The organism is Pseudoalteromonas xiamenensis (assembly GCF_030994125.1).
Lineage (GTDB): Bacteria > Pseudomonadota > Gammaproteobacteria > Enterobacterales > Alteromonadaceae > Pseudoalteromonas > Pseudoalteromonas xiamenensis_B.
This window is the reverse complement of the sequence record NZ_CP099918.1, coordinates 1-115343: the sequence shown is the minus strand read 5'-3', so window position 1 is coordinate 115343 and position 115343 is coordinate 1. Positions and strand designations below refer to the sequence as shown.

Below are 115343 nucleotides of genomic sequence, written 5' to 3'. Positions count from 1 at the left end.
CAAATCGCCAGTTTCAAAATAAACAAGCCGCATCGCGTCTTTTGGAATCGCCAACGCGTTTGCAATTTCTTGAAGCGTTGCGAAATCCTGTCGCTTTGGAATGTCAAACTCGGTTGGGATCGTTCGCTTTCCAAACGCAGCGTGTTGTATCTCGACTAACGCGTCAAAGTCTGGTCGACCTTTTATAGCATGAAAGTAGTATAACGTTGATCGCTCTTTTTCATTAACTAGAAAGAAAGTAGCGTTTTTTGCGGGTTGTTCAGATAATGTTTGGAGGAAAACTGTTTTGGTAACAATGAGTTGTTTTCCTTCATATTCTTTTGTACCCCCACGTTCGAAGTGGTTTGCATAGATGTCTGCGGTAAAAGAGTGGATAGCATCAGGTTGGTTCGTGCCAAGTTTCGAAAGATCAAACCGCTCAGGTTCTAAAGTCCAATAATCTCCCTTTGCAAGTTGCGAGACGAGCTGTGAATTTAGCGTTTGGTCTTCGACATTGACAGCCATAATAATCTGAACATCATGTGGTTTATGGAACATCGGTAAATGTGAGGCATAAAGCTGTTCGCCATCCGAAAAGAGCAACATCCCATGAATGCCATGTCGACTCTGGTTTTCGTTGACGTTCGTCGTTTCAGCATTGCCTACGCTCAGACAAAAAACGTTTAAAAGCAGAAATAATGTGTGTTTACGCATTGTATTAATCCAAGGGAGTGGGTGAGGATTGACTCATCTGTAATCCAATGAGGCCAATGGTTATTACGAGCAAACAAACCCAACCAAACGGTTTAAGTTGTTGGTCTTGAATAAAGTGTTGCACAAGAGCGGTTCCTAAAATGCCCAAGCCTACCCACATCGCATAGGCAAATGCCATGCTTAAGGTTTTCGTTGCTTGTGCTAAAAAAAACAAACTGAGCGCCATACAGGAAAGTGCCACGACGACGGGTGAAAGACGTGTAAACCCAGCGGATTTATCTAGAAAGAAAACCCAAAGTACTTCAAAGAGTGATGCAAGAAAAAGAGAGATGTAACTAGACAAGTCGGCCTCCAAAATAAACTGGTTGGGGCCGTCCCCTATGAGCTTGAGTGGTAAGGTCGTCCTTACTTCATGAGTCAAGATATCAAAATGGCTTTTAGATAACAAGGTCGCTTTTTTGGTTAGGAATATTTAGACCATGCTAAGGGGCTGTTAATTAGGCCTGTTTCCATTGTACTAACATGGTAGAGTTATTCATGACGTATTGTTTAACTTAAAGAATTATGTTCATGACGAATATGAAAAATCTACTCATTGTTCTTTTTACTTGCACATTGATGGGTTGCAACTTCCCTCTTGTGGCGCAAAGTAATCCTTTTAGTGGTGTATGGGAATCTGTTGGGTATGGTTACTATATAAAAATCGACCGTTCACAAGTTGTACTTTACGAGCACACTAAAAGCACTTGTGTTCAAAGTGCAATGAGTGCGGGAACGTTAACTTTTGAAACAGCTACACCCAATGTTGGTGAATTTGAAGTCAGTATTCCAGGCTTTATTCAGTCGACGATGCAACTTGAATTGAGGAATGAGCAGAACGAGCTCAGTTTACATCGAACCGATACGTCGACTTATATGTCCGCTAAACGCATATCCGAATTGCCAACTCGTTGCCATAGTGACTCCAAGCTTGATGTCTTCTCGGTTTTTAAGGAACAATTTCAGGAGCATTATGCATTTGCGATAGACAAGCAAATTGATTGGGGATTGTGGCAAAACGATACCCGAAACGAGCAAGCCATGTTCGATAAAATGGTTCAATTGTTGCGCCCGTTGTCTGACCCACATGTTGCACTCGTTGCCCCTGAGATTGATGCGTATTACTTTGGGCATGAAGATTCGATCGGTTCGACTCAGGCGCGTTCTATCGATAGTCTAGCTAAAATACTCGGTTCGGAAGTGCATTCCGTGCTGAATGATCAACTTCGATACGCGATATTGAATGAGGAAGTAGCTTACTTGTCCATAAACGCGTTTGCAGATTTTGGCGACGACGCACCAGGAACCTCGCGCACTGATACGCTATTTGAAAATGGTTTGAATGCCATTTTTGAGCACATCAAACACACAAAAACGCTTATTTTAGATTTGCGCAACAATACCGGTGGCTCGGATGCTTTGGGGCTAACATTAGCCGGACATCTCACTGCTACATCGTATTTTGCGTATTCAAAACAGGCGATTGTAGATAGCCGCGCTGAGTCACAATGGTCAAAAAGCCATGCCTCTTGGATTAAACCTAGTAAAGGTCCGCGTTTTTTGGGCAAAATAGTGCTTCTCACTAACCGCAAAACGATGAGTGCAGGGGAAACGTTTATCATGGCCTTAATGAAACGACCGGGTGAAATGGTACGCATCGGTGAAGCGACTGCCGGCGCATTTTCAGACATGTTGCCAAGAACACTCCCCAATGGTTGGATGTTTGCTTTACCAAATGAACGGTTTGTAGATGAGCAAGGCCAAAGTTACGATTTGGTAGGTATCCCCCCGCATATTTTCGTTAAAGATAATGCTTCAAAAGAGACAATATTGACGTTTGCACTAGAAGCTGCAGGTATTTATAGGGAATGACGCTTATCGATGGAGTGTTTAGGTCCTCCAGTGAGAAAGCGTTCAATGGTATTTAATAAAATTGCCAATTCAAGCGGTTTTGCGACATGTTCATTAAACCCTTCTTTTTCGTATGTCTCAATATCTTCCATCATGACGTTGGCCGTTACCGCAATAATTGGTATGGAGGCGTTTTTTTCTCGGATACGTCTACAAGCTTCAATGCCATCCATGACAGGCATTTGGATATCCATTAGGATAATGTCTGGGTCTAAAGATTCAAATAACGCGACGGCTTCCTGACCATTCTCCGCGACTTGAATAGTCGCTTTAGTCGGAGACAGCATTGAACGATAAATAAGTGCATTTAACGGGTTGTCTTCGGCGATTAGAATTATGCGATTAGTCAAATCGAGTTGGTATTGAGAAACACTTTGTAAGGGCGTGTTGAGATTTTCCTCAGACGGGATCAATGGGATGGTCACGGTCATTGTAGTGCCATAATTCGGTCTGCTTTGAACGAGTATCGTACCGTTCATCAGATCAACGAGCGATTTGGATATTGCTAAACCAAGACCAGATCCTCCATATCGGCGAGTTGTGGAGCTATCCGCTTGTATAAATCGTTTGAACAGTCGCGTTTGCGTCTCTGTATTCATGCCAATGCCTGTGTCTTTTATTTCAAAAACAACATCAACATCTGGATTCTCGCTTTTTCGATATACGTTGAGTGCAATAGAGCCAAATTCAGTAAATTTAATTGCGTTAGACACTAAGTTTAGAAGCACTTGCCTGACTCGTACGGGGTCACCTAAGCGATTGTCGAATAGCGCGGGATCAACATTCACTTCAAATTGAATTGATTTTTCAATGGCGATTGGTAAATAGTCTGATTCGATGGATTCAGTGATCCGACGTAACGAAAATGGTACGTGTTCAATGATGAGTTGTTTGTCGGCGAATTTGGTGATGTCGAGAATGTCATTGAGAATGGTCACGAGAGACTTGGTGGAATATATCGTACTTTTAATGAGTGGATTATGGTCAGAGTCTGGGAAATCGCGATCCAAAATTTGCAATGTCCCTAATATGGCGTTGATTGGTGTTCGGATCTCATGGCTCATATTGGCTAAAAAATCGGACTTTGCTCTCGATGCCGCCAATGCCTCTTTCGCTAAACGACTTTGCGCAAGGTAGCTGAGCACCACTTTGTAGATGAACACAATGAGTGTAATGATAAATAGCAAGATGCTGCCAATGTGGATGTAAAAAGCGCGTCTGAAGTCCTTTTGAAGGAGTTCTTTTTTAAGCGCCAACTTTTGATTCATCTGTTCATTAAATTTATTGAGGGCGGCAGACGCGGCTGTATCGTCCACTTTAACCAATTTATCAACATCTGAAATTGGTTTTCCTTGACTAATCAGCGCTTGTGCTGTTTGTAAGTTATGCAAATAGTGGTCTAGTGTTTCGGTTAACGATTGCGTATTTTTCTCGTCGTATTCACCTAACTCACGCATTTCGTTGATTATCGCTAGCGCATTTTCGATGGCTGTTTGTGCTTTTGGAGCATAGTAGTCAATGTCGTGCCTGAGCACTAAATTTTTAAAATGATGTATGAATCCACCATAACCAAGCTCTTCAATAAGGGTGGCATGGAGTACATAGGCTTTAACCGTCTTTTCAGAAAACTCTTGCCAATCTCTGTCGACGGAGTTGTAGTATTTTTGCGAAATGAACGTGGCCGTGCTCGCGAATAAAATCACGAGAAAACCAAACAAGACGAGTTTCCTAAGTTCAGACATTCAATATCGCAGATTAAAGAAGGCTATAATAGTTAGCCTAGTCGCAATTCACTGAATGGCAATAGGTCACTTGTAAATCATAAAAATTAACTTTATTAGTTAGTTAACCTAAGTTGCAAAGAGAAAGATTGTGTCGTCATTGCCATTAAGCATCATCGGGTTTGGCGTTTCTTCATAGCTAACATCAAGTTAGTTATTACACACATTCAGCAGGCTATCTCAGCGGCGGGAAAGAAAGTGTGCAAATACAATGTTATTTGCACACAAATAGATTAATGCATCAATTGTTTGATGTATTTAACTGGGGCACTGCCAAAGCTTAAGAATTCCTCATGGAAATTCTTTAGGTTAAATTCAGTGCCGAGCTTTTGTTTTTGTGATTCACGGAAATCATAAATTTCACGGTAACCACTGTAGTAGCTCGTCAACTGAACTTGGCTAAGTGTGGCACGGCGCCATTTGCCTTCCGCTTCAGCTTGTTCTTGGAATGCGCCATTCATTAGTAGGTCTAAGCCTTGCTCTTTGGTCATTCCATTTACATGAATGCTGTAATCGAGAATCGTGTTACAGATAACGCGTAGGTTCCACTTGTAATACATAAGCCACATTTCGGGCTCAAAATCACCATAGCCTTCTTCGAGCATCATACGTTCAGTGTACACAGCCCAACCTTCAACCATTGCACCGTTACTGAACAAGCTTTTGATAAGCGAAGGAGATTCGTTTGAATAGACTAATTGCGTGTAATGGCCAGGAACCGCTTCGTGAATATTCAGGATCTGTAAAATCCAGTGGTTATATTCGCGTAGGTAAGATTCAGCTTGTTCGTCGCTCATACCATCTAGAGGAGAAACGTTGTAATACGTGTTTTCTTTTTTGTCGTATGGGCCTGGAGGACTAATTGAAGCGCCTGCAAAACCACGCATGTATTCCGGTGTCTCACGCACCACAAGCGGTTTTTCTGGATCTAGATTGATGAGATCTTTGTCGATAACGAATTTCTCGAGCGTTGGAATTTGCTTTTTAATTTCGTCAACAAAATCATTACGATTTACGTGTTGCACCGACAAATGTTTGATCAAACTTGAAATAGCTTGAGTGTCATTTGCTGGGCGAGTTGTGTTCGGGAAATATTTCGACCAAAGAGTATCGGTAATTTTGATCATTTCCGCTGTTACTCGCGCTTTGTCTGCAAGCGCCTTCTCATACATCTGTTTCGCAGTGTATCCAGATTGGATATCAAACGCGAACTTCTCTTCATACAGCGCTTCACCAATACGGAAGGAGCGTGCATCTCCGTTTTTGGCAAGGTTACTTTCGAGTTTTGTCAGAAAATCAATGTAATCATTGATGGCGGCCTTTGCCTCTACAAATCGCGTTTTAAATAGCATTTTGTCGTCTGCGCTGAGTTTTGTTTCCGCAAGTTGAGACAACAATTCATCCGTTAGAACGCTAAATGCGCCTTGATTTTGAGCGATGGCCAGTTGAGTGAATTCAAGAGTGGGTTTTTTTATGTTCGCTTTTGCCGCTGCGTAATACGCTGGAACATATTGGAGTCTTGCGAGTACTAAATTGAATTTTTCATCGAGTGATTTGAATCGACTATTTAGAATATTTGCGAACCCATATGCTACGTTATATGACGAAGGGTCCCACTCATAAGATTTAAATTTTTCGTCTTCCCAAATGCTCTCAAGCAAGCTGTTTTCTATTAAGTGATAGTCGATTTTGTTCGCGTTGCTTAATGTATCTAAATTGAAGGTACGTAATTTGGCCAATTGTGCGTCAACAAATGCTCGATTGCTCGCGCGTGATGCGTCATCTGGAACGGTAATGATGTCGTCATATTTGCCGTAACCTGCCCATGAGGAAGCTTCAGGGTGTTGTTTCCAAAGATCTTCAATGAATTGCGCTGAGAACTGGCTAAAAGCCTGATCTTGAGTAACCGAAGAGGCAGAAGTAGACATGGCAGAATCGGTTGAAGTGGATTGGCAACCGGCAAGGCCGAGTACCGCGGCAAGCGCCAAACAGAGCGTGGCTTTCTTCATTTGTTGTTTGTTCCTATTTTGTTTTCGCTATCATAGCAAAGTTTTGTGGCTAAGGCTTTGTCCGGAGCTTCTAAATATATCGCCCCATCACCAGCGGTTGCCATAATGTCATCTGGATTGTACATCGGGCAACTGGTCATCGATAAGCAACCACAGCCAATGCAACCATCAACCAAATCACGTACACGTTGCATGTAAGCAATCCGTTCATCGAGTTGCGCTTGCCACTTCGTCGACATGAGTGCCCAGTCTTTTTTTGTCGGCGTACGGTTTTCCGGTAATGTTGAAAGCGTGATTTTAATCTCTTCCAGTGTAATGCCCATTTTTTGTGCGGCTTTTATGACGGCAATACGCCTTAACACATCGGGTTTATAGCGGCGTTGATTGCCTGAATTCCGCCAACTGCGAATGAGGCCTTTTTGTTCATAAAAGTGCAAAGCGGATACCGCAACGGCGGCACGTTTTGCGATTTGGCCAACGCTTAAATTGGCTTCAAGGATGGGTTTATCTGACATGGTAAACGTTTTTCCTATTGATACACCGCCGCTTGTGAGTTTATCCAAACCTCAAGAGGGTTGAGTGCTTTTGTGCCGGCGTATGCGTTGTTTTGTTTAAAAATAGACGCAGAAACACACATTTTCGATTGACCTAAACTTAAGTTAAGGTTTTACAGTGTACGTCGATTTTACACAAAGGAGTCAACATGAAAACAGTCGTACTTTTCTCAAGCGCCCGAGAGAATGGAAATACCGCCATGGCCGCAAACCAAATCGCACAACGATTGAACGCGGAGTTAGTCTATCTAGATCAATTCGCTATTGGCAGATATAGCTATACCCATTCTCATTGCGATGATGATTTTCGCCAACTATTAACAAAGCTCATTGCCTTTGACCACATTGTGATTGCTTCACCGGTTTACTGGTACAGTATGACCGCAGCATTAAAATGTTTCTTTGAGCGTGTCACTGAGTTCATGGATGATGAAACATTACGCCCAATCTTAAGAACATGGCGAGGTAAAGCATTCTCTATTTTATCCACCTCTAGTGGTTCACATGCGCCAGATTGCTTTGTCGATAGCATTCGTTTGACGATGGAATATTTGGGGCTACACCTGCACAGCGTTGAACACGTAAATTGCGGTCAATGAGTTTGCGCTACAATGCGGCAATTTACTGAGTAAAAAAATCAAAAAGATTACCAAGCTTTGATGTGCTGCCTTTATAAAACTCGGTATACGTGCATTGAGCACAGGTAACAGCAGTAAATTTTCGGTTTTGCATGTCAAAGATTTTTGACCAGCCGCTACCGGTTGTTGTGATTGTATCGACTTCATATTCTTTGCATTGGCACTTCGGGCATTGCCATTTCGACGACATAGTAAGCCTCATGAGTATTGTAAAAGGTTGTACACGGGTAGGTCTTGCCCCATGGTGGCTAGAATGACCTCACTGTGATGCGACGTTCAATACCTTAATGCAATACGAATCGTAGCCCAATCTGGAAATTGTAAGAAAGTATGCTTGTTGCCAGCAAAGAACTGGCAACAAAGTCGTTGATTACATGTTACCTAATTCAATCATCATCGCGGTGTACATGCGTAAGTTAAGTTCTAGCTGTTTAACCGTTATAAACTCATGCTCCGAATGCCCAGTATATTTGGCGTTGGGCATTGACGGGCCAAAACTAACGGCATTGGTAAACAACTTGGCATTTGTACCACCGCCAATCGAGACAAATCCTGCACTTTGGTCTTTGGTGTAGTGCTTAAATATATCCAATAGCTTTTCTGCGTGCGGAGCGCCATCTAACAGCATTGGGTCACCCAATTCGACTTCAAGGTGAGCAAGTTCAACCTGATAACGGCTTTGCCAAGCGTCTATCGCGGTGTGAATCTCCGTATCAAGGCGTTCTGCGGTTTTTCCTGCTGGACGACGAAGATTAATCGACAGCGTGATACCATTCTCTTTGGCTGCGAGGAGTGTAGGGGCCACAGTCATAGGACCCATAAAGTCATGGGAGTAGGCGATATCGCCAAACTGTTCACCATGAATATCAGTGCCGAGTAAATCCGCAATAAATTTAAGCGCTTGTCCATCGCTATTCAAACCAAGGTCAACACCTTGGAATAAGGCACCTAAATGAGCAATCGCATTTATGCCATTCTCCGGTTCAGAAGAATGAGCGGAAACCCCCTTTACACTAATTAACGTGCCCGAATCTACTGGTTCAAATTTAATTTTAACCTTATCAAAGTGGTTTGCTTTTTGTTTCAGTTGCTGGAGTAAATCAGCGTCCGCATTATGTAATATGACACTTGCGTCTTCAGGGATCTGACTTTTAAATGAACCGCCTTTTAGTTGCGAAACAGAGAGTCCTTTCGTTTGAGTTTCGCCGGCAAACGTGGGCTCAATTAAACTCCAACCTTTTTCTGCCACCACAACGGGATAACTTGCATCAATAGTGACGGCAAACTTAGGTTGATCGTAGGTTTTCAAAAACGCTTTTATAGGATCCCAATCGGACTCTTCAGCTAGATAGATCATTAATTCCAGTTTGTTATTTAGTACAACACCTTTGTCTTTAATCGCTTTCATAGCGTAAAGAGCTGTTGCAATTGCCCCTTTATCATCCTCGGAACCTCGTGCGATTAGTTTACCCGGTTCAGAGGTTTCATCGAGGTAAAAAGGACTGTTTTTCCATTTGCTGGCATCGGCTGGTTGCACATCTCCGTGTGTCACAACGGTTACTTTGTCAGCTTGGTTGCCATAACTGATGAGTAAGACATGTCCATGATCTTCATACTGAAATCCAAGCTCAGCCGCTTTAAGTTTTACGAGCGATTTAAAGCCAATAAAATCAGGGTTTTGCGTTGTATCTACGCCTTCTTTATTTACCGTTGGGAAAGAGACTAAGTTCGCAAGGGTATGGATTTGTGTTGATTGGTATTGCTTAACTGCATATTCGGCGACCGTCGTACTTTGCTTTGATAGGTTGGCAAACGAACTTGTACAGAATAAACCAGCCATGATAGCAGACAGAGTTGTTAATTTTTTCATCTTTAATCCCTATACCCAAATGGTGAATGTGCAGGTGTGCACCCACATTGTCTATAAACCAGATCTGTAAATGATGATGATTATTTGAACTGCACCCATTTACTTTTGCACATAAATAAGAAAAGTCAGGAGAATTCCTGACTTAAAGTAATATCAAACGACCCACTTTTTGTAGGTCGTTATCGTTGCGTAATAATTGTTACTTTGTTGCTGCAATCCATTGATTTACATCGTCTTCAACGATTGACATCGGTCTTGCACCTTTCAACAAAATTAAATCATGGAACGCTTTGATATCAAATTTATCGCCTAGAGCACTCTGTGCTTTCGCTCTTAGTTCTAAGAATTTCAACATCCCAAGTTTATAACCAAGCGCTTGTCCTGGCCATGCAATATAACGGTCAATTGCTGCGGTAACATCGCTCATCGCAGAACCCGTTGCTTCCGCAAAATAATCAATAGCTTGCTGGCGAGTCCATTTTTTAAAGTGAAGACCTGTGTCAACAACAAGGCGTGCTGCACGATAAGCCTCAGCTTGCAGACGACCAAGATCGCCAAATGGGTCGTTTTCATACATACCCATCTCGTATGCGACTAATTCTGAGTAGAGAGCCCAACCTTCAATGAACGCGTTAAACGACGCATTTTGGCGCATGAGGCCGATTTCCGTTTGAAGCATGTTTAGTGCAATTTGGAAGTGATGACCAGGCACTGCTTCATGATACGTAAGCGTCTTTAGAGTAAAGCTTGGTACCGCATTCATGTCTTTTAAGTTGATAGCAAAAACGCCTGGACGTGAACCATCAAGTGAAGGGCCGTTGTAGTAGCCTCCTGGAGCACCAGCCTCTACGGCTTTAGGAATACGACGAACTTCAACCTGTTGAGTCGGTAATGTTGAGAAAAAGTTAGGAGCCTTTTTGTTTACGGTTTCGATTTCGCCACGCAAGAACGTAAGTAGTTTCTCTCGTCCTTCATCAGAGTCTTCATAGATGAAACGAGGGTCGTAGTTCAGTTTTTGCATGCGCTCACTGACAGAGCCTTCTGTTAAACCGTTGGCTTTAAGAATTTCATCCATTCGTTTGTTGATTCGTGTAACCTCGTCTAAACCAATTTGATGGATTTCTTCCGCTGTCATCGTGGAATCAGCTAAGTACGTAATTTCATGCTGATAAAACTCTGCGCCATTTGGTTGTGCCCAAATTCCGACATCTTCAGGTGCTTTTGTTTCAAGCACTTGCATATCAGCAATCACCTTTTCAAACGCAGGGTATATCTTATCCTGTACCAGTTTCGCGGCTTGGCTAACAAACGTAGCACGATCTTCAGGGCTAACACCTTCAACACCCTCTAAACGACTCGCAAAAGAGGTAACAAGTGGATGCTCTTGGGAAGACGGCGCTTTAAAATTGTTTAAATAGCCGAGTGTGTTACCAAACAACACCTTTGGTAACACAATGCCGTGTTTTGCATCATCAGCAACTTTTTGTCTGACTTGTTCGATTAAGAGTGCAAAACCATCAAGACGCGTTAAATAATCTTCGGCATCTTTAACAGAAGAAATTTCATGTTGATCTTTCAACACGGTAGGGATGTCAACAAGTGGGCCAGCAAGCTGATTTACTATATAAGGTAAATGACCACCCCAAGTGTCAATATAACCGCCAGGGAACTTTGCATCTCCGGCGTAGTAGCGTGCAATGACCTCATTGACGCTTACGTGCATACGTTGATCAGGAGTTAGGTCTTGAGTTAGCAGATTACTTAATTGTTCCGCAGAACGGTTCATGTCGTTTTGCAGCGCTTGCATACCTGCGACGGAATAATCAGGCAGTCGATTGGCATACTCACCATACTGAGCGGGATCTAATTTGAGCGAAGTTGCCAAAGCTGGTTCGTGTTGAATAAAGGTTTTGGTGTATTGCTCGACGACGTGGTCAACAGACAAAGTCTGGTCTTGTGTTACTTGCTCAACTTTTTTTTCTTGATTTTGATTCGGTTGTTGTGGAGTACATCCAGCAAGTGTTGCGACAACAGCGAGTGCGACGAGGCTATAGCGTTTCATTTATTTACTCCGAGAGTCTTTTTTAGTGCGAGCGAAGCAATACCAATAGCATTTTTTGAATGCAATATACAGTGAATGCGCTCAGTTTTTTTGTTTATATAGCCATGAAAATTCCCTTAGATTGAAAATAATACTAAATTATTATTTTTGTGTGAGATTGATTGTTATTAACATATACAAAATGGGAACTTTAAGTTAAGTATGAAAAATTTACTTTGTGTGTGTTCTTCGCCGTCGTCTCTGAAAACGAAATGAAATTTATAGACTTAGAAATTTAATTCTAAAAACTTCAAGAAAATACCACAAAAAATCGATTAAGTTGTACCTTGACCAAACGCATGCCCAAAACTAAACCTATGTGTAGTAGCCTTTAGCTCAAAATATAACCAAGTAATGCGATGGGGGGTTGTTGAGCGCATTTGTACCATTGTTTGCAATGTCGCGCGCATTACGTTTAGTGCAACAGGATTGGAGCTGTTGTCTGAGGTGCGCCGTGCAAAATGCGATAAACTCAATTTTGGTCGTTGACGACCAACAGGTGGTAAGGCACACGCTTTGCCTGTGTCTTCGAAACATTGGTTACAGTGACGTAGCGCAAGCAGAAAATGGCAGTGAAGCGAAGGTGTGTTTGAACAAACATGCATTCGATCTCATTTTCTTAGACTTGAATATGCCCGTGGAAGACGGCTTTTCGGTCTTGAAATATTTAGCCGCGGTCGATTTCAAAGGGCTAGTCGTTCTTATTAGCAGTGAGGACGAAGCGTTATTGGAGTCGACCACTACGCTTGCTCGTCAATACAAACTCGAGATTTTAGGGTGCGTGCAAAAACCGCTTAGCATAGGCGTGCTCAAAGAGTTATTGGCAAGGGGCAGTGAGTATATTCAACTGAAACATAATCGATTTGTTGATGAAATGTCGAAAGAACAAATCGTGAGTCTATTAGACAATAATCTTCATTGTGCCTACTTTCAGCCTCAAATCGATCTATCGACACACCAGCTAAAGGGATTAGAAGTACTAGCTCGTTTCAAAAATGTGAACGGACAGCTCGTGTTTCCTGACAGTTTTATACCCACGATTGAGCAAGACGCAGGGTTAATGATGCGATTTACGCGCGCCATAATCTGCCATGCTTTTGAACAGATTATGCGCTTTGGGCATTTTATGGACGAATTGACCATAGCCTTAAACATTTCTGGCAAAGTGTTAAATGATGACGATTTCCCTGCATGGTTAAAGGAGCAGGTTGAGATGGCCGGATTAACTCCCTGTCGAGTTATTTGTGAACTAACCGAAACGGCGTTAAATGATGATCCTAATGCACTTTCTACACAAATGTTGAGGCTTCGTATGATGGGTTTTCGGTTATCCATCGATGATTTCGGTACCGGCTATTCTTCAATGGAGCAACTTCACCGATTGCCATTCCATGAACTAAAAATAGATAAGCACTTTGTCTTCAACTGCCTAAGTAATCCTAAGTCGGCTGCAATTGTAGAGCAAAGCATTAAACTGGCGACCGCATTGAACATGGAAGTTGTCGCGGAAGGGATCGAATGTCTGAATACAGAAATGTATTTAAGATCGTTAGGATGTCATGTTGGCCAAGGGTTCTACTATTCAAAAGCGGTAGAAATGGACGCTTTGTTGGCGATGTGGAAACCAACTCAACGGGCGTCTAGCGAAGTTTAGTATGCGATTCTCTCTAAAATTACCGATTATATTTTTAGTGTTTGGCACGTTGTTGCTGCTTGGGGAGCTGTTTCTCTCTTGGCAAGCCAAGAACGCGATACAAAGTACTACGTCGAATAATATTCAACGTGAAGCATCGTTACTTGTCCGGCTGATCGACAGAAATTTATTTGAACGGTATCACGATGCTCAGGCTTTTACTCTCTCTCTCGGTGGCCGGGCGAAACCGAATTTCAGTGACCCACAAGTTAGCGCTCGAATTGTCAGAAATCTCAATGCCTTTGTCGATAATTACAAAGTATATCGGCGTATCGCAGTGGTCGATTTGAACGGAAACGTCCTTGCGATAAATTCCACTAATTTGCTTGGTAAACCGTTACCAAATATTGACGCGACGAAAGTCGACTTCCAAAAAACACCTTGGTTTAACGGGATATTGGCAGGTCAAACACTTAATCCTCACCGAATTGAAAGCACCTATGTGTATGGCCCAATTCAAGGGCTATTTGAATCAAATACTGACAACTTTGACATGATTTTTGGCGTACGCTTGCTTGACGAACGGGGTGAGCCATGGGGTATGTGGGTGAATATCGTCGATTTCTCGATGGTAGAAACCATCGTTGGCGAAACCTATGCGTTATTGTCTTCCAGAGGAATGGAAAGTACGGAAATTACGCTGATCGACAATGAAGGAAAGATTCTTATCGATTACGATCCTACGGGTCAACATTCAGCTAAATATAAGCGGAATTTTGATGTAGTAGGTGTACTTAACTTAGTTGATGAAGGGTTGGAGAGTGCGCGTCTTGCGGTATCTGGATTAACAGGCTCATCTATTTCTGAGCACACTCGTAAAAAAGTGGAACAAATTTCTGGTTTTTCCCATTCACAAGGCGCATATGATTTCCCCGGGCTGGGTTGGTCTGTACTTATTCGAATTCCAACTGACGAGGCCTTTGCTGCATCTAACCAACTTGTGCGCGAGTCAGCTTATTTGGCTGGGCTACTGCTCGTAGCTATAGCGCTGATTTCATTTTACCTTTCAAGGAAAATTGCTGGACCGTTGACTAGTCTGTCTAAGGCGGTGAATGGACTTGCCTCGGGAGACCTCGCGATAGCTATTCCTGAACACAAATCTGAGGATGAAATTGGTTCAATGGTGGGGGCTCTGCAAAATCTCAAAGCGATGGTGGTTGAGCGAGATAAACTAAGCAAAGTGAATGACGAGCAGCAGTTTCAAATTGACATTCAAAACCGTGCAATTGAAAGTTCAGAAACAGGCATTATCGTCGCAAGTGCGAGTGAGAAAGATTTTCCGATTACATACGTCAATAAAGCATTTGAGCTCCTCACAGGGTATCGAGCCGAAGAAGTTGTTGGGCGCAATTGTCGCTTTTTGCAAGGGGACGAGTCGGATCAACCTGAGATATTGCAGCTCAGGCATGCGATTATAAATAAGCTGTCTTGTTCTGTGGTGCTAAAAAATTTCAAAAAGGACGGCACACTTTTTTACAACAATTTGCACATCGACCCTGTTTTCTCAGAAAACGGCCAGTTAACCCACTACATCGGTGTTCAAGTCGATGTGACAGAAATAAAGCATCAAGAACGAGCTATACGGCGTCAGTTAGAAAAAGAAATTGAAGTACGCATTCAAGAGACCAGAGATTCTGAATCAAGATTGCGCGGTGTATTCGATACATCGTTAGATGGTACCGTAGTGATTGATCAATTTGGTACGATGCTTGATGTTAATCGAGCACTTGAGCTGATTTTTGGACAATCTCGAGAGGAGTTAGTTGGTGAAAATATCTCGCGGTTGATGCCACCCTCCTACGAAGATGTTCACGACAGTTATATTCAAAGATACATGACCACCGGTACGAAACGCTTAATTGGCAAGCCCAGAAAAGTGGTGGGTTTACATAAATCAGGTCGTACTTTTCCAATCGAAATATCGGTCGGTGAAATTCAATTGGGCAATAGCACCGCATTTGTGGGATTTGTAAAAGATATAACCGAGCAAGAAAATATCAAAGTGCGAGAAATTGCGCTTCGTAAAGAGTTACAGGAAAAAGAAATTGTGTATCGAGCCGCATTCTCCCAAGCAGCTGTTGGGATGGCGCGGGTTGGTTTATCAGGTCATATCCTAGAGTCTAATGACATGATGGGAGAGCTGTTTGGCTATTCTGATGCCGATATGTTGACGTTGGTCTATCAGGATTTGGCCGTTCAGTCAGAGGACGGCGAAGATTCACCATTTGATATGCTCGTTCGAGAAAACCGAAAGTCCTATTCAATAGACAAGCAATTTTATCGAAAAGATGGCACTGATTTTTGGGCTTTTCTGTCAATTTCTTTAGTCAGGCAGGATGATGGTGAACCAAAGTATTTTATTGTAATTATTGAAGATATTTCGGAGCGAAAGGAGTTTGAAGCAGAACTCAGCCACGCAAAAGCAGTTCGTGATGATTTACTTATGGGTATGCGGCTGGCCTCAGATGCTGGTGGTATTTGTAACTGGTCTCATAACATCGAAAGTGGTGAGATCAAGTGGGATGAAGGCATGTACGGTTTATATGGTGTTGAGCTTGCAACGATGGTGAGTGATAAAGATTGGCAAGCCATGATCCATGACGAAGACAGAGTGATGGTGCGTTCAACGTTAAACAAAGCCATAGATCAAGGCACGTCCTATAACTGTGAATTCCGTATCATTAATCAATTTACACATCGAGTGCACTGGGTGAAGTCAGCGGCAAGTTTAGTGTATGACGAAGACGGTATGCCGGAAATGGTACATGGAATAACGTTGGATATTACCGATGAACGTCTTATACACGCCGTGCTCGAAAAGGAATCCGCGGCGGCACGTCAAGCGAGTGAAGCAAAGTCACGGTTTCTAGCTACGATGAGCCATGAAATCAGAACTCCAATGAATGGGGTGATAGGGATGATTGATTTGCTGAGAGAAACCCATTTGTCTAAAGACCAAATGAGAATGGTGAGTACCATTCGCGATTCGTCTTTTTCCTTACTTGAAGTTATCAACGATATTCTTGATTTTTCAAAGATAGAATCGGGTCAAATGGAATTGGAAATGACCGAATGTAATGTACTTACGCTTATTGAAAAAACGATGGATGCACTTTGGGTGAATGCCCGAAACAAACAAGTTGAGTTGTATTTTAAGCATGATTTTAATATGCCAGAGGTTATGGTAGCGGATGCTGTTCGAATTAGACAAGTGCTACTTAATCTATTAGGTAATGCGATTAAATTTACACACAGGCCGGATGGTGAAGGGTCGGTTAAAGTGGCTACGCGGTATTTACCCGCAGAAAAAGCGTGGCAATTGTCAATTACGGATACCGGTGTCGGAATGACCGACGAGCAAATGGATAAGCTCTTTAAACCGTTCACACAAGCGGACAGTTCCACTACGCGAAAATACGGTGGAACTGGTTTAGGTTTAAGTATTTCCCAGTCGTTTATTAATCTCATGGGCGGAGAAATCAAGGCCTCTAGCACCTTAGGAAAGGGCAGTACTTTTTCATTTAGATTGCCAATTCAATCAGACCACTTTGGGCCGAATGCGAAAAAAATGCAGTACAACCTTCAGAATCATCGGTTTGCTTTGGATATAGTAAACGAAGATGTAAAAGACATTTGCATCGATTTGTTAGTCCAGTTTGGGGCCGGTGACATTAATCATGATGTGCATTCAATAGCAGACGTCGACGAAAAACTGGTTGTTTTATCGGTTGGTGAGTCTGCATTTGCAAACGTCCATCGTTGTAAAAACTTAATATTTGAAGCTGATCCAGCTGGCCAAAAAGGGTATTGCCATCCAAGGTCATATTCTGTAGCGACTCACCCACTTCGCCCAAGTGAGTTGCTTCTCGGTGTCGCTATTCTTTGTGGTCTTGAAAGCCCTGAATTCGATTGGAATTATATACTCAAAAAGGAAATAGATGAGACAAGATTAAGCAGCCATGAGTCTGCGCCAGTAGATCAGGGCGTGGTACTTTGCGCGGAAGATCAACCAACAAATCAACTTGTCTTGTCAGGCCAACTTAGTCGGCTTGGCTACCGCTATGACATGACGTCAAATGGTGTAGAAGCGCTGGATAAGTGGAAAAATGGTCACTATTCACTCATTCTAACTGATTGTCATATGCCACATATGGACGGTATAGAGTTAACCAAGGAGATAAGAAGAATTGAAGTGGAAAAGGGGATCGAGAAGACCTTGATTATTGCAGTGACTGCGAATGCGGTCGTTGGGGAAGCGGAGCGATGCTTAGCTGCAGGTATGGATGATTACATTACAAAACCTGTGGAACTGGCTACTCTTCAAAAAGTGTTGGCGTTGCGTTTAAAAGGTAAGCAAATACGCCCTACGGCGGGTACTGCAAAAAGTGATAACAAAGACGTTGTTCAGGATGAACTTATCGACTTTGGCCATCTCAAGAATATCATCGGGACAGATGACGTAGATATGACTCGTGCTGTACTTGCGATGTTTTGGGAAAGTGTTTCAGAAGATATGGTTAAGCTGGAAGACGCACTTAAGCTCCAAAATGTAGATAAGGTAAGAAGCTTAGCGCATGGGGCTAAAGGCTCAGCCGCATCTTCGGGCGCAATCAAATTGAGTGTGTTGCTGAAAGAAATTGAATCAAATCACCGTAACCTTGATGTAGCGAAAGCACGATTTGAAGAAACCCAGCAAATGATGTTTAACATTAAGCAGAAACTCATCAATGAGCAAATTATTCCAAATTGAAGAGGAATAAGATAACGAGGTAAAGCGTGAAAGGGGAGTGTATGTTTGACTGTTGTCCTACTATTATTGTGCTTTATGAGGCGAAAAATACGGTCGACCAAATCGCTGATGTGTTCAATAGCCGTTATCGGAATCGACTTTTCATAAACATTAATAAAGAGCAAAGTAAATTCGCTAAAATTCTCAAAGAACAACACGAAGCTATTCTTTACGTGTATGTTTTTGATCATCCAGAAGAAGCGCGGAAAATCAGAGATTTCCTAGTATCTCATCCATTACTTGACCAACAAGATTCAATACCACAGCTTTCGCTGTTATTTTGTGAAAAGCAGCACCGCGAAATAGCACTCAATATGTGTAACGATGATATTTTCTATCAGTATGAAACACTGAAACCAATTTATGATTTGAATCATTTATCGCTTACAGTCCACAGAGCAGTCGAACTACTACAGTGTCATTTATTAAAAATAAACTTAGAAAAAGAAGTTAAAAATCTATCTGAAAAACTTGTTGCAACTCATTCAACGCTTGATGGGATCAAAGATTCGCTCACTGACCACCAGAGTGAACAAAGTGAACGATTGAATAAAGTGACTAAGCCCATAGGGCAATTATTGGAAAATGTAACGTTGCTCGAATGGCGACGAGCTTATGACAACACCACGAAGTCCTTATCTAGTCGAGAACTTGATTGTTTGGCAGATCAATTTCCAGTTGAAGAAATTAGGGAAAGCATGAGTGGTCTCAACCATGAAAACAGCAAAGCACTCGACACAATTGTTAAAGCGATTGAAACAGCAAAACCCAAAATTGAACATTCGATGCCGCTGATATTGCTCGCGGATGACCAGTTACTCATTCAAAAAATCGTAACGACGATTATTGAGCCAAGGGGGATGCGCATCGAGAGCGCGATGAATGGCGTAGAGGCATTGCTAAAAGCGAAGGTGATGATGCCTGATATTGTGTTGCTCGATATTGATATGCCCACCATGGACGGTTTTACTACTTTGCAGGCATTTCAAAGTGATGAGCAGCTGCGAGATATTCCCGTTATTATGCTTACCAGTGAGTCAGATAAAGAAATGATCAAGACCTGCATCGATTATGGTGCAACCGATTATATATTAAAGCCGACGCAAGCTGAGACGTTGATAAGAAAAATCAAAAGAGCAGTACAGCAAAAACGCAAACAAATAATCAAAACGGCTTAATGAACATCACGAAATCTAAAGTACTCATGTTTTGTCGTTAGCGCTAATATCAAGTGCTTTTTGAGGGACAGACAAAAGAATGAACGAAACAGAATGCGAAAGATCGAGCATTTCTATTGGATTGTAATTATTATGGGTCCTATCTCGTGATTGGACGGTGCGCTTTCTGTTCAAAGTAATTGCCATAATAATTACAATACAAGAACTTAGCCGTGAAACCTCCAATCGTTTCCGTTGGGGTAGTTTTAAGTCAAACAGCAATCGCTCAAACCTCAGATGATTTTCTTAAGGACGTTTTGGCTGATTTTGCTGCGGGTAAAGAGTTGTACAATTTTTATGTTGAGCAACCGCGGTTTATATTTGGTCCACACATTTAAACGTCGAGTTCATCGGCCGACGCTAATGGTGTAATGTACCGTCTTGGGCGAGCGTTGCTGGCTGCTCAAAATCAAAAATCTCGTGTTTTAAATTCAAGAACATGAGCGAAATTTGATAGCTAAAGCTTAATCACCGTCGCACTTGTCCGTATCAAAGTGGATGGTTCAGGACTTGATAAGCTATGCAGTACGTATTGCGAGGTCAGGCTGGATAGCGGCAGGATATTATCTTGTAGCCATCTAATCCAAGCGCGTCGGGTGAACGCGAAAACCGATTTCGCGTTTGACGTGATAATTTGGCTATCGCAAGCACCGCATTAACGCAAGTCAAAGGGCTGCACTGGTCTTTTTCACATTCTTATTGGTTAGTTATGATAGACATTTCGATACTCCCACTGTTCTTCGTTAGCGTATTTTTTCTTGTAATTTCACCAGGTCCAGACCTGTTATTGATCTCGAGTTATTCAACAGCAAGAGGGTTTAGGTCTGGAATAGCGATTTCATTAGGTATCTTTGGCGCAGGTATACTGCAATCAGGCCTCGTGGCTTTTGGCTTGGGAGAGATCATGCAAACGATGCCGACTGTCGCATTTGCGGTTAAAGTAATCGGTGCATGTTATTTGCTGTGGCTTGGGGTGAATCTCATTCGCGCTTGGTTTAAACAAACACAATGTAATGTCAATGACCAAGTTACGCAATTGAAACAGTTGACTTACCGTCGTTTAGCTTATCGCGGTTGTATGACTAACTTACTTAACCCAAAAGCTCTGTTGTTCTTCAGTTTTTTCCTGCCACAGTTCACACATACCTCGTCAAGTATAACCACTCAGTTGCTTTTTCTTGGACTCTTGCTAAGTGGTATAGCACTTGTAATGAACGTGGCATTTTCGATTGTGTTTAGCGCCGCAGGGAGGTACTTTAAGGGAAAGTTGAACTTTGGACACCATACAGATGGTATACTAGGGCTGGTGTTTGTAGGACTTGCTGCGCGTTTAGTGACGACTAAGTAACTCATTTCAACAGCGGTCTTTTTCGGTTAAGTCAAAGACCGTACGTGTTTTATCAAGGTCAACTTATTTCAGAAAATGGTCGTCCTGTTTACGTTTAGATTTTTTGTTAAGCCAATCATTGTATTTTGCATGAACGCCTCGGGTCAGCGAGGTGAAGGTTTCCTCTAAAAGGTCTACACCGTATAAAATACCCACCACAACAACAGATATTTTGATAGCAACCCATTCACCAGCAACAGGAATACAAATCCCAATCGCAGCGAGCATCCAAATAGCGGCAGCAGAAGTTACACCGACCACAATACCATCACGCGCAAGCATAACACCTGCACCTAAAAAGCCAATCCCTGTAACGATTTGCCCAATGATCCTCGACGCATCAACATTTTCGTTGGTAACGGCAGTTGCCATCGCCACAAACACATAAGTTCCAAGCACAATTAAAGACGATGTACGAATACCTACCGGCTTACCACGTAGCTGTCTTTCAAGCCCAATAATGGAACCACACAGAATTGCTGCAAAAATACTAGACCAAGAAAGAGGATAGATTGTAAAAAGTGATAATAGGTCCATAACTGCCACCAAAAAAATAAGCTGCAAGTATATATAGTTACTAAAGAATAAAAAGCCCAGCAAGAAAAAATTCAGGCTGGGCTTTGAGAGCCAAGGAGATTGTGTCCGGCTCGTGTCGCAATAATCAAAGTTGCTTCAAGGGAAATGTTTCAGCCTCACCGGACGAAGCAAAAAAAGGCATTGCCACGTCCAATCGGCGCTGAATGATTAAAAACTATATGCCACGCTAAATTTCACACTTCTTGGCATGATATAACGACCATTTGGTGCGTCCGCATTACGAGGATCGCCTTCGGTGATACCTTGTTTATCAGTCAGGTTATCGATAGCTACTTGTAGACGAATGCCTTCTGATGGTTCGAGGGTAAAGCCTAGGTCAATTTTCTCATAACCTTCAAGAACCACTGTGTTTTCATTGTCACCATAGCGGTCATCAACTGCGCTGAGCGTACCGTAAACTGTTGCAAACATGCCGTCGATTTCAAACTCGTAACTTGGTGTAACACGCATCTGCCACGCTGGTTGACGCTGTGCTTCGTTACCTTCATTGGTTGGGCTATCGGTAATTTCAGTTGTTTGCCAGGTTGCGTTCAAATTAACCGACAACCCAGATTCATGATTGTAGTTGTAATCGAACTCAACGCCTGTTGCTTCGTTGGTTAAGATCTCAGCAGGGTCACCTGGTTTACGTACAAACGTGTCGCCTTTTACTTCGTTCGTGAATAAGGTAGCGAAGAAGTCAGAGCTGTCGCCCATATACTTATAACCTACTTCAGCCTGTGTCACTTCTTTGATTAGGCTTTCGCCTCCTTGGTAGGCGCCGAAGTTATCTCGGAAATCATCAAAGTAAGGCATTTTGTAACCTTTGTTGACACGCACAAACAAACCACTATGTTCATCTAGTTTGTAGTTACCACCAAAGGTCCAAGACGTTTTTCGAGCGTTGTAATTGACTGCTTTGTCGATAGTGCCATTTAAGTCTTCATCAACTGAATAATCGACTTCATGTTTTTCGCTACGCACGCCAAGGTCTAGTGTGAGCTGCTCAGTGGCGGCATAGCTCTGCGTCATGTAAAACGCAAGTGTTTTTGCATCGCCTGTGGAATTGATATCGTAGTTGAAATCGCATCCAGCCACGTCACTGTTACAAGCAATACCGTTTAGCATTTCTTTGTTACCGCCAAGCACATGATACGCGGCATTACCTAAACTCCACCAATCCTTCGCAGAAGTCGTTGCGGTGTACATACCAAATGAGCTGTTTAAATCGCCGAATGCTTTTGAAAAGGCCAAATCATTTGTAAATGCCTCGATGTCCTTAAGGACTACCCAACGGCCGAATTTTTGTACGTTGGTGTTACCATCGTATTCAAGGCCTGAGACCGAGCCGGTTACGATTCCATCAATACCTTCAACCATACTAAGCGTTGATGCCGCTCCCGCAGGCACTAGGCCATAGGTGTTCGCATTACCTTGGGTGAGGTTGAAGCGATCGACAAACTCCCAGTCGTTTGCGAGCGTTAACTTGATGCTTCCCCCAGTGACATGACCATCCCAACCACGGCCATTGCCCAAGTCAACTTCCATCGCTTCATTACCTGACCCAAAGTAAATCGTTGCTTGACGATTAGCCCCACTCAATTGGGTATACCCAGCATCGACACCTTCAATGTTTAGAGGTGTAGGAAGGTACCAAGCGCCTGTATCGTCCGTTTGACGGGTATAAACGTTAATCTCACCGTTATCGAGTACTTTCGTCAGATTGATTGTAAACTGATTGCCTTTTTCTGAGGTAAATCCTGCATCACGGATCCCCGGCGAACGCTTTACGTAGCCGCCAATCATGAAATACAAGTCTTTGCTTAACTCTCCGCTTAAAACAGCGTCAACGCGTTGTAATCCGTAGTCTGACGTTGTGTATTTGAAGGTGCCTTCTGTTTCTTCATTACCACGCTTTAGTTGGAAGTTTGTAGTGAGTCCGGGTTGGCCATTTGATACAACCGGATTTGGACCACCTCGTAAGCCTTCCATCATGGCAATGGTTTCATCAAGACGGAAAATGGATGAGTTTTCCAAAAAGGATAAGGTCGGGGCAGGGTAAATGGGTGAACCTTGAAGACTGAGTGTTAGAAACGGGGCATCACCGCCGCCAGGAAAACCACGAACAAACACGTTTGCACCCGATTCCCCGCCAGAACTTTCGACCCAAACACCAGGGATCGCTTTCAAAAGATCAGCTGTGCTTTTTGGCGCAAGTCTGTCTATTTTCACCGCATCAAGATTGGTCACGGCGAAAGGTGCATCAACTTTACGGATCCCTCGACCGCCAGGTGTACCTGAGACGACGATAGTTTCAACTTCGTTATTTTTGTTCTCTTCTGCGACAGCAGGGTTGCACAAGGCGACCGTGATTGCTGACGCAAGCAAAGTATAGGCGTAACGTTTGCTCACTGGATTTCTCCCCTTTTGTTGTCATAGTGTTCTCGCTTGAAATCACCTCGTTTTGGACGATTTCAAGGGAAGCCATTGCTCATTTTTTGAGGTGTTGCACTTGGCTTAAATTTAAAATAGAACGTTATGCAAACGTTTGCAAACAATTTTTTGCGCATAAAAGCACAAAAATGAAACAATTCGTTTTAATGATTGCCATCTGTCACCAACCCACTAAAATGAAGCTGTTTTATTCCAAGTAGTTAAGGTCAAAAGGAGTGGTATGTCAGGAAATAAAGTAACGTTGGCAAGTCTTGCTAAGTTGGCTGGCGTATCGACCTCTACCGCCTCTAGAGCATTAAATAACAATCCACTCATCAAGCAAGAAACTCGTGAAAAAATTCAAAAACTGGCTAAAGATCATAATTTTAGCTTGAATGCAGCGGCCTCTCGGTTGCGCTTGCAAAAAACCAATGTCATTGCGGTTATTATTAATTTAGAAAAAGAAACCGAACAGTCGATAGACGATCCATTTTTGCTTAAAGTAGTGAGCGACATCAATCTTGCCGTTAATAAGCAAGGTTATGAACTGCTTTTGTCTAATTCGTATATGGCTGGAGATGATTGGCATGGTTACTTTATTTCTGGTCGAAGGGCTGATGGATTGATTGTTGTCGGGCAAGGAAAGCAACAGCAAAAAATTGAAAGAGCAGCAAGGCAAGGAACGCCCTTGGTCGTTTGGGGTGATCCTAAAACACAGAGCAATTACCCTATTGTTGGTAGTGATAACTTTCTTGGAGGTAAAACCGCCACGGAGCACTTACTTAATAAAGGGGCGTCGAAGTTGTTGTTTCTTGGCGAACCTGCGCATGCTGAACTGGGAGAGCGGTACCGTGGTTTCCTAGCAGCCCTCGAATCAGCACACCACGCGAAGGCAGACTTAGTTCGAATTGATATTACCAGTGACGCCGCATATGGAATTATAAATCAAAAACTTAGAGAGTCAGGTCTGACTTTTGATGGGATTTTTGCCTGTTCAGATATGGTTGCGCTCGGCGCGATGAAAGCGTTAAAAGAAAGGTATGTCAGTGTGCCCAATGATGTACGTATCGTCGGTTTTGACAATATTGCGATGGCCGACATTAGCCATCCTTCCCTTTCAACGATTGCACAAAATACCAAAGTAGCGGCAGAACTTTTGGTGCAAAAACTATTGCAGCAATTGGCCGGGGAAAGTCCACTATCAGAACAAGTTGATATTACTCTTATCCAACGACAGTCAAGTTAAGTGATTAAAAATAAAGTAAAAATAACAACATTGAGTGTTTTCGCCAGCTTCACTGCGTGCTCACGAGCCCTTTTTATCCATTGAATTCAGATAACAAAATGAAATGACGACCGATTTTCAAAATTAAATGCAAACGTTTGCATTGGGTTGAAAGTCTGGCTAGACTGAATGAAGTAACTGTTGATGAGATAGACAATGAAAAGAATAAGAATCATCTTTGCCATTGCGATGTGTTACTTCCTGTTTGCTATTTTGCTAAACAGCGTAGGGACCGTAATATTGCAATCCATTCAGACTTTTGGCGTAACAAAAACACAAGCTGCAACGCTAGAAGGATTTAAAGACATACCCATTGCTATCGTGTCTTTTCTAGTCGCCTCGTTTATACCAAGGGTTGGTTACAAGTTTGCTCTACTGTGCGCGCTTAGTTTAGTTGGTTTGGTCGCGACGTTTATTCCAAATATCGGACATTTTTGGGCAATTAAGTTGATGTTTGCCGCCATTGGCAGTGCGTTTGCCGTGGTTAAAGTCGCTGTTTATGCGTTAATTGGCCAGATTACAGATGACAAAAAAGCGCATTCGAGTTTATTGAATACCATCGAAGGGATATTCATGGTTGGAGTGCTCTCCGGTTATTGGATTTTCGCCGCATTTTTCGAAACGCAAGGTGAGCAGACGAGCTGGTTAAATGTTTACTATCTGCTTGCTGCGATGATTGGCGTCGTGGCATTAACCGTGTTCACAACCTCAATTGAATCACCAAAAGTTCCAGAGAACGTCTCCAATAAGGACGCTTTTTTCAATATGCTACAACTGACGTTTAGGCCGCTTGTCCTTGTCTTTATTTTAAGTGCGTTTTTATATGTGCTTATCGAGCAAGGCGTAGGGTCTTGGTTACCGACCTTTAACAATGAAATTCTTCACTTGCCTGTTGATGTGAGTGTCCAACTCACGAGTCTATTTGCCGCCAGTTTGGCGCTTGGGCGTTTGTGCGCCGGGCAAATCCTAAAAAAGGTGAGTTGGTATCCATTTTTAAATTGCGCTTTGTTCGGTATGGCAATCCTCATTCTGCTGACGTTGCCACTGACACATTCGATTGAACCTCGCGTGATTCATTCAGTATTTGATGCCCCAGCAGCGGCGTACTTAATGCCAATGATAGGGTTTTTAATGGCCCCTATTTACCCTCTAATTAATTCGGTCATGTTGAGTAGTCTAGAAAAACATCAACATGCCGCTATGACAGGGCTTATTGTGGTTTTTTCTGCGTTAGGTGGCACGACAGGCTCAATGTTAACAGGTGTTGTGTTTGAAAAATTTGGTGGTCAACAGGCATTCTATGGTGCACTCGTTCCTATAGCGGGTATTCTCATTACGCTGTTTTTTTCAACCGTCAAACCACCCGATATGAACGTTACGGTAAGGAAGTTTGAGAATGAAATTTGAACACAGTGAGTTGTTTATAGCGGTTCAACGCTCGAATCTCTTTAAAGACTGCAAAACGTTTGCGGATGCAATACCGAAAGTAAGCTGGCAGCATGCCATTGATGCGTTCGAAAACCAAAGACCAACCGATTTACGACGATTTGTTGAAAATCACTTTGGTTTTCCGCAATCGCCTGAACTTGAAGAACTCCCACAATTTAGCACGGTTAAAGACTATATTTCAGAACTTTGGACGCGATTAGAAAGACCCCAACGAACGCAAGGTGAGGGGAGTCTTTTACCTTTGCCCCATCCTTACATCGTGCCTGGTGGACGTTTCAATGAAATCTACTATTGGGACAGTTACTTTACGGCGCTAGGCCTTATGGATGCGGGTAGGTCTGAACTTGTGGCGGCAATGCTTGATAACTTCATCGCACTAATCAATACATTTGGGCACGTGCCGAACGGCAATCGCAGCTATTATTTGTCTCGCTCTCAGCCGCCTGTTACCGCGCTCATGGTGCAGTTGTTGTGGCCTGTTTATTCTCAAGATAAAACGTGGCTAGATAAGGTCACGAAGGCGCTTGTTAGTGAGTATCAATTTTGGATGAATGGCTCTCAAGAAGTGTCTGAATTGAGGCCTGCGGTAAATCGAGTGGTGCGAATGCCATCTGGTACGCTGTTGAATCGTTATTGGGATGACGAAACAACACCTCGGCCAGAATCGTTTCGTGAGGACATGGAATTGGCAAGCGAACTTCCAGATGAACAAAAGGCTGAATTTTTCCGAGAAGTACGTGCAGCTTGTGAATCTGGGTGGGACTTTAGCTCTCGCTGGTTTGACGATGAACATTCGCTTTCGACCATTGCGACGACCAAACGCGTGCCAGTCGATTTAAATGGTTTGATCTATATGTTAGAGAAGCAAATCAGCCAGTGTTTGAATGCCCTACATCGTCACGCTGAAGCCACTCACTTTAATGAACTGGCATTACAGCGAGCAAATGCTTTACAAGAGTTTTGCTGGGATGCTGAGCAGAAGTGGTTTATGGATTTTAACTTCAGACATGCTAAGCGTACGTCGGTATTGTCGCTTGCTGGGGTGGTGATGTTGTTTGCCGAAATTGCGAATGAAGCACAGGCCCATCACATGTCTTTGCGAATAGAGCGCGATTTTTTAAGGCAAGGAGGCCTCGTGACCACACTTAATCGTACCCATGAGCAGTGGGATAGCCCAAATGGTTGGGCGCCATTACAGTGGTTTGCTGTGAGTGGTCTAGTTCGATTTGGGAAAGTGCTACTTGCTAGAACCGTGATGCATCGATGGCTTTCGATGATCGAATTGGATTTTAAGCGTCATGGATGTTTGCTCGAAAAATACAATGTCTGTGAACTTGGCATACGCGCAAGTGGCGGGGAATACCTAGTTCAACAAGGCTTTGGTTGGACAAATGGGGTTACACAGCGTTTCTATCGATTAAGTGAATCGGCATCTGACACATGGCTTGATAATCTATAACTCAAAGTTATTACATTGCGCGTGTGCTCTGTGTAACGCACGCGGATTGTACCTTTTCGTCTTTTTAGCTATAAATGTTCATCCGAATAAATACAAACCTTAGCCACAACACCTTTGGGATCTAGTTCAAGGTATGGCAATCATTTTCAATTTGTCATTTAAAGTTCATACACCATTCACTTTTTACTGCTAAAACAGCTCCGAATAGTTGGAATTACCCTAAAACTGATACAGGTCAACATGCGACAAAATTTTAAAGGCATGATCATCGGTGATGGTTTTTCGCCTGTGTCATTGGATATGTGATTGTCAGCTAAGCCCATGTCGTTGGAATTATCAAATAATAGTAGTGCTCGTCTCACCGTTCAACACGGTGTAAAAGGACAGGATAAGGATTAAATTATGAGTGTGAACTTTCGTATAAAGTCGCTGCCGTCAGAAGAATTTCTACCATTGATGCAAATGACAGACCGCGAGTTGAGTTTGCTGGATGCAAAATGGATTGAAGTTGAAGAAGAGCGGGGCTATCCATGTCGTGTCACACTTTCTGATGCGAAAAAAGGCGAGCGAGTGTTATTTCTTCCTTATTGGCATCATAATGTGAAGTCGCCTTATAAAGCAATGGGGACAATTTTAGTGCGTGAAGGTGCAGAGTCGACCCATTTTGAGGTAAACCAAATTCCGAGTATGTTGCAAAGTCGCTTACTATCGGTTCGGGCATACAATACAAAAAATATCATGGTCAACCACTCGGTTACTGAAGGAACTCAGTTGTCAGAAGAGATACAAAAGCAACTCGGTCACACAGAAGCGTCTTATTTACAACTTCACTTTGCGGGACCAGGATGTTTCTGCTGTACTGTTGAACGAGTGTAATTAAGTCGATGTCAAGATTGCTGGTGGCACCGTTTTTGTTTGCGCCATTAGTAAAATGCTTACTGAACTTTACGCTTAGGGGATGGGGATAGCGCTTTGCAAAAGCAATGTGTGCCCTCGACCTCTTTTGCCTGATACATCGCTTCATCAGCAAGTTTTACAAGTGTTTCAGGGTCTTGTGCTTCTTTGGGGTAGAGGCTTATGCCAATGCTCACATCAACGCGAATGAGCTCATTGCAGTAGTGGATTGGTTGGGACAACGCTTCGACCAACTCTTGGGATTTAGACAGAACGCCGCTGTAATCTTTCTCAAGGTTTAAACACACGATAAATTCGTCCCCGCCGAAACGACCGCAAAAGTCGGAGCGACGAATATTGTTTTGCAGTCTTTTAGCAATCTGCACTAGAATTTCATCTCCAGCTTGGTGACCCTTGTTGTCATTGATTTCTTTAAATTTATCGAGGTCAAAAAACAGTACTGCAAGGGAAAGTTCAGCACGACTTGCGCGAGCAACCGTTTGGTCAAGTTGGGCACTAAAAGCCCTGCGATTGTAGATCCCTGTGAGGGGATCTCGTTCAGATAAAAATCGCAATCGTTCTTTTTGTTCTTGCAGCAAGGCGGTTTGTTTTTGCACCTCGCGTTCGAGTTCTTCTTTGGTCACGGTTGATTTTTGGAGAGATGCTTTCATTTGGTTAAAAACATCAATCAATTCAACGAATTCCTCATCACGATTTGGTGAGGACAAACGGCTAACGAGATCACCCTTCGCAAGCTTATCAATGCCATCTGAAATGACGGCAAATCCACGTCTAAAACGTTTCAAAATGATCAGTGCTATGAGGCTCAGTATCAAGGTAAAGGTCACGAGCAGTAAACTGGTTTTCCATAGACTGCGATTTTGTTCCTGAGCGCTGACACGCACCAGTTGTCGCTGTTCATAAATCAGCGTTTCGGCCATTTCTTCCATTAAAATATTGTATCTGGCATGGAGTAATAAGCGCGCGTCGACGATAAGTTTAGAGCTTTGACTATCAATGACGTCTTTGATGATAAGTGATTGCTCATGATTTACCAATTGTGCAAGATTTTCATTTAACCGTCTTAGTGTTTTCAGGTTCGAGGTCGACAACGAATATTTTTGTAATAATTGCTCTAAATCGAGTTGCGAGGCTTTGACTCGTTGCAAACTTTTACGATCACCAAACTGCAAGAATGTCCAAAGTTGGCTTCTGAGTAAATCGACGCCTTTGTGGATGTTGGTAATGTTTTCAAACTGCTGTTTCGCACTGGTTTGTTCAAAGCCAATGTTCCATAAAGCAATGCTGGTGACGGAGACAAGTAAAGCACAACAGATAAATAATGCGGTCAGTTTTTTGGAAATGGAATTAATCATGGCCCTGCATGCTCCATTTCTGCTAACTGTTTTAGGAATGAGTTATCGATCAAGTTCCTAAACTTTGGTGCTGGCCCCTTAACCAACCCTTCATCTTTTGCCCATCGAGCTTGTAGTTGGAGTTCTGATAGCAAAGAGTTGCTTAGCGATAGACGAAACGCGTAGCTTTCCCACATTTCGGCGAGTTCCACGGATTCAACATTCAATCGTTTGGCAATAAGGATCTTGGCCATATCCGGGTGGTCAGTCATCCAGTTAATGCTCATCTCCAATGCGCTTAGTACGCGCAAATAACCCTTTCTTTGTTTTTCGACGGACTCCTTAAGTGCACTTAAATTGAACGACAAACTGTAAATACCTTTAAGGCTTAGATCTGCGACATTTTGGCTGGCTTTCACTTCCAGTTGATGACCCCAAGGTTCCCAAACGGAGATTGCGTCAACCAGTCCTGACAGCAGTGCATTACCGAGCTGATCCGGTTTTAAATATACTTTCTGAATACGACTTTTATCAATTGCATGAGAGATACGCATTGAGTCAATGTAAAATTCACTCGCACTGGCTTTGACGACACCGACTTTTTTATCGACGAGTTGGGAAATTGAGGCTATCTCATGCTTTTTTAATGTTAGAAGGCGCAAATCACGGTCAGTCCTCACAAAGGTAGTGATCACAGAAAAAACAGGCGATTTAAAACCTTGAAACATCACAACTGAATCGGAGAAAGTCGCTAAGTCCGCTCGTTGATTAAAGAGCATTTCGGCGCAGGCCACGCCCCCTTGGCAAGGAAGCAGTTTTACGTTGATGTTTTGTTGTGTAAAAAAGCCCAATTCTTCAGCGATAAAAAACGGGGCTGAGAGAGGGGTCAATGAAACGGCCACAGAAACGGTAGGCACAGGATCTGAAGGATTGTACCCCGAGGTTTCAATTTGTTCACGACCAAAAGCTTGGTTTAAGAACAATGTTAATAATACGAACATGCGCATATACAGCATCAAGCCGATCATCCTGAAAATTAATCCATTACGTCTCTTTTACTATAGCGCTTATTTTCAAAACAGAAAGGTAGATTGGGTGAGTAGCGAAGTGGGCTACTGTTCGTTAGGTGACTCAAGGGTGTCGATGTGAGGTTGTTATGAACTTACATGAAGTAACACATTGAACTCGAAGAGCGTGTGCAATTACAGTTGGAAAGGGAAAGTTGGAAACCACCTTGGGAGAGCGACATGTGAAGCAACATCCGAAAGGTGGTTATTTAACGATGAGGTTTAGCGTTGTTGTTTTTCAGCGATATAGTCGTTAACTAGCTCTTCAAGCACTGCCAAAGGCACTGCGCCGTTTTTAAGTACGACATCGTGGAAATCTCTTAAATCAAATTTTTCCCCTAGCGCCATTTTCGCCTTTTCGCGCAGACTTAAGATTTTCATCATGCCCACTTTGTACGACGTTGCCTGACCTGGCATCACGATGTAACGTTCAATTTCGGCTGTCACGTCGGAAAGAGCCATACCAGTATTGTTCGCCATATAGTCAATTGCCTCTTCCCTCGTCCAGCGTTTAGCATGGATACCAGTATCGACAACTAAACGTACGGCTCTAAATAGCTCCGCTTGTAAACGGCCTAAATTATCAAGCGAGTTACTTTGGTAACCCATTTCCCAAGCAAGTCGCTCGGCGTACAGTGCCCAACCTTCAATATACGCTGTAAAAGGTGAAATGCGTCGGATTAAAGGCATTCCTTCTAGTTCCATTGCCACCGCAATTTGAAAGTGGTGGCCCGGAATACCTTCATGATACGCAAGAGTTCGCATGCTGTACTTTGGTGTGGCCTTAATATCATAAAGATTAGCGTAAAAACGACCTGGCCTTGAGCCATCCAGTGCTGGTGGCTCGTAGTATGCACCAGGCGCCGTTTTCTCCTTAAATTCAGGGATACGAACAACTTCCATACCGGCATTTGGGCGAATGCGGAATGTCTCATCCATTCCTTTATTGATTTCATCCAAAATTGCCTGATAATCCGTTAGGATTTGCTCTCGACCTGTTTTGCTGTCTTCATAGTAGTTATTCGGATCTGCAACAAGTTGGTCCATTGCAGACTTGAACCCCAATGAGGTGTCATAGCCTTGGGAAGATAAAATCTCTAACATTTGATTTTGAATTCGGTCGACTTCTGACAAGCCCATTTGATGGATCTCATCTGCCGTCAAATCGGTTGTAGTGAAGAATCTAAGCGCGGTGGCGTAAACCTTGTCACCATCCGGAAGATGCCAAAATCCATCGTCCGTACCTGCCTTTTCCTGAAGTGTTGTGAAATAGCTAATTAACGATTGGTACGCCCGAGTGACGTCATCTTCAATGCGCGTCTGAGCTTCAGATAACAGCATTTCTTTCTCTTTTGGATCAAGGCCATCTATTTTTGAAAGCTTTTCTTCAAAAGAACTGTATAGAATATTCTCTTTTGTCGGCTGTGAAATGAAGTTATTCATTTCTTCCAATACTCGCACAATCACAAACTTTGGCGGAATAATGCCTTTATCTTCACGTATTTTGAGGCCATCTAACACTTGTGCAAATTTTTCGTCGACAAGACTTAAACGAGCGATATAGTTTTCAGCGTCTTGTTTGTCGGCAATTTGATGTTGACCTTGCATGAAACTAGGGTAACCGTTTTGTACTCCAAATAACTGGTTTACCGGGTAATCATGGTATTGATATGGCTCTGTATCGTTTAGATAATTCAGAAGATAAAGAGTAATACGCTTTGATAAGCGTTCATCTTTGGAAAGTTCTACGTCATCATACTGATCAATAGCGATTTTCAAGTTCTTTGCTTTTTGAAAAAGAGCATTACCATTTTCTACGCTTGCGTCATCAAGCAGTGCATTGTGACCTTTAATGCCAATAGATTCTAAAAATCCCAAAGATGTGAGTGTCTCAGGGCTTTCAAACGCAATTTTAATCGTCTCTCTATTTAGCAGGTTATTAAAATAAAAAGGCTTCTTTGCGTACCACTCGTGGGCCGCGAAACACCCACCTAATACGACAGCAGCACCAACTGTACCACCTATCCATTTAACTACACGATTCATTTTTTTATTCTCTTCTTTCTGTTGTCAAATATTTAACAAATCTAACGTGAAGAACATATCAAGCCTATTCGCATTTTGTAAGTAAAAATTACATTTTTAAAAATGCAATATAAAACAAAGTATTAAATGAATATTAGGGATTTGAGCCAGCCATGTTAATTGGGTAAGCTTTACCAAAAGGCAGTGTGGATTTGAAATGAACGTGATATTTGTAGCCCATGATTGGCTAACGGAAAGTATGTCAAAATACAAACGAGGGCTTGGCGTTTTGTGCATTCTCATATTCATTGGATGGATAGTTCAAAAACAATCTGATGCCAAAAAGCAGGAGTTAGAGGTCATTCACTCACCTATGGTGCACGATGTTTACATAGTAGACACAGGTAAACTCACACCGGATATTAACTACCAGCAACAGTTCAAAATCTATCAGATCACCGAGGTTGCGGATGACAGGGTCACATTTAAAGTAGGTCGTTATAGCTACAACAAATATCGCGACATTAAGCGCGGGATACAATTAAACCAATTGATGATAGATGGTTATTTTTCTGCACTTCCTGAGGAATGGACCACTACAGAGCTGCTCGCTAACGTCGAATCAGGCGCGCTCTACGAGGCACATCGGCCCGTTGATATTTTCGTTATGGGTGGAATAGTTCGCCACCGACCCACGCTTGCACTTAATTATCACAAAGAAAAACCAAATCAAAATAACCAGCGTGCTATTCGTTTTTATCAAACAGGGGAACTGGAACAGGCTCGATTCACCTTTGAAGAAGCTGCAAACGAAGGGGACAGTTGGGGACAATTTAATTTAGGTGAGATGCTAAGGGATGGGTCCGGTGGCAAGCAAGATGTAGAGCGAGCGCTCTATTGGTTTAACAAGGCAAGACAACAAGGATTAGAGCGGGCGAACATAGCCTATGAAAATTTATGCGCTGTCACAGCGGATTGCTCAAACTAAATGATGTTGAACTTTTTCAATCGCTTGTGATTCTTAAAACACAATAACCGCACATGGAGCAATAAAGTGTCTATACCACGTATTTTAACGTTGCTAATCAGTGGCCTTCTCGCAAACAGCGCTGCTGCAGCCGAGTCGCCACTTTTTAATGAACTAGTACTATCACTACCTTATGCCGTCAGCCAACCACCGTTACTCGCCGATGTTGCGCCCAATCCTGGAAAAGAATTAATTCTTGTGGGCAGCGGGCTAAGCAACGCACATCAAGTAAGTGTTGTGGGAATCGTAGAGGGAAAACTTGCTGTACTGGATTCATTCGCGATTGGCAAAGAGTATTTCGCCATTGATACGTTGGATTCAAGTACTGAAAAAACAAAAAGTCTATTCTTTTTGAGCCGTGAGCACGTCGCCTCCTACGAGTTTCCCGCAGACAGAAAGCCGAATCGCTTGCATCTGTATCAAGAGATTGATTCATTTTATCGAGTACAAAAAAGTAATTTCCTAAGTCGAATCGACTTTATAGATGACCTGAATGAGGATGGTATTGCAGATATTACCTTGCCGAATTTCGATTATTTGACTGTTTGGCTAAGTAAAAAGGATGCCGAACTCAAACGCCATCGCCTAAACATTCCGAGTATGGTCTCAATCGTTCGTCGCGACCTAGAGGTACAACAAGCGTCTACGTCGAAGGTGAGCGGTGAGCAGCCTTTTATTTTTTACACGGAACAAGGCCAAGTTGACCAATTCACAATTGAAAAAAATCACATTCGGGAGCACCGAATTAAAGTGAATGATACCATTTATGGCGTAAATTGGTGGGATTTGTTGGACGACTCAGGGAATTCACAAGACCAGAGTAATTTAAGTCATCGTGTTGTGGAGAAAATCACCGATGTTAATGGTGATGACATTCCTGATATGGTCGTCCGGTTCACTCGAAGCAGAGGCGCACTCGATAGACAAAATGACTATGAGTTTTACTACGGTAAACTAGAGGACAGCGTACTGGCATTTTCAGACAAGCCTGATACGATGATCGCTTCAGAAGGAACGCTAACTGGCCTAATCTTGGAAGACATTGACGGTGACAAGAAAAAAGAAGTCATTGTGTCGAGTTTTGAGATTGGCGTTTCACAGATAGTGTCAGCGCTTCTGTCAGGAAGTATTGACCAAGATGTGCTGATTTATCGCCTAAATAAAAACCAAAGCTTTGATAAAAAGCCAAACAGCAATTATGAAACACAGATGCATTTCAGTTTGAGCAAAGGTCGAGCTGGAGAGCCGCTTGTCGCCGTCGCTGACACTAATGGTGATGGTTACAAAGATCTTTTGCTTACCGCAAACAACGAAGAGATCCGTATTCGTTATGGCATGAAAGATGGCAAATTCAGCCGCAGTGAACGTGTTAAAACGACCGTGCCTCAGGCGGGTGGTAATATCCAAGCACAAGATATGAATGGCGACGGCAAACTCGATTTAACCATGGTTTATGATCGATTAGACGAACCGACGTTACAAAACATGATTAAGGTTTTGGTTGCAAAGTAATCATGTTATTTATACCTATTAGGAACGCAAAACTTTTCGAAGACAAAGGAAGCTATTATTTTGATCCCCACCCTTGAAACGATCCGGTTCTATTTACGGCCGCCGAGTCTGGATTGTTTTGATGCATATCGACAATTTTATACCGACGCAATAGCATCAAAAATGTATGGCGGACCTATTAGTGAAGAGCTTGTGTGGGCAAGGCTAAAAGCCGATGTGGGCTCATGGGCGTTATTGGGGTTTGGTGTCTGGGTTATTCAATGTAAAGACACACAAGCGATGGTTGGCTCCTGTGGTTTTTGGCAAGGTTATGGCTGGCCAAGGGAACTCACGTGGTGGATTTTACCTGAATTTAGGGGGAAGGGTATTGCGACTGAAGCTTCGTTGTGCGCGATTGACTATGCATATAATCAATGGCAGTGGGAGCGTGTTGAAACGTATATGAATGACAACAACGACGCTGCTCGAGCATTAGTTGAAAAACTTGGTGGCGAGATAATACACCGAGCGAGGTTTAGCGATGGAGTAGACCGTAATGTTTACCTCCTTCCTAACACAAAATGAACGGAAACTCTTTCAGGCGCTAGGCCTGAACAATAGTACACAACACGTTAAATAGCGGGAGACACTCGAGCTGGGACAAGTTTTTCGAATTGTGCAGCGACGGCCAGAACTTTAGCGTCATCGCCAGGCAATCCGAAAAAAGTAAGGCCAGACGGAATGCCTTCGATCATCTGGAGGGGGACCGTAACGGCTGGGCCACCGATCATTGCAGCTAACCATGTACTGCTTCCCGAAAATGAATCTCCATTTACTTCATCAATTTTCCATGGTTTTCCCGTTGTTGGTGCCATGAATACATCAATCTTGTACTTTTCTTGTAATTTTTTGAGTTGTTGTAACGCAAACTCTTGCACAATAATTTGTGAAAGAGAATATTTTTCTTTGTCTGTAAACGCGTAAGCGGACTCAAGCAAATCTTGTTTAGTGTCACCGTGGGCTTTGTTAAACAAAATGAGTTGCTCGAGATTTTTGACGGGAAGGAGAGATTGTTTGGACAAATACTCATTAATGTCTCGTTGAAATTCAAACATCAACACTTCCATTTCTGCATTCATCAATACATCACGCTGCTCAAAAGGAAGGTGGTTGTAGATTTTCGTACCGCGTATGGCGAATTTGTCCAATGTCTCAACCAACGCACTCATATGTTCGGAGTAGAAGCTTTGCATTGAATTGAGCAATCCGAGAGAAAGCCATTTATAGTCGACGTTTGAAGAGAGTGAAACAGAGATATCATCTGTAATCGCGCTGTATACTAACGTGGCATCCTCGACGGTTCGAGCCATGGGGCCAGCGGTATCTTGAGATTTTGCTAAGGGTACGATACCGCGTTTAGAAATTTTATAATTGGTCGGTTTTATGCCAACAATGCCAGTCATGGAGGCAGGGCAGAGAATGGATCCATCTGTTTCTGTACCAATGGCAATCAGCGTTAAATCTGCAGCTACGGCAACAGCGCTACCAGAACTAGAGCCACAAGGGGAGTATTGAAGATTATAGGGATTGCGGGTTTGGCCACCAACAGCACTGAAGCCACTGCTACTTTGCATCGATTTAAAATTCGCCCACTCCGATAGGTTGGTTTTGCCAAGAATAATTGCACCTTCTTTTCTCAGTTTGGCAATAATTGAGGCATCCGTTTTGGCGATGTTGTTAGAGAGGGCTTTTGCTCCAACGGTTGTTGGGAGGCCAGCAACGTCGATGTTATCTTTGACCAGAATTGGCACACCAAACAGCATACCAGTGGCATTTCCTTTATTAAAAATAAGATCTTTTTGCTTTGCTATTGAAATGGCGTTGGGGTCTATCGCGACGACACTGTTGAGCTTTGGGTCAAGTGTCTTTATTCGATTAAGGTAATACTGTACCACTTGCTCATAGGTAACGGCATTAGTCGAACGTAGGGACTGAAGTTTAGAGATTGTGAGTTCATGTAAATCAGATTCTTTAGCACTGGCAGTAAAAGAAAAACACAAAATACAAGTTATTAAAAACGTCAACAACACTCTCAACATTCAGTCGTTCCAATTGTATTACTTACCACTATATTGTAGCGAAGCAAGCAGGAAGTTGCAGCCTTTAGACGATATTTAACGATTAAGTTCCTAAAAGCGCTATTAAATATCACACACCAATTTGGCAGTGAAGATTGATCTCTGTAAGCTTTGCGTGTTTAGAACCCCAATAAAAATGGCACTCATCCAGAGTGCCAATACGTACCTAGTCCTTAAAGGGTCGACGCATTTGCTTCGAAGGGAGAGATATGATGCTCCATAACTTTTAAGTCAGGCATAGAAGGACACGCGCCTTTATTTAAGCAAGTATGTGCACCGCATTGGATGGCAAAACGGGCAGCCTCCTTGACGTATCGTTTATCTTCAATAACGAGACTAAGCGCTTTTTCTGTGCTGGTGGATACAAGACTTATATAAAACAGAAAACCAGAAACAAGCGCGTCGCCGGCTCCGGTCGTATCAACAGCTTGGATGTTCGGTACAAGTAGTTCTCGATAAAAACTGCGCATGTGCAATTTCAATGGCTTTGCTGCGTGGCTGACTAAAATGATCTTCACAGGAAAAGAGGCGAAAATCCACTCAACGTAATGTTCTTCGGAAATACATTTTTGCTCAGCAAGAAATACCAGCTCTTCGTGACTGAACTTTAATATATCCACGAAATGGTAACAGTGCTCAACTCGTTCAGGCAAAATGCTCAAATCTTCCCATAAGTTTTGACGCAGATTAACGTCAAAACTTATGATTTGATTGTTTTGTCTTGCGGTGATCAGAATCGCTAACGTAGTGTAGGCACTGTGAATTTCTGAAAGAGTGTTTGAACAAAAGTGGAATAAGCCTTCTTTTGGCCAACTCACCTTTTTTAATTCAGCCAGTGGGAATCTTAAATCCGCGGTATTCGTTCGGTAAAAGCTGAATCGACGCTCACCTGCGTCGTCAAGTGCGACCATGGCCAAGGCCGTTTGACTACCTTCGATTTTAACCAAATGCTCATCATTGACTTGATAAGTTGCAATGGTTTTACGAAGCATGTCGCCAAACGCGTCATCGCCGAGTCCACCGATAAAACGGCTTAGCCCACCGAGCTTGCGATAGCCAACCGCGACATTAGCAGGCGCACCGCCCGCAATGGGGCTAAACGAGCCATCTTCACTCGGTAACATGTCAATTAGGAGTTCGCCAAAACAAGTGAGTGTCGTCATCAGTTTACCCTCTAAAATACGTACTTTAATGTAAGCGAGGTTGTACGTCCGTTAATTGTCCTCGCGCGTATAATGTCGTTGCTTGGTATACTTCCTTCTTCCGCTTCAGTAATGCCAATCGTGTTAAATAAGTTATTTACGTTAAGCGATAGATTTAATGCGGTTGAGAGGTCGTAACTAACAAAGCCATTCACTTGCGTGTATCCGTCAAATTTCAGGTCATTACTATCTTGAGCGTATGCGCCTGAGGTGCCAATTAAGGTAAGTCCAGCAGCTCCACTGTCATAGTTGTAGCGAGCCATTAGTGAATAAATAAAATCGGCTTGACGTCGAGGCGTATTGCCAACGACTTCAGGTGTGAGAGCATCCTTCGAAATTTCGGCGTCTGTCCACGTCATGCTGCCGCGTAGATCGAAAGAACCGACAAAGTATTGAGCCTCGAGTTCAATCCCTTTTGCGTCGTATTGGCGGTCGAAGAATTTTTGTGTGGTAGCTTCAAAGTTTTGCTCTTCCGTTTTCGCGAAAAATGCCGTTGCAAATAGGCGCAAATTTTCCAAGCGTTGTTTGATGCCCAGTTCAGTCTGGGTTACTTCATCAATCGCATCTTCTTTTGCAACACTGCCATCAGTGCGCACCTTGCCAAATAAAAGGCGGTCAGCGTTTGCTCTTGCTCCTTTACTATAGCGAGCGAAAACGGCTTGATCGGGGGTAATTTGATAGTTTCCGCCGACGGAGTAGCTGGTATAGGACCAATCGTAGTTAACTGGACTGACGTTTGCAGTTTCAATTCCCGCGACGGCTTCCTCTGGCTTAGAGATAACACCATCATTGTTGATATCAACACTGCCAATGGTCGCACCCGCGTAATAGCCTTTGGCTTCACCACTGTCGTGGCGCACACTTGCGTCGACGGTTATGTTGTCAAACTTTGTGGACACGGCAAAGTAAGGTGCTTTTGTGTCGTAGTCAACGTTGTAGTTTCGCTGACAGCAGTTACCCCAATATGGTGTACCATAGGCATATAAGCCATTTTCAGAATAAGCAGTGCCGTCCGCTGCAAACACGTCAATAAGTGCAGCGTTATCCCCTTTAACTTCTAGAAGATAGGAGTTCCACAACCAGGACATATCAATGGATTGATTTGAAAGGAAATAACCAAATGTGAAGCTTGTATCACCAATGGTTTTTGTGAGTTTAAGGTCGTTCATCAGTGAGCCAAAATCGTTCATTTTGACGTCAAAGGTGTGAACTCTCATCAATAAATCACTGTTAAATGCTTGACCGATGCTTGGTCCATTAGCATAAACCAGCGTTGCTCCGTTACCCGCAATACTTTGTGCTATTGACGCGGAGCTTGCTACTTCCGCAGGAAATGGTGACATAAACGTACCGCTAACGTCTGATTTCCTCAAGCGGTTCTCGACGGTCCAGTTATTGTCAAGGTCAAAGCGACTTTCAAAGCCAATACTGTCTACTACAGGATGCATACCATCTCGCATGTCTCCTTGGCGAATTTCATTATTTTGACCTAGACCGACAGTTTGCAGGAAGAAAGCGGAGTGAGGTGTGTCTTTTTGTGAGTCAAATCCTAGTAATGACGAACCATCTGAATGCATTGGCATGGGTAAATAGCCAGTGCTTTTGTCATTCAAATGCTTGATGTAAACACGGACATAGCCTTTTTCGAATTCTTTGGTTAGGTTAGCCTTGATTTGGCCGCCGCGGTTCGACGTGTAGCCCGTATCACGGGGACCTTCGCCTTGGCGAATGAAACCGCCCAAATGAAAACGCACGGAATCTGAAAGGTAACCACCATATTCAAAGTCGGTTCTTGTTTCGTCATAATCAAGCCCAGCGAGAAATGCAACGCTGCCTGATTCGCTCTCACCAGTTTTAGAAATAAAGTTGATAATGCCACCAGGAGCATCGCTTGCAACTGTCGATGCAGAGCCCCCGCGGATGCTTTCAATACTTTGTACCGTGTTATCTAAGCGCATAAAAATATCGGCATTACCGAAAGCGATGTCGCCGAATTGCAAAACAGGTAATCCGTCTTCTTGCAATTGCAAGAACTTAGCACCACCTGAGGCAACAGGTAGACCCCTGACGGCAATATTCGCGTTCCCTTCTCCACCTGTTGATTCTGAACGCACACCAGGGATTAAACGAAATGCTTCAGCCGTGCTACGTGGCGTTGCGATGGTGACTTGCTCAATAGATACACTACTGACCGAGACACTGGATTCCATCACCGTTGTGCGCTTGGGTACGCCGGTTACAATAATTTTTTCAAACTCATCTTGAGTTTTTTTTGTGGCTTGCTCTTGCGTTTGGCCGTTGAAACTCATTGCGAGTGTCAGCGCGCTTAGCGCAAATACGGTAGGTTTTATTGTTGTCATGTACTGTGCCTCGTCTTTGTTATAGCTGAGATACTTGCTGCGTTTCTCAATTCAACTTAATCGATTAAGTAAGTTAGCAAAACTTCATCGCTTTGCAATATTATTTTCATGAATTTTACAAACTATTTTATAACCACTTGAGTTGTATGAAATTTAACCTTATTGCTCCTTGGCGATTTCCAGCTTAGATTTGGATGGATCCTTAACCCAGTTGATAAACATCAGAACGAACAACGCAAAAGCGAAGCCAGTAGCAAGATAAAAACCAAACTTTACATGTCCAAATGCATCACTGACGATACCCATTAGAAGCGGGGTTAATGCGGCAGAAACCGCGGTAAAAAAGAGGATAACGCCAGCAATGGAACCATGTTGATGTTTGGGAAAACAGGAAATGCCTTTGGAATTTAATGTTGGGTAAATCATCGACATAAATAAACCACATAAAGGGAGTGCGATGACTGCAGCGTTGACTCCTAAAAACAAAGTCGCAAGGTAACAAACAAAAATACCCAAGGATAAACACAAAAGAACACTTTGCCAGCTCCACTGATTTAGGAGCCAAACTGCCAAGAAACGGCCCACAGCTCTCAGCACAAAAAATAGCGTTAACGCATAGGTTGCAAGCCAGACAAAATCCCCTTTATAGTCCAAAAGTAAGGTTGGCATCCATACATAAATGGCCACTTCTGTCGCAACATATAGTCCGATCGCGCCCGAAAATAATAACGCCATTGGGTCTTTCAGTGCTTCAAAGGTCTTGGATAAATTAGGCGCACTTTGAGGAGGGGAGTGAAGTACGGGAAAGCGCACTGAAGTCGTGTAAACAATCAATAAAAAGCACAAAGCGCCAGCCAAAATGTATAAATAGGTCCAACTAATACCTTGTGCAAGCATATAACTAACCGCAGCAGGACCAATGATGGCTCCCACCGCGAAATACCCTTCAACTTGATTCATGGTCTTAGTATGTTCGTGGCTTGATGTGGAAATGTCACCCAACAAGGCAAGAGCGCCTGTTTTAAATAACCCAATTGCAAGTCCAATTAAACCGAGTAGACAAACAAATACAATAAATCTATCCCCCAATGCGAAACAAAAACACGCTGTTGAAAATAAACTCAAGCCAAGCAAGATGGTCACTTTTCTTCCTAGTTTGTCTGCAAGAAAACCGAGAAATAGTCCACTAAAAGCAATGAGGATCATTGGTGTATAATGAAACGCACTCGCTTCAGTCATGGTGAGTTGATAGTCATCAATCAGCCTGGGAATAATGACTCCCACGGCATCGGATGTCATAGCGAACATCAAAAACATCATGTATGTCAGCCAACGTATTGTTTGAACGGAATGTAATGGTTGTTCCTGCTGCATTGCGACCTCTATTCAGGTTGTGACGTTGGCGTAATAAGCGACATGTCTATGCATTTACTTAGACTTTAGCACTTAATTTCAATAGCCTAACGTGATACAAAATTTATTTTTATAAATATCTTGAATAATCTGACTGACTGATTAAATATATAGCTTAATCGATTAAGTCTAGTTTAACTGTGAGCGAATCAGCATGAAAAATCAAGTCCAGCTTATCACCTACGTAGATAGATTATCCGGCGGAGGTTTTAACACTTTGGAATCCTTAGTGAAAAATGAGCTTCACGGGTTATTTTCTGGTGCGCACGTACTACCGTTCTTCTACCCAATTGATGGCAGCGATGCTGGATTTGACCCCATTGATCATAGTGAAGTGGATGCGAGATTAGGCACTTGGCGTGACGTTAAGTCGTTCGGTAATGAGGTCGAGATCATGGCAGACCTGATTGTGAATCATATGTCAGCCCAGTCTCCAGAGTTTCTAGATGTATTAGCCAACGGTGCTAAATCACCCTATTGGGACTTATTTTTAAAAGAAAGCGATGTGTTTCCAGGCGGTATTACCCCGCAGCAGGCTGAATTGATCTATCGTCCAAGGCCTGGCAGCTGCTTTTCAAATAAAACACTTGCCGATGGCACCGTAGTTAAATTTTGGACTACTTTCACTGACAACCAAATTGACATCAATGTAAATAGCACTGCGGGCAAAGCCTACCTTGAAAAGGTCTTGGCGCTTTTTGCTGAGAACGGTGTGAAAATCATCCGTTTAGACGCAGCGGGATACGCCATAAAAAAGGCGAACACAAATTGCTTTATGCTCGATAAAACCTTTGAATTTATTAATGCGTTGTCAAAACGAGCGAATGAATTGGGTATGGAAACAGTTGCTGAAATACACAGCCATTTTCAGACGCAAATTGACATAGCAAGCCGAGTAGACCGTGTGTACGATTTCGCTTTGCCACCCTTAATTTTGCATACGTTATTCACCAAAAATGTCTCTGCGCTTTTTCACTGGTTGAACATCGCACCGAGAAATTGCTTAACTGTGTTAGACACACATGATGGGATAGGGATTATTGATGCCGGTCCAGTGGGTGTTAAGGCCGGTCTATTGAATGCGGATGAAATTGATAATTTAGTCGAGACAATCCATAAAAACAGTGAAGGGCAAAGTCGCAAAGCGACTGGCGCGGCAGCAAGCAATGTTGATTTATATCAGGTTAATTGCGCCTATTTTGATGCTTTGGCTCAAAATGAGTGGGATTATTTACTCGCACGTGCGATTCAGTTTTTCTCGCCCGGAGTTCCTCAGGTTTACTATGGTGGGTTATTAGCGCTTGAAAACGATATGGATCTACTCGGTAAAACGAATGTGGGTCGAGACATCAACCGTCCATATTTAACTCGAGAAAGTGTCCAGCAACACCTCGATAAGAATGTGGTAAGTGGTCTGATAGCGTTAATAAAACTGCGTAATTTGCACCCTGCGTTTAACGGCGAATTTTGCTTAGTAGGGGAGGAGTGTGTAGGTCAAATGAAATGGATAGGCACGCAATCTACCCTGATATTGCAATTCGACTTAAATCGAAAAGTCGTACAAGTTTTTGAAGAGTCGGATCAAACACGCTTGCTTTTAGACTTAAACTCGATGCTGACTGACGAATAGTGCAGTGGTTGCCCAAAGGAAGGCGATCCGATAACGTATTATTCGAAAGGATGTTACTTGGAGCTGAGTTTGAGCGTTATTGATATTTCAAAGCTGTCGAAACAGTCAGGCATACCCGCTTCGACGCTGCGCTATTATGAAGAAAAGGTTTAATTAAATCCATTGGGCGAGCCGGATTAAAGCGTACATACACTTCAACGGTTTTTGAACGATTGAATTTTATCTCCTTGGGCCAGCAGGCTGGATTTTCATTAGATGAAATTCAATCGATGTTACTCAAAAATGGTGAGTATGAAGTCGACAGAGCAATGCTTTTACAAAAAGCAAATGATATTTCGTCCCACATTAAGCATTTAATGGCAATTCAACGGTGCTTAGAACATGCGGCAAACTGCAAAGCGCCTAGTCATGCCGAATGTCCAAAGTTTCAACAGTTACTCAAATTAGCAAATGAGGGGCGTCGTAGTCTCAAGCGAAATGAGTAACGCAACTCATTTCTGTTGCAGCGGCTTAAGGCTCGTTGTTGAATTAACGCTCAATCGACGTATTATCTGTGGCAAAACGGATCATACGTCCTTCAGTTAGTTCTCTCTTAAAATCACAGCTAGTTAAACGCAGTAAAATTAAGTTGTCTGATGTACATCGCGTGTCGTGAATGTCGCCGGGAAGAAATACGCGACAGTCACCCGTTTTCAACGTGTCGGTCCCGCGAGAGACTAAATAGCTTTCACCAGATGAGTTCGTTACCTGTTTGTAGGTTTTCATTTCCATCTCGCCAAACAGCACCGTGTAGAAGACCCAGCCCGACCCATGATTATGCGGTGGGCGGTACGTGTTTTTAGCCTCTGAATGAGCAAGTAGTATAAATCCCTGTTTTTGGTCGTGATATAGCTCCTGAACAGTGAAATGTTGCGTTTTTAACTGGCAAACCCAAGACATCTCGCCATAGTTTGACGCAGTGGACGTAAGTAAACCACGGACGTCGTCAATAGTTTGTGTATTTAAACCTGTCCAACATTCACACAGCGCGTTGACAAAATCTGAGAAGGTATCAGTGTTCATTGTAAATCTCCTTTCAAGTATCGAACCTAAGAAACGTTTAAAGTAGTCTAGAACTTCAAGTTGACTTTAAGTCAACCGTTGGTATTTACGACAACGTTGATTGTCGGAGACCGTTTCAAGGCGTGTTCAACACGAACGGCAGCGTTCACTTGTAGGTATTTTGATTTTGACGTTGGGGGCAGCTTTGAGTTAACAAGTAACACAAAGCTGAAATTGAGCGCTGAAAGTAACTAGCTTGTTTGACCTAAAAGTAATTTGTAGCTCAGCATGACTTTCTCAGTTGAACGAGTTAGAAAAAGCTCTGCCGCTTTTTTACCCTTTTCAATGCTATTTTGTTGAATGGTGGTGAGGGATGGTTGATGCAACAATGCCTCTTGAATACCATCAAAACCTACTATTTTGAGTTCGTGCGGTATTTTAATATTCTTGGTGTTTGCGACACGGATGGCAGCAAGTGCAATCAGGTCACTCATGCATAAAAGCACGGTAGGGCGAGGCGTCATCGACAGCGCTTCACTCGCGGCAAGCTGAGCGTATTTTTCACTACTTTCGGGTATGTTCCATGTAAGATCCGACGCTAGGTTTACATGTTGTTCTTGCAGTGCATGCTTATATCCTGCTAATCGCTGGTGAGCGATGGACGTACTTAAGTCTTCAGGAAGATGTTCATCGTAAACACGACATACGACGTTAGTGTCGAGTAAACGCAATCCAAGAATAGCAACGCGTTGATCTTCAGACGCAATCGCGCTTTTGGCTACTTCGTAAGCTGCATGCTCGTTATTGATATTTACCGAGGCGCGATTTGGTAAATTAAAATCGACCGACACGACGGGTTTGTTTACGTTTGAGAGATGCTCAAACAGATGACTGTTTCTTGGTCTGCCATAACATATAAAACCATCTACGAAATCAACCACACTTGATAGATTGTCCGCAGCGCCAGAAAACAACAGTAGATTATTTCCACTTTCTTCAAGCACACTGGCTACACCGCGCATAAAACTGCTTGCAACGGGATCTGACACCATATATTCGACACTATCTGGAAGTACTAAGGCTACAATGTTGGAGGTGCCTCTTCGAAGAGATTGCGCGGCTTTATTCGGACCGTCGTAGCCGAGCTCTTTGCATGCACTTAAAATTTGCTGACGCTTTTCTTTTGAGAGTTGATCTGGGCGATTAAAGGCATTGGATACGGTCGCATTTGACACGCCTAAATGCGCGGCGATACTTTTTAATGTCCACTTCTTGTCGTTCTGCATGATTTCATTGTATTTAATACTTCGTACAACTAAAAAGTAACACTAAATCTGGGTTTTCGCGAAAAGAAAATATTTTTGTAATATCCGTAGCCCTTGCCTTGAGATTGCGTTAACATGCGGCTAATTCTAATTGGTAATAATTACCATCATCAATTGCAGTAAGATTATGACGCTGAATGAACTGAAAAAGAACCAAACTGCGACGATTTCTGCCATTAATCATCCTGATGTCGCGTTGGTGAGCCGAATTTTGGCTTTGGGCATTGTCCCTGGTGAAGAACTGAAAGTGCTGAATGTGGCTCCGATGGGCTGCCCATTGCAAATTCAGGTCGGTGGGACATTTGTAAGCATTCGAAAAGCAGACGCTGTATTTATTCAACTTTCTGTTAAATAAGGAGAAAGTGTGAAAGTCGCCTTAGTTGGTAACCCCAATTGTGGTAAAACCACCTTATTCAATCGTTTGACTGGTGCTAAACAAAAGGTCGGTAATTGGCCTGGCGTAACCGTTGAGCGCAAAACGGGCGAGTTAAAGCTCGCTAACGACATGGCTGAGTTAATTGACCTCCCTGGTCTTTATAGCATTGAACAGCTCGAGCCTGGCCAAGATGAACAAATTGCAATCGACTTTCTTAAAAGCCATGAGGCTGATCTCATTATTAACGTCGTTGACGCGGCGAATTTAGAACGCAATTTAGTTCTCACCACCCAACTTAAAGAACTTGGTACGCCTATCGTTGTCGTTGCGAACATGCTCGATGTTGCAAAGCAGCGCGGTAAAGATATTTCAGTTGAAAAGTTAGCTGAGCGTCTTGGTGTGCCAGTTATCCCCGTGATCGGTTCAAAAGGGACGGGGATCGAATCACTTCGCAACACCTTAACGTCGTTGTATGGCAAAGTGCCAAAGGGTGATGAGAAGGTAAAAGCAGAGGTCAATCTAGGACAATCCAACACCGACAATGTCGTTAAGCGCTACCAAACGATACGCGAGTTGACGAATGGTGTGAGCGTGGTGTCAGAAACGCGTTCAGATCTAACCACAAAAATCGATAAAATCGTTTTGAATCGCATCGTGGGCGTCCCCGTTTTCCTATTTATGATGTATTTGATGTTCACCATAGCGGTGAACTTTGGTGCAGTGTTTATCGACTTTTTTGATATCTTAGTCGGAGCAGTATTGATTGACGGTTTAAAATTGAGCCTTGAATCAATGGGGCTGCCCGCATGGGTTGGCGTTATATTAGGTGATGGAGTTGGGGCTGGTATTCAGCTTGTAGCGACGTTTATCCCGGTCATCGCCGTACTGTATTTCTGCTTGTCCATCCTAGAAGACAGTGGTTATTTATCTCGAGCTGCATTTGTTATTGACCGATTAATGTCATCAATCGGCTTGCCTGGAAACGCCTTTGTACCGCTGATTGTTGGTTTCGGGTGTAACGTACCTGCGGTAATGAGCGCTCGGACGATGAACCGTGAGTCAGACCGACTGCTAACGATTATCATGGCACCGTTTATGTCTTGTGGTGCGCGACTCACTGTGTATGCTTTGTTTGCTGCAGCGTTCTTTCCAACAAATGGAGCGAACGTTGTGTTTGCCTTGTATTTGTTTGGTATTTTAGTGGCGGTTGCGTCTGGTTTTATATTTAGAAAGCTTGTGTTTAGCGCGGAAAGAACACCCAGTTTCACCGAGATGCCAGCTTATCATATGCCGGTTTGGCGAAATCTATTCTTAACGACATGGTATCGTTTAAAGGGTTTCATTGTTCGGGCTGGCAAAACAATTGTACTCGTTGTAACGTTGTTAAGCGTATTAAACTCGGTTGGTACGGATGGCACATTTGGGCATGAAAATTCAGAGGCCTCGGTTCTGGCAAAAGTCGCTCAAGTGGTAACGCCTGTACTTTCGCCGCTTGGCATCTCTGATGAGAATTGGCCAGCAACCGTAGGTGTAGTAACGGGGCTATTCGCAAAAGAAGCGATTGTTGGAACGCTCGACGCATTATATGTGGGACCAGCAGCTGATGAAGGTGAATGGTCACTATCGGCTAAAATTGTCGAAGCGACCGATTCGTTGTTAACAAATGCATCTGATCTGGTTTATAAACTAGGTGACCCATTGGGTTTAAGTGCGGCGAATGAAGAAGGTGCGGCTAACAGTCAATTATTAACAGCGATGGCTTCACAATTCCATGGGCAGCTTGGTGCATTTAGTTACCTAGTTCTAATTCTTTTGTACACGCCCTGTGTTGCAGTACTTGGTGCGGTTAAACGCGAGTCTGGTGGAAAGTGGATGTGGTTGGTCGTCGCGTGGACGACGTCAATTGCCTATATCCTTGCAACGTCGGTGTATCAAATCGGACAGATTTCGGTAAACCCAACGTTCGCGGTAAGTTGGTTAGTCGCGATGATAGCGCTGCTGTTTGTATGGGCACGCGTCTTAAAAACGATTGGTAAAAAGGTGAACGAAGTTCCTACCTATAAAATAAAGCTGTCTTAAATGAGAAACGCCACAATAGTGGCGTTTTTTCTTTTAATTAGATGGGGTGTTACAGTTTGGGTAAATCAAACCACAATGCCTCGACAGAGCCATGTATCGACTTAGCTTCTAGGTGTGTAAATGCTTCGCGAAGTAGAGCCATACCATCACCTGCGGATAAAACCGTACCGTCTATCTCTACAGTGCCCGAAACGATATGGATGTATCCCGAGTGTCGTTTGATTGCTAATGGCTGTGATTGGTTTTTATCGAGCATCAGACGATAAATATCCGCATCTTGATTAATCGTTAAGCTGTTTTCCTCGCCTTCTGGCGATACTAATAGCGTCAATGGCCCACTTTGTTTAATGGCTTTTTGTTGGTAACTAGGCACAATGCCATTTTCTTTTGGGCGGATCCAAATTTGTAGAAAACGTGTTGAGTCTGTATTTGACACATTGTATTCAGAGTGCATAATGCCTGTTCCTGCACTCATCCGTTGTACTTCTCCAGCTTGAATGACTTGCTCATTTCCTTGATTGTCTTTATGTGCCAAACCACCTTCCAGTACATAGGAAACTATCTCCATGTCTCTATGCCTATGAGGTTCAAAACCTTGACCTGCCTCGACATAATCGTCGTTGATGACACGAAGTACTTCGATGCCCATATGGTTCGAATCGTAATAATGTCCAAACGAAAAACTGTGCTTACTCGAAAGCCAACCTAAGTCTACTGTGCCACGGTCTTGCGATCTCCGAATGTATTTCATGATGTGTTTTCCTCAATCAGGTATTAGCCAAATAATATGTTCGAATAAAGTTCAAATAAATTAGTAAAAAGCGCGGTGTACATTCCATTAAATAGAATGAATATAGGTTTGGTTACGAAATCGTGTAAGCCCGTTTCTTGCCTAAAACGCAGCATTTCTTAAGGTTGACTTAAGATTCAAGAATTATAGTGACGAGTCTTTTCAGAGCAGAGTGAATTCCTATTTATGAAACCAGGTCATACGGGTTTACATCGTGTTTTCAAGGCGACCGGTTATTCCGTTAAGGGGTTTCTAGCCGCTTGGCGTTTTGAAGCCGCGTTTCGTCAAGAAGTGTTCCTTTTTGTTGTCTTAGCTAGTGTCGCATGTGTGATTAATGTTAATATTGCTGAACGCGCATTAATGCTTCTTTGTCTTTTCGTTGTTTTGTTAACGGAGTTGCTCAATTCTGCCGTCGAAGCAGTTGTTGATAGAGTAGGCACGGAACATCATGAACTTTCAGGTCGTGCTAAAGACATCGCTTCAGCTGCTGTATTTATAAGCTTGTTAATGACGTTTGTTGTGTGGGGCGTAGTCCTAAGTCAATTCGTAGTGTAGTAGTTTTCTAAGAATGAAAAATAATGTAGTACGTGCAATTGCACCATTTTTATTTTTGATATTTGTCGTAATGGCAATATTAACAATCGCCAGAACAGGTTTGTCTGTTTGGCAGCATGAACGACTTGTCCATTCGTCAGATTGGTTACATATTCTTTTGCAAGGGATGAGAGTCGATCTTTCTTCACTTGCTCACTTGATTATTCTTCCCGTGCTTGTTCATTTTTGCTTGCCAAAAGAGGGGGCAATAAGAACAAGTTGGACGACTTTTCTAAAAGTATTGTTTGTTGGCATCATCCTATTGTTTTCATATATGGAACTTGTCACACCTACGTTTATTTCTGAATACGACCTTCGACCAAATCGCTTATTTGTAGAATACCTCATGTATCCAAAAGAAGTGTTTGGGATGCTGTGGACAGGGTACAAACTCAGCATTTTCAGCGTACTACTTGGGACTGTAGGATTGGTTTTTATGGCTTGGACATGGGTATGTCGAATTGACTTTTCCTTCCCGACACTGTCTCTTTTTGGACGCATAAGTATTGCAGCCATTTGTTGTATTACGCTTTTTCTAGGTGCACGTTCAACGTTTGGGCATCGCCCACTTAACCCTGCGATGGTTGCCTATTCTGATGATGTGCTGCTCAATGAACTGACGTTAAATTCAACCTATTCTTTGGCATTTGCGCTTAAAAACATGGCTTCTGAGCAAAATGCGGAGAAATTCTACGGCAGTATGGATATTGAAACCATGCTCAAAACTGTTAAGTTGGCATCAGGACGGGGTAACCGTTTCATCGAAGGTGATATTCCAACTCGTAATATTCAACAAGCGACTTACCAAGGTAAAAAGCGCAATCTGGTTATTTTACTGCAAGAAAGCCTAGGTGCACGCTTTGTTGGGGGATTAGGCGGTCTTCCTTTAACACCAAATTTGGATAAATTGTTGAACGAAGGTTGGACATTCGAACAACTCTACGCGACGGGTACTCGTTCCGTACGAGGCATTGAAGCGGTAACGACAGGCTTCGTACCAACTCCATCGCGTGCGGTTGTTAAATTGAGTAAAGCGCAGAATGGCTTTTTTACGATTGCGCAGTTGTTAAAACAACAGGGTTACCACACTCAATTTGTATATGGAGGTGAAAGCCATTTCGACAATATGAAATCTTTCTTCTTAGGCAATGGTTTTAGCGATATTGTTGATTTGCCGAAGTTTAGTAAAACTACCTTCATTGGTTCATGGGGGGCGTGTGATCAAGATCTCTATGCCGAAGCGCACAATCAGTTTGAGCAATTGTCCAGACAAGGTAAACCGTTCTTTAGCTTGGTTTTCAATTCGTCCAATCACACACCCTATGAATATCCTCAAGGCGTCATTGAGCAATATGATGAATTGCCAAACACTCGAAATAACGCAATCAAGTATTCGGATAAAGCACTTGGTGAGTTTTTTGAAAAAGCAAAACAAAGCGCTTATTGGGACGATACGGTTTTTCTGGTTATTGCAGACCATGACGCACGCGTCGATTCATTAACACCAATACCTGTTAAAAACTTTCATATCCCTGGCGTCATCCTTGGTGCAGATATCGAAGCCAAAAAAGATGCTCGCATTACCAGTTCTCTGGATATGCCAGCAACGATGTTGTCGTTAATTGGGGTTACAAATGATTCACCAATGATCGGACGAGACATGTCCAGCCAAGAAAGTGAAGGGAAATCAAGAGCAATGATGCAATTCGGTAATAACTTTGGTTACTTGACGGAACATAAACTCACCGTGTTGCAACCGAATAAACCCGCAATCGGTTTCGTATTCGATAAGCATGACCTATCTTTGCGTGCTGATGAAGTGACGAACGACGAGCATCAAACCGCACTTGCTCATGCGTTGCTTGGGAATTACCTGTACAGCAATAAATTATATCGACTGCCTTAAAGTCGAATCGAAGTCCAACGAAAAAAGTTGGACTTCGGCAACGTACCACCTAACCGTTTATCCAATCACGCCGTCAATCCTAGAGACCTAAATAATGCCTTATCAAGAACAACAGGCGGATGCTTTAGAACCTTGAAAAGAAAAACGCGCTAGAAGCGCGTTTCAACCGAGAGTCCTAGTTCCCAACTATCTACGTTAGGAAATGAACTTAGCGGTTTGGTAAAATCAATATGTACGACATTTTCGTTGCTGGAGCGTGATGAATAAAGGCGAATGCCAAGGCCTGCACTTCCCAACACTTTGTTTGTTACGTTTTCATGTTCGATGGTGCCAGATGCCTTACCAACATCTAAAAATCCAACAAAACCCACATCAACTAACTGGTAGAGATTAATGTTTGGATAAACGCGGAACTCAACGGTTGATTTTGCTAATTGTGTACCATGTTGATAGCTTTGAGGAAAGCCACGTATACCTTCTTCACCCCCTACAGCCAACGGTTTTTCTGCAAACTCATCGTTCTGCCACTTGACTAACGCTTCACCATATAACGCGTACATGTCTGAAAAGCGATAATTCACTTTTCCAGACACCGAACCTGAAAAACGGTCTTTGCGACTAGTACCTAGTTCTGCGTTAGCGGACGCGTTGAATCGATAGAGCCACTTTTCGCCAATCAGCCAGGCCTTATCAGCGGTGAGTTCTAAAATTGTGCCAGCACCATTCGATTCGGTATCAAAACCGAGTTTGCTGGTGAATGCCCAACCTAAGTTTATGTCTTCACTATGACTTATTAGATCAATGTCCTGTAAAACAACGTATTGATCTTCAATAAACTGAATGCCCATCCAAGGTGCAAGCAGTTTGTAGTCTATTAGATCCGTACGGCCAAGTAATGTTGGGTCGGTATATTGAACATCTTGGAAATCTAAACCTGCTATCCATCGCAATGTGTATTCGTCCGTTTGTTTCCATTTTTGGCCATAGGCGAGTTGCCCAACTGTGCCATCGTAACGAAATTTACTTTCAGTTTCGCCATTATGGTAAATTGACGTTGTTTGCTCTTGAGACTGCATGTAGATACGATAAAGCGACGGGCTCGAGCGCTGGTAAAATGGTTGGAAATAATCAGCCATGTAAATTTTTCCATCATCGTAGTCATCTGCTTGCATCGTCATTAGTGCATGCGGTTGCCATGGAGCAGGCATTTGCACAACGGTGTGGTAGCCTGTGCGCTCATGGTCAGATTTGTACTTAACCGAAGCGCGAATGCCATAGCCCAAAAAGTTTTCCTCTTTGAAGCCAAAGCTGTAACGATTGTTTCCACTACTGCGACCAAAGTTAATGCTGGGTAAAAGGCTCCAAGTATCCCAAGTTTCGACTGCTAAATCTTGTGATTTCTTTTCTTCGCAAAGAGGGTCGTAATTGATTTTTGACTCTCGAATATATTTTTTACTACGCAGTATGCGTTCAGCTTCCAAAATGTCAGCTTCGCTGACGATATCGCCTTCTTTAAAGGGGAGTTGTGACCGAATAATATCGTCGCGCGTTTCTATGTGTAACCAATTTGCAAATTCGTGGAGAGAGGTTGTTTCAGGGTCTTCTGGGTCAAAAATAGGGTTTGCATTTATTGTGATGTTTTTGATCTCGATGTTTTTTTCGGTATTCCCTTGCGTGGTATTGCGCGTCATTTTTGACTCGTTGACACGCTTTGCAGTGCAAAGCGTGTCAAGTTTGAGCAAATCGGCGCTGTAAGCTTGGCCAATTGGGAGGACAAGCATAGCCATTGCGACTTTGTTATATTTCATATTACCCCCTGCAACCAGTAACCAAATCCGTTGTCTGCTTTTCCGTTTTTATGTCAATTGAAAGTAATCCTAGCAAGCTTCCAAAGAGTGCATCATGACTAGTTGGCTTTGCTGTAATTTCATTTAAGCACGTTCTGTCTAACTTCACATCTTTTTGATAATTATCAGATAACCAAAAAAGCATAGGTATATGAGTTTGAGAATCAGGTGCAAATGCGTAAGGTAAACCGTGAAGGTAAACACCATTTTCACCCAGTGACTCGCCATGATCAGAGACATACAGCAAGCCCGTATTTACGTCTTTTTGCTTGTCCAAAAGCTCAATTACACTGCTCAACATTGCATCGGTTTCGACTAAGCTATTGTCATAAGCGTTTATAATTTCTTGCTGAGAGCAAGTTGCAAACGTTTCATCTTCACATTCAGGTAAAAACGTTTTGTGTTTTTGTTGGCTGCGGCGGAAATAGGCCGGTCCGTGACTGCCTTGTTGATGTAATACGATAAGTGTATTTTTCTTCTGCGCTAATAGTTTTGGCAAACCGTCTAACAATAGCTCGTCAGGGCAGCCGTCTTCACATGTAACGACTTCGTAAAGTTTCTCCGTCTTAACACGGCTACATACACCTTTACAGCCGCTGTTATTGTCGCGCCAAATCACGTCAAATCCGGCGCGTTTTACGATGTCTATTACGTTTTCAGAATTTTTTGCCGTAAATTCATCGTAATCCGCTTTGTTCATCCATGAGAACATACATGGGACAGAGTGTGCGGTTGCCGTGCCACAGGAACTGACGTCTTTGAAGTTGAATACGGGTAATTGAGAAAGAGTTGGCGTGGTATTACGCTCGTAGCCGTTGAGGCCAAAGTGATCTGCACGAACGGTTTCACCTAAAACGAGTACAAAAACGGTCGGCTTTTCAGAAAAAGGCACAAACGCAACACTTGACGCAATTTGCGTGAACGTAGTCGCTTTTGGTTTCAGCTTCATTTTGACGTGAGATTTAATCGCGGAAATGGCGTTGAGCGGAGTTGCGTAGTAACGCTGTTCTTTATTCATTCTGAAGTAACCAGAAAGCGTTTGGTAGTGCATAAAGGCGAGTGTGCCGAGTAGCCCTAACACCAATAGGAAGTTACCTGTGTAAGTCAATACTCTTCTTTTCATTGACGATTTTGGGGTAGGAACGAAAAGCACCAAGGCACTAGGAAGGGCTGCATAAACAAGGAAATGGAAGAAAAGTCGAAAGTTAATAAGGTCTGCCGCTTCTTTTACATCTGTCTCAAGGACATTTTGCAACATCCCATAATCCATCATAATACCAAATCGCGTGCTGAAGTACTCAACCGAGGCGCTGATACAAATCAGCAAAATCAAACCAGGTTTAAATAGACGTCCCACACTGAATATTGTGATAAGCAGCCAATTTAACGCAAACAAAAGGAAGCCTGCAGATACAAGCACATTCTCGTTTAAATTTTGATAAAACACAGTATTGCACGTAAGTGTTATCCACATTGCCACAATAAACCGAATGACATAGCGATTTGAAAATAGGTCTTGGGCGTATTCAGTAGTGGATTTCGTTGAAGTGTTGGTTAAATTCTCTACGCCTGAGTTCATCGTTTGTGTTATTCCTATTCGGGTGTTAAACAGACTGTAAAAGCCGAAACTTAAGAAAGTCTTAAGAAACGCAATTTTTGTTTAATTCAATGCAATTTTGGTGAAGCAAGCATTGTATGGATAGGCGCTTTAAAGTCTGTATCAAACTTGAGGACAAACGTTTTAACTTATTAAAAAATGTAACTTTCTGTATTATTTACTGTAGTAGTGGATTAGAAAAAAGCACGAGTTAACGCATGAAAAATTTAGAAGCAAAAGTTCCACCTATCTATATCGTCGTCGTTTTGGGATTGCTAATGTGTGCCGTAAAGCAGGTGACACCAGTATTACACAACACAACGTGGCATATTGCGGTGGCTTGTTTGGTGTTTTTAGTTGGTGTGGGAGTTGCTGTGAGTGGTGCGGTTATTTTTAAGCTTGAAAATACGACAGTTAACCCCACCAAACCTGATACTGCATCCCATCTGGTGACACAGGGTATCTTTCAATTCACGCGAAATCCTATGTATCTAGGGATGTTGCTTGTACTTATTGCATGGGGTATTTATCTGTTTGCTCCGCTTAATAGTTTGTTAGTCATCGTCTTTGTGCTTTACATGAATCACTTTCAAATTCGACCTGAAGAGCGTGCGATGCGAAAATTGTTTGGAGAAGAATTCGAGCAGTATTCGCGTAAAGTTAGACGTTGGATATAGGAAGTGGCCAAACGGCCACTTTTACAAACTTTTTTCGGTGGTAGTGCAACGTTTGCGAAGATTAAACCTGCAACGAGTGACATAAAAATGAGGAACGTTTGCTGGCCGATGTGGTCAGAGTGCACAAAACTTTGACCTTCAATAAGCGAGTTAAGACCGATATAGGTTTTTGAGCCCGGCACTAACACGATGAGCCCTTGCATAGCCACAATAGACGCGGGTGCATTGACTAAGCGATTGAAAAAGTTACTGAACACACCAAGGGCGAATGCGCCTATGAATGTGCCAAGCGCATAATCAAAATAGAACGCTGCGCCGATACTTGCTGCATAGGCAATAAACCCCGCAGCGATTGACCAAGATGCATGACGAAGCTTGGTTCTAAATACCACGATAAGGCTGGTACATAAGGCAAAAACAGCGAGCCAAGCTGTCCATTTCGGTAATGGGTCAGGCTGGATAAATGCGGTTTGGCCGAAAATAGCAAATCCCAGTGAAATCCCCACAAAAGCGCCAAAGTACAATTTAAAGAGCAACATAATTGCATCCATAAATCGTGCAGTGCCAGAAACCAAATGACGAGCAGAAAGTTCTGCAAATGCGAGCGCCAGAGCAAGTCCGGGAATAAATACAATAATGGATGATAATACCACAAGGCGAATGTTGATTTGCGGATCGACGTAAACGCTTATCGCGCACGCAAGCAAACCAGAAACAATAGCAACCAACGGTTCAAGCATGTGCAGAACACGTTTTGAGCGGCCTGACCATAGCACGAAAATAAACACGACAAGCGAAATCAGCCCCGACCAAACAACGTCATTCCAACTGGTCCCCATCAGCATTGCAAACGCGCCACCTGACATTAAAAATGCCAAGGCATTAAACCAGCGGCTGTAAGGTGGTTTTTGTTTACTGATTTCTTCCAAGCATTTTTCAGCTTGTTCTGTCGTCAGTTCTCCAGACAATAGGCGATTGACGACATCATCGGTATCTGCCAGCGATCCTAAATCATGATCGCCCGGCTCAACTCGAGCAACGTGAGTGTATTCTTCTTCATGCCCTTCAGTCCAAATTACAAAGGTAACAGACGTTGGAGACATGACGAATGACGATTTCAGACCCAAATGCGTAGCCACTTCCATGAGGTGAGCTTCCAATCGATATGCTGGCGTGCCGTACTTGTGGAGCATTTTGCCCAAGCGAACGATGAATTTACGCTTTTGAATAAATGTTGCTGAATTCAAATCTATGTTGCCTTGCTTATAAATAAAAATAAATTGGTTATATTTTAGCTAACCATCAAATTGATGCGAATTCTATACGTATTAACTGCGATGATACACCTTTTTTACGCGTCAATTTACGTATTTAACTCATTGACACGACGAATGAAAATGAGTCGTTAACAAGAATGGTGTGTTCTTGTCTGTCTCCACTATCCGAGGATGCGAATGTTCGTTTTTTATCCTATCACTCTCTGATCTGATGATGCGCGCACTATCAGCTTTACATCCACTAAGGTACGTAAAGGCGGTGTCGATTTGTCGAGTAATTCCGAAAGTACTAAACAAGTTCTCTTGCCAATTTCATTGGCATTAATATGGACAGAAGAAAGTGCGGGAGACATCATTCGCGAGTCTTCTAAGTCATCGAAACCTACGACTTTGATGTCTATTCCGGGTTCCAAGCCCGCATTTCGAATTTCTTCAATGACTCCGTAGGCGATGACATCACTAAAGCAAACAATCGCTTCAATGTCTGGGGAGCGAGCATACAGTTCTTTAAAGGCTTCACGGCCGCCTTGTCGATTGGTTTGAGAGGGAGCAATGACCGAAGGCGTATGTTCTTTATGTAAACGCATGGCGGTATTAAAGCCAGCTAAGCGTTCATGGTAGTCTGAAATATCTTCTGTACCGCCCACAAAAGCGAGGTTTTTCATGCCTTGCGAAAGTAGATGTTCCGTCGCAAGCATCGTACCTTTTTGGTTATCAGGCAAAATGGTAGGCGCATCACTGTACTGCACTTCGCGCATGATGTTGATGACTGGAAATCCGCTTTGAATTAATTGATTAACCCAATTTTTATCCGTACCTGGGGCTGGACACATAACGAATGCGGCAACATTGTATTCTTTTAAGGTATTGACGACTTGTTTCTGGCGCTCAAACGACTCATTGGTGTTTACCAGCATCGGTAACATACCAAGCGCTCCTATGTGCTTTTCTAGTCCGATGGCGAGCTGTGCAGAATAGGGGTTGGTTAAGTCATTGATGACAATAGCGACTAGGTTGGAGCGTTTACTTCGAAGTGCTGCGGCATCTCTATTGTATACGTAACCTAGTTTTTCGATTGCGTGAAGTACTTTCTCTCGGCTCTTATCGCTGACTTTATCACTTTGTGTAAGGACCAAAGACACCGTGGATTTGGACACTTGTGCTTCTTTGGCAACATCAAAAATCGTTACTTTCTCAGGTTTGTTATTGTTATTCATGATTTTTGTTTCAAACCAACTCAATGAGCCGGCGGGTATTCATTTATTATTAACGAAGTGTATCCTATCTTTTCAGTGTACAAAAGAATCAACCAATTCTATTTAGAATATTGACTCAAAACGCACTATCGGCGTTAAAGCGAACCCATAAAGAATCAAGGTGAGCGTCGCGATTTGCTTTTCTAAGGTAGAAAGAAGTTATATTAAATGTATGAAAAGGTAGCAATTTTTTGCTCTTCTAGTATTATTTGCTGAGTTTTTCAAAACATCGAGATTAAAGTCATGTTGAAAAAGTGGTTAATGTGTTTATTGGTGTCATTTTGCGTCATTACACCAATGGCAAGTCACGCTACGGATACTGAATATCAAATGCCTTCTTCTGCTATCGCTTCGGTGGTAGATGCAAAGCTTCTTCCGACCAATGTATTGTCACCAGACGGGGCTTGGATGGCGTTATTGGACCGCAGTCGCGTATTGAGTTTGACGGATCTTACCAAACCCGAGGTTGCACTCGCGGGCGTACGTTTCAATCCTGACACTCGCATTAAAACCACAACTCGACTTTACGATACATTAGAGTTTAAGCACGTTCAGACAGGCAGTATTATTCCGCTCAATCAATTACCTGAAGGTAAAATTGCCTTTCCGAGTTGGTCGAGCAACTCTCAGTATCTGGCCTTTGTTGTTGCTGGGGACAAAGTCACTACACTTTGGCTGTACGATGTAAAAACGCGTAAGTTACAGCAATTGAGCGAACTTGCGCTCAATGCATTTATTACTGAACCCTATGAGTGGCTTCAAGATAGCAGCGGAATCGTCGCTGCTGTTGCGTCGAATCACAGTAAAACGCCTCCTGAAGCAGAAAAAGCAAAGTTGAAGCCGGTTATCCAAGAGTCTAAGGGCGAAAAAGCGCCTGTCCGCACTTATCAAAACTTGTTACAAACCCCTCATGATGAAGCGTTATTCAAATTTTACGGGCAAACACAGTTAGTCAAACTGACTTTAGATGGCCGAGTACAAGGTATTGGTCCTGCGCTGATTATTTCCGATTATGCGGTATCCCCAGACGCCACAAATTTGTTAATCGCGATGATTGATGAGCCATTTTCCTACCAAGTTCCCTTTAACCGTTTTCCGACTGTTTGGCAGATCTGGGGCATGCGCGGACACCCGCTCTATGAATTGGCCAGAGTTCCATTAGCAGAAACTATCCCGCAAGGTTTTGATAGTGTTCAAGCTGGACGTCGCGAATTTCAATGGCGAGCTGACAAAGGTGCGACGGTTATTTGGGCTGAGGCTCAGGACGGCGGTTCCATGAAGGCACAAGTGCCTTTCCATGATTATTTGTACTCAATCAGTGCGCCATTTCGTCGTGAGCCTGAGTTATTTGCGAAAATGGAATGGCGATTCAGCCATATAGATTGGGCTGACGATAATGTTGCGCTATTGAGTGAATGGCGTTTCCAAGATAGACATGTGAGAACGCACGTCGTTTCCCCGCGTAATGCAGATGAAAATCGCGTGCTGTTTTCAGAACGCAGCTATAACGACAGTTATAAAGATCCTGGCTCTTTTGTTATGACCTACAACGATTTAGGTTCAAAAGTGGTTAAATTGGTTGGTGGCCGCTACATGTATCTGGTCGCTGATGGCGCTTCGGCGCAAGGTAAACAACCTTATCTGGCTCGTTATGACATTAAAACAAACGACGTTAATAAAGTATGGCAATCAGAAGCACCGTATTATGAGCGCGTGGTTTCGGTGTTGGATGATGAAGGAATGCAATTTATCACATTGCGTGAATCAGCAACTGAGCAACCGAATTACTTCTTGAGAAACTTAACCGATAGTTCAATTACGCAGTTAACACGATACGACCACCCATATCCCGATTTTATTGGTGTGACAAAAGAAGTGATCAAATATACGCGGGAAGATGGAACACAGTTAAGCGGCACGTTGTATCTTCCTGCAGGGTATACAAAAGAAAAAGGACCACTACCAGTTTTGATGTGGGCGTATCCGCTTGAGTTTAAAGATAAGGCTGTTGCATCGCAGATGCGAGAATCGCCGTATGAGTTTAATTACATTGGATTCTGGGGGCCAATGCCTTATCTATCGAAAGGTATCGCAGTGTTTGATGATCCGAAAATGCCCATCATTGGAGAAGGTGATAGCCAGCCAAATGACCGTTTTATTCCGCAATTGGTTTCGAGCGCAAAAGCGGCGGTAGATACCTTGGTTGAGCGTGGTATTGCTGACAAGAATCGTATTGCGATAGCGGGGCATTCTTATGGTGCGTTTATGGTGGCTAATTTACTGGCGCACAGTGATTTATTTAAAACAGGCATAGCACGTAGTGGTGCGTACAATCGCTCCTTAACACCTTTTGGATTCCAAGGTGAAGAGCGCGACTTTTGGCAAGCCCAAACGATTTACGCGCAAATGTCCCCATTCTTCAATGCGGATAAAATCGATGAACCTCTGTTGCTCATTCATGGCAAAGAAGATCCAAACTCAGGTACGTTCCCAATGCAATCTGAGCGTATGTATGCGGCGCTCAATGGGTTAGGTAAAACCGCTCGGTTAGTTATGCTTCCCGAAGAAGGGCACGGATACAAAGCTCGCGAAAGTATTATGCACGTGTTGTGGGAGCAAGAACGTTGGCTTGATAAATATTTAATGCCGGAGGGCGTAAACAACGATCAACCAACGAAAGCCGTTATGGAAATCCCGGTGATACAAAATCAAGAATAAAAAAGGCCCGAAAGGGCCTTTCTTATTCTTGATATGACATTATTTAAGTGATGCTTTGATACTTATGCCATCTGAATCAATTGGTCCAAGTAACTTTAGACCTAGTATTTTGGCAACCGTTGGGTAAACATCAAGATTGTTGACCTCCGTTAATTCAAATCCTTGCTTAAATGCAGGACCTTTGGCGATAAAGATTGCGCCCATGTCTTTGGTGAAAGCATAACCGTGCATGCCGTGTTCGGTTGAGGGTCTTTTGTACTTGAATGTTCGAGGCGCGGTGGTTTCAATGAGAATATCTGCTAGGCGGCTATCGTCCTTGATACCTCGTTTTAGTAACGTCTCTTTTGACAAAACGTCGAAACGCCCTGCGCTTTTTGACATCAGTTGTTTTCTAATGTGATCAATTGAGACATTTGAGGTCGGTTTCTTGTAAAAGTGGACTTTAGTAGCGCCATTTAGTATCGCGAAATCTGTTTCCGATACACCAAGTTCCTCAACTAAAATTGCTTTTTCGGGGTCTACTTGAGACATTCCGTGGTCAGACACTAAAATGAGGTTCACGTCTAACTTAAGTTCAGCTAGGCGTCTATCGAACTGACCAATTAACTCATCTACGCGCTGCACAGCCTCTTTCGTTTCCTGCGCATTCGGTCCAAATTTATGTCCCGTAGAGTCTACTAATGAAAAATAACCTGCGATAAATTCTGGTCTTTGGGATTCTGGTAATTGGAGCCACTGTACCATTTGGTTAATGCGATTTTGATAATCACTGTGTTTAGAATAGTGATAATAATAAGATGCTGTACGTCCATTAAATCGAGCGTCTGACTCCGGCCAAAAATACGTCGCCGCTTTCACGCCCTGCATTTCGGCGAGATTCCAGAGTGGAATGCCGGATAGCCACGTACTGTCGTCAAGTCCATCCCCCATTTCATAACATTGCTCTCGTGTTTTATCGCAGAAATGATTATCTACAACACCGTGATTAGAAGGTAGCAGTCCGGTGACGATAGACAAATGATTTGGGAACGTTTTGGTTGGATAAACAGGTCGCATGAATTGCGCTCGAGTACCTTGCATCGCAATGCGTTTTAAGTTTTCAGCACCGTGCTTTTCAATGTAATCCCATCGAAAGCCATCTAACGAGATGAGTACGACCGGTGCTTGCTTGGCTGACACACTAGGAAGCCAGATTATTGTCATCAGGAGCAACAATCGGCGAAGTATATGTGCGTTACGTTTAGACATGTTTTATTAATTGTCCCTAAAAATGGTCGAGCAAGTATTCTAATTGCACAATATGTAATGAAAACGAATTTTGCTCAAAATGAGGCGAACCTACAACATTTTGAGGCAAAAGTGGCATTTCCAAATCGAACTTACTGTATCGCTTAAATGGAGGGAAACAGAAGCGTGGTTGGTTTGTGGATTCAGATTCAAGTGAGCAAAAAAGACTGCAATTACATGAATTTAAGTAAAACTAAAAGTAACTTAATATTTACAAACTCCCGAGATCTAGATCAAATTTGTATTAAATTGTAATCATTAGCGCTTGATTTGAGGAAAAATATTGTTCTAAACTGCGCACTGTAGCTGATAAGGATATAAATTTTGGTTAACTTTTGCTGTAACCAAAATAATTAAAAGAAAGGAAATCGGAATCTTTTCCGCAAACAGATGTGAATCACTTTGGCATTCTAAACTGGCGTCGTGTGTTTTGCGTTTGTTTCGTCAAGGCTAAGGCTGTGTCTAGCCTACTTTCTTTTCTAACGCTCATTTTTCAGGCGCTTTAACACATAATCGTTGTCATGAACATCATTGTGAATATTGCGGTGTAATAAGCTGTTTATTTCTTTATCACTTATGATTTTTTGAGTTTACATACTGGTTTTAACGTTGACTCAATACACGAACTCTTAATTTTGTAATAGCAAAAATAAACTCTCGGTGTTTAAAGGATTAAAATGAAACGTTTAATGACACTATCTATGTTCACTTCAGCATTATTGCTCTCAGGTTGTAGTTCAACGGAGAAAACAAACGCTTCGGAAATGGGGATGACCATACCAAGTTGGGTGACCAACCCAACCATAGAAAAAGGATTTGCAGCTTCTTCATGTGTACTGGCCTCAAACAGCTTTAGTTTAGATAAGAGCCAAGCTGCAATGCTGGCACGAGACGAAATTGCCAAACAAGTCGATACCCGCCTTTCAAGTCTGCAAGAAGCGTTTTCAAAGAAAGCGCAATTAGGAAATGAAAATCTCGTGAAGGAAACGTTTAGCCAAACGATAGCGAATTTTACTGATCAGAGCCTGCAAGGCACTGTGGTCGAGAAAGTAGATTATGCGCAAATGGGCGACAACAAAAACGTGTGCGTTCTAGTCACCCTTCCAGAAGAGAAAGCGAAGCGTCTGTTCGAGATGCTTATTGCAGAAGGCCCGACAAAACTAGACCCAGAAAACGAAGCATTGCTGTATTTAAATTTCATAAAATCTGAAAATAAACTTTGAGGTTTTTATGAATTCGGTTGTGGGCACGTCTGAGCACGGTGAAAGTAAGAGTATGTTCGCTAGATTCAAAGACAAAATTATCGTTTTGTCTTTGTCGCTAATGGCGATTGGAAATTGGTCTGATACTAAATCGATGATACAAGAAGCTTACGTTGCGGTTGTGTCTAATTTCACCAATGTGTACGAATATGAGTCACTCGCGAAAGTTAATGTGGGTAGTAATATTGACTATATTTATTCTATTTTCGGTGCCCCACAACTCATCAAACCTTCAAAATACGATGATGCAGTAACTATTAACTATTATCTCGATAAAAAATATATTTTAGCGCTACTTATCGAAGATAAAAGGGTGGTGGGATACTCCATTACGGGTCTTAAAGCTGATTTTCATCCCTATAGCCTACTGGATAAACAATCTGTTCCATCGCCAATGCGCCTTGTTGATAAATTGGAAAATCTAAACGACTTTTCAATAGACCATTTTAACGTCAAGTATTTCGTGCTTTTTGAAGATTTGGGTAAACATTATTTGTTCAATCAAATGGCCTACGGTCTTGTTGATTATCAAGGGACGAAACTAGATAAAACGTTACTCAGCGACGCTTATACACAAGCGAACTCATCGGAACCGGAAGATTCACTAACGCCCACTCTGAGTAAATTAGTTTCAAATGAAACCGTTAACTTCGTCGCAATTACCGAAAAAGCATTGCCACTTGTAGTGGATTCAATCCTTACTCAGTACGAATATCAGTTTTATTATTAGGAATTAGGCATGGTTACAAGGATTACTTTCCCATCACTCTTTGCCGTTTTATTAATGAGTGTTCCGATTAACGCTGCGACGGGTACAACGACGTCATTTGATGAATTCAAGTTAAAGCAAAAAGCGCAATACGCGCAATTTAAAACCGACTACCTTGCCAAATATGAAGCATTTAAAGCACAACTTATTGATAAATGGGGTGTTCCAGAGGTTTCGAGCAAAGATACGTTTGTGAGCTATTCGGCAGATGGCAATGCTAAACTGGTTGTTGATTTCGAGAAAGATATCATTGAAATTAGTATTATCAATGACGAAATAAAAGCACTAAACGAACAGGAAATCAAAGCGCTATTAACTCAATCGCTTAATCGCTCTCCGAATCAACTCGCCGAACTAGAGTTTTCCCTAGAAGCCCCGAAAATAGAAGCTGATAAGTTAGTGGAGGATTCAACGTTAAGCAAAATAGGCATTGAAAACCTTGAGCAGTTACACACAATAGCATCGACGGCACAAGAAATTATGCCTTCACAGTATCAAGTGAACGTCATTGAGCGGACCAACAAACGGATCGACAATCAACTTGATGAAATTGCCAATCTAGAATCACAAAAGCCACTTTCTGATGAACAAAAACAGGTGAAGACATCCATTATCGAAGATAAAAAACAACTTTCGATACAGCGTGAAAAGTTACTGATTGCGAACACGAAAACTTATCAAATCAACCGTAATCGTTCGCGTATAGAACGAAGTGCTCCATTTTTGACTGATATTCAAGAGAATGCGTCGGAGCATGGAATTGACGTAAATTTAGTGTTAGCAGTGACAGAAACAGAAAGCCATTTTAACCCTCTTGCTAAATCGAGTATTCCGGCATTTGGTTTAATGCAGATAGTGCCTGCGACTGCTGGAGCGGATGTAAATAAATTTACGCTCAAGAAAAAGGGTTTACCGGATGCGAAAACTCTTTATGAAAGTGAACAGAATCTTTTCTATGGGGCAGCCTATCTAAATCTGCTTACTCAACGCTTTTTAAATGGCATTGAAAATCCAACCAGTCGCTTATATTGCACCATTGCAGCTTACAATACCGGCATCGGCAACGTTTCAAAGGCATTTAATGGTGGCGTAAATAATCGAGTCAAAGCAATTGAACAGATCAATCGTTTATCGCATCAAGAGGTTTTCGACACTTTGCAAAAACGCACGCCAACGGAAACACAACGTTACCTGCAAAAAGTACTCGCCAGTAAAGACTACTTTGCATCGAATAACAGACTATAAAAGGAAATTAAATGAAAAAAGTAATTCTACTCTCAGCTGTAGCGGTCACATTAACTGGCTGTAATGTGACTCAAAGTGTGATGTCTACACTTCAAGATTTAGGGGAGGTGGTTTCAAGCGCGTTTACAAGCCCTCCTTTGCCAATAGAGTACATGTCACCAGCGAAACAGCAGCAAATGAACGATGTTCGTAAGCTTGCAGTGACCGATGTATCTGGAAATCAAGGGAGAAGTGTAGAAAGAGAAATGTCTGATAGTGTTGAGTCTTTATACACAAATACGGTAGTTGAAGGTCAAAACTACTTTGTCATGATTGACCGCTCTACAATAGACCGAGTTATTAAAGAGCAACGTTTTTCAACAAGTGATCTAGCAGATGCGAAAACAAGTGCGAAATTAGGCAAATTGTTAGGTGCTGACGCGATTGTAACGGCAAGTTATGCACTGTCAGATGAAACGCAACATTACTCTGAAACTCGCTCTAAATGTTCGGATAAAAAATGCAAGAATCAATACGAATACAGTGTGAGCTGCTCGACTAAACAAGTACATGCGCGCCTAACGCCGAAAGTGGTTTCTGTAGAATCCGGGCGAATTGTGTTTAATAAAAGTTACAGTGGGAATGCTGAGTCCAGCCGCTGTAACGATGATAATGAGCCACATAAAACGAAAGAAGAGTTAAGGCAGTCGGCAGTTCAAGTTGCGTTTGCTGAATTGCGCAAAGATATTGCTCCTCACCGGGTGGTGGTGTCACCTGATTTAATGGAAAGCGACAATTCAAAAATGCCCAAAGAAGCGAAAGCAAAATTAGATAAAGGTATCGAATTTGCTGAGGCTAAGTGGTATGACGAAGCATGCCAGATGTTTGCTGACGCACAATCTATGTACAGTGATTCATTGGCGCTTTTATATAACAACGGCTTATGCGCAGAGCGAAATGGGGAACTTGACGTAGCAAAAGCGTTCTATAAAAAAGCGATGATGCTTGACATCGATCCAAAGGACTTAGAAGAAACACGTACCGCAATTCGTCGAGTTGATGAGCGCAATCAATTTGATGTGGCGTTAGCAGAGCTTAAAGAATCAGGACGTCTGTAATGAAGTTTAGCTTCATCTTAGTAGGGATCATAGGATCCCTACTTTATCCATCAAATGTGAAAGCTGCATGCGGTTGTATAAATTATTTTGAGCAACAAGCAAAACCAGACTGGATTGACACAGAGCAGTCAGGAAACGGCCAATTTAAAACATTTGGCATCGCGCGCTGTACAGGTTTGAAGCAGATAGATCTCAAAAAAGCGAAGCAGTCAGCAACAGAATCACTAGCCGTGTTACTTGAGACAACGGTGCAATCAAAAACAGAACTTGATCAACTAAAAGAAAATAATGTAGCACTCAGTCGAACAAAAAATAAGGCACGTTTTGAGAGTAAAGCAATTATTAAAGGGGCAACAATCTACGATAATTGGATTGACAGCGAACGATGCTTAGTTTATTCGGCTATTGTTGTTTCTGAGGCGGATATTAAAAATGCACTGCAAGCAGAACGTGAATCACAAAATCAACGATTGAAGGCGCAAACTTTCTTTGTAAAAAACAGCGAGCCTCAACTCGATTATCTTGCTCATCTAACATTAACCCAATTGAGTGATTTGGGATTAATGACAACTGACAAGTTAACGAAAGCTACTGTGGTTATTGATATCACAGAGGCAAGCAAACCATCGTTTCGTCGCCGTAGGGCAGATGTGATTGTGTCTATCCGATTGATCAATGTAAAAAAAGATGAAATTTTTAAGCAAAATATTCTTAAAGGAAAAGGAATTTCATTTCGAAATGAATCAATGGATATCTTAAGTGAACTTGCGTTTGATGATGTGAGTGAACAGTTTGGTACGGTACTTAAAAAGAATTTAGACGTAAAGTTGTAAACGCGACTGCGACCTTTTAACTAAATGTGGCCAACAAGTTTGATTTAAGTGCAGACAGAAATTTAGCTCGCAATATCATTGCCTACTGTCTTACTTAGCCTTTTCTATTTTTATTACATTTGTTCACAAAGTGCGCAATGGATTCATTCTCCCTATATATTCCTCTCATTTGCATTATTTAGATGCTAAGGAAACTATACCTGAATATATCAATTCGTATATGGCTAACCTGTAGATATAGGTTGTCCATTTAGGAGTTGGCCAGATGAAAATGCAAGGTTGATTAAATGTTAATCTGTTGGTATCTATGTTGTACCCAATAAATGGAGATACAACATGAAAGGTAAACATTTAAGCAAAGTTTTGTCCGTTTTAGTCGTGGCGTCAAGCAGCGCATTGGCAGCAATTCCCTACAAAGATCAGTCCTATTTTTTCACTCAGCCAAATGGTGAAAAAGTGGAAATCGTGCTTAACGGCAACACCTACGTTGCAACGCAAACAACGACCTCTGGATTCCCAGTAATCTATGATGAGAAGCTGAAAGGGATGACTTACGCGAAACTTTCAAAGAACGGTGAAGCGTACATATCAAGTGGTGTATTGGTTGCCAACAAAACGTTACAGAATAAGCGTTTAGAAGCTACATTCGGTGAGAGAAAATCCCTGTCGCGCGAAGCGGTCATTGAGCAGTTGAGTAAAGCGAAAACGGAGTTTTTGGGAACTTCAAGCGAACGTAGTTCACCACTTGCAATAGACGGTAATGTAAAGGGGTTGACGATCATTATCGATTTCCCAGATTTACGTGGGACCATTAGCAAATCCCAAGTAGAGTCTTTCTTAAATGATCTGAATTACGCCGAATTCGGCAATGCGCAGTCTGTTCGTGGCTATTTTCGTGAAGTCTCAGGTGGAAAACTCGATTACACCAACACGGTTACTGCATACTACACTGCAAAGAAAAATAAAGCCTACTATGCAGACAGCAGTTTGAGCTCGACGGTGCGTTCTCAGGAACTAATATCGGAAGCATTAGCTTGGCTTGAAAACACGCAAGGGTTTGATTTTTCAACGTTAACGGTGGATAGCAGCAAGCGTATTCGAGGTTTAAACGTATTTTATGCTGGTGCATCAGACAGTAGTTGGTCTAAAGGTTTGTGGCCACACATGGCGCAGTTGAGTCCAAGATTCTGTGCTGATGGAGTATGCACCGATCGATATCAAATTACCGATATGGGTAGCAGTCTTGCCATCGGTACGTTTGTTCATGAATCCGGGCACTTGATTACCAACTGGCCGGATCTATACGACTATGACGGATCTTCAGAAGGTTCTGTTGCCAGTTTCGGTGTTATGGGGTTTGGTGCAATCGGCGCGACCAATCGCTTCAATCCAACACCTCCTGTTGCCCCATTGCGAGATAAAGCAGGTTGGGACATAGTGACGGAGCTTAACCCGAGTATTAACCGCAATGCGCCTTTAGGCCAAGTAAGCCATACATCTGGAACAAACACGTCTTACAAATGGACTAACGAAAACAACGCGACAGAAGCATTTTATATAGAAGCTATCCACAAAAGTGGTCAAAACGCTGAACAACTTGATCAAGGTCTCGCTATTTGGCATGTCGACCCAACAGGTTCTAATTCTGATGAGTGGCACCCATACATTCAAATGGAACATGCCGATGGCAATCGTGATCCTGAAAACAAACGTAATCGTGGTGATAGCACGGATTTATTTGATGTGGCTGGTGAGTTTTCCGATACGTTACCGAATGCGTTATCAAGTAAGGGGACGAACGCAAAATGGTGGAGTGGGAAAAATTCGGGCATGTTGATTGATAAAATATCTGATCCAAAACCAACAATGACGTTCAATGTTGATTTAGTTGGAGCTTTGCCTATTGAGGAATATCGAGGTTACCTTGACAACAAAGGTCAGGCAATTGAACCAAATGGCAATTGGTTTCAGTATGCTGGCGGTAGCATTTCGTTGAACTTAGAAGGGCCAACAGGTGCGGATTTCGACCTAAAAATTGAAAAATGGGTAAATAGTGCATGGCAGCAAGTTGCCGTGTCAGAGTCTGCAACTTCCAGTGAGTCCATAAATTACACTGCATCAAGTGGTTACTATCGAGTTATTGTTTATTCTTACTCAGGTTCGGGCAACTATGTTCTAAATATGACCCGTTGATTTCATGACTAAGAGCAACGCGTCATTTTTTATAAGGGAATAAACGTGTTGCTCTTCGCGCATTTTTTACTAAGAAGCTAACGGATTTGAACGTAACTACTTTGATTAACTGGGTTGTTTCGCCGTAATCGAGCTACCCAGTGAAGCTATGATAACCATTAAAATCGCAAGCCATTGCCAAAATGAGAGTATCTCGCCCAGAATAAGTAAGCCGGCAATGGCGGCAATCGCAGGTTCAAGGCTCATCATGATACTAAAGCCTTGAGCAGGCATGTTGCGAAGCGCAACCATTTCTAAACTGTAAGGTAGTGCGCTTGATAGAACACCAATCATGATACCAAGCGGGATAAGATCCCAATTTAATAATGCACTGCCTTGCGATACGACGCCAACCGGAACGAGGCAAATAGCGGCTATGCTCATACCAAGTGCAACAGTAGTCCCACCAGAACCTTGATTTCCAGATTTCTTGCCAAACAAGATATATCCAGCCCAACATGCTCCTGCGCCAAGCGCCAAAATCACGCCGATTGGGTCGAGACCGTTTACATTTGACATATCTGGTAACAGTAGCAGTATCCCGACAATTGCGAAAATAACCCAAAGGTAGTCTCGTTTCCGCTTAGATGAAAATAATGCAACGGCTAAAGGACCTGTGAATTCGAGAGCGACACCAATGCCTAGGGGAATGCGCTCAAGCGCAAAATAGAACATGATGTTCATACCACCTAAGCATAAGCCATAGACGATAACGGAACCCCATTGCTCTGGCAATTTACGCCAAGGTCGAAAAACTAAGCATAAAATCAGCGCCGAGAAACCGAGTCGGTAAGCTGTCGTACCTTCAGGGCCAACTAACGGGAATAGTTGCTTTGCAATAGACGCGCCGGATTGAATCGTAATCATGGCGCATAACAAGCAAATAAAAGCAAAAACAAAATCGCGATTAAAGACCATGATAATCCCATTAAGCACAAAAGAGCGGCTAGTCTAATGTGCTTGAAAGCGCAGAACAATCAATAATTGTATACTTTATTTTATGCATACAAATTAGTGTTTATCTATTAACTTTAGTTTAAAAAAGTACTCAATCTTGCAAATTTTCAACCGCTAAATAAGCTTCCCATGCCACTTCATTTCGGGCCATTGCTTTGTGAAGTCTCGAGCGCTTATGCGCAGATTTGTCTTGTTCATTAAAGAATTCACCGACTCTACACATAGTGCAATATTGCTCGCCCAGATATTCAGGTACTTGAAGCGAGTGGTTTTCACTTAATTCAGTTTTTGAGGACCAGACATAGGTGATACCAGAGGTATCTTTGACGTGTTTATCTCGGTCTACGTTGCGAATTTTATAGTCTGGAAAAAGTTCGATATGAAAAGGACTGCACCCCAAGTAATGGTAGTTTAGATTGCTAATTAATGAACCTTCTAAATTCCACTCACGATAAGGTTTAACATCTTTTGATGTAATGTAGCTTAGCATTGGGCCGTTTGGATCGAGAGCATATTGTTGAGAATGATGAATAAACTTTCGTAATAAAATCCGATTAAGCGTATTCACAGAATATGGCGTACTTTCAAAGGCTTCTTTGGAAGTGAAAGAGGGGATTAACGGGAATTGAAAAATCACGACGTCAAACGTTCGAGCGAGCTTCGCCCAACATGTTGTATCTGTTACATCGAATTCGAAGTAGACAGGGACTTGAGCATTGTGTAAATCATCTATGGCATGTTGTTCGTATTTGTTTCTCAGCGTTTCTTCACTGTCATAAACGGATGCCACCAGTGACAAGTCTGGATAATTCATTTTTAACGCGCGGGAGAAGGTTAGATCACCGTCACCGACAGTGAGGACGCGCCAAGTAGGATTGATATGCATGTTTCAAACTAACGAGTATTCTTGGCGCTATTGTATCAGATGTATCCGTTTAACGACCAGCGTGAGCCAGTTCGTCTAATAAGTGCATGACATCGGCACTTGCTTGTTCCATCTTGTTAAGTTCTTTTACTGCACCTTGTTTGTTGCCAACACGGAACAGTTTCATCGCTTCTACACCTGCTCTGTGAACTTCTTTGTGAGGCGCATCAAGTCGTTTGAATGCAGACAAATCAGAATAGATTTTAGAGCCTTCGGTTTTCATCCACTGACCTAATCGACACATTGTATGGTCGCTAAACTCTTCAGGTTTTGTGCGGCTTTTACCGAGCAATTGGCTATACACTTCACCCTTCCAGACTACATGGTCGAGTTTTACGGTTTGAATAAACGTTAATCCAGACGCTTTTTGGATAGTGCCTTTCATGCTTTTACAACGATCGACAATCACATGATATTCATCATTGAGATGGGCAATGCTTGATGAAAGTTGCTGGTTTGACCCTTGGATGACGGACACGGCCTCAACGGTATGCTGCGTCGTACTGATTATTTTTTTTACAAGGTCGGATACTTCGTTCGCAGATTCGTTGGTATTGTTTGCAAGTGCACGAACTTCGTCGGCAACGACGCTGAATCCTCGGCCCGCTTCACCAGCACGTGCGGCTTCAATTGCTGCGTTTAAGGCCAACAAATTGGTTTGATCTGAAATTTTAGAAATGGTGGTTACGAACGTATTGATGTTGTCAGCCATTTGCGAAAGACCGGATATATTGGTGGTCATACCGCCCATGTTTGTCGACAACGTATCCATCCCACCCAAAATGTCTTTCAGTGAGTTTTCAGATTTGAGGAAAGATTGGTTGACGTAGTTAATAGCTTGGCTTTCAGTACTAATTTCTTCAAAACTGTGTAAAACAGACTCACGAATACCGTGAATTTGAGCCAGGCCGTTTAAGGCAGACTGGAGTAGCTGATTGTCCGTATTGTCGTTCAATAGCGTTTGTTGATGAATGAGTTCTTGTTTTAGTTCTTCGTTTTCCGACTCTAGTTTAGAAAGTTTGTTCTCTGCTTGTGCTAAGCTTTGTCTTAATTTTGTGACTTCTTGCTCGAGCGCTTTGTTACTAAATAATTGACTAAACACAGGCTTTCCTCTGTTGGGATAATAACTATAGAGTATCAGTGGTATGTCACTTAAGCCAGCTAATGCCGTCTTGAAGAACGAAATATTTTATGTGATTTGTCTTTGTACATTTGTAGGTCTGCAAGATTTAGTAAGGTATCAGCAGAAACGTTTGCGCGCAGTTCGACAAACCCAATACTTGCTCCCACAGAAAAAGGTTTTAGCTCGTTTAGTAGCTTCTCGCGCCATTGTTCGGTGACGGGTATAGAAGGGCCGAACGCGACAAACTCATCGCCTCCTAATCGGAAACAGTTTTCAGCACCAAACTCCATACTAATTGCATGAGCAAACAGCTTCAGAATGTTGTCACCTACTAAGTGCCCATGTTTGTCGTTGGCTGTTTTAAAGTTATCAAGGTCAAAGTAATAGAGTTGGCTGTGTGTTTCTTGCTGGGTCTCAAAAAACTCAAAGCAAGCTCGACGATTGCCGAGAGAAGTAAGTGGGTCATGATAGGCTTCAAAAAGCAGCTTTTTCTGTAGAAGTTCTTTCTCAGCCATTTCTTGATTGATTTGCTTAATTAAATTGTGCTTATGTCGAAGCATATGCAACATCGCTACTCCAATCATAATAAAACCCGCATTCTTAATGGAGGTGTCGATGATGTTGAATATTGCGAAGGAATCTTCAAAAAACTCATCAGCGATGTCTAATATCATACCAAAGCAAAAAAGCGCCCAACCAGAAAGAAAAAGAGGCGAAGTTCTATTGGGGTAGTACTGTGCTAACAAGGTTAAAGCCAAGCAAAACCACAGCATTTCCTCGATAGATTCGTAAAAAGAATGGGCTGAAGTCCACACTGTGATTGAGAAGGAAAATCCAATAATCCAAATGAATGCGATTAAAACAGGATGGCGCATTGGCAAGAAATCGAAATTAATTTACTTAAGCGTAGTCAAAGATAAAAACATTGCTATCTGAAAAAGGTGACTAACAAACACAACAGACGTTAAAACAACGCGCATTTTTCGATAGTCGGGATAATAGTCAGGCCAAAGAGGTGAATACTTTTCAACGAGTAGTACGACCCAAAACGCAGCACTTAAATAAATTAACACCATTAAAGGACTCGCTAAGGCGAGTAGTGGGAATGGAATGGTGACGGCAACGGTTAACCAAGCGGATACTTTAGATTGTGCACCTGGCCGCCATATTGAGCCAGCCATGAATGCTAGAATCCCCATGCTGTAATATGAAAACATGTTGATAGCCGTGGCATCGGCACCTGTAAATAATTGCCATGCGACAAAAAATAGAAAAGGAAGAAGGCCTAGATACCCCATTTGAATGTGATTGAAAAAACGTTCCATAGATAGCTCCGATTAACCCTCGTTAATTTTCATTGATTTATCGTCAATAGGCAAACGACTTGATTATCTATTTACCTTCCAAAAAATCGATTGAAATAATCTAAACAATCAATTTTATCTCTTTAGAGATTCAACGTATCTTTATCACATCGAAAGCGAACAGCGAAAACGAAAGTAAAAACTGCTCGCACACTTAATCAGTTAAATTAATTACAAGTGAGGAAAACCATGACTTCATTAATCAACACAACTATTAAACCTTTCAATGCAACGGCTTACCACAACGGTGAATTCCTGCCAGTGAGTGAACAAAATCTACTCGGTAAATGGTCAATCGTGTTTTTCTACCCAGCGGACTTCACCTTTGTATGTCCTACGGAATTAGGTGACCTTGCAGATCACTACGAGCAGCTTCAAGGCATGGGTGTTGAGGTGTTCTCTGTATCAACAGACACACACTTTACACACAAAGCATGGCACGACGCGTCAGACACAATTAAGAAGATCCAATTCCCAATGATTGGTGACCCAACAGGGCGTATCACTCGCAACTTCGGTGTGATGATTGAAGAAGAAGGTTTAGCGCTACGTGGTACGTTTGTGATTAACCCTGAAGGTGAAATCAAGGTTGTTGAAACTCATGACCTAGGCATTGGCCGCAGCGCGAAAGAATTAGTACGTAAAGTACAAGCGGCACAATATGTTGCCAACCACGACGGTGAAGTTTGCCCAGCTTCTTGGCAACCGGGTGATGAGACATTAGCACCATCACTAGACCTCGTTGGCAAGATCTAAGCGTTTAAACAAAAACGTTAAGCAAATAATGGTGGTGCTCTATGAGCACCACACCATTCACAGCAGTTGAGACTAAATCTATGTTAGATAACAACATTAAAAATCAATTAAAAAGCCACTTTAACTCGCTATCTGACCCAATTGAATTGGTCATTGCTGTCGATGAAGGCAAAAAATCACAAGAGTTAAAGCAATTAGCCAACGACTTAGCGTCACTCAGTTCGCTGATTACAGTGAAAGTAGCGACGCAAAACAAGCGTATACCGTCTATGACGGTAACAAGCCCAGCTCGCAAGACTGAAATTACGTTTGCGGGTATCCCAATGGGCCATGAATTTACCAGTTTGGTGCTCGCACTATTACACAGTGGCGGACATCAAGCGAAAGTGAGCGATGAAGACAAATCGTCAATCGCAAGCTTAGAATCAGAATTGAATTTTGAGATGTATATTTCATTGAGTTGCCAAACCTGTCCTCAAGTCGTTCAGGCGATTAACTTGATGGCGGCTCTGAATCCAAATGTGAAAGCCACTATGATTGATGGCGCACTGTTTCAAGACGAGGTCAGTGCGAAAAACATTATGGCGGTGCCAACGGTATACCTAAACGGAGAACTGTTTTCACAAGGCGGCATTGGCCTGACTGAGATACTGAATAAAGTAGACAAAAATGCGGGCGCAAAACAAGCTAAAGCATTAAATGACAAGCAGGTATTCGATGTATTGGTTATCGGTGGTGGCCCTGCGGGTTCTGCAGCATCGATTTATGCGGCGCGTAAAGGGTTAAATACTGGTGTAGTTGCCGAGCGGTTCGGCGGGCAGGTTTCAGACACTGTGGGGATTGAAAACTTTATTTCGGTCAAAGCCACCGAAGGCCCCAAATTAGTCGCGCAGCTTGAAGAACATGTAAAAGACTACAACGTTGATATTATGAAAAGCCAGCGTGCGACCTCGCTTAAACGCGGTGAACACGTAGAGATCGGGCTAGAAAATGGCGCGGTATTGAAAGCCAAATCAGTCGTATTGGCAACCGGCGCACGTTGGAGAACGATGAATGTACCCGGCGAGCAAGAATACAAGGGCAAAGGTGTCGCGTTTTGTCCACACTGTGACGGCCCGCTCTTTAAAGGTAAACCGGTGGCGGTGATCGGTGGTGGTAACTCTGGTATCGAAGCGGCAATTGATCTCGCGAATATCGTATCGCACGTTACCGTATTGGAATTTGCCGATACGCTGCGAGCGGACGAAGTGCTTATTCGTAAGGCTAAGAGTTTGCCAAACATTACGATTATTAAAAGCGCGCAAACAACAGAAGTACTGGGAGACGGTAACAAAGTCACCGGTCTTGTATATAAAGACAGAACGACCGAAGAATTAAAAACCGTGGAACTTGCGGGTATCTTCGTACAAATCGGGCTTGTTCCAAATACTGACTGGTTAAAAGACAGTGGTATCGAGTTAACGCGTTTTGGTGAAATAGTGATCGATGCGAAAGGTGCGACATCTATTCCAGGAATTTATGCCGCTGGTGATGCAACCACGACACCATTTAAGCAAATCATCATCGCGATGGGCAGTGGTGCAACCGCAACACTCGGTGCATTCGACTACTTAATTCGCTTGGGCCAAGAAGACAACAACCAAGCCGCATAAGAATTCATTGCTAATACACCCAAAAGCAATGCAAAGCCACACTCCGGTGTGGCTTTTTTATGTTCAGGCCAAAGTAAAAGGCGTTATTAAAGTGATTGAATTACATGGAGTAAGGCAGTTTTTTAGCAAAGTTTCCAACGAGGAATAGGTAATGTAAATAACGTCAAAAAAGGTGTCGCAACCTTTGTTGTTCTTCAAAGGCTACGAAAACCCTAACTAGAAAATAGAAAAAAGGGGCAACAGCCCCATTGAGACTCACTGGGTTAAAACGTGTCTGTATTTCAAAACGAGTTGAGTTGATAACTCGAGTTTTCCTTTCGAGTCTTAAAATTAGCTGATCCATTTCATAAGTCAAACACAAAAAACAAAAAATTTACAAAAAAGTAACGTTGAGGTGGAATCGCATAGTTTTACGAATCTATAGGCTAATTGAAATAGTCATGGTAGGCTGATTTTAGGAACTGAATTAGTGTTTAATCGAGGAATTCACATGGACCCAGTCAGTCAACTTTTACAGTTTGTATTTACCATTAATTTCTTTGTATTGCTGTTTGTGATTATTGTTTTGAAAAGCAGTATTAAATTTGTGCCACAGAACCGAGCGTGGGTAGTTGAGCGGTTTGGCAAATTCCAGTCTACAAAAGAGGCTGGTTTGAATTTTATTGTGCCATTTATCGATCGAGTTGCCGCAGACAGAAGCCTTAAAGAGCAAGCAATAGATGTCCCTTCACAGTCTGCGATTACGAAAGACAATATTTCACTTATCGTCGATGGCGTGCTGTATTTCCGCGTCCTTGACCCATATAAGGCCACGTATGGTGTAGATGACCATATTTTTGCGGTAACACAGCTTGCGCAAACAACCATGCGTAGTGAGCTGGGCAAAATGGAATTAGACAAAACGTTTGAAGAACGTGATTTACTCAATACGAATATCGTTGCGGCGATTAACCAAGCTTCCGACCCTTGGGGTATTCAAGTTTTGCGTTATGAGATTAAAGACATTGTGCCACCAAATTCAGTAATGGAAGCCATGGAAGCCCAAATGAAAGCAGAGCGTGTAAAACGAGCTCAAATTTTGGAATCCGAGGGCGACAGACAAGCAGCAATTAACGTTGCTGAAGGTAAAAAACAAGCACAAGTTCTTGCAGCAGAAGCGGATAAAGCCGAACAGATCCTAAAAGCAGAGGGTGAAGCAAGAGCAATTTTAGCGGTTGCAGAGGCACAAGCACAGGCACTGCGCCAAGTGGGTGACGCAGCAAACACAGTAGAAGGTCAAAAAGCAATTCAGCTTGACCTTGCAACAAAAGCGATAGCAGCAAAAGAAGCGATTGCAAAACAATCTTCGGTCATTCTATTACCGGATGGCGCGACGGACGCGAGTAGTTTAGTTGCTCAAAGTATGTCTATTATCAATACATTAAATAAAACGCAAAAAGGCTAAGTAATGAGCTGGTTTACTGAGAATCTATGGGAAAGCATCGCCATAATAGGTATTGTCGCTTTGTGCATCGAAATTCTAGTATTTGGGTTTGCTACTTTTATATTGTTGTTTTTGGGGCTGTCCTGTCTCATCAGTGCATTGTCCATGTACTTGGGATTAATCAATGAAAGTTGGGAAGTAGCGCTTACGTTTAATGCAGTTGTAACCGTGGTTTTGGCACTGTTGTTATGGAAACCGCTTGAACGAATGCAGAACAAGCAAGACTTAACGGCTGTGACGAGTGACTTTGCAAATATTGAGTTTCAACTTGTTGAAGATGTGGAACCTAATTCCGACAATGTAACGTTTTCTTATTCAGGTATTTCTTGGAAAGTAAAAAGTACACAGCCGCTTTTGAAAGGGCAGTTTGTACGCGTAACTAAAAAGGATGTGGGTATATTTTGGGTTACACCAGTCGAAAAAATGCAAGAACTGGATCAGTAAACGTTATGTTGGTGTAGAAAAATAGTAACCCTTTTAACGCGCTAAAAGGGTTACTAAAAATCAGTTCAATTGTTCCGCTTTCGATATCGATGGCTCAAGCCAATCAAATGATTCCATTAAGAAGTCAACGGCATTTTCAGTAATAATGACACCATGTGCCATCACGATTGTCATAGGGTGCCATGCGATAATGTGCTCAATGTGCTTTTTAGCTTCCTTCTTATGAAAGGTGAATGTAAGTCGCCAGTCTAAAGGCATTTTACCGTGAGGCGCCAATACCCCAACAAGAGATGCCATAAAGCGTTTAAATGAACCGAATGCTTTTGGTGAAAAGTTTTCAATCAAATCAGTCACAATGAGAGTTTGGCTGGACTTGTGGAAAAACACGCACTCTTCCATTGCGGGAGAGCCAGTGAACAGATGAGAATCAATTTCTTTTGCCCAGGGTGTTTCTGCTAGTTTCTCCAGTGAACCGGTAAAGGACAAATCACCGCGTTTCTTTAACACTTCTTCAGTACCAAAAGATAATGCTTCAGGATAAGCGTCTTGCCACTGCTTCATAAATAGGTGATGCAGATGATTTGGTGCAATTAAATAACGGACAGAGCCTAAGTTTTCGACTTGCTGTTTTAATTGAGGGGTCAATTCAATCGGACTATGGATCCATAAATCGCCATTGCTGAGTTTTACAATGGTCATTCGGGTAGTGAAAGGCATGGTAAAAAATTGCACGGTACTACCATCGACAATCCAGATATGTTCGTCAATACTTTTCATATTACCTCCTTGGTTAAATGTAAAGTACTCGTTAATAATAGTTGCTTCTTAGAGATTACCAACCATTAAATCTCGACCAATTTGTCATTTCACCACGCTGATCGACAACGTGGTAGCTTTCATGCATTGCAGCGGTCGCGCAGGCATGATTTGGTAAAATTCGTAATATAGAGCCTATGGGATAAGATGAAAGCAACTCAGTTGACGGTAAATGGATGATTCCATGTTCTTGATTTACGCTGTTCACCATTGCACTCGCGACGATGTCTCCATTTGCCTTTTCGACTAGACCGTAACCACTTTTACCATCCCCAGGATCTTTTGATAATGCCATCCAGCCAGCATCAATAATCAACCAATTCTTTTCGGCATTGTGGCCAATTACTCGAGTAACGACGGACAGCGCGATGTCTTTTAATTCACATACTCCAAGGTTTGCCATCACCAAGTCAAAGAAAACGTATACGCCGGCTCGAACTTCTGTAACACCTTCCCAGTCCTCACCATGGTGTGCTGTTGGCGTTGAACCTACGCTGACTGTATTACAAGGTAACCCCATTGACCGGATCCGTGATGCAGCTTGAGTTATAGCAATGCGTTCTTGTATGGCAAATTGTTTGATCTCGCTTTCTGATTGGCATAAGTACGCACCGCCGCTATGCGTGAGAACGCCAGCAAAGCAACCTCGACTGGCAAGTTTTAGGGCTATTTTCCCTAGTTGTTCATCCGTTGGTTTGATGCCTGCTCGCATACCATCACAGTCAATCTCAATCAAAACATGTAACGTGCAATGGTTCGTTTCGCAAAACGCTAAAATAGCCTCGGCTTGAACCGCATTGTCGATGAGAATGTTGATGTGAGCACCTTGATGTTGGAGTTCAAGAACAGTAGGTAGTTTATCTGCGGTGATACCCACTGCGTAGGTGATGTTTCTATAACCAGCAGCAACGAATTCTTTCGCTTCTTTGAGCGTCGACACGGTGCAGGGGCTATCGTATGAAGGCAACAAAAACTTAACGGCTTCAACAGACTTTAGGGTCTTTAAATGCGGGCGAGCAGCAACGCCCAATTCGCTCAATCGAGATTTAAGACGAGAAATATTATTCATAAATCTCATTTTGTCGACGAGAAGACAAGGTGTAGAAAGTGAATCTAGCTGCATGATATTTATCCTGTGCCAAACGACTATATGAGTAGACCTCATCACGAAGAAATCTGTTCCCCGTTGAGAGTCATAATTTTGTTATTTTCATCGCGTATAACTAAACGGCTTTTGATTTTTGAGATACACGATGTCGCAAGATTATTACAATATTCATGCTTATGACTTAGCAAATCAATATCAAGCTGTTGATTTTGAATATCTACATGCTCATTGGTTGCATTTGTTGAAACCGTATTTGAGAAAAGCGCAAGCGCGTTTTCTAGACGTTGGTGCGGGAGCGGGTCGAGACGCGGTGTATTTTGCATTAAACGGCAATGACCCATACGTGGTTGCGGTCGAGCCTGCGACGACGTTAAAAAGGATGGGAGAGGCTTATTCCGGGTCGTTACCCATTCTTTGGCTAGAAGACAGCTTACCTCGAATGTTTTTTACTGAGCAGCTAGGGATCCAGTTCGATGTTATTTTATTAAGCTCTGTTTTAAATCATCTGCCAATTTGGGCGCTCAGACCTTCACTTTATCGCGTTACACAACTGTTGCTTCAAGGTGGCATTATCGTGATTAGCTTGCGAGAGTCTCAAGATGTTCAGGACAACGAGCAACGTGGCGTGACCAATATTGCAATTGAACAATTGTTGCATGCCGCAAGGTGTGAGGGTTTATCGTGTATTTACCAAAAAGAAGCGCAGGCGGACTTTTTTGGTCGGGACGCGATTAAATGGCATGTGTTTGTATTTCAAGTTCAATAATTTCTTTCTTGTTACTGGGTGACCACGCTTTTTGCGCAGCGAGTCTTTGGGGTAACCAAGTATAGGCAGTGTGTTCCGACGGATTCAAGACGAGTGTGACGTGTTCTGGCACCTCTACACTAAACACATACTCTGTATTAATGTAGTTACCAGGCTCATAACGATAGCGCCATTGAGGACGGATTTCATAGCTATTGGTATGACTATGTTGAACGACAGAAAGATTTAACTTGTGCGCATCAATACCCGTTTCTTCTTTCAACTCTCGTATTGCAGTATCAATCGGTTTCTCACCCTGCTCTATGCCTCCAGTGACAGATTGCCAAAACTCAGGGTCATCTGCTCGTTGAATTAGTAGAAAATCACCATCACGTTTATAAATTACAACAAGTACGGAGAAAGGTTGACGAAGCACGTTTGCAACTCCACGTTTACTTTGCCGATATTGTAACGGATAAATGTGACATTCAAAGGTATAAATGCATTTTCAAGATGAGTATAATTTTCGTTCAAATAATTTTGATTTTTGCATGGGTGAACTATAATCAAAGTGCATAGCTTTAACTTTTGTGTGTAGTGAGCAGTTTGGCCTGCTAAGCTTGCCTGAGTGTCTCCGCTTTCTACAATACCCCCACAAAAAAGGTCATGCTGGGTGTAACTGACTTTGAGTGGATTTGCCAAATGGCGCTTAACTTGAACCTAATTTACCTTGCTCCAGCAGTTACATCCTTTCTTAACCCGATTTATTATGGCAGTCTAAACAACTCAATTGCATTAACTGGGATTACGCATGGGTTTTACGCGAGTATTCTCGACTTCTCTCCTTTTCAATATACGCATGAATACGCTAATTGTTTTTGCTCTTTGCTCATTTTTAGTCGTTGGATGTGGGCAAGAAAAAATAGGGTTAAACAATCAAGCTGCGATCTCTGTGGGTGAACCCGTTTTAGATGCTCAATTTTCAGGTGATGCTGAGTCAATACTTTTCTTAACCCATGAACAGCAGGTCAAAATTTGGTCTTTTAGTGCAAAGCAAGTCGACGTTATTCTGCCCGAGGACAAATTACCCAAGCCAGCACGGCAGGTTGAATACTCAAAAGACGGCAGCATAGCCCTCGTGATCGGTGAAAATGACGTTGCGATTTTTAGAGTAAAACCACTTGAATACATCGGTAAGCTTAGAATGCAGGGGATTTCGCCACTGGCGCGAATAACGGCATCAGCGTTGTCTGAAAACAAACTCAAATTTGTTGCGGGGATGGAGGATGGTGCGATTAATATGGCTCAGCTAGACACCGGGATTAATAATCAATTTCAGCCACATCGTCAGCAAGTATCACATATTCAATTAACAAATAATGGCGACGTTGTATATAGTGGTTCTCTGGACGGACAAATTGCAAGGTGGCAATTTGGCGAACCGAAAGCGATTTATTCTAACATGTACCAACATCGTATTACGTCGCTGGCAGTAAACAAAAGTGCAGATCGCGTGTTTGTGTCAGATGGTTTACACGAACAGCAAATTCTGGATGCTGAATCAGGCGATGTTATTGTAAAACTTGATTATATTTCTCGTTTTAAGCCTTTTCGAGAAGCGTATTTTGACGAATCGGGCAAGTTATTAATGACGACCTCTAGTAAGTCACAAATTACGTTTTGGGATTTGAAGTCAGGTAGAGAAATTGGTGTATGGTCTTGCCAAACAATGAAGGATGGCGCAACAGTATTGGCTGTAACACAACCAGATAAAACACATATGGTAACCGTGAATACAGATGGCCTCATTGAAACGTGGAATTTGACGCCTTTGCTGGATAGTGTGGATAAGGAATAGTGACATGCGAAATTTAACGATTCTCTTTAGTTTCATACTCCTGATGAGTTGCGGTGGAAAACAAATTGAAAAGGTGGATGATGCGTTTGGACTGGTTAATGAACAAGTGATTTATGGCGCCTTTTCAAAGGATAGCCAATCAGTTCTCTTGTACACCCAAAGTAAAAATCTAGAACTCTGGGATCTATCAAGTCGTACTAAGCGAATGCAACTTGAGTTTAGCCAGATAGGTGAGGTTGCAAGAGCGTTTCTTTTGACTAACCAAAAAACAAACATAGTCGTAGGTGGTGAGCAACGACTCAGCTTTTGGTCCGTTGAAACGGGTCAACTTGAACAATATTTTAGCCTAAGTGGTGCGGATCCTCTTGCGCGAATAGCAAGTATTGCAATGTCGCCCAATGACGAATATCTCAGCGTGGGGATGACTGATGGCTCAATCGTTCTGTTATCATTTAAAGATAAATCACAACGTCTCTTTAAACCTCATTCAAGTGAAGTTGCTTATCTTATTTGGGATTCGGACAGTAAGCAGGTCATGAGCGCTGGGCTTGATGGCGTGGTGTCAACATGGTTGTTCAGTGATGCGACTGTGCTTAGTGAATTTCATGTTGAGAAGCGTGTTACCACCCTCGCAGCAACCAAAACGCTTGATACGGCATTCGTCTCTGATGCATTACATAATCAACGCTATTTTGATGTTAAAAGCGGGCACATCAAAACAACGCTTTCGTATCCTGAACGTTTTCGATGGTTTAGAGAAGGGCTGATCCTTGAAGAGAGACCTTATATTGTAACGACCTCATCCAAATCAAAACTATCAATTTGGTCCAAGGAGACGGGCAAAGAGTTAGGGTCTTGGTTTATCAATGCCTCCGGCGGGGAAGCGCTCGTATTGGATATTATTGAAGAAAAGCCGGGTACTATCCTGACCGTTAGTTCGGATGGGATTATCGAACGATGGCAAATTGATGCTTTGGTTCAAGAATAGAGAAAAAACGGTGCCCATTACGTTGGTTTGATAAATTAGGGCTTATTTTCTCGGCGATTAATGTTTAATGTACTGAGAATCTTGAGTGTTCTGCCGTCCAATATCACTATTTCAGGAGCGTTTAGGCCAAATTAAAAGCGCTCAGCGCTAATTTTAGTGCGCACAGGAGGAATTCGCGTTACAATTGATACTGTATATCATTACTATCTGCCAAAAGAACCTATACCTAACTATGACCAGTATTACGACTCACGAAGCATCTCGTCGCCGATTGCTGCTAGCATTAGCGATAACTTGTACCTTTATGGTTATTCAGCTTTTTGGGGCTTACTACTCAAACTCACTAGCCGTTTTGGCGGATGCCGGTCATTTATTTGTCCACAATAGTTCACTGTTTATCGCTGTTATAGCATCCACTTTTGCAGTCAAACTGGCTCGAAATTTCGATGAAGGACATAAAAAAGCCGAGTACACCGGTGGACTTATTAATGGTGTATTGTATCTCTCTATAAGTGTATTGATTTTATACGAAGGTACACAAAGGTTGTCAGCGCATGGCGCTGGGCACGATTTTGAAATTAACTCTTACATGATGTCCATGATATCAGCGATAGGGTTTCTATTTCATGGTCTTTCCGCTTGGATTTTGTATAAAGGCCGCAAAGACAGCATCAATGTCTACGCAGTGTTCCTGCATTCATTCTTAGACTTATTGTCTACCGTCACCACGTTTATCGCCGGTGTGTTGCTACATTTCACGGGTTGGCAAGTTATCGATGTGATTTCGAGTATGTTCATATCTTTGTTCGTTTTATATACCGGCGCGCGCGTTGTCAGGGTATGTTTAAAGGGACTGTTAAAAAGAGAAGATTTACCAAACTTAGAGCAAGTAGAGCATACTTTACTCGAAGCCGAGCATGTAGATAGCGTTCACAATGTCACCATTAAACGAGTGTCTGGCGTGGTAACTATTGGTGCGCATATTGTCTTAAAACACCACTGTACGCTCGAGCAACATGACGAGCTGTGTAAAATAGCCATAGAAACGTCTTTAAAACAACGATTTGGAGCAGTCAAAAGCATTATTCAAGTTGAAAGTCATAATTGTCCCGCTCATCCTCAGCCAATTATCTAAATTTTTTATTTAAGTTTAAGAGTCGTATGCTCAATGAGGAGAAAGCGTGTTTTTTCGCCACATTTAACTTTGATTGTTTTATGTTTTTGTAAGCTTATCTGTATCTTGTGTTGTCGAATAGATTACCCATATAAACGAAAGCACAAGTTAAGTAGTTAAAATTTCAGTATTTACTTGGCAAATTGCGCGGTATCTTTTAACTTTATAGACAGAAGATAAAATGGAACGCGCGCTTTGATAATCACTCAGCATCGACTTTTCCCGTTATTGTGTACGGTGACCCTTGGCGTCGTTGGTGGCTTTGCGAATCTATTACCTTTCTGGTTTCTTGATAGCTCCGAGTTTCTGTTTGGTCAGCTATTCGTTCTATGTGTGCTGCTATTATTTGGTTGGCAATATGCTTTACTTGCCGTTGCGATTGGTGCCGGTTTCATTTATTACCGTTGGGATCATTGTTGGTCTTCGGTGGTGTTCGCTCTTGAAGTCGTCTGGCTACAAGTTCTTTGTATTAATAGCAATAAGCCCTTATTTTTACGTGGGCTTGCGTTTTGGGTTTTAATAGGCCTAGCGCTCTTATTTCTTTTTGGCTATTTTTTCCTCGCTTTACCACTTCTCGTTATCGTCACTGCGCTTGCAAAGTACTTTATTAATGCTGCGCTATATTTAGCCGTTGTCGATTTGCTTGGCTTTTTCTTTATTCGGCAACTGTGGCGCGCCTCACCGCTATATCAGATGCTAAATTACACCGTTAGTTTATTAATAGTGTTAGTTGTCTTGGTGACCTCCATTGTGTTAACAAACAATTATTACGCCCGCCTCGAGTTGGAGGTGAAAAATCAACTCACCGAAGATTCGTTAACGGTAACAAGACAAATAGAAGACTATCTTCAAAGCTATAAAAGAGCGGTTGCGCTTACCGCTAAAAGTATCGAACTTGGTATCGATAAACAAAACGCGCTTGCTCAATTAATGTTACTCCACCCAAACTTCCGAACAGGTATTGTCACCGACAATAAAGCGCAAATTACGCATTTTTACCCTGAAGGCTTTAAGCTAAGCATGATGGACGAAGACAAAAGTGTCGCAGATAGAGATTATTACCAATCGGCACAACACTATCCTGATGGATTTGTTTCGGATATTTTCAGAGGAAGAGGACTTGGAAACGAACCAATCGTCGCAATTTCAGCTCCGGTAATGAACAATCGCAAATTTGCAGGAATTGTAGAAGGTTCGTTGATATTTGAGTCATTTGAGCAGTTTATTCCCCGACTGGTTAACACCTCTGGCGAATTGCTCGTGCTAGACAGTGCAAATAAAGTCGTTTACAGCTCATTAAAAGCAGAGTTTAAGACACTCGACTTAGTCGCCGACGATAAGCGCGCAGCGTTTGATTCGAACACTCATCTTTTTCAAACAAGCCAAAATGATATTTTCTACTATCACGAAAACAACTCACCCACATTAGGATGGACCGTCGTTACGCTGCTTGAACGTAAGCATGTTAATCTCGCGGCGGCGTCAGCATGGGGATTGTCGGGCTTTCTAGCGGTTACGATTATTGTATTGAGCAGCGTCTTTGTCAGTCAATTAACGCGTGTGCTGGTGAGTCCGATAGAGCGCTTGAGTAACCATATACATGACTTCGATCCGAGCAAGATGATATCGGACGAGCAACGAACTCAAAACGGGTTTCTTGAGATGGTTGGATTGCAACAACAGTTTTCTCAACTTGCCTTGAAGTTAAATACGAGTTTTGCGCGTTTACAGAATTCGTATGATGAAAATGAAGCGCTCAATAAAAAGCTGAAAGACTTTAACGTCAAACTTGAACAACAGGTCAATGAGAAAACGCAAGAATTGATAGAAGCTGTGCGCGTAGCAAACAAAGCGAGTCAGGCTAAAAGTCAGTTCTTAGCCAATATGAGCCATGAGATCAGAACACCGTTAAATGGTATTTTAGGGCTCTCTGAGCATCTTATTAATAGTGACGAGTTATCGACAGAAGTCTCCGATCAAGTACTCATGATCCAACAATCGGCAAACAATCTGCTCTTAATATTGAACGATATTCTGGACTATTCAAAAATAGAAGCAGGGGCATTGAAACTCGATTTTCATCCGACAGAAACTTACCGTTTATTCGATAACATTGCACGGGTGTTTGGTAAAACGGGAACTAAACCAGGCGTCAGGTTTGACTATCAAATTTCTGGAAGCCTTCCTGCCTTTTTGAATTTAGATGCGCTTAGAGTGGGACAGGTGATTAACAACTTGCTGAGTAATGCTGGGAAATTCACCGGTTCAGGTACGGTTTCTTTAGGTATTCAATACGTTGACGGTCGACTTGAAATTGTTGTGGAAGACTCGGGTATTGGTATGAGTGAACAGCAGCTTGCTAATTTATTTAAAGAATTTGTACAAGCGGATACATCAACAACACGCAAATTTGGTGGGACTGGGCTCGGCTTAACGATATGTAAACGTTTGGTTGAGCTAATGAATGGTGAACTTAATGTGCAAAGTGAACCAGACGTTGGGAGTCGTTTTGAAGTGTTTATCCCGTGCGTTGTAGTCGATGGCGAAAGTGTTTCATTAGCACCTATTACTGTCCCTGAGTTATCAGGCATTAAAGTGCTTCTTGTTGAAGACAACTTGGTTAATCAGATTGTAGTCAAAAAGATGTTGGAAAAGACACAGTGTGAAATTGAATGTGCAAGTGATGGAAAAGAGGCCTTAGTTCGTTTACAAGAGCAAAGCTTTCCAATTGTGCTAATGGACTGTCAAATGCCGAATATGGACGGGTTTGAATGCACAAGGCATATTCGTCAAGAACCCGGTAAATATGGTGGGCCACACATTATTGCCATTACAGCGAATGCATTTGCAGAGGATAGGCTCAAGTGTATCCAAGTTGGTATGGATGACTTTGTTGCCAAACCAGTTAAAACGGACGACTTATTCAGAGCGTTAAGTAAAGTGGAGCGGATAGCCACGTAATGTGTTTGACGAATCCGATTTAAGTGAGCGGGTTATATTTAACCCGCTTTTGCTTTCTTGCCTACTTCATCAATATATAAATCAGACATCAAAATTTCAGCGGATACGGGCTTTGAAAAATAGAAGCCTTGCATATAGTTGATGCCTAATTGGCTTAGGTAACGAATGTGCTCCATTGATTCAACACCTTCTGCAATACACGTCATGCCAAGGTTATTCGCAAGCATAGTAATTGTCTTAACGATGGATTTATTACTTGGCGTATGTTCCATGCTACGCACGAATCCTTGGTCAATCTTAATAATATCGATCGGGAATTGGCTTAAGTAGGTCAGCGACGAGTACCCCGTTCCGAAGTCGTCCAGTAAAAGTATAAAGCCTTGCTCATTCAACTCCATTAAGGCCGATTTTGCTTTTACCTTGTCAGCCAACAATGTACTTTCAGTGATTTCCAATCGTAGTCGGCTGCAAGGGATGCCAAATTCGTACAAAATAGCGACTAGATGTTCAGTAATATTTGCTCTAAGCACTTGGTGGGCGGATAAGTTTAGCGAAATATAAAAATCGCGGTTTTCAAGCAGTAACGGTTTCAACTCTAAAATTGCGCGTTTGAGGGCCTGATCTGTCATGACTTCAATAAGGCCAACCTCCTCAGCGACAGGAATGAATTCAGCGGGCGAAATTAACTGGCCTTCCTGTTCCCAGCGCATTAGGAGCTCAACCCCAACCACTTGGTTATTTCGTGAGTTTACAATAGGTTGATAGTGATTAAAAAAGCCATTTTCCTTGACTGCATTTTTTAGGGACGTTTCGAGTTTCAGCTTTCTTAAAATCTCATCGTTCATTGCACTGGTGAAAAACTTAAAGCTATTTCGTCCACTTTGTTTTGCATGGATCATTGCCACATCGGCATGACGTATAAGTTTTTCAGCGTTGTTCGCATCAAACGGATAAATTGCAACGCCGATACTGGCAGAGATGCTTACCGTAAAACCACTAATGGTTATTTTTTCAGGCAAAGCGATAAGTAATGCGCTGACCAACTCGCTAATTATTTCTGGAGATTTTACTGATTCAAAGAGCACAAGAAACTCATCACCACTTTGTCTTCCCAACGTACAACCGCTTGGTAATATTGACTCGATTCGACGTGAAATAGCACTTAAAAGCTTGTCACCAACATCATGTCCATAAGAGTCATTTATGGGTTTAAACTTGTCTAAATCGATAAACAATAAACCAACTAATTCGTCATTTTGGGCAACGTTAATGGCTTTTTGAATGCGTTTCATCATCAAGTTGCGATTAGGTAAACCTGTGAGCGAATCGTAATTTGCTAAAAAACGGAACTCTTTCTCCGTTTTCTTTTGTTCAGATAAATCTGAGAGCACAATCACATAATATTCAATATCTTCACTGGACTTAGTAATAGCATTAATACTTAATTGAATGGGATGTTTTGCGTTGTGCGAGGTCCGTAAGGTGACCTCTTCACGGTGGTTTCCTTTAGGTTGCAGCGACTTGATGTTTTTTAACAAATTGGAGAAATTTCTGCTCCCTAACGCCTCTCTAAATTGCGGAATTGACAAATCTTTAATTTGGCCTTGAGCAATACCAAAAGCATGGCAGAACGTTGAGTTCGCAGCGATAGGAAGCAAATTCGTATCTAGAATTAAAAGCCAATCGTTTATCTGTCCGAACGCATCACCTAAAATAGATGCCATCATGTTCGTCGCTTTTTGCTCTGTGATGTTACTGTAGATACCCGATACTTTAATTGGAATGCCATCTTGGAACTCTGATATCCGTCCGACGTCGTGATACCAACACCACTGATCGTCACTGGCTTTCATTCGATAAGTCGCTTCGAAAACGGCGTCTTGTTCTTTCTTGTTGAGGAGCGCAAACCATTGTTGTTCGACAGCAGGATAGTCATCTGGATGAATGAGGTCTTTGTGTATTTCAGCATTACATATATCGTCCAAGTCCTTATAGCCGAGTTCTTGGATAAGCCGTTGTTGAATAATAGTACGTGTTACCAGATTGACTTCCCAAATACCGCTGTTTGTTGCTTGCAATGCGAGGCCAGTTTGCTTCTGGCTACGAGTCATTTCTGTCAACGCGTTTTTTATAATTTGCTGTTTCTTATTACTTTGACGTAACCAAAGAGCAAAAAGCGCCAAAGCAAAGACAACATAAGCTGTAATGGCGAGTGGGGATGCGTACGGGGCATGAGCAACTGATATTTTCAATGATTTACTAGCTAATTCACGATTACTGCCGCGTTCTTTCAAAAAGAGTGTTAGTTGATAATTACCAGGCTTTAACTGACTAAAGAACAGCTTACCTAGTTTTACATCGTGATAGTCGGCGTTAGTCGGCCCAGTCATTTTTGCTGAATAATAGTCGTTGTGTTGATCTAAAAAATCAAAATCTGAAAAACGAATGAGCAAACCTACATCATCGTGCTTAAGTGCGATTGAGTCTGAAATGGCGAATGGCTTGTTTTTAGACATTAAGGCCAATTCGGTGATTTCAATTTGGGTTTGGCTGCTCTTGGTTGCTAAGGCCGTTGGATCAAAAACAATCATCCCTTGAGTCGACCCGAAGGCGAGATTGCCATTTTTTAACTTTGCGCTTGCACCGGAATTAAATTCATCGACTGGAAGTCCATTGTGATGACTAAATAATTTGATACTACGGTCAGACAGGTCAAACCGGTAAAGACCTTTTTGGGTGCTTGCCCACAGCGCATTGGTATTATCAAGTTGTAGTTCATAAATGGTGTTTGTTAACAGCCCTGATTTTTCATTGAATACACTGAGTTTCTCTAGTGTTTCTAGACTAATCGCCACGAGGCCTTCCGTGGAAGTGGCGAGCCACAATGTGCCATTAGTGTCTGCAACCCAACTATCTACCACGGAAAATCTTGAAGAATCTTCTTTGCCAAAATCGTAAACGAGAAACGTGGTGTGGCTTTGGGTGTTATAACGCACTAATTTACTATTTGTCGAAATGAGTAAATCATTTGGATGCGTGGGAAGTGGTGCTAGGAACTTATAAAAGGAATTCGTAGAAAGTTGTTCCGATAAACCATCAATTGGATTGCACTGTAGTTCGGTTTTAGAGCATTGGTAATAATTTTTGTTTGAAGCAAAGTAGATAAATTGTTCCGATTCATACATGCCACGGATATAGTCATCGTTTTTCAACTGAGTTTGGATTTCAGTGAGGTTTCGAATCTCATCGGTTGCAGGCGTGAAGACTTGAATGCCAAACGGAGTTTCCAATAACAAAACTTTAAGATTTTGGTACTGGCCTGATGCAATTGTTACAACAGCGTTGAGACCAAATATTTCTTTGGGGTCGGTGTTTTGGAAAAACGTCTCCACCGCTTGATTGTGTTCAACAGCAATAAGGCCATTGTCTGACCCCATCCAAAGTTGATTATCAATTTCTTCAATTGACCAAATAGTGTTGCTCGCAAGCGGGTGTGAAGGCGACTTTACATTAATAAATCGCTTTGCTTGAAGCGGCCAATAAAAAACGCCTTGCTCCCTTGAGGCCATCCACATGACATTATTTTTGTCTACCATAATGTCGTAGACACTGATGTTCGTCACATTATAGCGACTGCCATCAAAGCTCAGGACCTTGCTTGCAGTTTTACTTTTACGGTGAATTTCATATAGGCCCAATTCGGTTGCTATGAATTCGCCAAATTCTGTTTTTTGATAGTCCCAAATATTGAGGTCAGCGACCAGTGTATACGTGTGCTCAGGTTTGAATTCCATGCCATCAAAAGGCAATACGTAAAGGCCTCTGACTGTGCCAACCAAAAGTCCCAATGTCGGATCATAGGTTAGGAATTTCACATTTTGATTTAATTTATCGACTTTCTCTGCGGTGATGAATTGAATTGGGTTGAGTAAATGTTGACGAGTGTCCAATTTGTACAAGCCCACGTCACTGCCAATAAGCAAATCATTCCCGACGAAAGCAAGCGAACGAACTAAGCTGACGGTGTCAGGTAATGCGACGAGAAAATTGGATTCAAGTGTTCTCAAGTCAATCGTAAATACTTGACGTTCAATGCCAACGTATAACAAGTTGCCGCGTTCGATAACAACAGAAATAGGAGAGAACAATGTACTTTCAGGCGTGATTTTACCGGAATAGATTTTTTTGCTGACCAGTGTTTTGGGATCAATGAGGTAACTACCTGAATAGCCAGTAGAAACAAAAATTTGACCATTATTTAGAGCGCGCAGCAAATAAATGGGTTTATCAGAAAAATCAATGTCGTTATTAACAACGTTAATTTGATAACCATCAAAACGATTGAGCCCTTGCTCGGTACCAACCCATACATAACCGAGCTTATCTTGCACTATGTTATTAACGACACTTTGGGATAAGCCTTCATTAACAGAAAGGCGTGTCAGTCTTTGCGCGTAATTTGTCGTCGCGAAGGCATTTAATGCAACGCACAAAGAAAACAGAAGCATAAACACAGACGTCAAACGCATCTACTCTAACTCCAATGCTGCGAAAACCAATTTGTTCCGCCTACATCCAAGTACTCAAGCTTCTTCCATGAACAATTTCATATTCTAATAGTATAATTTACCACATATTTTAAGAATTATTTACATCATTTAAGTCGAAAAGATAATTTGTTTTCTTTATAGAAACAATCATAGGTATAAAAGACGGATAAAACAAAGTTTAAAAACAGTATTGATAATTATTGTTGTTTACACTAAAATCCATTTTGTAAATCGTACTGAGATTGGTTCTTATTTATGTATATCTGTATTTGTCATGGTGTTACCGATAAAAAAATTGCACAAGCTATTGATGATGGTGCGATGACTATGCGTGATCTTGCAAAAGAGCTTTCTGTAGGCACGCAGTGTGGTAAGTGCACAAACTGTACGAAGAAAATTTTGAATGAACGACTTATCGAAATAGCTGATATTACCGATCAAGTCGCATAAACGAATACAAAGCAAAAAGGCTTACCACTGGTAAGCCTTTTTGCTTTGTATTCTTAACTCAATCGATTTTTGATTAGAGCTGCGACTGTAGATAGTTCTCGATGCCCATTTTTGCAATTAAGCTAATCTGTGTATCAAGCCAATCAATTTGCTCTTCTTGTTCACCCAAAATATGGTTAAGCGCTTCACGGCTGATGTAATCTTGTTTACTTTCGCAAAGAGCTATCGCATTGTGAAGGTCTTTCACGGTGTCTTGTTCAAACGAAAGATTGGCTTCAATCATTTCTTGGCTATTTTCGCCAATTCGAAGTCGACCTAAATCTTGTAAGTTTGGCAGGCCTTCTAAAAATAAAATCCGTTCAATAAGGCGGTCCGCGTTTTTCATTTTTTGGATTGAAACTTTGTAGTCAGCTTTATCAAGTTGGCTAAAACCAAAGTCCTTAAACATTCTAGCGTGCAAAAAATATTGGTTAATGCCAACAAGCTCGTTTGCAAGAACTTTGTTTAGTGACGCTATGACAGCTTTATCACCTTTCATTTGAAATCCTTATGCCAACTGTGACTGAACGTAATTTTGTAGACCAATCTTGTCCATCAGACCAAGCTGTTGTTCAAGCCAATAGACGTGGTCCTCTTCAGTGTCGAAAAGTAGTTTTTCAAGTACTGAACGAGATTGGTAGTCTTGCTCTTGTTCGCAAATCGCAATGGCTGCTTTTACAGATGTCACCACCTCAAGTTCGAGCGTGAGGTCATTTTGCATCATAGAACGTACGTCAGAGCCAATTAACAAGTCACGACGATTCGTCATATTTGGTACACCACCCAGGAAAAGGATACGTTTAATGAGCCAATCCGCATGCGTGGTTTCTTCTTCCATTTCATGATTTAGACGCTCATACAACTTCGCCATTCCCCAATCATCGTACATACGCGAATGGATAAAATATTGATCGATAGCGGCCAGTTCGTTTGCGAGAAGTGCATTAAATGCATCAATGACTTTTTGCTTGCCTTGCATAGCGGGCTCCTAGGGATATCTATAATGCGGGTCAGTGTACCTTCTGCATACTGAGTGTCAATAAAAAACGTTTAAAAACATACGGTTAAAAACTGATTGTGATTCTCATTTGGTTTCAACATGAGAATCTATTTTCATTACAATAAAAGACTCTATCTAACTTGCTGATATATAACATGTATCTATTTTATCTGCCGAGGTAACTATCTCTATAGTCGCGTGAGAGATGTGGTACTTTTCTTTAAGTGCCAATTTTAATCGAGCTATATCGATGTTGAGTTGATTTCCTAAAATAATTTGCGCATCAAGCATGACTTTGTGTTCATCCAATTGCCAGATATGAATATGAGGAACATCCTTTATTTCCATCGTATGTTTCATGAAATCAACCACCTCTGGCAATGTAATGTGGTTAGGTACAGCTTGCATAAGAATGTTCATACTTTCCTTCGCAAGAAGTGAACCGTGATAAATCACATATAAACTGATCAATACGGTAGCAACGATATCAACCCAATAAATTTGATAAAGGATAATAAGTGAGCCTGAAATGATCACAACCAACGAGGCAAGCGCATCGGATATGTTGTGAATAAATGCCGCACGTATATTCATACTTGTTTTTGCGCCAGAAAAGTACGTTAACAATGCGGTGATGACGTCGATGAACAGGGCAAGCGCTGCAATCCAAACGACAATCCAGCCATCGATGGGTTCTGGATTGAATACTTTGCTAATGGCTTCGAAGATGAGATAAATACCGATTAAAATGAGAGTTGTGCTGTTTATTAATGCGCCAATGATTTCAGCGCGTTGATAGCCATAGGTCATTGTTTCGTTCGCTGGGCGATTCGCTATTTTGCGAGCTAGCAGCGCAATAAAAATAGCGCCAGCATCGGATAGATTATGCAGTGCATCCGCAACAAGCGACAAACTGCCTGATAAAACGCCGCCAACGATTTGCGCGATGGTAAGTAAAATATTAATGAATACGGCATACGTGAGTTTGTCATGAGTATGATGATGTCCATGAGCTCCGTGGTGATGTGCATGTGACATGCTCAATACCTCACTTGAATTTTGTAAGTACCTAACACGATGCTAAACGGTTTAGCATCGTGTGTTCCTCTAGGTAAATGATAATTAGTCGGTCTTTTTTGTCGTCATAACGACTAAAACAGGAAGCACAATTAAGGTCAATAGCGTTGAGGTGATAATTCCCCCAACAATGACGGTTGCCAATGGCTTTTGAATTTCAGCACCAACGCCTGTAGACATCAGCATAGGTAATAACCCCATCGCGGTTGTCAGCGCCGTCATTAATACTGGGCGAAATCGTGAAAGTGCACCATGGATGGCCGCTTCTTGTATGCTAGTTCCACTTTTCATGCGTTGATTAATGCTATCGATGAGAACAACACCATTGAGCACGGCTATACCGAATAGGGTAATAAAACCAATAGCTGTTGGAACGGATAGAAATTGATCAAAAGCGTATAGAGACAACACGCCACCCGCTGTTGCTAAAGGTACATTCACTAAAATCAACAGTGTTTGTTTTAGTGATTGAAACGTAATGTACAATAAAACGGCGACCAGTAATATTGACACAGGAATGAGTATTTGCAGACGCTTCTGTGCGCGTTGCTGATTTTCAAATTGACCACCAATACTAAAACTGTAGCCTGCAGGTAAAAGATTACTCTGTTCGATGGTCTTTTTGATCTCGGAGACAACCGAGCCCATATCACGTCCTAACACGTTTGCTTGTATTACCACACGACGTTGTACGTCATCACGGCGGATCTGGATTGGACCTGTGGCATACGCAACCGTTGCTACATCTTTAACGCGAACCCAATAGCCGCTTGGTGTTTGTATTGGTAAGGCTTCAATTGCGGAAATTGAATTTCGAAATGATTTTTGGAGTCGAACTCGAATATCGAAGCGCGCGTTTCCTTCGAAAATTTGTCCCGTAGTTACCCCACCGATTCCTTTTTCAACAATATCCATTAAATCCTTAACGGCGAGCCCATAGTTCGAAAGTGCCGTACGATTCGGTTCAATGAGTAACTGCGCTTCCCCTCCCAATTGTTCAAGTGCTACGTCAGCCGTCCCTTCTATCGCTTTTATCCGCTGCTCAAGTTGGGTACCCAACAACTGCAATTTTCCTAAATCTTCTCCTGTGATTTTAATAGCAAGTTGTGATTTGACACCGGACAACAACTCGTCAACACGCGTTGCGATTGGTTGTGAAAAATTAAGTAATACGCCAGGAAATTGTTCCAACTGCTTCGCCATTTGTTGTTGAAGTAACTGTCTCGTAAGGCCTTTCGGCCAACTCTCATGCGGGGTTAACGATAAAAACACTTCGATATTGTTTACGGGTTCTGGATCGCCACCTATTTCAGCACGACCAATACGGCTGACGGCATAATCCACTTGCTCAAAGGCTAAAAGTACTTTCTCAAGCTTTGGAGCAAGCGTCAGCGCGGTGTCTAGGCTCGCCGAGGGGGCAAGGGTTACTCTTAGATTAATCGTGCCTTCTTCAAGTTCAGGGACAAACTCACTGCCAAGCTGAGGTATCACCAATAGTGTACTGAAAACGATCCCCAGCATGCCGACCAATATCCTCTTAGATGACCGGACAGCTGCACTTAGTAGACGTAGATAGCTTTTCTCCAACACATTCAGTAGAGGGTTTTGTCGTACAGTGGTTTTTCGCGATAATATTTGACTGGCAATAGCGGGAACAACGACGATAGCAACAAACATTGACGCTAATATTGCTAACATGATTGACACAGCCATAGGTTCGAATAGTTTTGCTTCAACACCTTCGAAACTAAATAGCGGTAGAAACACCACAAGGATGATACTTGAAGCGAAGAAAACAGGCTTTGCAACTTCACAAGCTGCTATGCGTATGGTTTCAGCAGTAGAACGCGAAGTAGATATCTGATTTTCTTTGAGTCTCTTAACCATGTTCTCGACCATTACCACCGATCCATCGACTAACATGCCGATAGCGATCGCGAGACCGCCGAGTGACATAAGGTTTGCAGAGAGCCCCAGTATCGTCATAACAAATAAAGCGAGCGCGATTGAGATTGGTATGGAGATTAGAACGAGCAAAGTCGCGCGTAAGTCCATTAAAAATAAGAGAAGTACGATAATGATAAATAGAAAGGCTAATAGCAAAGCGAAAACCACAGTATCGATGGCTTTTTTGACGAGTTGTGACTGGTCGTAAATAACCTGGAAAGTGACGCCTTTAGGTAACGCTTGATTTATTTGCTCGACGCGTTGATTTATCGCGTTGATTGTCTCGTTCGTGTTTGAGCCGAGACGTTTCAGAATAATCCCTGTGACGATTTCGCCTTTAGTAGTAACGCGTCGATTGTCATCTTTGACTGACATAGTAACCGCTCCTTGACGCTCTTCACCTGCAAACTTTACTAATGCGACATCCGCTACTTTTACAATACGGCCTTCACGGTATTTGACGGGTAACTGTGCAATATCTCGGATAGCAGACTCTGAGCGGATCCAACCAAATCCTCGGATCGCCAATTGTTCTTCTCCACGATTGAGATACCATCCACCCACATTAAGGTTATTTTCTTCGATTGCCGTTATCACGTCTTGCTGAGTAAGTCCAAACGCGTTGAGTTGTTCTGGATTTAGCTCCACACTTAATTGTTTCACTTCTCCACCAAACGACAATACATCGGTGACACCATCGATGGGCATTAGTAGTAATTTCACTACCCAGTCATTGAGGCTGCGAAGCGTCATATTATCGATACCACTATTTACGTCTGCATCTAGTCGGTATTGGTAGATTTGGCCAAGTCCTGAAGTATTCGGACCAATTTCAGAGGCGGATATTGTTCCTGGGAGTGAACCTCTGGCTTGTTCAAGCCGTTCGAAAACTAATTGCCGAGCAAAATAGATGTCGACATTTTCTTTGAATACGATAGTGACACCAGATAGACCGGTCTTTGAAATTGAACGGACAGATTCCACATCTGGCAGCGCATACATCACTGTTTCGATAGGGTAGGTGATGAGTTGCTCCACTTCCTCAGCTGCCAAACCTGGTGCCTCTGTGTTAACAGAGACTTGAACATTCGTGACATCAGGAAAAGCATCTAGATTGATTCTTGGGATGACGATTGCACAAGCAATGAGTAGGACGGCAAGTACTATGCACACGATCGCACGATTTGAAAGTGCCCATGAAATAATTCTATTAATCATCTTGCCTCCTAATGGTTATGCGTATCAAAACCAGCTTTAGCCAGTTCGGAGGCCAAGTAGAAAGCGCCTTTCACAACGACTTTTGAACCACTATTGATATCATCAATGGCGATCCCTCCTTCAAACTCGCCGAGACGTTTTACTTCAATGGGGACATATTCTCCAGATTCGTGCTCGATGAATACTTGCCAATCACCATCGCTTGAACGCACCAGAGCGCTTTCTGGTACCACACTCACATTTTGTCTATTTGCGGGAAGTTTGATTGTGACAAACATGCCTGGATGCAATAGATCGTTCTCATTTTTTACATTGAGTCGTACGACTCGTGAGCGAGTATCGGTGAGTGCAAAATGACTTTGTTGAGTGACCATAGCACCAAATTTCTGGCCCAATACCTGCACTTCGACTTGCGTACCGGGTAAGACGTTTAGCGTTTCTTGCAATGGCAGTTGCGCATCAACCCAAAGTGACGATTCGTCTGTAATAAAAAAGAGAGGAGTACCAGCGTCAACGCGTTGCCCACGAACAAATTCATCATTGATCACAACACCTGCTTGTTCTGCATTTAGGACATACTGGCCCATTTTATCCAATGGCATCGATGGCAAGGCATCGATTTGACCCTGATCGAGGCCGAACGCTAATAGTTTTCCGGTTGAGCGGCGAAAGTCAATGTTAATCAGCTGTTTATCTTTGTCACTGATGATACTGCTTCCTAAATTTTTTACACGCTGCCATTCTTGATATGCACTCAGATAATTCGCTTGTTCGTTTGCGATATCTGGACTGAATAGTGTAACGAGCTGAGTGCCTAGATTGACTATGTCGTTTTGTTTCACATGTCTTTGTATGACGATGGATTCGGTTCTAGGTGTAACAATGTAGCTTGCGTAGTTATTCGCTCGTACTTCACCCTGCAAAGTCAACAGTGAGGTGTGTGTTCTTGGTTTAATTTGTTGTATCTCAAGACCAATGTTGGCGACTTGCTGTGGCGTTAACTTGATAGTGTTTTCTTGGCGTTCATCGTCTAAATGAACAGCGTTGTTTGCCAAAACTGAAAAGTGCATAAGCATGGAAAATAACACGGCGACACGTGTCGACGCGGAGAAATTTAAATTCATAACGTTTACCTAGCATGGGGCAAACTCGGCTCATTTCATGGAGAAGGACACGGGAATTCCTACATGTAAAGGCAATGCTTTAGAAAACTATCTATCATTGCCGCTAAACGTATGTAGAACGTAACTGTATCCAAGTACCATAGCAGTCTAACCAACCCCAATTATGTTGAGCTGGATTAAAACCGAGCAGGCGAGTCTACCGAAAATTTTAATTTAAAAAGGTGATTGAAATTTAAATGCGCTAGGCAATGGGCGGTCTAAGCAAGGAGGCGTAATAGCCTTTGGATTGGTGTTTAATCCAGTTGAAAAGGTGTGTTGTCAGGCCGTCGTCAAGGCTAGGTGAGATAGCGCTGTTGACCCAACTAATATGGGAACCACTGCAATGGCCACAATGATGACAATCTTTAATGTGGTGGCCATCTGCTTCAGAATCAGAGTTTACCGTTTTTTTGGTATCAAAGAGATGGTCGTGCTCAGTTTGTAAATGACTTTCTGTTATTTGATGTACCGCATTCGAATCAGCCATAGCAGCGATACTCTGAAATGCCACTATGCACATCAAAAGTAACGAGGTAACTAAACGAAATAGAGTACTTGAAAACAAAATGACTACCATAAATTATTCTGCGTAGAAGGTATCAAATCTAAACGAGATTGTCATGCATTTGGTGACACAGTGAAAAAACAGTTTAGAGATGTGATGTTAGGAAGCCGTTTTGAATTTTAACGTGAAGCAGTTGCAATCACTCTGACGGTATGGAAGATTACGGATACAAATAGTTGCAAATAAAAAAGAGAAAAATGCTCCAGATTAGACCAGCAGAAATTGAAGATGTTTCTACGATTCTACATTTTATCAATGAGTTAGCGATATATGAAAAAGAGCCTGATGCAGTTTTCGCTACCGAAGAAAAACTCATCAATACCTTGTTTTGTGAAGGCGCAACGGCGCATGCAATTCTGTGCTTTGACGGCGACGAAGTCATCGGGTTTGCAGTGTACTTCTTTAACTATTCTACATGGCTTGGTAAAAACGGCCTTTACTTAGAAGATTTATTTGTGAGCCCATCCCACCGAGGAAAAGGGGCAGGCAAAGCCATTATGAAGTACTTGGCAAATCACGCGTTAGAACGTAAATGCGGTCGATTTGAATGGGTTGTACTGGATTGGAACAAGCCCGCAATTGATTTTTATGAAAGTATAGGTGCTCAGGCTCAAAGCGAATGGATTATCTATCGACTCACTGGACAAGCTTTAGTGGATTTTGCCAAAGCTGAATAATAAGGTTCAGTGCCAAAAGTGGCTAAATTAGTTCTTAGAAGGTGATAAGCTTTAGTTATCACCTTCAGGCTTTGTGCGACTATGTATACCAAAACTCAGTTTCAGACGGCGAGACAATCGCGAGACCCTCGTTTCGATGGGTTATTTTATGTTGCAGTGAAAAGTACCGGGATATACTGTCGTCCCATATGTCCTGCGCCGATGGCGAAAGAGCAAAATGTTGAATATTTTGAATTTGCACATCAAGCCGCACAAGCGGGTTTTAGGCCCTGCATACGTTGTCGACCTGACAGTGCCCCAGGAAGTTATGCTTGGCAGGGGACTGGGACAACCGCGAATCGAGCCAAAAAGCTGATTGATGAAGGCGCATTGAATGAGGGATCAACGACTGATCTTGCAGACCGTTTAGGAATTTCGGTTCGCCATTTGAACAAACTTTTTCAGCAGTACTTTGCAACGACACCTAAGTCCTATGCACTTTATAAGCAATGTGATTTCGCTAAGCAATTGTTACAGCAATCTCAGTTGAGCATCACAGACATTGCCTACGCGAGTGGGTTTTCATCAGTGCGCCGTTTCAATGACGCGTTTTCGAAGCTTTATCAACTCACGCCTTCTCATTTGCGAGCAAAAGGGTCGCAACCGATTACCACATCTATTCGATTATTTTTAACGTATCGACCGCCTTATAACTGGGTTGTGTTGCAACGCTTTCTGGCTGCTCGCTTAATTAAAGGCCTCGAATGGGTTTCGGATATCAGTTATGGGCGAACCTTTGAATTGCATGAGTATTATGGTCGTTTCACCGCAACCCTTAATGAAGAAAAGCATGGTTTCATGGTTGATATTGACATTAATGACGTCAAAGGTTTGCATGTTGTGGTGCAAAACATTAGGCGTGTACTCGATCTTGATGCGGATTGTTCAGTAATTGAGAATCTTCTGAAAGGGAAGGTTAGTGCTAACTTTGAGTTAGTGGAAGGACTTCGTTTGCCAGGTATTTGGAGCCCATTTGAAGCTGGGATAAGAGCTATTTTAGGGCAGCAAGTGTCGGTAAAAGCGGCTCGAACTTATGTACAAACACTTTATGATCAATTAGGTGTGCAAAGGGGGGATGTTAAAACCTTTCCAACCCCTAAGCGAGTCGCGACAAGTGAACTTGATTTTTTCAAGATGCCAGAAAGGCGAAAAGCATCGTTGAAGTTATTAGCTGACTATGAATGGCGGACACCTGCACGGGAACTTGAAGAATGGTTGGTGATTAAAGGAATAGGTCCATGGACAGTCCAATATGCGCAAATGAGAGGACAAAGCCATCCTGATATCTTTTTAGGTGGTGACTTAGGAGTCATTAAAGCGATGGGCAAGTGTGAACAGTTTAAGCAGGAAGATGCGGCGCCATTTCGCTCATATTTAACGTTTCAACTATGGAGTTTATTATGATCCTTACTGCTAAAATGCCATCGCCAATTGGTGAAATTACCTTACAAGCGACGGAAAATGGACTGTGTTATGTTGGTTTTCATCCGATATATGAAGAAGTAAAAGGTTCTAATAAGCATTTAATCCAAGGAATGACGGAATTAACAGAGTATTTCAATGGAAGAAGATTTGAGTTTGAGGTTAAGCTCGACGTAAAAGGGACAATTTTTCAGCGCTCCGTTTGGCAAATACTCAGTACCATTCCTTATGGCCTAACCTATAGCTATAGTTGGATAGCGAATAAACTAGATAACCCCAAGGCTGTTCGAGCGGTTGGGGCTGCCAACGGTAAAAACCCAATCAGTTTTATTGTGCCTTGTCATCGAATTATTGGTGCCAATGGGACCTTAACGGGGTATGCAGGTGGTATTAATGCCAAAGCTTGGTTACTTGAGCATGAAAGGGAACATTATCATTAAATTTCCCAGTATCATGTGCTTATCTCTCTATAAATACAGAATTGTGGCAAATAAGGATCGAAAAGTTAGCGATTTTTTACTATGCTTCACTTACTAACTATGCGAGAGCAAGCTTCTTCGAGACTCCATGAAATTTGTCGCTATCTGGGTGTTTAGCCTTTTTTGCTCAATAACGTGCTATGGTTCTGAAATTATCTTTTGCTACGAAGATAAAGCACTTCCCCCAATGTTTATGGGAGAAGGTTTTGACGTACCCAAAGAAGACCCAGGTGCAAGTATTGAGATTTTGCAAAAGATAACCATTGCTGACCCGCATATTCATTTTCAATTTGTAAGACGTCCTTGGAAACGTTGTTTAGCAGATCTTACTTTAAACAAAGTCGACGCGGTTATCGCCTCTTACCGAGAGGAACGTGAATCTTTTATGGTATTTCCTAAACGAGTGGATGGGCGTTTGCACACTCGTAAAGCAATTAGCCAATTTGGTTCTTGTTTAATCGTTAAAAAGACTCGTGTTAATCGTCTTCAAGGCACGGCAAGTGTCACGGTAGCCGTTCCAAATGGTTATTCCGTTTCATCTGTTTTAGCCGAACAAGGTTACCGAGTGATAAATACTTACTCGCAAAACGATGCTTACGATTTGGTGTTAAAAGGTGTTGTTGATGCAACGGTGGGGATTTGTGAAATCGGCCAAGAAAAAGTGATTGGCTTTTTGCACTCAGATAGCCTTGCTGCAAAGTATCCAGCATCTGAGATGAATTATGGATTTGTCGCGTTTTCAAAAGGATATGCAAAAGAGCATCCCTCTACTGTAAATGCGGTTTGGCAACATTTAGAAAAGATGCCGAGCACACCGCTCTATTTGAAATACATTATGAAAGGATTGGAAGACTGAGTTCTTTCGTTTTTTAGCTGTTGTTTGATATTATCCATTGGATTTTCTATAAGGTAATGACAATGGCACAGCTGTATTTTTATTATTCCGCGATGAACGCGGGCAAGTCGACAACCCTTCTGCAATCCGCATTCAATTATCGCGAAAGAGGTATGACGCCTTTTATTCTTACAGCAGCAATTGACAATCGCTCAGGAGTTGGAAAAGTAGCGAGTCGTATCGGTCTTGAAGCCGATGCACACGTTTATGAAAACGAAACCAACGTGCTTGCCTTAATTAGCGACGCACACCAAAAGCAAAAACTGGATTGTATTTTGGTCGATGAGTCGCAGTTTCTAACAAAAGATCAAGTGCTCCAATTGACTGACGTCGTTGACCATTTGGGTATTCCAGTTTTGTGTTATGGATTACGAACGGATTTTCGAGGCGAACTATTTTTAGGTGCTCAATATTTACTTGCGTGGGCAGATAAATTAATTGAATTGAAGACAATTTGTCATTGTGGACGCAAAGCAAACCATGTGTTGAGGTTAGACGAGCAGGGTCTTGCAGTTGCAGATGGCGCCCAAGTGGAAATAGGTGGCAATGACCGATACGTATCGGTATGTCGAGCACATTATAAAGAAGAGTTAGCGAAAGTCTGCTAACTCAATTTGTAAAATTGGTCATTTCGGCCCAAGATTACTTTAGTGTGCAAATGCGATTCTATGAATTAATCATCGTTATTTGCTCTCGTAAGAACAGACAAACATTCTAAAAAATGTGAGTATCTGGCCGAAATGATAGACAAAGATGCGCCTTTAAGTTTCTTTCAGAAAGAATCTGACGAACATGAGAGTCATGACGAACGAGCATGGCCAGTACTTATCGTCGATGATGATGAGCAGGTGCATATTCTATCTAAATTAGTCCTCAATAATTTCATGTATCATGGAAAAAAACTTGCAATACTCCATGCCTACAGCGGCGACGAAGCTTTATCTATCCTTCGAGACAAACCAAGCGTAGCGCTCGTTCTTCTCGACGTCATCATGGAAACAAACGATGCGGGACTTCGATGTGCAGAGCAAATTCGTAATACCTTGATGAATGATACTGTGCAAATTGTGCTGCGGACCGGACAGCCAGGGGATGTCCCTGAACAGGTTGTTATGCAGCAGTACGATATCAATGATTACAAATGCAAGACAGAACTGACGAAAGAACGGTTGTTCTCGACGGTTACGGCTGCATTGAGGGCATTTGAACATGTCTCAAAACTCAAGCATTTATCTGATGAACTTGCGCTACTTAATCAAAGTTTGGAGTTGAAAGTAGAACAACGCACCGCCGAGCTAAAAGCGTCCAATGATGAACTTGTTGATGCAATGGCTGAAATCGAACGCCAGCAATTTGCGCTTGTTCAGGCTGAAAAACTTGCCTCACTCGGTCAATTGGCTGCAGGTGTTGCACATGAAATTAATAATCCACTTGGTTTTCTATTTTCTAACCTTGAATTTTTAGAGTCTTATCTTGGCAAGTGGCAATCAATGTGGAAAGACACAGTAAATGCTTCGATTTCAAATGAAGAACAGTATCTTCAGCAGCTCGAGGTTTTGAAAAAGAATTACCAACTTGATTGGGTCTTCGACGACGCGAATGACTTAATGGGGGATGTCAAACTTGGCCTCAATCGCATTCAGGCGATAGTGAAAGATTTAGGTGTATTTACGGCACAAGAGGTACAAGCTGTCGAAGACGTTAATTTATCCAAAATGATTCAGCTTGCTTTGGAAAAGTCACAGGAAATAAAACCGCATTGTTGTGTTGTTGAAACTCAAATTCCAGAAGATTTTTTGATCCGATGTATTGGTTGCCAAATAGGTACAGCAATAACTAATGTAATTAAGAATGCGTATGAAGCGGTTGTAGACAAAGCGGAAGGTAAAGTGCTCATCTCAATTAAACCTTTAGATAAAGACAGCTTAGAAATTCTAATTGAAGACAACGGCAGGGGAGTCGAACCTGATATTTTAAATCGCATATTTGACCCGTTCTTTACCACTAAACCGATTGGCTCGGGTACAGGTCTTGGGCTCAGCATCGCGATAGCGATTATTAAAAGCCATTTTGGCGATATGTATGTAGAGTCTCAGCTCGGTTTGCATACTCGAGTACACATTGTGCTTCCAGTAGGCAAACCTCATTGATAAATTCAGCACGCCTTTGACAATGCGCACTCGATTAAACGACAAATTACTTTGAGTTACTAAAAGCGTATTTTATCGAGTCCGATTCCCCTGAGCGTTTTAATCCAAACAACCATCGAAATATTTGCACGCGTTTCACGATTTCAAATCCTATTGCACAACCAGCCAGAGTGGACACAAGTAAAAGCGGAAACTCGATGATAGGATGGAATAAATATGGCTTAAGCCACCAAGCGAACACGACGATGAGCGTTTGATGGAGAATGTAATATGGCAAGATAGCTTCATTCAAATAACGTAACACAGGACTGGGTCGATTTAGCCAATATCCAGCATATCCCACCACGGCAAACATAAATCCCCAATGGTTCATCGAAAATAGGTAGCCATATAAGATCTTTACCACATCATTGGTTTTATACATCTCAGCAAGAGAGGCAAACATCCCATGTCTATCCAATAAAATAAACATGTAACTAGTTACGGCCAGCATTAAAAATAGACGTCGTTTTTCAATGAGTTTTGACCACCAAATAATGTGTCGAGGAAAAAAGTACCCAAGAATAAAGGCACCAAAATATTTAGCATGATTGTACCAGTCACCTACCAACGCGTTTGATGGAGGATACGACTCCCTTAGAAAGTACCAACTTAAGACAATCGATGTCATTGTGAGAATAACAAACGATCTCGCTGAAATATTCGAAAACCACTTTGCATTTGCTATGTCCAATAGTATCGGGTGAAGCACAATAACAATGGCGCTATAAAGCCATAAATAAGGTAAAAACCAGAGATGATTCCACGTAAGAAGCCCTATAGGGGAGTGATGTTTAGTCAGCAATGTTGTTTTAGGATTGATGTATTGACTCCAAAAAGAGAGAAAGCCTGGCTCTATGAGCTGTTGGCTAAGTGCTTCGACGTAAACCTGGGGGGCGACAATGGTAAACATACCGAAAATGAGCGGAATTAATAAGCGTTTACTTCGAATCAGGAGCAAGTCTTGAGCATGATAACGTTTTAAAACGAGCGACAAGGCAACAGCGCTAATAAAAAACAGCAACGACATTCGCCAAGGATTTGTTAACACCATAACATCTTGTAGCCAGACGTAAGTCGTGTCACTTTTAATATGCCATCCCCAATCAGCAACGTAGTACATGCCGATGTGATATAGAATTAGGACGCCTAAAAGCGATTGTACGTATCCAATCAATATCATAACGACGAAGATTAAGGTTGTTTTCCATAGCCAGCTCCAGTTATATTTTTCTCAAGTGTGACGTGACACGTCCAAAAAAATACGCATAAGTGTTTGTTCTGACTTGTTTTAGGGATTAGCGGTGGATATTGGGGATAAAAAAAATACTTGGTTTGAACGTCTAGACCAACATCAACGTTTTTATGGTTATATATGCTTGGCAATCTACCTTTTCATCAATAATTCCATCAATGCGTCAACGCAATGGATGGAGTGTTTACTCGACATGGCAATCCGAGTATTTCGTTGTGGGAGCCGATTGTTTGGGAATACTCCAGTGCGTTGAGCACATTTTGCTTAATGCCGTTGTTGTTTTGGTTTTTTCGAACATTTCCACCTCGTTTTAGTTATATTCGCAAACAGATTTTAGTTCATTTAGTAGGAACGATTGTGTTCAGTTTAGGCCATATTGCTTTAATGGTTTTAATTCGCCATTTAGTCTATTTAGTGGCAGGTGGACTATATGATTTTGGTGATTGGATGAGAGAAGGATGGTACGAATACCGCAAAGATGCATGGGGCTATGTTTCTTTGTATGTTGTATATCATCTTGTGCGATTTGGTTTTTCTAGGGTGAAAGGAGAAGCAGTTCCTATCACTAGTGAACAAGCTCCAGATGGTAATTCAGTAGTGCCTTATCCGGAACATTTCTTGGTTAGAAAACTGGATAAAGAGTTTTTGGTTAAAGTTGCCGAAATTGAATGGCTCGAATCATCAGGTAACTACGTCAACCTACACAGTAATGGCCGTGTATATCCGCTTCGAGGCACTTTATCTAATGTGTCACAGAGGCTTAAAGCTGCAGGTTTTAGCCGCATTCACCGTAGCTATAGCGTAAATCATCATGCTATTGAAAGCATTCAATATCAGGCAAGTGGAGATGGAGAGATTAAACTAAAGGCCGGAACTCATTTACCTTTATCAAGGCGATACAAAGATGAGTTTAAACGTAGCTTTAGTTGAGTTGATTCTCGAAGTAACGATATCCAATAGGTAGAGTTGATTTTATTGTTCCTAATTGAGGTTTGTGGTAATTTGAAGCGTTATTAGCATCTTATTGATGTAGTTAGCAAAAAGATAAATTATTTCATCAAAACATGGAGATTTAGTATGAAAAAACTGCTCGTTTTAGGCTTTAGTTTGCTATTTTCATTTTACGTACAAGCGCAAGATGCGCGACGCGAAGCAGTAGAATCGCTACTCACTTCAATGCAAATGGATTCAATGATGGAATCAATGTATAACCAGATGCAGCAATCTATAGTGAAAAATTCACCCCAAACTAGGTAAAACGCCAGAAGAACAAGCGTTATTTGATGAACACACGAAGCAACTTTTTGATGTAATGCGTACGGAAATGAGTATGGATAAAATGCGAGCAGACATTATTGATGTTTATTTAAAGCATTACACTGAAAAGGAAATTTCGGATATGTTAGCATTTTATGAGTCTGAGTCTGGACGTTCCATGCTAACGAAAATGCCTCAGGTAATGTCGGATACAATGCAAGTTTCTATGAAGATGGTTCAAAGTTTCTTACCAAAAATTCAGGAGTTGAGTCAGGAATTTAATGAGAAACTTGAAGTAAAGCGAGCAGAAAAAGCAAATACACAAGCGACTAATAAAAACTAATCATACTTGTTAAATATGTGCCTTAAGCCTTTTGTTTGTTGTGTGGCACGATTTTTTGATCAATTATGGTGTTTAGCTTTGTAAAGGTGCTGGCTCTTTGTGAAGAGCCAGTCTTATCCATCTTAACAGGCAGTTGGAACATCAAATCAATTCGAACTGATAAAATGGACTTCGTCCTTTTGATGAGGCTGCGCTGACCAATTCCAAGCGACAAATCGACTTTGTTTACTCCCTTGTTCCATATCGACAACTTTCCAATTGGTGACGCCCAAATCTTTTGCGTGTTTTTCAAGAGAGTTTAAATTATCGGATTTTGACACGAGACTCGTAAACCAATTTACCTGTTCCGAATATTGCTGGCTTTCACTGATCATGTTTTTAATAAACGTCAGTTCACCCCCTTCGCACCACAATTCCGGTGCATGACCACCAAAATTGAGATTCGATTGAGTCTTTCCTTTTAAGTTACGCCACTTTCGTTCTGTGCCCGCTTGTGCTTCTTGTGCTGAAGTGTGAAAAGGGAAAGGAAGGGGTAAATTATTCATAGTGTATTAAATCTAAGAACTTGGATTCTCGTGAAAGAAAGTTGAAAAAAGTTTCAATTTATAAGAAAATCGACGATGAACGGTGTGCTTAGTCACTAGGGAACGTTTCTTGGTTTTGAAGCACTATAGAGCGCTTTTAGTTAGGGTCTCCGAATTTGAAAGCTTCAAATCCAGCACGGAACATTTTCAAATCCGAACGTAACGACCCTTAGTCAACGTTATGATGCCTAATATGGCATAGCGCAACAAAACACCCTAGCTCATCACAGTAATGGAGTTGATCATCATGTAAATTAAACGATTGTTAATCAGCAATGAGGAGTTCGATCTTTTAGATGGCAATAGGTAGTAGTTACTCATTTATGGAAGGAGGTTACTAATTTAAAAGTAAACTAGCAGCTTTATTTAAGGTGTGGTTTCTTGAATGGAAAATATTTAATATATTGCACGAATTTTGGTTTTAAAGTTTCACTATTGTATTTCGCCACTTGCGGAATGAGCTCTAAAGTTGTGATGTAATATTAATATCATATAAAATTTCAAATAATAACTTGAAAACGCCCTAGGAAATATTTTACATTTGTAACCGGTCGTTTGATTGATGGACATGGATTAGTTCGTTGTTAAAGTTTATAAAAAGGATCTAACTTGACAATTGATGGCTGTAATTCATTTCTAAACCTTTCCTTTAAAAGCTTATTTTATCGGTCAAGGGTCAATCTTCCGAGCATGGATAATGCAAGTCTTTTTTGCTTGCAATGATGGAAATTATACCTATTGGATAAGGAAGAAACATGTCATCTATTACCGAGCTTAAAGAACAAGTAAATACAAAAACTACCAATTTTGTTTTGTTGTCAATTGCTACAGCAGGAATTTACTTAATTCTTTGGCTATTCAAAAATTCGAAAATAATAGCGTCTATTACAAAAAAAGAACTCGTAGACGATAACTATCCAATTTATATTGCTGTATGTGTTGGGCTTGGTGGTACTTTTCAAGGTTCTGGTGTTGCTGCTGTAGATGCTGTGGCGGGATTACTCTCAATTTCGAGCGCAGTGCTTTATATCTTGTGGGCATTTAGGGCTAAAACGGCATTACAGGAATATGCAACAAACGAGTATAAAATAGACCTTCGTATGAATGGGTTTTATACGTTCCTGTTTAATGTTTATTATATTAACTATTGTATTAACGATTTGGCTGAGATTCAAAGTAAACAAAATGTTGTTTCTTCAAGTCAGACAGAATCAGTCCAAAGTTAAATATATAATAATGGTATAGGAAGTGAATGCTTCCTATACCTAGGATACTTAATATAAAATATTGCTACCAATTCCAAGCGACAAATCGACTTTGTTTACTCCCTTGTTCCATATCGACAACTTTCCAATTGGTGACGCCCAAATCTTTTGCGTGTTTTTCAAGAGAGTTTAAATGATCGGATTTTGACACGAGACTCGTAAACCAATTTACCTGTTCCGAATATTGCTGGCTTTCACTGATCATGTTTTTAATAAACGTCAGTTCACCCCCTTCGCACCACAATTCCGGTGCATGACCACCAAAATTGAGATTCGATTGAGTCTTTCCTTTTAAGTTACGCCACTTTCGTTCTGTGCCCGCTTGTGCTTCTTGTGCTGAAGCGTGAAACGGCGGGTTGCACATAGTAAATGTAAACTGCTCACCAGGTTTAATAATATTATCGAACATCATTTCGCCATTTGGTTGATGTCGGAATTTCAGGCCAAGGTTATTAAACTCAGACCATTGTTTCGCTAACTTTAGTGCGTCTTTATTAATGTCAGAACCGACAAATTGCCAGCTATAGCATTTTAGTCCCAAAATAGGATAAATAGCGGAAGCACCAGTCCCAATATCCAGCCCTTTGACCTTATCGTGAGAATGAAAATCAGGTTGTATTTCTAGAAATTCGGCTAAATGATGAATGTAGTCTACACGTCCTGGGATGGGAGGACACAAAAATGGGTTTGGCACAGTCCAAAAATCTATCCCATAATGCAACTTAAGTAAGGCTTGGTTAAGCGTAATAACTGCTGTTTGATTTGAGAAATCAATGCTTTGCTGTCCTCTTTGAGTAATTACGATATGATTGGACAATGCAGGGTATACGGAAACGAGTTGCTTAAAATCGTAGCCTTGGCGATGAATATTTCGAGTATGCACAGTTCTTCGTGTTATAGGCAAAAGCTAAGTATACTTTAAACCTAGCTAACAAACATAATCTATTCCATCATGCTGTGCTTTCTATCTTTGGAAACTCAAAGTAAATGAGGATGTTAAGCTCTATTCGGTGGGCAACGCATAGTACAAGTACTTTGATTGATAAATAACATAGGAATCAACATGAATAGTCAGGAATATACAATCAAAACCATGTCATTAGATGATCTTAAACTGGCATCAAACTGGGCCGAACTTGAAGGCTGGAATCCGGGCAAATTTGATGCTGAATGTTACTATAGAGCCGATCCAAATGGGTTCCTGATGGGGTATTTAGGCGACGAGCCTATTGCTAGTATTTCGGTGGTTAACTATGGCAATGAGTTTGGTTTTTTGGGGTTTTACATTGTAAAACCTGAATATCGTGGAAAAGGTTTTGGTTATAAACTTTGGCAAGCAGGTATGAACTATCTTTCAGGGATCAATGTTGGATTAGACGGTGTTGTGGCACAGCAAGATAATTACAAAAAATCGGGATTTAAATTCGCCTATCAAAATATTCGTTTTGAAGGTTCTGTCGTCGCACCGAAATCAATTTCGGGAGAGGTTTGTGACCTTATCGACGTTGCATTCGATAAAGTGGCACAGTTTGAAACTGCCTTTTTCCCAGTTGAACGTAAAGAATTTTTGAAAAACTGGATTGAACATCCTGAGCATATTGCGTTTGGATACCTCATCGAAGGTAAACTGAAAGGGTATGCCGTTGCTCGATATTGCGAAAAGGGTGTTAAGGTCGGGCCACTATTCGCCGATAAAATAGAGTACGCGCAAGCACTTTTTGACGCAGTTCAGTCTCGTTTACGGGAAGGTGATACTATATATCTCGATGTTCCTGCAATTAACGAACAGGCGTTAGCATTAGTGGATAATTATGCGATGAAGCCCTGTTTTGAAACTGCACGTATGTACACAGGTAACATTCCTAAACTTGATGTTAGAAGAATCTTTGGTATTACGTCTTTTTGAAATTTGGATAGGAGGAAACAAGCCTAAGTATTTCATAAACGGCGAGCTGGGTTGCCGTGATTGCTGTCGATAGTCTTAGCTGGTACGATGAGTTTGATTTTACAAAAATAAAAGACATCAGGATGATCAAACAAGAATCGATATTGCTTCCATTTGGTGGTGCAAAACTGCATTTACGTCGAATTTACGATGATGAAAACACAGGTGAACCGGTGTTTTTCATGCACGGAGCTGTCGAAAATGGCAAAATTTTTTATATACGGAATCCAACAAAGGGTTGGCGCCATTTCTGGCTGAGCATGGCTATGATTGTTACGTTGCCGATCTGCGAGGTCGCGGAAAGAGTATCCCTAATATTGGCCCAGGTCATAGCTACGGACAGACTGAAGCTATCCTAGAAGACATTCCGACTATGTTGGAAGGAATAAAGGGGGACTCAGGGGTAAATATCCTCGCTTTTGGGTCGCCCATTCTTGGGGCGGTGTGTTGATGAACAGTTATTTCGCGCGCTTTCCAGAGATGATTTCACACGTTGATGCCTGTGTATATTTTGGCTCTAAACGCAGCCTTTATAACCGACACCCGCAAAAGTTTATACAGGGAAATCTGATTTGGTATGGTCTAGCACCTATTTTAGCTAAGAAACATGGATACCTACCTGCACGAAAGTTAAAGTGGGGAAGCGATGAAGAAACAGTAAAGTCACATCGCCAAAGTATGGAATGGGCGAAAATTAAACCTTGGGTAGATTCAGATGATAACTTTGATTATGCCAAGACGCTTTCCAAGATGGCACTACCGCCAATTTTGCATATTGCAGGTGTTAAGGACAAAGCATTGGCACAACCAATCGACATTAAAAAATTTATGGAAGAGTCGGGTTTAGGCACACAGGAAATTAGGATTTTTGGCAAACGTTTTGGCCATAAATGCAATTATGACCACATTAATATGCTTACGCACCCGAATGCACGTCTCGATCAATTTCAAGACGCGTTATTCTGGTTCCAATCCCATCTTAAAAATAGGTCTCTGTAATCGCTTTGCCAACCCGTAGAGTTAATTAGATAATTGAATTTACGGGCTTACTGATTCCTGGTTTAAAAGGCCCTCAAAATCTTTTTGGTATTTTTTCCAAGCCTCAATAGGCGCTTTTGTTAAGGGTTGGCGTACTTGTGACTTACTCAATGTATGGACCAATCGTTTCCCTTTATAGTAGTTCATGCATTCAGGGTCATAATACTGATCTAAAAAAGTTGAGTGTACTTTTAATGGTTTTTTCCGGTTCAGCTAAGAGCGTTTCATAGCTGACCGTGTGAATATGGCGACCAATACATTGCTTGAAATGTGTCATCAGTTCTTCTTCTGCTTGAGCATAAATTTGGTATTCCCTTGCAGAGCAAAAATAAGGTTCATCGTGTTCAAAATAATTAGAATACACGGACCATGCATTCGCATTAAACTCTCGAGTGACATGAATAAAGCGCGCATCAGGAAATAATTTACGGATCACCCCAATAGATTGAAAATTCGAAGGAAGCTTGTTAATGACGTAAGGCGCTTCAATTCGCGCGTTACGAATTTCATTGGTATAAATCTCTCGTCCGTAATCAAGGACATGGGTACTCAAACGGTGCAGACATTCTGGAAAAGGTGCTTCGACGCGTTTTTCTAAATAGCTTACAACCTTGTCACTTATTGCCGTATTTTCACCTAAAGAGTCGATGTTTTCGTGTTGGATCAGCATTTGCTCAAGCAAAGTAGAGCCTGTACGTGGTAAACCTACAATAAACACAGGCGTAAATGTCGCAGTAACTTTATCGAGAGATTGGTTAAAAAAATCACTGCCACATACCGATTTTATCGAACCAAAAAATGGAAGCATGTCTTCGGTTTGGAAGTGACATTGAGTGTACTGAGCCTCATTTGCCAATTTATAATGTAAAAATGCAGACTTGAAATCTTCACTCCGGTG

The 115343-nt window shown here is 42.1% G+C and carries 91 protein-coding genes and 3 pseudogenes (1 of these 94 running past the window's edge); 50 read left to right on the top strand and 44 right to left on the bottom strand.

Going from position 1 to position 115343, the window contains the following annotated elements; all coding sequences use genetic code 11:
- Together NI389_RS17600 and NI389_RS17595 are read right to left on the bottom strand one after the other, a co-directional pair.
- A protein-coding gene (locus NI389_RS17600; RefSeq protein WP_308362704.1) for a hypothetical protein crosses the window boundary here: on the bottom strand, nt 1–693 show its 5' portion. The gene continues 6 nt to the left of window position 1, outside the view; only the first 693 of its 699 coding nucleotides appear in the window; it begins with the start codon at nt 691–693; its stop codon lies off the left edge, out of view.
- Nucleotides 694–697: 4 nt separating this feature from the next.
- On the bottom strand, nt 698–1036 hold the full coding sequence (locus NI389_RS17595; protein WP_308362703.1) for a DMT family transporter: 339 nt from the start codon (nt 1034–1036) through the stop codon (nt 698–700).
- Between the two features lie 227 nt (nt 1037–1263).
- Between NI389_RS17595 and NI389_RS17590 the strand changes: the two genes are divergently transcribed.
- Complete coding sequence (locus tag NI389_RS17590) at nt 1264–2604, top strand: S41 family peptidase (RefSeq protein WP_308362702.1); 1341 nt, start codon at nt 1264–1266, stop codon at nt 2602–2604.
- On the opposite strand, the gene NI389_RS17585 is transcribed toward NI389_RS17590, so the two are convergent.
- From NI389_RS17585 to soxR, 3 genes are all read right to left on the bottom strand, one after another.
- The gene (locus NI389_RS17585) at nt 2592–4385 is read right to left on the bottom strand and encodes an ATP-binding protein (protein WP_308362701.1); all 1794 of its coding nucleotides are present in this window, start codon (nt 4383–4385) and stop codon (nt 2592–2594) included. The two genes, NI389_RS17590 and NI389_RS17585, sit on opposite strands and share 13 nt — an antisense overlap.
- A gap of 272 nt (nt 4386–4657) precedes the next feature.
- Nucleotides 4658–6433, bottom strand: coding sequence for a DUF885 domain-containing protein (locus NI389_RS17580; protein WP_308362700.1), 1776 nt, complete (start codon nt 6431–6433; stop codon nt 4658–4660).
- Nucleotides 6430–6948, bottom strand: coding sequence for a redox-sensitive transcriptional activator SoxR (soxR, locus tag NI389_RS17575; RefSeq protein ID WP_308362699.1), 519 nt, complete (start codon nt 6946–6948; stop codon nt 6430–6432). The genes NI389_RS17580 and soxR overlap by 4 nt, the downstream gene beginning before the upstream one ends.
- Before the next feature lie 188 nt (nt 6949–7136).
- Here soxR and NI389_RS17570 point away from each other — a divergent pair, with 188 nt between their 5' ends.
- Nucleotides 7137–7586: a flavodoxin family protein gene (locus NI389_RS17570; RefSeq protein ID WP_308362697.1), complete on the top strand. Its 450-nt coding sequence runs from the start codon at nt 7137–7139 to the stop codon at nt 7584–7586.
- 22 nt (nt 7587–7608) lie between these two features.
- On the opposite strand, the gene NI389_RS17565 is transcribed toward NI389_RS17570, so the two are convergent.
- The 3 genes from NI389_RS17565 to NI389_RS17555 form a co-directional block, all read right to left on the bottom strand.
- The gene (locus tag NI389_RS17565) at nt 7609–7815 is read right to left on the bottom strand and encodes a zinc ribbon domain-containing protein (protein WP_308362696.1); all 207 of its coding nucleotides are present in this window, start codon (nt 7813–7815) and stop codon (nt 7609–7611) included.
- A 180-nt stretch (nt 7816–7995) separates the two neighbouring features.
- Complete coding sequence (locus NI389_RS17560; RefSeq protein ID WP_308362694.1) at nt 7996–9495, bottom strand: dipeptidase; 1500 nt, start codon at nt 9493–9495, stop codon at nt 7996–7998.
- Between the two features lie 199 nt (nt 9496–9694).
- Nucleotides 9695–11557, bottom strand: a complete 1863-nt coding sequence (locus NI389_RS17555) for a DUF885 domain-containing protein (protein WP_308362693.1) — start codon at nt 11555–11557, stop codon at nt 9695–9697.
- A gap of 493 nt (nt 11558–12050) precedes the next feature.
- Here NI389_RS17555 and NI389_RS17550 point away from each other — a divergent pair, with 493 nt between their 5' ends.
- The 5 genes from NI389_RS17550 to NI389_RS17530 all read left to right on the top strand — a co-directional run bounded on the left by NI389_RS17550 (nt 12051) and on the right by NI389_RS17530 (nt 20643).
- Nucleotides 12051–13250 (top strand): EAL domain-containing response regulator, encoded by a 1200-nt coding sequence (locus NI389_RS17550; protein ID WP_308362692.1) that lies wholly within the window; start codon nt 12051–12053, stop codon nt 13248–13250.
- A 1-nt stretch (nt 13251) separates the two neighbouring features.
- Nucleotides 13252–18039, top strand: coding sequence for a PAS domain S-box protein (locus tag NI389_RS17545; RefSeq protein ID WP_308362691.1), 4788 nt, complete (start codon nt 13252–13254; stop codon nt 18037–18039).
- Nucleotides 18040–18080: 41 nt separating this feature from the next.
- Nucleotides 18081–19256, top strand: coding sequence for a response regulator (locus NI389_RS17540; protein WP_308362690.1), 1176 nt, complete (start codon nt 18081–18083; stop codon nt 19254–19256).
- 212 nt (nt 19257–19468) lie between these two features.
- Nucleotides 19469–19633: a hypothetical protein gene (locus NI389_RS17535; RefSeq protein ID WP_308362689.1), complete on the top strand. Its 165-nt coding sequence runs from the start codon at nt 19469–19471 to the stop codon at nt 19631–19633.
- A 371-nt stretch (nt 19634–20004) separates the two neighbouring features.
- Nucleotides 20005–20643, top strand: a complete 639-nt coding sequence (locus tag NI389_RS17530; protein WP_308362688.1) for a LysE family translocator — start codon at nt 20005–20007, stop codon at nt 20641–20643.
- 63 nt (nt 20644–20706) lie between these two features.
- Here the strand turns inward: NI389_RS17530 and NI389_RS17525 are convergent, their stop codons facing one another.
- The gene (locus NI389_RS17525) at nt 20707–21219 is read right to left on the bottom strand and encodes an MgtC/SapB family protein (RefSeq protein ID WP_308362687.1); all 513 of its coding nucleotides are present in this window, start codon (nt 21217–21219) and stop codon (nt 20707–20709) included.
- 207 nt (nt 21220–21426) lie between these two features.
- The gene (locus NI389_RS17520; RefSeq protein ID WP_308362686.1) at nt 21427–23670 is read right to left on the bottom strand and encodes a TonB-dependent receptor; all 2244 of its coding nucleotides are present in this window, start codon (nt 23668–23670) and stop codon (nt 21427–21429) included.
- 262 nt (nt 23671–23932) lie between these two features.
- Between NI389_RS17520 and NI389_RS17515 the strand changes: the two genes are divergently transcribed.
- The 4 genes from NI389_RS17515 to NI389_RS17500 all read left to right on the top strand — a co-directional run bounded on the left by NI389_RS17515 (nt 23933) and on the right by NI389_RS17500 (nt 28760).
- Complete coding sequence (locus NI389_RS17515) at nt 23933–24937, top strand: LacI family DNA-binding transcriptional regulator (protein ID WP_308362685.1); 1005 nt, start codon at nt 23933–23935, stop codon at nt 24935–24937.
- Nucleotides 24938–25132: 195 nt separating this feature from the next.
- The gene (locus tag NI389_RS17510) at nt 25133–26383 is read left to right on the top strand and encodes an MFS transporter (RefSeq protein ID WP_308362684.1); all 1251 of its coding nucleotides are present in this window, start codon (nt 25133–25135) and stop codon (nt 26381–26383) included.
- Nucleotides 26373–27884, top strand: a complete 1512-nt coding sequence (locus tag NI389_RS17505) for a trehalase family glycosidase (RefSeq protein WP_308362683.1) — start codon at nt 26373–26375, stop codon at nt 27882–27884. The genes NI389_RS17510 and NI389_RS17505 overlap by 11 nt, the downstream gene beginning before the upstream one ends.
- 402 nt (nt 27885–28286) lie before the next feature.
- On the top strand, nt 28287–28760 hold the full coding sequence (locus NI389_RS17500) for a DUF1203 domain-containing protein (protein ID WP_308362682.1): 474 nt from the start codon (nt 28287–28289) through the stop codon (nt 28758–28760).
- A gap of 59 nt (nt 28761–28819) precedes the next feature.
- Here NI389_RS17500 and NI389_RS17495 read toward each other — a convergent pair whose 3' ends face one another.
- The 3 genes from NI389_RS17495 to NI389_RS17485 form a co-directional block, all read right to left on the bottom strand.
- A complete protein-coding gene (locus tag NI389_RS17495; RefSeq protein WP_308362681.1) occupies nt 28820–30154 on the bottom strand; it encodes a diguanylate cyclase in 1335 nt (444 codons plus the stop codon).
- Nucleotides 30151–31140 carry an ABC transporter substrate-binding protein gene (locus tag NI389_RS17490; protein ID WP_308362680.1) on the bottom strand — a complete coding sequence of 330 codons (990 nt, stop codon included), beginning with the start codon at nt 31138–31140 and terminating at the stop codon, nt 30151–30153. The genes NI389_RS17495 and NI389_RS17490 overlap by 4 nt, the downstream gene beginning before the upstream one ends.
- A gap of 282 nt (nt 31141–31422) precedes the next feature.
- Nucleotides 31423–33246, bottom strand: a complete 1824-nt coding sequence (locus NI389_RS17485) for a DUF885 domain-containing protein (RefSeq protein ID WP_308362679.1) — start codon at nt 33244–33246, stop codon at nt 31423–31425.
- A 196-nt stretch (nt 33247–33442) separates the two neighbouring features.
- On the opposite strand from NI389_RS17485, the gene NI389_RS17480 reads away from it, so the two are divergent.
- The 3 genes from NI389_RS17480 to NI389_RS17470 all read left to right on the top strand — a co-directional run bounded on the left by NI389_RS17480 (nt 33443) and on the right by NI389_RS17470 (nt 36328).
- Nucleotides 33443–34213 carry a tetratricopeptide repeat protein gene (locus tag NI389_RS17480; protein WP_308362678.1) on the top strand — a complete coding sequence of 257 codons (771 nt, stop codon included), beginning with the start codon at nt 33443–33445 and terminating at the stop codon, nt 34211–34213.
- 66 nt (nt 34214–34279) lie between these two features.
- Entirely contained in the window at nt 34280–35764 is a 1485-nt protein-coding gene (locus NI389_RS17475) for an FG-GAP repeat domain-containing protein (RefSeq protein WP_308362677.1), read from the top strand.
- A gap of 60 nt (nt 35765–35824) precedes the next feature.
- Nucleotides 35825–36328 carry a GNAT family N-acetyltransferase gene (locus NI389_RS17470; protein WP_308362676.1) on the top strand — a complete coding sequence of 168 codons (504 nt, stop codon included), beginning with the start codon at nt 35825–35827 and terminating at the stop codon, nt 36326–36328.
- A 47-nt stretch (nt 36329–36375) separates the two neighbouring features.
- Here NI389_RS17470 and NI389_RS17465 read toward each other — a convergent pair whose 3' ends face one another.
- The 4 genes from NI389_RS17465 to NI389_RS17450 form a co-directional block, all read right to left on the bottom strand.
- Nucleotides 36376–37842 (bottom strand): amidase family protein, encoded by a 1467-nt coding sequence (locus NI389_RS17465; RefSeq protein ID WP_308362675.1) that lies wholly within the window; start codon nt 37840–37842, stop codon nt 36376–36378.
- 212 nt (nt 37843–38054) lie between these two features.
- On the bottom strand, nt 38055–39044 hold the full coding sequence (locus NI389_RS17460; RefSeq protein ID WP_308362674.1) for a carbohydrate kinase family protein: 990 nt from the start codon (nt 39042–39044) through the stop codon (nt 38055–38057).
- Nucleotides 39045–39055: 11 nt separating this feature from the next.
- Complete coding sequence (locus NI389_RS17455; RefSeq protein ID WP_308362673.1) at nt 39056–41443, bottom strand: TonB-dependent receptor; 2388 nt, start codon at nt 41441–41443, stop codon at nt 39056–39058.
- 159 nt (nt 41444–41602) lie between these two features.
- Nucleotides 41603–42817 carry an MFS transporter gene (locus NI389_RS17450; RefSeq protein ID WP_308362672.1) on the bottom strand — a complete coding sequence of 405 codons (1215 nt, stop codon included), beginning with the start codon at nt 42815–42817 and terminating at the stop codon, nt 41603–41605.
- A gap of 193 nt (nt 42818–43010) precedes the next feature.
- Between NI389_RS17450 and gtfA the strand changes: the two genes are divergently transcribed.
- Entirely contained in the window at nt 43011–44486 is a 1476-nt protein-coding gene (gene gtfA, locus NI389_RS17445) for a sucrose phosphorylase (RefSeq protein WP_308362671.1), read from the top strand.
- A 69-nt stretch (nt 44487–44555) separates the two neighbouring features.
- Nucleotides 44556–44971, top strand: a pseudogene (locus tag NI389_RS17440) (helix-turn-helix domain-containing protein).
- A 43-nt stretch (nt 44972–45014) separates the two neighbouring features.
- Here the strand turns inward: NI389_RS17440 and NI389_RS17435 are convergent.
- Both NI389_RS17435 and NI389_RS17430 read right to left on the bottom strand, forming a co-directional pair.
- A complete protein-coding gene (locus tag NI389_RS17435) occupies nt 45015–45548 on the bottom strand; it encodes a hypothetical protein (RefSeq protein ID WP_308362669.1) in 534 nt (177 codons plus the stop codon).
- A gap of 230 nt (nt 45549–45778) precedes the next feature.
- A complete protein-coding gene (locus tag NI389_RS17430) occupies nt 45779–46813 on the bottom strand; it encodes a LacI family DNA-binding transcriptional regulator (RefSeq protein WP_308362668.1) in 1035 nt (344 codons plus the stop codon).
- 166 nt (nt 46814–46979) lie between these two features.
- Between NI389_RS17430 and NI389_RS17425 the strand changes: the two genes are divergently transcribed.
- The gene (locus tag NI389_RS17425; protein WP_308362667.1) at nt 46980–47207 is read left to right on the top strand and encodes a FeoA family protein; all 228 of its coding nucleotides are present in this window, start codon (nt 46980–46982) and stop codon (nt 47205–47207) included.
- A 9-nt stretch (nt 47208–47216) separates the two neighbouring features.
- Complete coding sequence (gene feoB / locus NI389_RS17420; protein WP_308362666.1) at nt 47217–49307, top strand: ferrous iron transport protein B; 2091 nt, start codon at nt 47217–47219, stop codon at nt 49305–49307.
- Between the two features lie 49 nt (nt 49308–49356).
- Here the strand turns inward: feoB and NI389_RS17415 are convergent, their stop codons facing one another.
- On the bottom strand, nt 49357–50058 hold the full coding sequence (locus NI389_RS17415; RefSeq protein WP_308362665.1) for a pirin family protein: 702 nt from the start codon (nt 50056–50058) through the stop codon (nt 49357–49359).
- A 225-nt stretch (nt 50059–50283) separates the two neighbouring features.
- Here NI389_RS17415 and NI389_RS17410 point away from each other — a divergent pair, with 225 nt between their 5' ends.
- Both NI389_RS17410 and NI389_RS17405 read left to right on the top strand, forming a co-directional pair.
- Complete coding sequence (locus tag NI389_RS17410) at nt 50284–50652, top strand: diacylglycerol kinase (protein WP_308362664.1); 369 nt, start codon at nt 50284–50286, stop codon at nt 50650–50652.
- 13 nt (nt 50653–50665) lie between these two features.
- On the top strand, nt 50666–52597 hold the full coding sequence (locus NI389_RS17405; RefSeq protein WP_308362663.1) for an LTA synthase family protein: 1932 nt from the start codon (nt 50666–50668) through the stop codon (nt 52595–52597).
- Between the two features lie 149 nt (nt 52598–52746).
- Here the strand turns inward: NI389_RS17405 and NI389_RS17400 are convergent, their stop codons facing one another.
- Together NI389_RS17400 and NI389_RS17395 are read right to left on the bottom strand one after the other, a co-directional pair.
- A complete protein-coding gene (locus tag NI389_RS17400) occupies nt 52747–54405 on the bottom strand; it encodes a hypothetical protein (RefSeq protein ID WP_308362662.1) in 1659 nt (552 codons plus the stop codon).
- A gap of 1 nt (nt 54406) precedes the next feature.
- Entirely contained in the window at nt 54407–56023 is a 1617-nt protein-coding gene (locus NI389_RS17395) for a phosphoethanolamine transferase (RefSeq protein WP_308362661.1), read from the bottom strand.
- Nucleotides 56024–56259: 236 nt separating this feature from the next.
- Here NI389_RS17395 and NI389_RS17390 point away from each other — a divergent pair, with 236 nt between their 5' ends.
- On the top strand, nt 56260–56718 hold the full coding sequence (locus NI389_RS17390) for a methyltransferase family protein (RefSeq protein WP_308362660.1): 459 nt from the start codon (nt 56260–56262) through the stop codon (nt 56716–56718).
- Nucleotides 56719–56747: 29 nt separating this feature from the next.
- Here NI389_RS17390 and NI389_RS17385 read toward each other — a convergent pair.
- Both NI389_RS17385 and NI389_RS17380 read right to left on the bottom strand, forming a co-directional pair.
- Nucleotides 56748–57965: pseudogene (locus NI389_RS17385) on the bottom strand (threonine/serine ThrE exporter family protein); the annotation flags it as partial.
- A gap of 218 nt (nt 57966–58183) precedes the next feature.
- A complete protein-coding gene (locus NI389_RS17380) occupies nt 58184–59212 on the bottom strand; it encodes a LacI family DNA-binding transcriptional regulator (RefSeq protein ID WP_308362659.1) in 1029 nt (342 codons plus the stop codon).
- A gap of 282 nt (nt 59213–59494) precedes the next feature.
- On the opposite strand from NI389_RS17380, the gene NI389_RS17375 reads away from it, so the two are divergent.
- On the top strand, nt 59495–61969 hold the full coding sequence (locus tag NI389_RS17375; protein WP_308362658.1) for an alpha/beta hydrolase family protein: 2475 nt from the start codon (nt 59495–59497) through the stop codon (nt 61967–61969).
- Between the two features lie 39 nt (nt 61970–62008).
- On the opposite strand, the gene NI389_RS17370 is transcribed toward NI389_RS17375, so the two are convergent.
- Complete coding sequence (locus NI389_RS17370) at nt 62009–63217, bottom strand: alkaline phosphatase family protein (protein WP_308362657.1); 1209 nt, start codon at nt 63215–63217, stop codon at nt 62009–62011.
- 716 nt (nt 63218–63933) lie between these two features.
- Here NI389_RS17370 and NI389_RS17365 point away from each other — a divergent pair.
- The 6 genes from NI389_RS17365 (at nt 63934) to NI389_RS17340 (ending at nt 70655) form a co-directional block, all read left to right on the top strand.
- Nucleotides 63934–64479 (top strand): hypothetical protein, encoded by a 546-nt coding sequence (locus NI389_RS17365; RefSeq protein WP_308362656.1) that lies wholly within the window; start codon nt 63934–63936, stop codon nt 64477–64479.
- Between the two features lie 7 nt (nt 64480–64486).
- On the top strand, nt 64487–65248 hold the full coding sequence (locus tag NI389_RS17360) for an ETEC_3214 domain-containing protein (RefSeq protein WP_308362655.1): 762 nt from the start codon (nt 64487–64489) through the stop codon (nt 65246–65248).
- 9 nt (nt 65249–65257) lie between these two features.
- The gene (locus NI389_RS17355) at nt 65258–66532 is read left to right on the top strand and encodes a transglycosylase SLT domain-containing protein (RefSeq protein WP_308362654.1); all 1275 of its coding nucleotides are present in this window, start codon (nt 65258–65260) and stop codon (nt 66530–66532) included.
- Nucleotides 66533–66543: 11 nt separating this feature from the next.
- Entirely contained in the window at nt 66544–67629 is a 1086-nt protein-coding gene (locus tag NI389_RS17350) for a CsgG/HfaB family protein (RefSeq protein ID WP_308362653.1), read from the top strand.
- On the top strand, nt 67629–68462 hold the full coding sequence (locus tag NI389_RS17345; RefSeq protein WP_308362652.1) for a hypothetical protein: 834 nt from the start codon (nt 67629–67631) through the stop codon (nt 68460–68462). Before NI389_RS17350 ends, NI389_RS17345 begins: the two co-directional genes overlap by 1 nt.
- A 336-nt stretch (nt 68463–68798) precedes the next feature.
- Nucleotides 68799–70655, top strand: a complete 1857-nt coding sequence (locus NI389_RS17340; protein WP_308362651.1) for a M6 family metalloprotease domain-containing protein — start codon at nt 68799–68801, stop codon at nt 70653–70655.
- A 105-nt stretch (nt 70656–70760) separates the two neighbouring features.
- Here the strand turns inward: NI389_RS17340 and NI389_RS17335 are convergent, their stop codons facing one another.
- From NI389_RS17335 to NI389_RS17315, 5 genes are all read right to left on the bottom strand, one after another.
- Complete coding sequence (locus NI389_RS17335; protein ID WP_372588641.1) at nt 70761–71612, bottom strand: EamA family transporter; 852 nt, start codon at nt 71610–71612, stop codon at nt 70761–70763.
- 130 nt (nt 71613–71742) lie between these two features.
- Nucleotides 71743–72537, bottom strand: a complete 795-nt coding sequence (locus NI389_RS17330; protein WP_308362650.1) for a class I SAM-dependent methyltransferase — start codon at nt 72535–72537, stop codon at nt 71743–71745.
- A gap of 49 nt (nt 72538–72586) precedes the next feature.
- On the bottom strand, nt 72587–73678 hold the full coding sequence (locus tag NI389_RS17325) for a methyl-accepting chemotaxis protein (protein ID WP_308362648.1): 1092 nt from the start codon (nt 73676–73678) through the stop codon (nt 72587–72589).
- Between the two features lie 59 nt (nt 73679–73737).
- Nucleotides 73738–74373 carry a GGDEF domain-containing protein gene (locus NI389_RS17320; RefSeq protein WP_308362647.1) on the bottom strand — a complete coding sequence of 212 codons (636 nt, stop codon included), beginning with the start codon at nt 74371–74373 and terminating at the stop codon, nt 73738–73740.
- Between the two features lie 222 nt (nt 74374–74595).
- Nucleotides 74596–75024, bottom strand: a complete 429-nt coding sequence (locus NI389_RS17315) for a DUF3429 domain-containing protein (protein WP_308362645.1) — start codon at nt 75022–75024, stop codon at nt 74596–74598.
- A 228-nt stretch (nt 75025–75252) separates the two neighbouring features.
- Here NI389_RS17315 and ahpC point away from each other — a divergent pair, with 228 nt between their 5' ends.
- The 4 genes from ahpC (at nt 75253) to NI389_RS17295 (ending at nt 79398) form a co-directional block, all read left to right on the top strand.
- Entirely contained in the window at nt 75253–75819 is a 567-nt protein-coding gene (gene ahpC / locus NI389_RS17310; RefSeq protein WP_308362644.1) for an alkyl hydroperoxide reductase subunit C, read from the top strand.
- Between the two features lie 80 nt (nt 75820–75899).
- A complete protein-coding gene (gene ahpF / locus NI389_RS17305) occupies nt 75900–77471 on the top strand; it encodes an alkyl hydroperoxide reductase subunit F (RefSeq protein WP_308363474.1) in 1572 nt (523 codons plus the stop codon).
- A 490-nt stretch (nt 77472–77961) separates the two neighbouring features.
- Entirely contained in the window at nt 77962–78915 is a 954-nt protein-coding gene (locus NI389_RS17300) for an SPFH domain-containing protein (RefSeq protein ID WP_308362642.1), read from the top strand.
- 3 nt (nt 78916–78918) lie between these two features.
- Nucleotides 78919–79398 carry an NfeD family protein gene (locus NI389_RS17295; RefSeq protein ID WP_308362641.1) on the top strand — a complete coding sequence of 160 codons (480 nt, stop codon included), beginning with the start codon at nt 78919–78921 and terminating at the stop codon, nt 79396–79398.
- A 60-nt stretch (nt 79399–79458) separates the two neighbouring features.
- On the opposite strand, the gene NI389_RS17290 is transcribed toward NI389_RS17295, so the two are convergent.
- Both NI389_RS17290 and NI389_RS17285 read right to left on the bottom strand, forming a co-directional pair.
- On the bottom strand, nt 79459–80175 hold the full coding sequence (locus NI389_RS17290) for a DUF4336 domain-containing protein (RefSeq protein ID WP_308362640.1): 717 nt from the start codon (nt 80173–80175) through the stop codon (nt 79459–79461).
- Between the two features lie 55 nt (nt 80176–80230).
- Nucleotides 80231–81337, bottom strand: a complete 1107-nt coding sequence (locus tag NI389_RS17285) for an alanine racemase (protein ID WP_308362638.1) — start codon at nt 81335–81337, stop codon at nt 80231–80233.
- 130 nt (nt 81338–81467) lie between these two features.
- Here NI389_RS17285 and NI389_RS17280 point away from each other — a divergent pair, with 130 nt between their 5' ends.
- The gene (locus NI389_RS17280) at nt 81468–82088 is read left to right on the top strand and encodes a class I SAM-dependent methyltransferase (protein WP_308362637.1); all 621 of its coding nucleotides are present in this window, start codon (nt 81468–81470) and stop codon (nt 82086–82088) included.
- On the opposite strand, the gene nudB is transcribed toward NI389_RS17280, so the two are convergent.
- Nucleotides 82054–82503, bottom strand: coding sequence for a dihydroneopterin triphosphate diphosphatase (gene nudB / locus NI389_RS17275; RefSeq protein WP_308362636.1), 450 nt, complete (start codon nt 82501–82503; stop codon nt 82054–82056). The two genes, NI389_RS17280 and nudB, sit on opposite strands and share 35 nt — an antisense overlap.
- Before the next feature lie 423 nt (nt 82504–82926).
- Here nudB and NI389_RS17270 point away from each other — a divergent pair, with 423 nt between their 5' ends.
- From NI389_RS17270 to NI389_RS17255, 4 genes are all read left to right on the top strand, one after another.
- Nucleotides 82927–83925, top strand: coding sequence for a WD40 repeat domain-containing protein (locus tag NI389_RS17270; protein ID WP_308362635.1), 999 nt, complete (start codon nt 82927–82929; stop codon nt 83923–83925).
- A 4-nt stretch (nt 83926–83929) separates the two neighbouring features.
- A complete protein-coding gene (locus tag NI389_RS17265; RefSeq protein WP_308362634.1) occupies nt 83930–84913 on the top strand; it encodes a WD40 repeat domain-containing protein in 984 nt (327 codons plus the stop codon).
- Between the two features lie 232 nt (nt 84914–85145).
- Nucleotides 85146–86048, top strand: coding sequence for a cation diffusion facilitator family transporter (locus NI389_RS17260; RefSeq protein ID WP_308362633.1), 903 nt, complete (start codon nt 85146–85148; stop codon nt 86046–86048).
- 234 nt (nt 86049–86282) lie between these two features.
- Complete coding sequence (locus tag NI389_RS17255) at nt 86283–89048, top strand: hybrid sensor histidine kinase/response regulator (protein WP_308362632.1); 2766 nt, start codon at nt 86283–86285, stop codon at nt 89046–89048.
- A 38-nt stretch (nt 89049–89086) separates the two neighbouring features.
- On the opposite strand, the gene NI389_RS17250 is transcribed toward NI389_RS17255, so the two are convergent.
- Entirely contained in the window at nt 89087–93577 is a 4491-nt protein-coding gene (locus NI389_RS17250) for an EAL domain-containing protein (RefSeq protein WP_308362631.1), read from the bottom strand.
- Nucleotides 93578–93853: 276 nt separating this feature from the next.
- Between NI389_RS17250 and NI389_RS17245 the strand changes: the two genes are divergently transcribed.
- Complete coding sequence (locus NI389_RS17245) at nt 93854–94048, top strand: (2Fe-2S)-binding protein (RefSeq protein ID WP_208845308.1); 195 nt, start codon at nt 93854–93856, stop codon at nt 94046–94048.
- 73 nt (nt 94049–94121) lie between these two features.
- On the opposite strand, the gene bfr (NI389_RS17240) is transcribed toward NI389_RS17245, so the two are convergent.
- The 6 genes from bfr (NI389_RS17240) to NI389_RS17215 all read right to left on the bottom strand — a co-directional run bounded on the left by bfr (NI389_RS17240) (nt 94122) and on the right by NI389_RS17215 (nt 100979).
- A complete protein-coding gene (gene bfr / locus NI389_RS17240; RefSeq protein ID WP_308362630.1) occupies nt 94122–94586 on the bottom strand; it encodes a bacterioferritin in 465 nt (154 codons plus the stop codon).
- 9 nt (nt 94587–94595) lie between these two features.
- Nucleotides 94596–95066, bottom strand: coding sequence for a bacterioferritin (bfr, locus tag NI389_RS17235; RefSeq protein ID WP_308362629.1), 471 nt, complete (start codon nt 95064–95066; stop codon nt 94596–94598).
- Nucleotides 95067–95222: 156 nt separating this feature from the next.
- Nucleotides 95223–96125, bottom strand: coding sequence for a cation diffusion facilitator family transporter (locus tag NI389_RS17230; RefSeq protein WP_308362628.1), 903 nt, complete (start codon nt 96123–96125; stop codon nt 95223–95225).
- An 84-nt stretch (nt 96126–96209) separates the two neighbouring features.
- On the bottom strand, nt 96210–99329 hold the full coding sequence (locus NI389_RS17225; RefSeq protein ID WP_308362627.1) for an efflux RND transporter permease subunit: 3120 nt from the start codon (nt 99327–99329) through the stop codon (nt 96210–96212).
- A gap of 8 nt (nt 99330–99337) precedes the next feature.
- A complete protein-coding gene (locus NI389_RS17220; protein ID WP_308362626.1) occupies nt 99338–100453 on the bottom strand; it encodes an efflux RND transporter periplasmic adaptor subunit in 1116 nt (371 codons plus the stop codon).
- Nucleotides 100454–100694: 241 nt separating this feature from the next.
- Nucleotides 100695–100979, bottom strand: coding sequence for a hypothetical protein (locus tag NI389_RS17215; protein WP_308362625.1), 285 nt, complete (start codon nt 100977–100979; stop codon nt 100695–100697).
- A 275-nt stretch (nt 100980–101254) separates the two neighbouring features.
- Between NI389_RS17215 and NI389_RS17210 the strand changes: the two genes are divergently transcribed.
- The 6 genes from NI389_RS17210 to NI389_RS17185 all read left to right on the top strand — a co-directional run bounded on the left by NI389_RS17210 (nt 101255) and on the right by NI389_RS17185 (nt 106719).
- Nucleotides 101255–101734: a GNAT family N-acetyltransferase gene (locus tag NI389_RS17210; RefSeq protein WP_308362624.1), complete on the top strand. Its 480-nt coding sequence runs from the start codon at nt 101255–101257 to the stop codon at nt 101732–101734.
- Nucleotides 101735–101815: 81 nt separating this feature from the next.
- The gene (locus NI389_RS17205; RefSeq protein WP_308362623.1) at nt 101816–103177 is read left to right on the top strand and encodes a DNA-3-methyladenine glycosylase 2 family protein; all 1362 of its coding nucleotides are present in this window, start codon (nt 101816–101818) and stop codon (nt 103175–103177) included.
- The gene (locus NI389_RS17200; RefSeq protein WP_308362622.1) at nt 103174–103635 is read left to right on the top strand and encodes a methylated-DNA--[protein]-cysteine S-methyltransferase; all 462 of its coding nucleotides are present in this window, start codon (nt 103174–103176) and stop codon (nt 103633–103635) included. Before NI389_RS17205 ends, NI389_RS17200 begins: the two co-directional genes overlap by 4 nt.
- 127 nt (nt 103636–103762) lie before the next feature.
- On the top strand, nt 103763–104530 hold the full coding sequence (locus tag NI389_RS17195; RefSeq protein ID WP_308362621.1) for a substrate-binding periplasmic protein: 768 nt from the start codon (nt 103763–103765) through the stop codon (nt 104528–104530).
- Nucleotides 104531–104592: 62 nt separating this feature from the next.
- Complete coding sequence (locus NI389_RS17190; protein ID WP_308362620.1) at nt 104593–105177, top strand: thymidine kinase; 585 nt, start codon at nt 104593–104595, stop codon at nt 105175–105177.
- Between the two features lie 132 nt (nt 105178–105309).
- The gene (locus NI389_RS17185) at nt 105310–106719 is read left to right on the top strand and encodes an ATP-binding protein (protein ID WP_308362619.1); all 1410 of its coding nucleotides are present in this window, start codon (nt 105310–105312) and stop codon (nt 106717–106719) included.
- A gap of 46 nt (nt 106720–106765) precedes the next feature.
- Here NI389_RS17185 and NI389_RS17180 read toward each other — a convergent pair whose 3' ends face one another.
- Nucleotides 106766–107935 carry an acyltransferase family protein gene (locus NI389_RS17180; RefSeq protein ID WP_308362618.1) on the bottom strand — a complete coding sequence of 390 codons (1170 nt, stop codon included), beginning with the start codon at nt 107933–107935 and terminating at the stop codon, nt 106766–106768.
- A gap of 249 nt (nt 107936–108184) precedes the next feature.
- Between NI389_RS17180 and NI389_RS17175 the strand changes: the two genes are divergently transcribed.
- The 3 genes from NI389_RS17175 to NI389_RS17165 all read left to right on the top strand — a co-directional run bounded on the left by NI389_RS17175 (nt 108185) and on the right by NI389_RS17165 (nt 109613).
- A complete protein-coding gene (locus tag NI389_RS17175; RefSeq protein ID WP_308362617.1) occupies nt 108185–108943 on the top strand; it encodes a LytR/AlgR family response regulator transcription factor in 759 nt (252 codons plus the stop codon).
- Between the two features lie 147 nt (nt 108944–109090).
- The gene (locus tag NI389_RS17170; protein ID WP_308362616.1) at nt 109091–109270 is read left to right on the top strand and encodes a hypothetical protein; all 180 of its coding nucleotides are present in this window, start codon (nt 109091–109093) and stop codon (nt 109268–109270) included.
- A gap of 73 nt (nt 109271–109343) precedes the next feature.
- Nucleotides 109344–109613: a DUF2059 domain-containing protein gene (locus tag NI389_RS17165; RefSeq protein ID WP_308362615.1), complete on the top strand. Its 270-nt coding sequence runs from the start codon at nt 109344–109346 to the stop codon at nt 109611–109613.
- 146 nt (nt 109614–109759) lie between these two features.
- Here NI389_RS17165 and NI389_RS17160 read toward each other — a convergent pair whose 3' ends face one another.
- Complete coding sequence (locus tag NI389_RS17160) at nt 109760–110158, bottom strand: RlmF-related methyltransferase (RefSeq protein ID WP_308362614.1); 399 nt, start codon at nt 110156–110158, stop codon at nt 109760–109762.
- 794 nt (nt 110159–110952) lie between these two features.
- On the opposite strand from NI389_RS17160, the gene NI389_RS17155 reads away from it, so the two are divergent.
- A complete protein-coding gene (locus NI389_RS17155; protein ID WP_308362613.1) occupies nt 110953–111423 on the top strand; it encodes a hypothetical protein in 471 nt (156 codons plus the stop codon).
- A 64-nt stretch (nt 111424–111487) separates the two neighbouring features.
- On the opposite strand, the gene rlmF is transcribed toward NI389_RS17155, so the two are convergent.
- Nucleotides 111488–112345, bottom strand: a complete 858-nt coding sequence (gene rlmF / locus NI389_RS17150; RefSeq protein ID WP_308362612.1) for a 23S rRNA (adenine(1618)-N(6))-methyltransferase RlmF — start codon at nt 112343–112345, stop codon at nt 111488–111490.
- A 180-nt stretch (nt 112346–112525) separates the two neighbouring features.
- On the opposite strand from rlmF, the gene NI389_RS17145 reads away from it, so the two are divergent.
- Together NI389_RS17145 and NI389_RS17140 are read left to right on the top strand one after the other, a co-directional pair.
- Nucleotides 112526–113368, top strand: coding sequence for a GNAT family N-acetyltransferase (locus NI389_RS17145; protein ID WP_308362611.1), 843 nt, complete (start codon nt 112526–112528; stop codon nt 113366–113368).
- Between the two features lie 122 nt (nt 113369–113490).
- Nucleotides 113491–114406 (top strand): annotated as a pseudogene (locus NI389_RS17140) (alpha/beta fold hydrolase).
- Nucleotides 114407–114602: 196 nt separating this feature from the next.
- Here NI389_RS17140 and NI389_RS17135 read toward each other — a convergent pair.
- Nucleotides 114603–115343: sulfotransferase family protein (locus NI389_RS17135; RefSeq protein ID WP_308362610.1), on the bottom strand; the 741-nt coding region annotated here is incomplete at its 5' end.

Bases quoted from the DNA above. Each gene is read 5' to 3' on its own strand.
- NI389_RS17500 (WP_308362682.1), top strand. From the start codon at position 28,287: ATGAGTGTGAACTTTCGTATAAAGTCGCTGCCGTCAGAAGAATTTCTA.
- NI389_RS17365 (WP_308362656.1), top strand. From the start codon at position 63,934: ATGAAACGTTTAATGACACTATCTATGTTCACTTCAGCATTATTGCTC.
- NI389_RS17285 (WP_308362638.1), bottom strand. From the start codon at position 81,337: ATGCAGCTAGATTCACTTTCTACACCTTGTCTTCTCGTCGACAAAATG.
- NI389_RS17175 (WP_308362617.1), top strand. From the start codon at position 108,185: ATGGATGGAGTGTTTACTCGACATGGCAATCCGAGTATTTCGTTGTGG.
- NI389_RS17560 (WP_308362694.1), bottom strand. From the start codon at position 9,495: ATGAAAAAATTAACAACTCTGTCTGCTATCATGGCTGGTTTATTCTGT.
- NI389_RS17195 (WP_308362621.1), top strand. From the start codon at position 103,763: ATGAAATTTGTCGCTATCTGGGTGTTTAGCCTTTTTTGCTCAATAACG.
- NI389_RS17270 (WP_308362635.1), top strand. From the start codon at position 82,927: ATGAATACGCTAATTGTTTTTGCTCTTTGCTCATTTTTAGTCGTTGGA.
- NI389_RS17320 (WP_308362647.1), bottom strand. From the start codon at position 74,373: ATGATATTAGACATCGCTGATGAGTTTTTTGAAGATTCCTTCGCAATA.
- NI389_RS17465 (WP_308362675.1), bottom strand. From the start codon at position 37,842: ATGTTGAGAGTGTTGTTGACGTTTTTAATAACTTGTATTTTGTGTTTT.
- NI389_RS17165 (WP_308362615.1), top strand. From the start codon at position 109,344: ATGGATAAAATGCGAGCAGACATTATTGATGTTTATTTAAAGCATTAC.
- NI389_RS17430 (WP_308362668.1), bottom strand. From the start codon at position 46,813: ATGCAGAACGACAAGAAGTGGACATTAAAAAGTATCGCCGCGCATTTA.
- NI389_RS17425 (WP_308362667.1), top strand. From the start codon at position 46,980: ATGACGCTGAATGAACTGAAAAAGAACCAAACTGCGACGATTTCTGCC.
- soxR (WP_308362699.1), bottom strand. From the start codon at position 6,948: ATGTCAGATAAACCCATCCTTGAAGCCAATTTAAGCGTTGGCCAAATC.
- NI389_RS17205 (WP_308362623.1), top strand. From the start codon at position 101,816: ATGTATACCAAAACTCAGTTTCAGACGGCGAGACAATCGCGAGACCCT.
- NI389_RS17530 (WP_308362688.1), top strand. From the start codon at position 20,005: ATGATAGACATTTCGATACTCCCACTGTTCTTCGTTAGCGTATTTTTT.
- NI389_RS17380 (WP_308362659.1), bottom strand. From the start codon at position 59,212: ATGAATAACAATAACAAACCTGAGAAAGTAACGATTTTTGATGTTGCC.
- NI389_RS17400 (WP_308362662.1), bottom strand. From the start codon at position 54,405: ATGAAATATAACAAAGTCGCAATGGCTATGCTTGTCCTCCCAATTGGC.
- NI389_RS17525 (WP_308362687.1), bottom strand. From the start codon at position 21,219: ATGGACCTATTATCACTTTTTACAATCTATCCTCTTTCTTGGTCTAGT.
- NI389_RS17435 (WP_308362669.1), bottom strand. From the start codon at position 45,548: ATGAACACTGATACCTTCTCAGATTTTGTCAACGCGCTGTGTGAATGT.
- NI389_RS17370 (WP_308362657.1), bottom strand. From the start codon at position 63,217: ATGTCTAAACGTAACGCACATATACTTCGCCGATTGTTGCTCCTGATG.
- NI389_RS17555 (WP_308362693.1), bottom strand. From the start codon at position 11,557: ATGAAACGCTATAGCCTCGTCGCACTCGCTGTTGTCGCAACACTTGCT.
- NI389_RS17200 (WP_308362622.1), top strand. From the start codon at position 103,174: ATGATCCTTACTGCTAAAATGCCATCGCCAATTGGTGAAATTACCTTA.
- NI389_RS17290 (WP_308362640.1), bottom strand. From the start codon at position 80,175: ATGAAAAGTATTGACGAACATATCTGGATTGTCGATGGTAGTACCGTG.
- NI389_RS17220 (WP_308362626.1), bottom strand. From the start codon at position 100,453: ATGAATTTAAATTTCTCCGCGTCGACACGTGTCGCCGTGTTATTTTCC.
- NI389_RS17215 (WP_308362625.1), bottom strand. From the start codon at position 100,979: ATGGCTGATTCGAATGCGGTACATCAAATAACAGAAAGTCATTTACAA.
- NI389_RS17405 (WP_308362663.1), top strand. From the start codon at position 50,666: ATGAAAAATAATGTAGTACGTGCAATTGCACCATTTTTATTTTTGATA.
- NI389_RS17480 (WP_308362678.1), top strand. From the start codon at position 33,443: ATGAACGTGATATTTGTAGCCCATGATTGGCTAACGGAAAGTATGTCA.
- NI389_RS17455 (WP_308362673.1), bottom strand. From the start codon at position 41,443: ATGACAACAATAAAACCTACCGTATTTGCGCTAAGCGCGCTGACACTC.
- ahpC (WP_308362644.1), top strand. From the start codon at position 75,253: ATGACTTCATTAATCAACACAACTATTAAACCTTTCAATGCAACGGCT.
- NI389_RS17350 (WP_308362653.1), top strand. From the start codon at position 66,544: ATGAAAAAAGTAATTCTACTCTCAGCTGTAGCGGTCACATTAACTGGC.
- NI389_RS17375 (WP_308362658.1), top strand. From the start codon at position 59,495: ATGTTGAAAAAGTGGTTAATGTGTTTATTGGTGTCATTTTGCGTCATT.
- NI389_RS17280 (WP_308362637.1), top strand. From the start codon at position 81,468: ATGTCGCAAGATTATTACAATATTCATGCTTATGACTTAGCAAATCAA.
- NI389_RS17505 (WP_308362683.1), top strand. From the start codon at position 26,373: ATGAAATTTGAACACAGTGAGTTGTTTATAGCGGTTCAACGCTCGAAT.
- NI389_RS17390 (WP_308362660.1), top strand. From the start codon at position 56,260: ATGAAAAATTTAGAAGCAAAAGTTCCACCTATCTATATCGTCGTCGTT.
- NI389_RS17545 (WP_308362691.1), top strand. From the start codon at position 13,252: ATGCGATTCTCTCTAAAATTACCGATTATATTTTTAGTGTTTGGCACG.
- NI389_RS17315 (WP_308362645.1), bottom strand. From the start codon at position 75,024: ATGGAACGTTTTTTCAATCACATTCAAATGGGGTATCTAGGCCTTCTT.
- NI389_RS17225 (WP_308362627.1), bottom strand. From the start codon at position 99,329: ATGATTAATAGAATTATTTCATGGGCACTTTCAAATCGTGCGATCGTG.
- NI389_RS17345 (WP_308362652.1), top strand. From the start codon at position 67,629: ATGAAGTTTAGCTTCATCTTAGTAGGGATCATAGGATCCCTACTTTAT.
- NI389_RS17355 (WP_308362654.1), top strand. From the start codon at position 65,258: ATGGTTACAAGGATTACTTTCCCATCACTCTTTGCCGTTTTATTAATG.
- NI389_RS17245 (WP_208845308.1), top strand. From the start codon at position 93,854: ATGTATATCTGTATTTGTCATGGTGTTACCGATAAAAAAATTGCACAA.
- NI389_RS17265 (WP_308362634.1), top strand. From the start codon at position 83,930: ATGCGAAATTTAACGATTCTCTTTAGTTTCATACTCCTGATGAGTTGC.
- NI389_RS17495 (WP_308362681.1), bottom strand. From the start codon at position 30,154: ATGATTAATTCCATTTCCAAAAAACTGACCGCATTATTTATCTGTTGT.
- NI389_RS17360 (WP_308362655.1), top strand. From the start codon at position 64,487: ATGAATTCGGTTGTGGGCACGTCTGAGCACGGTGAAAGTAAGAGTATG.
- NI389_RS17590 (WP_308362702.1), top strand. From the start codon at position 1,264: ATGACGAATATGAAAAATCTACTCATTGTTCTTTTTACTTGCACATTG.
- NI389_RS17330 (WP_308362650.1), bottom strand. From the start codon at position 72,537: ATGCATATCAATCCTACTTGGCGCGTCCTCACTGTCGGTGACGGTGAT.
- NI389_RS17145 (WP_308362611.1), top strand. From the start codon at position 112,526: ATGAATAGTCAGGAATATACAATCAAAACCATGTCATTAGATGATCTT.
- NI389_RS17510 (WP_308362684.1), top strand. From the start codon at position 25,133: ATGAAAAGAATAAGAATCATCTTTGCCATTGCGATGTGTTACTTCCTG.
- NI389_RS17340 (WP_308362651.1), top strand. From the start codon at position 68,799: ATGAAAGGTAAACATTTAAGCAAAGTTTTGTCCGTTTTAGTCGTGGCG.
- NI389_RS17250 (WP_308362631.1), bottom strand. From the start codon at position 93,577: ATGCGTTTGACGTCTGTGTTTATGCTTCTGTTTTCTTTGTGCGTTGCA.
- bfr (WP_308362629.1), bottom strand. From the start codon at position 95,066: ATGCAAGGCAAGCAAAAAGTCATTGATGCATTTAATGCACTTCTCGCA.
- NI389_RS17295 (WP_308362641.1), top strand. From the start codon at position 78,919: ATGAGCTGGTTTACTGAGAATCTATGGGAAAGCATCGCCATAATAGGT.
- ahpF (WP_308363474.1), top strand. From the start codon at position 75,900: ATGTTAGATAACAACATTAAAAATCAATTAAAAAGCCACTTTAACTCG.
- NI389_RS17570 (WP_308362697.1), top strand. From the start codon at position 7,137: ATGAAAACAGTCGTACTTTTCTCAAGCGCCCGAGAGAATGGAAATACC.
- NI389_RS17585 (WP_308362701.1), bottom strand. From the start codon at position 4,385: ATGTCTGAACTTAGGAAACTCGTCTTGTTTGGTTTTCTCGTGATTTTA.
- NI389_RS17485 (WP_308362679.1), bottom strand. From the start codon at position 33,246: ATGAATCGTGTAGTTAAATGGATAGGTGGTACAGTTGGTGCTGCTGTC.
- gtfA (WP_308362671.1), top strand. From the start codon at position 43,011: ATGAAAAATCAAGTCCAGCTTATCACCTACGTAGATAGATTATCCGGC.
- NI389_RS17160 (WP_308362614.1), bottom strand. From the start codon at position 110,158: ATGAATAATTTACCCCTTCCTTTCCCTTTTCACACTTCAGCACAAGAA.
- NI389_RS17565 (WP_308362696.1), bottom strand. From the start codon at position 7,815: ATGTCGTCGAAATGGCAATGCCCGAAGTGCCAATGCAAAGAATATGAA.
- NI389_RS17185 (WP_308362619.1), top strand. From the start codon at position 105,310: ATGATAGACAAAGATGCGCCTTTAAGTTTCTTTCAGAAAGAATCTGAC.
- NI389_RS17260 (WP_308362633.1), top strand. From the start codon at position 85,146: ATGACCAGTATTACGACTCACGAAGCATCTCGTCGCCGATTGCTGCTA.
- NI389_RS17155 (WP_308362613.1), top strand. From the start codon at position 110,953: ATGTCATCTATTACCGAGCTTAAAGAACAAGTAAATACAAAAACTACC.
- NI389_RS17170 (WP_308362616.1), top strand. From the start codon at position 109,091: ATGAAAAAACTGCTCGTTTTAGGCTTTAGTTTGCTATTTTCATTTTAC.
- NI389_RS17580 (WP_308362700.1), bottom strand. From the start codon at position 6,433: ATGAAGAAAGCCACGCTCTGTTTGGCGCTTGCCGCGGTACTCGGCCTT.
- NI389_RS17190 (WP_308362620.1), top strand. From the start codon at position 104,593: ATGGCACAGCTGTATTTTTATTATTCCGCGATGAACGCGGGCAAGTCG.
- NI389_RS17450 (WP_308362672.1), bottom strand. From the start codon at position 42,817: ATGCAGCAGGAACAACCATTACATTCCGTTCAAACAATACGTTGGCTG.
- NI389_RS17415 (WP_308362665.1), bottom strand. From the start codon at position 50,058: ATGAAATACATTCGGAGATCGCAAGACCGTGGCACAGTAGACTTAGGT.
- NI389_RS17540 (WP_308362690.1), top strand. From the start codon at position 18,081: ATGTTTGACTGTTGTCCTACTATTATTGTGCTTTATGAGGCGAAAAAT.
- NI389_RS17335 (WP_372588641.1), bottom strand. From the start codon at position 71,612: ATGGTCTTTAATCGCGATTTTGTTTTTGCTTTTATTTGCTTGTTATGC.
- NI389_RS17410 (WP_308362664.1), top strand. From the start codon at position 50,284: ATGAAACCAGGTCATACGGGTTTACATCGTGTTTTCAAGGCGACCGGT.
- NI389_RS17515 (WP_308362685.1), top strand. From the start codon at position 23,933: ATGTCAGGAAATAAAGTAACGTTGGCAAGTCTTGCTAAGTTGGCTGGC.
- NI389_RS17210 (WP_308362624.1), top strand. From the start codon at position 101,255: ATGCTCCAGATTAGACCAGCAGAAATTGAAGATGTTTCTACGATTCTA.
- NI389_RS17230 (WP_308362628.1), bottom strand. From the start codon at position 96,125: ATGTCACATGCACATCACCACGGAGCTCATGGACATCATCATACTCAT.
- NI389_RS17395 (WP_308362661.1), bottom strand. From the start codon at position 56,023: ATGAACTCAGGCGTAGAGAATTTAACCAACACTTCAACGAAATCCACT.
- NI389_RS17490 (WP_308362680.1), bottom strand. From the start codon at position 31,140: ATGCGCATGTTCGTATTATTAACATTGTTCTTAAACCAAGCTTTTGGT.
- NI389_RS17460 (WP_308362674.1), bottom strand. From the start codon at position 39,044: ATGACGACACTCACTTGTTTTGGCGAACTCCTAATTGACATGTTACCG.
- bfr (WP_308362630.1), bottom strand. From the start codon at position 94,586: ATGAAAGGTGATAAAGCTGTCATAGCGTCACTAAACAAAGTTCTTGCA.
- NI389_RS17300 (WP_308362642.1), top strand. From the start codon at position 77,962: ATGGACCCAGTCAGTCAACTTTTACAGTTTGTATTTACCATTAATTTC.